The organism is Rhodococcus sp. 05-2254-6 (assembly GCF_002258565.1).
Taxonomy (GTDB): domain Bacteria; phylum Actinomycetota; class Actinomycetes; order Mycobacteriales; family Mycobacteriaceae; genus Rhodococcoides.
In genome coordinates this window covers 56,728-145,056 of the sequence record NZ_NOZF01000045.1, presented here as the reverse complement: position 1 = coordinate 145,056, position 88,329 = coordinate 56,728, and the positions used below count along the sequence as shown (strand labels likewise).

Below are 88,329 nucleotides of genomic sequence, written 5' to 3'. Positions count from 1 at the left end.
CGACGGTCGTCCGGTGCCATCCAGCGTCCTGTTCGCCGACCGAGTCGATCTCGTCCGTGGCGGGCGATACCTGCTCAGCGATGCCTCGCTGCGGGTCGAGGAGGGTCAGCACTGGGTGTTGCTCGGTGCCAACGGCGCGGGCAAATCCACCCTGCTCAGCTTGCTCGGCGCGCTCGTCCATCCCACGCACGGTGCAGTGCACGTTCTGGGCCATCGCCTCGGGCGAGTGGACATGCGCGAATTGCGGACGCACATCGGCCACGTCGACCCGCAGCGAGGCATCGCTGAGCAGGTATCGCCCGCCACGGACGAGATCGACTCGGTCGGCGAACAGGACGCTGGATGGCACCGGACGACCGTAGCTGCTGGGACGGATCGTGGAGAAGTAGGCTCTGAGGTCGGTAGAACCGACAAGACGACGAAACGAGTGTGGGTACGACGTGAGTGCAACGGCACCTGTTCGAGTAGGGGTACTGGGGTCACGCGGCAAGGTAGGGCAGGCCATCTGTGCCGCCGTCGAGGCAGCCGAGGATCTCGAGCTCGTGGCGACCGTCGACCAGGGCGATCCGCTGGCGAACTTCGTCGATGCGAACGCCCAGGTGGTCGTCGATTTCACGCACCCCGACGTGGTGATGGACAACCTGCAGTTCCTGATCGAGCAGGGTATCCATGCAGTGGTCGGCACCACCGGATTCGACGAACGGCGGCTCGAGCAGGTTCGCGAATGGCTGGCGGGATCGCCGCAGACGGGTGTACTGATCGCACCGAACTTCGCCATCGGCGCGGTGTTGTCGATGCGATTCGCGCAGCAGGCCGCCCGGTTCTTCGACTCGGTCGAGGTGATCGAACTGCACCACCCCAACAAGGCCGATGCGCCGTCGGGCACGGCGTACCGAACCGCCGCGCTGATTGCCGAGGCACGAGCGGCCGCAGGCACTCCGGCGAGCCCCGATGCGACGACGACCGAACTCGATGGCGCACGTGGTGCCGATGTGGACGGAGTGCGTGTGCACTCGATCCGGCTCGCGGGACTGGTTGCGCATCAAGAGGTTCTGCTCGGCACGCAGGGTGAGACACTGAGCATTCGGCACGATTCGCTCGATCGAACGTCGTTCGCGCCCGGTGTGCTGCTCGGAGTCCGCGAGATCGCGGGACGACCGGGGTTGACCGTCGGCCTCGATCCGCTGTTGGATCTGTGAGCTGATCGACGGTGAACAAAACGACGAAGGTGCTCGCCATCCTCGCGGTGATGGTGCTGATTCTCGGCTTCTACTTCTTTCTGCTCGGCCAGCGCGGTGTGACTCTGATCCAGAACGGTGGCGTGGCGAGCATCTCCTTGGGGATCGGGGTCCTGCTGCTGCCGATACTCGGGTTGTGGATCGTCTGGGCCACCCTCAAAGCCGGCTTCGACCACCAGCGGCTGGCCTCGCGCATTCACGAGGAGGGCCTCGAACTCGACGTCGCGGATCTTCCGCGCAGGCCGTCGGGTCGAATCGAACGTGATGCGGCGGATGAGTTGTTCCAACAGGTCAAGGCCGAGTGGGAGAAGGATCCGGACAACTGGCGCAACTCCTACCGGCTGGCTCGCGCCTACGATTATGCCGGTGACCGTGGACGGGCCCGCGAGACGATGAAGCGGGCTGTGGCACTCGAACGGGACGAGAACTGACCTTCGATGCCGCGCACCCTGCTGGTCGTTCATCACACCCCGAGCCCGCTCACGCACGAGCTGCTCGAGGCAGTTCTCGACGGCGCTCACGACCCCGAGATCACCGGCGTGGACGTGCGCAGTGTGCCTGCTCTCGGCGCGACCGTTCCCGACGTACTCGGTGCCGACGGCTTTCTCTTCGGAACACCGGCGAATTTCGGATACATGAGCGGGGCTCTGAAACACTTCTTCGACACCGTGTACTACCCGTGTCTCGGTGCCGTTGCCGGAAAGCCCTACGCTGCTTGGGTTCACGGCAACGACGACACCTTGGGTGCCGGCCGGGCGATCGAGAAGATCGCGTCGGGCTGGGGTCTGGAGAAAGTGTTCGGCACCCTGCACGTCGCCGAGAGCGGCAAACCTGCACGTGAACGCTGCTACGAACTCGGCGGAACCGTTGCGGCGGGGTTGTCGGACTGAGGGCTTCCTCGCGAGCTTCTTCGGTTGCTCGCACACCCGACCCGAGAGCTACGAAGTGGCCGACGCCCTGAGGTCCGTAGTAGGGCGCTACTGATTCAGTCGGAGTCGGCGGGGGAGTCCGGGCGCAGAATGTCGTCGGCCGGGATCGGTAGCGGAATCTCGAGCAGGCGCTCCGGCCAACTCGGATACGCGGGCCTGATCCACACTCGGTTGTCGTCGAGTTGCGTCATCAGCACCCGCCGCCACGGCCAGTCCTCCTGCGGTGCACTCAGATCGGTCTCGGATTCGAGTGGCAGGGGTGCCTTGGTCCAGTGCGGAGCCGACAGCGATGCCAGACCGCGATCCTCGAGCTGGGCGATCGCAGTCTCGATCGGCACGCCGTGCGCAACGGTGATGCCGGCGGGATTGACGGCATCGACGGTGTAATCGTCGTCGTATTCGTCCTGTGCACTCGTGTCGTGGGCGACGGTCCACCCGATCACCTCACCGTCGGAGGCTCGTCTCACCGGCAATCTGCTGCGCCACCGCTCGATATCCACTGCCGCGAGGATACGCGGTAAGAAAAGTGAGTTCGGTGAAGAAACTATTGACAGTTGTGAGCGAGCAGGGCGGTACACGTGTTTGACTGCAGGAGATACTGCACGCTTGTACCGCTTTCTATCTCAAGGGATTTCGATGACCCTCCGCATTCTCGATCGCTCCGCCATCGTCGCGACACCCGAGTGGAGCCGCTGGTTGATACCTCCGGCCGCGCTGTCCATTCACCTCGCGATCGGATCCGCCTACGCCTGGAGCGTGTTCAAGAACGCCATCTCGCAGCCCGACGCACTCGGGCTCAGCGGCACCGTCACTGCCATTCCGTTCCAGCTCGCCATCGTGATGCTCGGCCTGTCCGCGGCGATCTTCGGAACCCGCGTCGAGAAGAACGGTCCGCGGTGGGCTATGGCCGTCTCCCTGGTCTTCTTCGTCTCGGGACTGTTGCTGTCCGCGCTGGGCATGGCCCTCGGACAGTTCTGGCTGGTGATCTTCGGCTACGGGTTCGTCGGCGGTATCGGCCTCGGAATCGGCTACATCTCACCGGTCTCGACCTTGATGAAATGGTTCCCGGACCGGCCGGGCATGGCCACCGGTATCGCGATCATGGGCTTCGGCGGCGGCGCACTCATCGCGTCGCCCCTCACCAGCCAGCTGATGGTGAACTTCGGCGGGTTCACCGACGGGTCCATCGCCAAGACGTTCCTCACGCTCGGCGTCGGATACGCGGTGTTCATGGCACTGGGAGTCGTGTTGATCAGAGTGCCGGCCGAGGGATGGACCCCGGCCGGATGGACCCCGCCCGCGTCATCGGCGATGATCTCGACGCACAACGTCTCGGCCGCGAACGCAGTGAAGACTCCCCAGTTCTGGTTGCTGTGGGTCGTCCTGTGCTTCAACGTCACTGCCGGAATCGGCATTCTCGAGCGCGGATCGGGCATCTATCAGGACTTCTTTCCCGACGCGACCTCGCCCGAATCTCTCGCCGCTGCGGCTGCCGGTTTCGTCGCGTTCCTCTCCCTGACCAACATGATCGGACGGTTCGTCTGGTCTTCGGTGTCCGACGTGGTGGGGCGTAAGAACATCTACCGGATGTACCTCGGTGTCGGCGCACTGCTGTACCTGTACATCGCGTTGTTCACCAACACCAACAAGATCCTGTTCATGGTCTCGGCCTTGCTCATTCTCTCGTTCTACGGCGCGGGATTCGCCACGGTTCCGGCCTATCTCAAGGACCTCTTCGGTACGTATCAGGTGGGCGCGATCCACGGACGACTCCTCACCGCGTGGTCGGTGGCCGGTGTCCTGGGGCCGCTGATCGTCAACGCCATCGCCGACGCCGGAGAACCCGGAACCACCGGCCGATACCTACCGGCGTTCTACGTGATGATCGGTCTGCTCGTGGTCGGCTTCCTTGCCAACGAGGCGATCAAGCCGGTCGCATCGAAGTATCACGAAGCCGATCCGGCGAAGGCCGCGACGACCACAGGAGCGAAGGCATGAGCGGCGGACGCAAGCAGGTCACGATGGCGGTCGCATGGGCGTGGGTTGCCGTGCCGTTCGCCTACGGACTGTACGAACTGATCCTCAAGGCGGCGAACCTGTTCAGCACGTGAGTCGACGTGTCGGTGGGCCGTGACAGGCTGGTCCGATGCAGGAGATGAGTGCCGCCGCCGCGCGTCGTACCGCCCTGGCCGCCCAGGGGCTGGCGTCGAGGCGGTCGCGTACTCGGCCGGCGAGCAAGGCCGCGGTTCACGCAGCCATCGACACCACCGGACTGTTGCAGATCGACTCCGTGTCGGTGGTGGTGCGGGCGCACTACGCACCGGTGTTCAGCCGCGTCGGTGCCTACGATCGCACTGTCGTCGACGACGCCGCATGGACCGACACTGCGCGTCGACCTCGTCGACTGGTGGAGTACTGGGCCCACGAGGCCGCATTGCTGCCCGTGGAGGACTGGCCGCTGATGCGATGGCGAATGGAGCTGTATCGACACGGGCGGTGGGGCGGAGCTGCGCACATCCTCGATCGCGAACCGACTCTCGTCGACGACGTCCTCGCGGTGATCGGCGACATCGGTGCGGCCAGCGCGGGTGAGATCGAGAAGCACCTCGAGCTGGACACCCCCGGTCGCAAAGGTCCCTGGTGGGATCGCAGTGATGTCAAGGTCGTCTGCGAACAGCTGTTCGCGGCCGGCGTGGTGACCGTGCCGACACGGACGGGATTCGTGCGCCGGTACGAGCTCAGCGAACGGGTGATCCCGGAGAACGTTCTGCACAGGCACGTCGACGAACCGGACGCGGTACGGCAACTGATCGAAAAGTCCTCTCGGGCACTGGGAATCGGTACCGAGCCGGATCTGAGGGACTACTACCGGCTCTCGCAGAAGCAGGCCAAGGCGGCGATCGGCGATCTCGTCGAGGACGGCGTACTCGAACCGGTGACCGTCCGAGGCTGGAACGCACCGGCATACCTGCACCGCGACGCCAGGACACCGCGAACGGCCACCGCCGCCGCACTGCTGTGCCCGTTCGATCCGATGATCTTCTTTCGGCCCCGGGTGCAGCGAATGTTCGACTTCCACTACCGAATCGAGATATACACCCCACAGCACAAGCGAGTCCACGGCTACTACGTGTTTCCCTTTCTGCTCGACGGGCATCTGGTGGCTCGCGTCGATCTCAAGGCAGTGCGAGCGCAGTCCGAACTGCACGTGATCGCGGCCTACGTCGAAGGCGACCGCAACGCCGGTGACATTGCGCCTCGACTACGAGACGTACTGCGGGAGATGGCGGATTGGCTCGAACTCGAACGCGTGGTGGTGGGGGACCGGGGAGACCTCGTCGCCGCACTGCGATGACGTCGGTCGGGGGTTCGATTCTGCCGAAGTGCAGGTCGGAAGAATCGGTGTCACTATTTCCAGTGTGACTTCGCGCCGGACAGACACCGCCCCCGAACTCCCACCCCAGGTCGTCGTCCTGTTCGGGGCGACAGGAGACCTGGCCAAGCGAAAACTACTGTCCGGGATGATGCATCTGGCGCTGTCCGATCTCGCGCCGAACATCCGGGTCGTCGGCACATCTCTCGAAGAGATGTCGACCGACGAATTCCGCGCTCTCGCTCGCGAATCGATCAACACCCACTCGAGTCGCAAAGTCGGCGACGAGCAATGGAATCGTTTCGCCTCGCGACTGACCTACGTGTCGCAGCAGGCAGGACCGGCGGCGTTGGGGGAGGCCGTGGCCGAGGCCGAGATCGACCTCGGAGGAAGCGCCGAACGGCTGCACTACCTGTCTGTTCCGCCGAGAGCTGCTCTGGCAGTAGTGGATACGCTCGCATCGGCAGATCTGGTGAAGCGCTCCCGAATCATCATGGAGAAGCCGTTCGGCACCGACCTCGAGAGCGCGATCGCGCTGAACGCTCGGGTTCACCGAACGTTCGACGAGGATCAGGTCTTCCGGATCGATCACTTCCTCGGCAAGGAACCCGCTCAGAACATCCTGGCCTTCCGGTTCGCCAACGGGTTGTTCGAGCCGATCTGGAACCGCAACTTCATCGATCACGTCCAGATCGACATCCCGGAGAAGCTCGCACTGGACGGCCGAGCCGGATTCTACGAATCCACCGGCGCGTACAAGGACATGGTGGTCACGCACCTGTTCCAGGTGCTGGCATTCATGGCCATGGAACCGCCGACGGCGCTCGAACCCCGCGCCATCAGCGAGGAGAAGAACAAGGTCTTCCGATCCATGCTGCCCCTGGACCCGAAAAACGTTGTGCGAGGGCAATACTCGGGGTACCGATCAGAAGAGGGCGTAGCCCCCGACTCCGATACCGACACCTTCGTGGCTCTCAAGTGTGAAATCGACAATTGGCGCTGGGCCGGTGTGCCCTTCTATCTGCGCAGCGGTAAGCGACTCGCCGAAGGGCAGCGCATCATCTCGATCGCCTTCAGGGAACCACCGAAGAGCATGTTCCCGGCCGGCTCGGGCGTGGGAGCGCAAGGTCCCGACCATCTGACCTTCGACCTCGCGGACGCCTCGAAGGTTTCGCTGTCGTTCTACGGCAAGCGGCCCGGTCCCGGTATGCACCTCGACAAACTCAGCATGCAGTTCGCGATTCACGAAACCGAACGAGTCGGAGACGTACTCGAAGCCTACGAACGGCTGATCCTCGACGCCATGTACGGCGACCACACCCTGTTCACCACGGCCGAGGGCATCGAGCGGCTGTGGCAGGTCTCCGAACCGCTGCTCGCCGATCCACCCCCGGTCCGGTCGTACGCACCGGGGTCGTGGGGGCCCAACGCGATCCATCAACTCATCGCCCCACACGCGTGGCGGTTGCCCTTCGAGCGGGAGTGGCGCGAGAAGAAGTAGGCCGATCAGTTGTTCCAGCCACGGTCCTTGCGCATCTGATCACGCAGTGCGCCCTGAACTGCCTGCGACAACCACGAATTGAGCGACACTCCGCTGTTGTTCGCGGCGTCCTCGGCCCGTTCCTTGATCTGCTCGACCAATCGCAGCGTCACCCGTCGGACCTCACCGGACACGTCGTCCATGGTCGGGTAGTCCTCGGTGACGGGCTCTGCCGGATCGCCGTCGTGCAGACCGGGCAGCGGGCCGTCGCGTCGAACATCGGCGTGCGCCTGCGTACCGTCGAGGCAAACGGTGACCGTATGACCATTCAGGTCGTTCGATACCTCTGCCGCGAAGTCCGACAGTGCCGTGAGCAGCATCAATCTGGCCGACGCCTCCGCCGTCTTGCCGAGAGCTTCGGCCGTCTGGCGGGTGTGCTCGTCGCCCAGAGCGGCTGCCGCGAGTAGATCCGTGCGTAGCGACGCGGTGTACTTGTCCAGTTCCATGACGCCAGTGTGGCGTCATAGTTGACGTCGGTCAAGCGTGCCTGGTGACGTCATGTAGCGGCGCCGTGACGCCATCGTTCGCCGGGCATCGGTGCCGCGTTTAGGGTTGTGCGGTGTCAGCAGAAAACGAAGGTAGAGCTGTGCCGCGGACGGTTGCGCTGAAAGTGCAACTGGTCGCCCGAACCGAGTTCGTTCCGCCCGTCGACATTCCCTGGGAAACCGACGCGGACGGCGGGCAGGCATTGGTCGAGTTCGCCGGTCGTGCCTGCTACCAAAGCTGGTCCAAGCCCAATCCTCGGACCGCGACCAATGCGTCGTATCTGCGTCATTTGCTCGACGTCGGACACCTGTCGGTTCTCGAGCACGCGAGCGTGAGTTTCTACATCACCGGAATCTCGCGATCGTGCACACACGAACTGATCCGGCACCGGCACTTCTCCTACTCGCAACTCTCGCAGCGATTCGTTCCCGAACACGACGCCAACGTGGTTCTTCCACCGGCTGTCGAAGGCGATCCCGAGCTCGAGGCGCTGTTCGCGTCTGCGACCGAGGCGAGTCGGGCGGCCTACACCGAACTGCTCGGTGCGCTGGAGGGGAAACTGGAATCGGTCACCAACGCTGCTCTACGGGGCAAACAGGCGCGGCAGGCGGCTCGGTCGGTGTTGCCGAACGCGACCGAGACACGCGTGGTGGTGAGCGGAAACTACCGTGCGTGGCGGCATTTCGTGTCGATGCGTGCCTCCGAGCACGCGGACGTGGAGATTCGACGCGTTGCCGTCGAATGTCTGCGTAAGCTCGTGGCAGTGGCTCCCGACGTGTTCGGCGACTTCGAGATCTCGACGCTGCCGGACGGCACGGAAGTCGCCCGCAGCCCGTTCGTGACCGAGGTCTGACTACGAGGTTCGGTTGCGCCGTAGACCGGGTATGGCTGGACGGTGTCGGCGGGGAGTCCCGCTGCGCGAGAGTGGGCAAAGCACCGGGTAATCTGCTGCCATGACCTACGGTGACGCCGCTCCTTCCGTTGCGCCTGTGTTCGGTACGGTGCTCACCGCGATGGTGACCCCGTTCACGGCGGACGGCAAGTTGGATATCGATGCGGGCGTTCGGCTGGCACATCATCTCGTCGAGCAGGGCAACGACGGACTGGTTCTGGCCGGCACGACGGGCGAGTCGCCGACCACCACCGAGAACGAGAAGCTCGAACTGCTTCGCGCAGTGATCGCCGCGGTCGGTCATCGGGCGCGCATCATCGCCGGAGCCGGCAGCAACGACACCGCACACAGCGTCGAGCTGGCCCGTGACGCCGCCCGTGCAGGCGCACACGGTCTTCTGGTCGTCACCCCGTATTACTCCCGCCCGCCGCAGGCCGGTCTGTACGCGCACTTCACCGCGGTCGCGAACGCCACCGACCTGCCCGTGATGCTCTACGACATTCCGCCGCGGTCGGTCGTTCCCATCGAGACCGAGACGTTGCGTCGACTCGCCGAGCATCCACGGATCCTCGCGGTCAAGGACGCCAAGGGTGATCTGAACGCCGGTGCCGAACTGATCGCGTCGACCGGGTTGCAGTTCTACTCGGGCGACGACCCGCTGAACCTGCCCTGGCTCTCGGTCGGAGCAACAGGCTTCGTCAGCGTCATCGGCCACCTCGTTCCGGCTCGCCTCCGCGAGCTGCACACCGCCTTCATGATGGGCGACATCGCGCGTGCTCAGGCGATCAACGTCAGCCTCATCCCGGTCATTCGTTCGGTCGCGCGCCTCGGCGGCGTCAGCGCATCGAAGGCCGGCCTTCGCCTCATCGGAATCGATGTCGGCGAACCACGACTTCCCCAGGTGCCACCGAGCATCGACCACATCGAATTGCTCGCAGCAGAGCTGCGGGCGGCAGGAGTTCTTGTATGACACGACCGAACAGATCGCGCGGACGCGCAACCCGAAACGCCGGACCCCCCTCCGAGCGTCCGGCCCCGAAGCAGGGCCAACCGGCAGGGGCTCGGCAGGGGAAGCCGATGGTGCAGAACTCGGCGCGCACTCAGCGTCCCGACAAGCGTCGTGAATTCGACCCGACGGAGCGTCTCGGCACACCGCCGAAGGCCCCGTTCAAGGGCCTGCGAGTGGTCGCGCTCGGTGGCATCGGCGAAATCGGTCGCAACATGACGGTGTTCGAGCACCAGGGCAAAATGCTGATCATCGACTGCGGCGTGCTCTTTCCCGAGGATCAGCAGCCGGGTGTCGACCTGATCCTGCCCGACTTCCGGCACATCGAGAATCGCATGGCCGACGTCGAGGCCGTGGTCCTGACGCACGGTCACGAGGACCACATCGGTGCTGTCCCGTTCCTGCTGCGCCTGCGTCCCGACCTACCCGTCGTCGGATCCAAGTTCACCCTCGCGCTCGTCGCGGCCAAGTGCCGTGAGCACCGATTGCGGCCGAACCTCGTCGAGGTCATCGAGGGCCAGCACACGCAGCACGGCCCGTTCGATTGCGAATACTTCGCGGTGAACCACTCCATTCCCGATGCGCTCGCCATCGCCATCAGGACCGATGCCGGGCTGGTGCTGCACACCGGTGACATCAAGCTCGATCAGCTACCGCTCGACGGTCGCCTGACCGACCTGGCCGGCTTCTCCCGGCTCGGCGACGAGGGTGTCGACCTCTTTCTGGTCGACTCCACCAATGCCGAGGTGCCCGGATTCGTCACGCCGGAACGCGAGATCGGCGGAGTACTCGACACCGTCATCGGCAAGGCGAAGCAGCGCGTCATCGTCGCGTCGTTCGCCAGTCACGTGCACCGCATTCAGCAGGTCATCGACGTCGCCGAGCGGTACAACCGCCGCGTGGCATTCGTCGGCCGGTCGATGGTCCGCAACATGCAGATCGCTCAGGATCTCGGCTACCTGCGTGTGCCCGACGGTCTCGAGGTCAATGTCGACACTGCCGCAACGCTTCCCGACGACCGGTTGGTGCTGATCTCCACCGGTTCGCAGGGCGAGCCGTTGTCGGCGCTGTCCCGGATGGCTCGCGGCGAGCATCGACAGATCAACGTCAAGGCGAACGATCTCGTGGTGCTGGCGTCCTCACTCATTCCCGGCAACGAGAACTCGGTGTTCGCGGTGGTCAACGGCCTCGCCAAGCGCGGTGCGACCGTCGTGACGCAGCAGAACGCGAAGGTTCACGTCTCGGGCCATGCGTCGGCGGGAGAGCTGCTCTACCTCTACAACGCCGTTCGGCCCACCAATGCCATGCCGGTACACGGCGAGTGGCGTCACCTGCGCGCCAACGCGGCGCTGGCCAAGGCGACGGGCGTACCCGAGGAGCGAGTGGTGCTGGCCGAGGACGGCGTGGTGGTCGACATGGTCGACGGTCTCGCCGAGATCGTCGGACAGGTGCCCGTGGGGCACGTCTACGTCGACGGCCTCTCGGTCGGTGACGTCGGCGATTCGACGCTGTCCGACCGACTGGTGCTGGGCGAGGGCGGTTTCATCGCGATCAGCGTCGCCGTCGATTCGGCCACCGGTCGTGCAGTGACCGCACCCGAGGTGTCCGGTCGCGGATTCTCCGACGATCCGGCTGCACTCAAGGAAGCCGGTCAACTCGTCGAGTCGGAGTTGCAGCGTCTGGCGTCCGACGGCGTGTCCGATACGCACCGCATCGCGCAGGCAGTGCGTCGTGTCGTCGGTCGGTGGGTGGCGGACAAGTATCGCCGCAAGCCGATGATCGTTCCGACGATCATCGCGGTCAAGCCGCAACCGCAGTCGAACTAGGCGCTCCCACAGTCGAACTGGACGCGATCGTCTAGACGAGCAGTCTCCAGAGTCCGATCAGACCCAGGACGACGATGGCACCGCGCAGGGCCGCCGGCGAGAGCCGGCGGCCGTAGCGCGCTCCGACGGCTCCACCGATCAGCGAGCCGACCGCGATCAGTCCCGCTGCCTGCCAGCTGATGTCGTCGAAGCGAAAGATCGTGTACGTCACCGCTGCAACGACATTGACGACCAATGACAGAAGATTCTTGGCTGCGTTCATCCGCTGCATGGTCTCGGGGAGCAGCGCTCCCATCACCCCGATGAGCAGGATGCCTTGTGCGGCAGTGAAATAGCCGCCGTAAATACCGACCAGCAGAGTGCCGCCGGTGACCAAGGCCATCCGGGTACGGCTGATGTGGTTCGCGGCCTTGCCTGCGGCTTCCGATCGCCGTTTGGCCCAGGCCTGGATTCTCGGTTGTGCGACAACGAGAATCAGCGCGCCGATGAGCAATACCGGAACCACTGCGGCGAACACGGTTTCGGGTAGATGGAGCAGCAGCCAGGCACCGCCGAGCGCGCCCAAGAACGAGGCAGGCAACTGCCACCGCAGTCGATGCCACTGCCCGCGCAGTTCGCGCCGATAACCCCACGTACCCGAGACGCTTCCCGCCACCAGGCCCACCGCATTGGACATGGTGGCGACCACCGGGGGATAGCCGAATGCGACCAACGTCGGAAACGTGATCAGCGTCCCGGAACCGACGACGGCGTTGATGGCTCCGGCTCCGAGTCCGGCGAGCAGGATGACGAGAATTTCCGATACCGGCACTGTTGGGAGGCTACCGACGCCGCAGGTGCATCGAACATCGGGGAGTGTGGGGCGGCGGGATGCCGTCGGATCGCTCGGGACGTACCGTGGACCGCGTGAGCCTCGCCCAGGATGAACGTTCCCAACTGGTCCAGACCCTTCTCGACGTGGGTCCCGATGCGCCGACGCTGTGCGGTGAGTGGACCGCAGCCGATCTGGCGGCGCATCTCGTCGTCCGGGAACGACGCCTGGACGCCTCGCCCGGCATATTTCTCTCTCCGCTCGCGGGGTACACGGAGCGCGTCCAGCGATCCGTTGCGAACAAACCGTTCACGACGGTGGTGGAGGACATACGGACGGGGCCGCCCATGTGGTCGCCGTTCGCACTGCTGGACCCCCTGATCAATCTCGGTGAGATGTTCGTTCATCACGAGGATCTGCGCCGGGCAGGCGAGAGCTGGACTCGACGAGTGTTGCCGGCCGCGGTGGAAACGCGCCTGTGGCCGCAGGTTCGTTTGATAGGCCGGGCCGGACACCGTTCTGCGCCGATTCCGGTGCACGTCCGCACCCCGGACGGCCGCACAGCCACGTTCAAGGGTGGATCGGGCCCGGGCCCGGGCGTGACCGTGGTGGGGGAGCCGTCGGAACTGCTGCTCTACGCGTTCGGGCGCGATCGGATCGAGGTGCTGTACGAGGGTTCGGCGGACGACGTGGCTGCCGTGAAGGCACTCGATCTGAGCTTCTGACACATTCACCCCCGCTGTTACTGGTGTTGCGGATGGTTTCGACGGGGCTGTTGCGACTAGCCTGGGGGCATGGCAGGAAAGACCAGCACCTCCACCGCCAGAGCCGGATCCAGCGGATCCGGCTCCTCGCGCGCGTCCGGCACCGCCCGTAAATCCGGTGGCGGGCGTACTGCGCGCACCGTGACGACGCCGAAGAAGCCCACCGCGCCGCGCAACCCCGCGACGTCGCGTGCGAACGCGTCCTCCCGTGGCAAGGCCCCAGCCAGGGGTGCGTCGACGGCTCGGCGCCCGGCGGCGAAGAAGAAGTCACGCGGTGCCCTCGACGCGATCGGGCGAGGCATCGCGTCCACCTGGTCGATGGCGGCACGCGGAGTCGGTGCCACGACGCGGACGGTGAGCAAAGCCGCCGACATCGAGCACGGCCACCGCCGGGACGGGATCGCCCTCGGACTGATCGCCGTCAGTGTCGTCGTCGCCGCGAGTGTGTGGCTGAGCGCCGGGGGACCGGTCGGCGAATGGATCGAGGTGGGTATCCGCGCCGTCATCGGTGAAGCCGGCTACGTCGCGCCCGTGCTCGGTGTCGCCATCGCCGTCGTTCTGATGCGCTCCGAACCGCATCCCGAGGTACGGCCGCGACTTGTTCTGGGATCGATCCTGCTCGGCCTGCCGATCCTCGGCCTGTGGCACATGGCCGCAGGCTCACCGACCGACGCCGCCGGCCGATCCGAGGGCGCAGGCTTCATCGGATACGTGGCAGGTGGACCCATAGCCGACGGCCTCACCGTGTGGCTGGCCGTACCGTTGTTGCTGCTCGCAGGCCTGTTCGGAGTACTGCTTCTCACCGGCACCACCGTGCGCGACGTACCCGATCGGATGCGTGCACTGTTCGGCACCGACAGCCGCGGCGACGAATACGACGAGTACGACCCGGCCGACTTCGGCTCCGAATTCGGTGACGAGGGCTACGGCGACTACGACAGCAACTTCGACGCCGACGGCTACCCGGTCCACGGCGGCGCAGACCCCTACGACAACTACCCGACCGAGGAATACATCCCGGTCGTCAAGCCGCCACGCGCGCGCAAGACCCCGCCGCCCGAGGCTGCCACCGAGGTCATCGCACCCGCCGCCGCTGTTCCCGCACCTGCTCCCGAGCCGGTCGCGCCCCCGCGGCCGAAGCCCAAGCCGATCGTGAAGGCGGCCGAACCGAAACAGCCGGCCGAGGACGACAAGATCGTCGTCGATCGCGTCGTCGACGGGGATTACACGCTGCCGTCGCTGTCGTTGCTGATCGACGGAGATCCGCCCAAGACCCGCAGCCAGGCCAACGACGCCATGATCGAGGCGATCTCCGAGGTACTCGAACAGTTCAAGATCGATGCCGCGGTCACCGGTTTCACCCGCGGCCCCACGGTCACCCGCTACGAGGTGGAGCTTGGCCCCGGCGTCAAGGTCGAGAAGATCACGGCACTCGCACGTAACATCGCCTACGCCGTCGCCACCGACAACGTTCGCCTGCTCGCACCTATCCCGGGCAAGTCCGCGGTCGGTATCGAGGTGCCCAACTCGGACCGTGAGATGGTCCGTCTGGCGGACGTGCTGACCGCGCCGTCGACGCGCAAGGACCACCATCCGTTGGTGATCGGACTCGGTAAGGACATCGAGGGCGACTTCGTCAGCGCCAACCTCGCGAAGATGCCGCACTTGCTGGTGGCCGGATCCACCGGTTCCGGTAAGTCCAGCTTCGTGAACTCGATGCTCGTCTCGCTGCTCGCACGGGCGACGCCGGACGAGGTTCGGATGATCCTGATCGACCCGAAGATGGTGGAGCTGACGCCCTACGAGGGAATTCCGCACCTCATCACCCCGATCATCACGCAGCCCAAGAAGGCTGCCGCGGCGCTGGCCTGGCTCGTCGAGGAGATGGAGCAGCGTTACCAGGACATGCAGATCAACAAGGTTCGTCACATCGACGACTTCAACAAGAAGGTGCGGTCCGGCGAGATCACCGCACCACTGGGCAGCGAACGCGTCTACCGGCCGTATCCCTACATCCTGGCCATCGTGGACGAGCTGGCCGACCTGATGATGACTGCCCCGCGTGACGTCGAAGAGGCGATCGTGCGGATCACCCAGAAGGCGCGCGCCGCCGGCATTCACCTGGTGCTCGCCACCCAGCGTCCTTCGGTCGACGTCGTGACGGGCTTGATCAAGACGAACGTGCCGTCGCGACTGGCCTTCGCCACGTCGTCTCTGACCGACTCACGCGTCATTTTGGACCAGCCGGGTGCGGAGAAGCTCATCGGTATGGGAGACGCGCTCTTCCTACCGATGGGTGCGGGCAAGCCGACGCGTCTGCAGGGTGCGTTCATCACCGACGAGGAAATCGCCGCCGTCGTCGACTTCGCCAAGAACCAGGCCGAGCCGGAGTACAACGAGACCGTCACCGCTGCGAAGGTCTCGGACAAGAAGGACGTCGACCCGGACATCGGCGACGACCTCGACGTGCTGTTGCAGGCGGTCGAACTGGTCGTGACGAGTCAGTTCGGTTCGACGTCGATGCTGCAACGCAAGCTTCGAGTCGGCTTCGCCAAGGCCGGGCGATTGATGGACCTGATGGAGAACCGCGGAGTCGTCGGCCCGAGCGAAGGCTCGAAGGCCCGCGAGGTACTCGTCAAGCCCGACGAACTCGACGGTCTGCTGTGGTCGATCAAGGGCGGCGACCCGGACGAGCAGCCCGCGTCGGAGGAGTTCTGACCGCTTCCCGGCGTGGGTGAATGGACCACTGCAGCCGTCTCGGCGGTGCAGTGGTCCATTCATTCGAACGGGGGGGGAGCGGGGAAGATCAGGACGTGAAGGTGCCCATGACGGGCGTCCATTCGTGGAACGTCGCCGACTCGATCAGGTTCTCCACCGCGAACGGGTCTTGCGCGAACAGCGTCTCGACGGTGGCAGCATCCGCGCCCTCCACCAGCAGCAGAGCACCGCTGCCATCGGCGTACGGTCCACTCGACACCAGGGTTTTCCGGTCGAGTAGGTCGGCCAACCAGGCGCGATGTGCTGCGCGGTGGGTGTCGCGCCCGTCTGTGGTGGCGGGTGAATAGGTGTAGCTGACGGCGATCAGGGGCATGGAGCTCTCTTCCGGATTCGAGGGGTGATCCCGGAATTCTGTCAGAGCGACAGCAACATCCGCGTGTTGCCCAGAGTGTTCGGTTTGACGTAACTCAGGTCCAGGAACTCCGCCACGCCGGTGTCGTAGGAACGGCACATTTCCGCATAGACCTCGGCCGTCACGGGGGTTCCGTCGATCTCGGCGAACCCGTGTCGAGAGAAGAAGTCCACCTCGAAAGTCAGCACGAACACTTTCTGCAACGCCAGATCACGAGCGACCTCGATCAGTTTGGCGACGATCAGATGGCCTGCGCCGTGCCCCTTGGCGGCGGGATCGACGGCGACCGTGCGAACCTCGCCAAGATCGGCCCACAGCACGTGCAGTGCACCGCAGCCGATGATCTCGCCGTCACGCTCGGCGATCCAGAACTCCTGCACCGCCTCGTACAGGGTGACGAGGTTCTTCTCGAGCAGAATGCGTCCGGCGTAGATGTCGATCAAACGCTTGATCTCGGGGATGTCGGAGGTTCTGGCTCGACGCACGACGAGAGTGCCGTCGTCAGCGGAGCCGAGGTCCGCAATGTCGGATTGCACGTCGGATTCGGGGTCTGCGATGTCGCGACTCGCCCGATTCGGCCCAGAAGTCATGGGGTGAACAGTAGTCAGTACCGCAACCGATAAACTTTTCGTGTGTCGTTCAGTGAGCTGTGTCCCCGTCTCGGCGGATCGGTGCTGCGCCGAAGCCGACACACCGACCGGTACGTCGTCGACGGCGCGCGGTTCTGCCGATGAGCGGGCCGGTGACGCCCGATCACGGCGTTCCATCCAGCGGCGAGATTCCGGGCAACCGTCCCTCCGGTGCTTCGGCCCCGCGTGATTCGGGACTGCGTGATTCGGGACTGCCTCACGGCAACGCTGTCACCGGTGGTCCGGACGAAGTGCCGTTGCTCAATATCGCGAACGTCCTGACGGTGCTCCGAATCGCACTGGTTCCGGTCTTTCTCGCAGCACTGTTCGTCGGTGACGGCCACGACACATCCTGGCGGCTGGCGGCAACCGCGATCTTCGCTGCTGCTGCCATCACCGACCGGATCGACGGTCAGTTGGCCCGCAAGTACGGTCTCGTCACCGATTTCGGGAAGATGGCCGACCCCATCGCGGACAAGGCTCTGATCGGGGCCGCGCTCGTCGGACTGTCGATGTTGGGCGACCTGTCGTGGTGGGTGACGGTGATAATCGGTGTGCGGGAGATCGGCATCACCGCGGTGCGGTTCGCCGTCATCCGCCACGGAGTGATCCCCGCAGGGCGCGGCGGCAAGGTGAAGACTCTGGTGCAGACGTTCGCGATCGGGGTGTACCTGTGCCCTCTGCCGAGCGTGTTCGACCCGGTCGCGGTCGCCTTGATGGCGCTGGCGGTTCTGCTCACCGTCTACACCGGTGTGGACTACGTGGTGCAGGCCGTTCGTCTGCGCCGAGGCGTGTCCTCCGCGTGAACTCGTCGGCGGGCTACAGTCGTGGTGGCCGTGTCGCAGCTGTTTCGGCGCGTGTCGCAGTGAACGGGCATATAGGGTCGGGAACCAATCGGACCGACTGGGACGTTGAACATCGTGACGGCTCCGGACGAACGAGATGTGAACGTTGTCGTCTCGACGGCACAGCCGTCGGCACGAACACCAACGAGGAGGAGCGAGATGGCGCTGCTATTGCGTGAAGCACTCGGCGACAGTTTGCGGCGTACTCGCGTCGCACAGAGCCGAACCCTGCGTGAAGTCTCGAACACCGCACGCGTCAGCCTCGGATACCTTTCCGAGGTCGAACGTGGTCGCAAGGAAGCGTCGAGCGAGCTCCTCGCTGCGATCTGCGACGCCCTCGCCGTCCCGCTCTCGGACGTCATGAGCGATGTCAGTGTGACACTGTCCGACGCCTCGACCGCCGCCGCGCGGCTCGACGAGGCGGCGGTCGCCACCCGCATCGACGGCGATACTCGTGTCGTGATTCCGGCACCTGCTGCCAGAGCACTCGCCGCCGCCTAAGATCGGAAAAGTACCCAGTTTCCACTCCTGACCCAGACCACGCACCCGACTTTCACAGCACGGACAGGTTCATTTCGGTCACTGCGAGAGCAGCCGACCCGTACGCGGCCACCGCGGCGCAACAGATGGAGGCAGGACCACCCCATGGCTAATCCTTTCGTCAAGGCCTGGAAATACATGATGGCGCTCTTCAATTCCAAGATCGACGAGAAGGCCGACCCCAAAGTTCAGATTCAGCAGGCGATCGAGGACGCACAGCGACAGCATCAGGCTCTGTCCCAGCAGGCCGCGTCGGTCATCGGTAATCAGCGCCAGCTCGAGATGAAGCTCAGCCGTCAGCTGGACGAGGTCGAGAAGCTCAACGCGAACGCGCGGCAGGCGGTGACGCTGGCCGATCAGGCCGCCACTGCAGGCGACATCGAGAAGGCCACGCAGTACACGAACGCAGCCGAGGCGTTCGCAGCACAGCTGGTGACCGCCGAGCAGAGTGTCGAGGACCTCAAGGTCCTGCACGACCAGTCTTTGCAGGCAGCCACTCAGGCGAAGAAGGCCGTCGAGCAGAACGCCATGGCTCTGCAGTCGAAGGTCGCAGAACGCACCAAGCTACTGAGCCAGCTCGAGCAGGCGAAGATGCAGGAGAAGGTCAGCGAATCCCTGCGGTCGATGGACAGCACGCTGTCCGCGCCCGGCAACACCCCGAGCCTCGACGCGGTGCGCGACAAGATCGAACGTCGCTACGCTGATGCCCTCGGATCGGCAGAGCTGGCCCAGAACACCGTGTCGGGTCGCATGATGGAGGTTCAGCAGGCTTCGGTGCAGATGGCGGGTCACAGCCGCCTCGAACAGATTCGTGCATCGATGGCAGGCGACTCGTTGCCGTCGGGCAATGCCGCGGCGAAGCCCTCGATCTCGAAGGCTCCGGACGCGACGCCCGAGCCACCGGCTCAGGCATAGATCGAGCCGGCGAACAGCTCGGACGTCCGACAGCAACGTCGACATGAACAGTAGAGAACACGAATCCGGCCGGTCGCGTAAGCGGCCGGCCGTTTCGCTCGATCGTGAGGCCGTGACCGCAGCCGTCACCGAGTCCGGTGCCGTGGTCAAGTCTTTGGCGGAGTCCGCTCGGAGTGTCGGGACCTCGATTCTCGGTGCCGCAGGGCGCCGAAGGGATCCCCGCGTCAAGCACCTGAAGAAGATTCGCCGCGCCAGACGACGCGGAATCAGGTTCGGTGCTGCGTCCACGACGACGGCCGTGGGAACTGCGGGGATGGCCGTGCTGTCGGCACCGGAGTGGACTCTGTTCGTGGGCGGCGGTAGTGCTGCACTGATGGCGGTCCCGGCCGCATTCGCGGTGACGCGGTTGCGGCGTCTTCGAGCCCAGCCGGTGCCGGTGGGACTACCGACCAAGCGCGTATTGCCGCAGCGCGGATCTGCCGCGTACGAGTCGATGACCCGACTGGCCGGTGCCGAGCAGAGTCTGTTCGAGCTACTGGGAATCCTGGCGAGGTCCGAGACGATCGGTGCCGAGGACGTCGAGGAGATGATCGGGGTGACCTCCGACGCAGCCCGCGGGCTCGAAGGAGTCGCCGTCGACATCGCCGCTCTGGAACGTGCGGGGGCGGCAAGCGCTGTGACCCGCGAGCACTTGCGCGGCGGAATAGCCTCGGCTGCAGCCGAACTCGCCACCGGTGTCGATCAGTACGAGCAGCTCGTGGCCGCTGCCGCGCGGATGACCGGACCGGCCGGATCGGCGTCGACGACGGTCGTGGAATCGCATCGACGCGAGCTGCTGTCGGCTACGGATCGACTGCAGGGGTGGGCCGAGGCGCTCACCGAACTCGACCGGATTCGGTCGCGGCATCGCTGAGACAATTCAGGGTTCACCCCGATGTGCTCGTCGCGCGCGAGTGCCAGTATCGAAGTACGCGAAACGACACGGTGCGCGGCGACACGGTAGGAGCACTCATGTTCTGGAAAGTACTGGGATTCATCGTTCTGATCTGGATTGCGCTCGCGCTTCTGGGCAGCATCATCAAGGGTGTCTTCTGGCTCGTGGTGGTCGGCGCGATCGTGTTGAGCCTGGTGTGGCTGTACAAGGCGATCTCCTCCGACAACGATCGCTCGTCGCTGAAGTTCTGACGCGGCGGCTCGGTCACCCGCGAGCCACGGAATCCTGATTCACGAACACCCGAAGTGCACGCGGCACGCAACGCGCGGTGACAGGTAGTTCGGCGACTCGCTCACCGTCCGCATAGGCGACGATTCCGTCGCATCGCAGCGTGACCTGCGTCGAGGTGTAGGTGTCCACCTCGGGCCGGTCGATGTGCGTTCCCCGGTAGAGCGTGGGGGACAGTCCGAGCAGTCGAGTCCGGCTCACCCCTCGGATGACGGTGACGTCGAGAAGGCCGTCGTCCACGAGCGCGGCGGGGCACACGACCATCCCGCCACCGTAACTTCTGCCGTTTCCGACAGCGACCAAGGTGGCGTCGAGACGAAGCTCGGCATCGTCAAGTTCGATGACGTACGGCAGCTTTCGAAGTGACGCCAGCTGAAGCATCATCGCTGCGTTGTACCGCAGCGGTCCGCGTGGCCAGCGCAGTCGCTTGGCCCTCTCGGTGACCAGCGAGTCGAAGCCACTGGACAGGACGGTGGCGAACCAGCGCTCGCCGATCCGTCCGAGATCGATTGCGCGAGTGACGTTGTCGGCGACGATGTCGGCGGCGTGAACAGCATCGCCACGAGGCAGTCCCAGAGACCGTGCCAGATCGTTGCCGGTACCGGCCGGGATCAGGCCCATCGGGACGTCGGTGCCGGCCAGTACTTGGACGACGAGATTGACGAGCCCGTCGCCGCCGACGGCGACCACCGCGTCCGTACCGCTGCCGACTGCCTTCTCGAGCAAAGTCAACGCATCCCCGGGTGTGCGGCCTTCGATGGCCGTGACGTGAAGTTCACGCTCCCGCAGTCGAGCCACGGCGCACCGTCCGGCGTGCCCCGCGTGCCCACCGCCGGCCATCGGGTTGGTCAACACCGTCACCGATCGGGTCATGCTCGCAACGATTTTTCGATCACATCGATCAGCTTGCCAGGGTCGACGATTGTCGTGGTGGTGACCGACGCGATTCCTGGTCGAATGCCCCCGATGCAGATTGCGCATGCGTGTTACTAGCGATCTTCCGGCCCGATGTGCGTGTAACCGTGAGGTACTGTAACGAAATAGACTGTTACTACGCGTAATACGGTCTTTTTGTCCGAATCGAGAAAGGTGGCACGTGATCGAGCAGCCGGTGTCGAGTCCTGTCTCGTCGGAGCCCCCGCAGTCGTCGTCCGGGACCGCCGCTCCCGAGAAGTCGGTCGAGAACACCGTTCTCGACGCGGCCCGATCCTGCATCCTCGAACACGGAGTCAAGCGCACGACCTTGGCCGAGATCGCGCGTCGCGCCAAGGTCAGCAGGCCCACCGTGTACCGAAGATGGGCCGATACACGAGCTGTGGTCTCGAGCCTGCTCACGCGAGAGATCGGTGCCCTGATTCCGAGCTTCGACGCTTCGGCACCGGCTCGTGATCAGCTCGTGACTGCCGTGGGTGACGTTGCCGACCGCATTCGACTCCATCCGCTTTTCGTGAAGATTCTGCGTTCCGATTCCGACGTGCTCGCCACGTACATTCTGCATCGGCTCGGAACCAGTCAGGCGTTGATCATCGACGCACTGGCTTCTCTGGTCGTTGCCGGACAACGTGATTCCTCGATTCGTGCGGGGGATCCCACCACTCTGGCCACGTTGGTGTTGCTGATGGTGCAGTCTGCTGTCCAGTCCGCGGAGATGGTGTCCGAGCGGGTGTCCGGTGCCGAGGTGACACGCCAGATGGCGTTCGCCGTCGACCGTTATCTGCGACCCGAGGGTGCGTGAACGAGGCCGCGTCCTGACCTGACCGCCCCTCTCGCGACCTGATCTCGGCGCACGTCGAGCGGTACGGCTCGAGTGTGGCACGCTGGGTTGGTGCGAGTAGCAGTGGTGGCCGGGCCCGATCCGGGGCATGCCTTTCCGGCGATCGCCCTGTCTCTGCTCTTCCGCGCGGCCGGCGACGAACCGATCCTCTTCACCGGTAGCCGCTGGGTACCCGCCGCGCACGCCGCGGGCCTGCGAGCGCTTCCGCTGGGTGGACTCGCACCGCGGCCGGAAGACGACGATCTCGATGCCGGACAACGGATCCACTCTCGGGCGGCGTTCGTCTCGACCGAGTTGCTACCCGACCTCGAGCGGGAGAACGTCGATCTCGTCGTGTCCGACATCCTCACCGCAGGGGGTGGCATGGCCGCCGAGCGTCTCGGTATCCCCTGGGTCGAACTCTCGCCCCATCCTCTGTATTCGCCCTCGAAAGGGTTGCCGCCCATCGGAAGTGGCTTGGCTCCGGGTATCGGAATTCGGGGCAGGCTGCGCGATGTCGTTATGCGCGCGTTGACGGCACGCTCGATCGCTCAGGGGCGCACACAGCGTTCCAGCGCACGGACGAGCATCGGGTTGCCTGCCGAGGACCCGGGTCCCGCTGCTCGGCTGGTCGCCACCATTCCCGCGCTCGAGGTGCACCGTCCCGACTGGCCGGAGGAGGCACACGTGGTCGGCCCGCTGCTGTGGGAGCCGACGGACGAGCTGCTCGATGCCCCCGACGGCTCGGCACCGCTGGTGATGGTCGCGCCGTCGACCGCCTTCACCGGTGCGGAAGGAATGCTCGAGATGGCGCTGAAAGGGTTGGACGGCAGGGGAGTGCGGGTCGTGGCCTCTGTTCTCGACGGAGGTCCCGTCGCGCTCCCGAGCTGGGCGAACGCAGGCCTCGGCCGCCAGGACGAACTGCTGCGCCGTGCCGATGTGGTGGTGTGCGGCGGTGGCCACGGCATGCTTGCCAAGTCTCTCGTCCACGGCGTTCCGGTGGTGGCCGTCCCCGGCGGTGGTGATCAGTGGGAGCTGGCGAATCGGGCCGCCCGGCAGGGGAGTGCGGTCATCGTACGACCCCCGACACCGACCTCGATCGCCGACGCGGTGGCCACGGTGTTGTCCGATCCGCGTTTCGCCCGGGCAGCGGGGGCGGCGGCGGACGGGTCGCAGTCCGTCGAGGATCCGGTGTCGGTGTGTCGTCACGTGCTCGCCCGCAGCGGTCCACGGAGCGGGCGCTAGGGTTGTCGTTGTGCGTCTGACCGAATTTCGTGAACTCCTCACCGAGGAGTTCGGCTCCGTTCGAGGAAACTCCCTGCTGGCCGATCATGTGTTGTCCGGCATCGGTCGCACCGGAGCGCAGGCCATCGAGGACGGCGTCGACCCGCGAGAAGTGTGGCGCTCGATCTGTTACGAGTTCGACGTTCCGAAAGAGCGCTGGTAGTCCGCACCGGTCCTGCCGATCTTTTCCGGCGTGTCGAAAGCCGAGGTAGTTGACTCGAACACGTGTTCCCCTATGCTGATGTCAACGGTTGCTGAGCGGTCTCGAGAAACTTCTTGTCGGTACCCCGTTCTAGCGTTACCGACGACAAAGCTGATCGATACGACACAGCTGAACGACACGACACAGGGAGCTCACGATGGCTGCATACGATCGCGACAAAGCGCTCGATCTCGCACTTGCGCAGATCGACAAGAACTTCGGCAAGGGCTCGGTGATGCGCCTCGGTGACGAGGTCCGACAGCCCATCGCCGTCATCCCCACGGGATCGATCGCGCTCGATGTGGCACTCGGCATCGGAGGGTTGCCGCGTGGACGTGTCATCGAGGTCTACGGTCCGGAATCCTCGGGTAAGACCACCGTCGCCCTCCATGCAGTGGCCAGTGCTCAGCGGGCCGGCGGCATCGCTGCCTTCATCGACGCCGAGCACGCTCTGGATCCGGACTACGCGAAGAAGCTCGGCGTCGACACCGATGCCTTGCTGGTGTCGCAGCCCGATACCGGTGAGCAGGCTCTCGAGATCGCCGACATGCTGATCCGATCGGGTGCTCTCGACATCCTCGTGATCGACTCGGTGGCGGCATTGGTGCCGCGCGCCGAGATCGAGGGTGAGATGGGCGACAGCCACGTGGGTCTGCAGGCCCGCCTGATGAGCCAGGCGCTGCGCAAGATCACCGGTGCCATGAGCAACTCGGGCACCACGGTCATCTTCATCAACCAGCTGCGCGAGAAGATCGGCGTCATGTTCGGCTCTCCCGAAACCACCACCGGTGGTAAGGCATTGAAGTTCTACGCCTCGGTTCGCCTCGACATCCGCCGTATCGAGACCCTGAAGGACGGAACCGACGCTATCGGTAACCGCACCCGGGTCAAGGTGGTCAAGAACAAGGTGGCACCGCCGTTCAAGCAGGCCGAGTTCGACATCATCTACGGCAAGGGCATCAGCCGCGAAGGCTCGTTGATCGATATGGGCGTCGAGCACGGCTTCATCCGTAAGTCGGGTTCGTGGTTCACCTACGAAGGTGACCAGCTCGGCCAGGGCAAGGAGAACGCCCGCAAGTTCATGCTCGAGAACCCGGACGTGCGGGACGAAATCGAGAAGAAGATCATGGAGAAGCTGCAGATCGGCGCGGACGTCACCGCAGAGGAGCCCGCAGCTGCTCCGGTCGACTTCTAACCTGTTGTCGCTGTGCAGCAGCGAGACGAAGGCGGCGGCACCGAGGCGCAGGCGAAAGATGTCTGCCTTCGGTTGCTGACCGACCGAGCGCGCAGCAGGCACGAACTCGAAGCGAGCCTGGCCAAGAAGGGCTTCACCGCAGAAATCGCGAACGCTGTTCTCGACCGGCTCGAGAAGGCCAAGCTGGTCGACGACGAATCCTTCGCTCAGCAGTGGGTCCAGTCCCGGCACAAGTACTCCGGCAAGGGCAAACGTGCATTGAGCATGGAGCTCCGCAACAAGGGAGTCAGCAACGAACTCGCTGTGCATGCACTCGATCTGATCGATGCCGACGACGAGCGTCAGCGCGCAGCCGAGTTGATACGCAAGCGATTCCGCACGCTGCAGTTGCCCGATCCCAGCGGACCCGATGCTCGAACCGAGCGAGACAAGGTTGTGCGCAAGCTGGTCGGCATGCTCGCCCGCCGCGGCTACTCGCAGTCGATGGCATTCGCAGTGGTCAAAGAGGAGCTCGACTGCGCAGGTGCCGATACCGAAGACTTCGACGGCCCCGACTCGATGTGATCGTCCACCTCGAGCCGGTGCCGTCGAGAAACAGTAAGGCCCGCAACACCATCGGTGTTGCGGGCCTTACTTGTCGACGGCCTCGACCAGTTGCAGTGTCGTGTGGGTCAGGCTGCCTGACCACCGTCGAGAGCCGGAACCACTTCAGTCGCGCCGGCCTTGCGCTTGCGAGAACGCAGACGACGTTCGACCACGGTGGCCAGCTTCGTCAAAGCGGAGTTGATGATGATCATGATGACGGCGACAATCACCAACGACGGCAGGTAGTTGCTGTAGAACGCGCCCACCTGCTGCCCGGAACGGACGACTTCGACGTAACCGATGACGTAACCCAGCGCCGAGTCCTTCAGTGCCACCACCATCTGCGAGATGATCGCCGGAAGCATGGCGGTGACGGCCTGGGGGAGCAGAACCAGGAGCATGACCTGGCTCTTGCGCATGCCCAACGCCGACGCGGCTTCGCGCTGGCCCTTGGGCAGGGAATTGACGCCGGCACGCACGATCTCGGCAATGACCGAACCGTTGTACAGGGTCAGGCCCGTGACCACCGCAGCCAAGGCCAGGTACTTGACCTTGAAGACCTCGTAGTCGGCATAGACGGCGTACAGGAAGATCATCAGGATCAGCACCGGAACGGCGCGGAACACCTCGACGAATGCGCCACTGATCACTCGCACGACTCGATGATCGGACAACCTGCCGATACCGAGTACGGCACCGAGGATCAGGGCGAACACGATCGACAGGGCCGCTGCCACCAGCGTGCCCTGAATACCGGGCAGCAGATAGGTGGTCCACGTGGTCGATTCGAGGAACGGATCCCACTTCTCAGCGGTCAACTGCCCCTTCGAGTCGAGCGCCCGGTAGATCAGAAACGCGATCCCCAGCGAGACGACTGCAACGACCACGGTCAGAATGCGGTATCGCAGTACCGCTTTCGGGCCCGGGACGTCGTACAGAACTGCTACTGCATCACTCATCATGACACCGCCAATCGCTTGCTGATGTAGCCGAACAGCAACCCGGTCGGGAGCGTCAGGATCATGAACCCGAGTGCGAAGATGCCACCGACGACGAAGATCGCGGCCTCGTTCTCGATCATTTCTTTCATCAGGAACGATGCCTCGACCACACCGATGACGGACGCGATCGTGGTGTTCTTCGTCAAGGCGATCAGAACGCTACCGAGCGGGCCCACCACTGCCCGGAACGCCTGTGGGAGAACGACGATGCTGACGTTCTGGGTGAAGGTCATGCCCAGAGAGCGACCCGCTTCGGCTTGACCGACGGGGACGGTGTTGATGCCCGATCGCAGTGACTCGGCCACGAACGACGCCGTGTACACGCTCAAGCCGAGTACGGCGAGTCGGAAGTTGTTGTCCACCAAGCCTGTCGGCGACGACTGCGAAGCCAACGAGACACCCAGGGTCTGGAAAAGGCCGAAGGAGGTGAACAGAATGATCAACGTCAGTGGAGTGTTTCGGAAGATCGTGACGTACACGGTGGCGATCGCTCGCGCAATCGGGATCGGTGACACGCGCATGGCTGCGACCACCGTGCCGATTATCAGCGCACCGACCGCCGACAGCAGTGTCAACTGGATCGTCGTGATGAATACCTCGACGAGTTGACTGCCGTATTTGCTCAAAAGGTTCAAGGTGCCTCAGGTCCTTACGGCTCAGAGAGAATTCAGGCCGCCGAGTACTTCTGCTCGGATTGCGCAGCGGTACTCGGCGGCATCAGAGATCAGTAACGATCGACGGTGGGTGCCTCGGGCAACGGGTAACCCGATGCACCCACGGTGTCGTTGAACGCCTGCTCCCAGGCACCGCTGGAGATCATTTCCTCGATGGCGTCGTTGATCTGGTTACGTCCTTCGGTGTCGTCCTTGTTCAGGCCGATGCCGTAGTTCTCCGTGGTGAACGGCTCACCGACCACCTTGAGCTGGCCCGGGAACTGAGCGGCGTAACCGGCGAGGATGATGTCGTCCGTCGTCACCGCATCGATGGAGTTGTTGTTGAGGGCTTCGACGCAGGCGGAGTAGGTGTCGTAGTTCTGTAGCTGCACGCCGGGGTACTCGTCGGCGATGTTCTGCGCCGGAGTCGAACCGGAGACCGAGCAGAGCCTCTTCCCTTCGAGAGAAGCAGGTCCGGTGATGTCGGTGTTGTCGTTGCGAACGAGCAGCGACTGTCCCGCCACGAAGTACGGTCCGGCGAAACCGACCTTCTCCTTACGCGTATCGGTGATCGAGTAGGTGGCGACGATGTAGTCGACCTCACCGTTCTCGATCAGCGTCTCGCGCTGGGCCGAGGGGGATTCCTTGAACTCGATGTTGGCCTCGTCGACACCCAGCTGACCGGCAACGTACTTGGCCACCTCGACGTCGAATCCGCTGAACGTGCCGTCGGGGTTGCGCAGCCCGAGGCCGGGCTGATCGAACTTGATACCGACGATGAGGTTGCCGGCCTCTGCGCTGCTGGAGATGGTGCGTGCTTCCTCGCCGCCACCGCAGGCGGTGGCGACGATGGACAGAGCGGCGATGGCGACACCGAGGCGGATCGGGCGGGTGATTCTCACTGTGAATGTCCTTAAGGATCGGGTGGTGTGAACGGAATGAACGGTGCAGCGGGTCAGTGGCCGAGAATCTTGCCGAGGAAGTCCTTGGCTCGTTCGGACTTGGGGGATTTGAAGAACGTCTCCGGATCGGTGTCCTCGACGACGGCTCCGTCGGCCATGAAGATGACGCGGTCGCCTGCCTTGCGAGCGAAGCCCATCTCGTGGGTGACGACGAGCATCGTCATGCCCTCCTTGGCAAGCGAGGTCATGACGTCGAGTACCTCGTTGACCATTTCGGGGTCGAGGGCCGAGGTGGGCTCGTCGAACAGCATCACCTTGGGGTTCATGGCGAGAGATCGAGCGATGGCGACACGCTGCTGCTGACCACCGGACAACTGGGCGGGGTACTTGTCGGCCTGGTTGGCGATGCCCACGCGTTCGAGCAGAGCCAATGCGCTCTTCTCTGCCTCGTCCTTCTTCTGCTTGCGCACCTTCATGGGCGCGAGCATGACGTTCTGCAGAATCGTCTTGTGCGCGAACAGGTTGAACGACTGGAACACCATGCCCACGTCGGCACGCAGTGCGGCCAGGGCCTTGCCCTCGGCGGGGAGCAGGTCTCCGTCCACCTCGATGGCACCGGAATCGATCGGTTCCAACCGATTGATCGTCCGGCACAGGGTCGACTTGCCCGATCCGGAAGGACCAACGACGATGACGACCTGTCCGGCCGGCACTTCCAGGTTGATGTCCTTGAGGACGTGCAGATCACCGAAATGTTTGTCGACGGATTTGAGCGAGATCATCGAAGGTGCGCCCGGCGGGGGAGTCGATGCCGGCGCGTCGGTGGCGTGCGTCATAGATCGAAACCCTATGCGTAGTTTCCTCGCCGACCGGTGTTTTCGCCCGTCATCTTCGATTATGTAATGGAAACTTTACTGACGGTCTGCATCGGCCCTGGACAGTCTCCGGTGGAGCCCTCGACCCCGGCGTGTCGGTCGGTGCGGTGGACGTACCCTGGAGGGGTGCAAACGAGTGTTTTTCCGACCGTGGACGTGACCGAACGCGGGGTTACCGAGCCCGTACCGCTCACCGACGGGTCGGCGGCAGGTGCCCGCAGCTACGAAGTGCGTACGCACGGTTGTCAGATGAACGTCCACGATTCGGAGCGGCTGTCCGGACTGCTCGAGGAAGCGGGCTACGTGCCGGCGGACTCGGGCACCGATGCGGATCTGGTCGTGTTCAACACGTGCGCGGTGCGCGAGAACGCCGACAACAAGCTCTACGGCAACCTGGGCATGTTGCGGCCCGCGAAGACGCGCAATCCCAACATGCAGATCGCTGTCGGTGGCTGCCTGGCGCAGAAGGACCGCAACACCGTCGTGGAGAAGGCACCGTGGGTCGACGTCGTCTTCGGCACCCACAACATCGGGTCGCTGCCGGTTCTGCTCGAGCGCGCCCGGCACAACGAACAGGCGCAGGTCGAGATTCTCGAATCTCTCGAGGCCTTTCCCTCCACCCTTCCCGCGAAGCGAGAATCCGCCTACGCCGGCTGGGTGTCGATCTCGGTGGGCTGCAACAACACCTGCACGTTCTGTATCGTCCCCGCATTGCGCGGCAAGGAAATCGACCGCAGGCCGGGTGACATCCTCGCCGAGGTACAGGCTTTGGTGGATCAGGGCGTCCTCGAGGTGACTCTGCTCGGCCAGAACGTCAATGCGTACGGTGCCTCGTTCGCCGATCCGGACATGCCCCGTGATCGCGGCGCGTTCGCCTCGCTGCTGACCGCTTGCGGCTCGATCGAGGGGCTGGAGCGGGTGCGCTTCACGTCGCCGCACCCCGCCGAGTTCACCGACGACGTCATCGAGGCCATGGCGTCGACCCCGAACATCTGCCCCACCCTGCACATGCCGCTGCAGTCCGGATCGGACCGAATCCTCAAGGCCATGCGCAGGTCCTACCGGCAGACGAAGTTCATGGGCATCATCGACAAGGTGCGTGCGGCCATGCCGCACGCGGCTGTCACCACCGACATCATCGTCGGCTTCCCCGGCGAGACCGAAGAGGACTTCGAGCAGACCCTCGACGTGGTGCGACGGGCGAAGTTCGCCAACGCCTACACGTTCCAGTACTCGAAGCGCCCGGGCACCCCGGCGGCCGACATGCCCGACCAGGTTCCCAAAGAGGTTGTGCAAGAACGGTATCTGCGGCTGATCGCGTTGCAGGAGGAGATCGTTCTCGCGGCCAACCAGGCGCTGATCGGTACCGAGGTCGAACTGCTCGTCGCCACCGGTGAAGGTCGCAAGAACGCGGCAACCCATCGGATGAGCGGGCGAGCCAGGGACGGCCGACTCGTCCACTTCGCCGTGGACGCCGACAGGGCGAGCGAGATTCGTCCGGGTGACGTCGTCACGACCACACTCACTGCAGCCGCCCCGTACCACCTCATCGCCGATGCCGGCGTGCTCACCCACCGCCGTACGGCAGCAGGAGACGCCCACGAACGCGGAGTGATGCCGAAGACGGCACCGATCGGCGTCGGCCTCGGACTTCCCTCGATCGGCGCACCGGCGCCGCTGACGCCAGAGACAGGATGCACCGCATGACAGAGACAGACGGACCCGATCGCGTCGTACCCTCTCGATCCGCAGAGGAACTCGGGCGGACCGAGAGGGCGGTGATGACCGAACTGGATCCGGGCGCGCGGGCCATGGTGGTGGCCGGGCTGGTCATGGTCCTGCTGTTCACGTTCGCGTTGCCGCACACCGGATCGGCCAGCGGGTTCGACGTGCTCACGGGCAGCGATGCCGCAGTTGCCGAATCGATCGCACTGCCGTCGCGCGTCTTCGTCGTGCTCGTGCTCACGTTCGGTGTGGTGATGTCGGTGCTCGCACTCGTCACCCGTATCTGGGCGCTGGCCTGGGCTGCCCTGGCAGGGTGTGCGGTGTCGTCGGTGTACGGAATGTTCTCGATCTGGACGCGGCAGACCGTGCCGGACAACGTGCAGGGCGCCGGACCGGGAATCGGCCTGATCATCGCGTGGATCACCGTCATCGCTCTGACGTTCCACTGGCTCAAGGCCGTGTGGAAGAAGACGAACGCCCAACTCGCCGCCCAGGAGCAGCGACGCATCGCGGCCGCGTCGGGTGAACAGAAGCTCCGACTGTGGGACGGCCACTCGGCCCCGTAGGCCCGAACGGCCGTCCCCGGTCAGCGAATCACAGTTCGTCGACTCACAGTTCGTCGACGGCGCTTTCCGCCGCGTCGGCCCACTCGCGCCACTGCTGGGCCTGTGCCAGCGCACGCTCGGCATCCTTGGTCTTGCCTGCTGCGTTCGCCTTCGCGGCCTGATCCTCGAACTGAGCCACCCGTTCGCGGAACTGGGCCGCGCGGGCAACGGCCTCGGGGTCGGAGCGACGCCACTGCGACTCGACCGCGTCGTGCACCGACTTCTCGATCGCGCGCAGTTTGCCTTCGAGTTCCTGCATCTTCTCGCGCGGGACCTTGCCGATTGCATCCCACTTGTCCTGCAGATCGCGCAGCGCCGAGCGGGCAGCGTCGAGGTCCTTGCTCGGGTCGATGTGGGTCTTGGCCAGCAGGGCTTCCTTGGCCTCGGCGTTGGCCTCGAACTCGGCGTCCCGCTCGGAGGCCGCGGCGTTACGGGCGGCGAAGAACACGTCCTGTGCGGCCTTGAAGTTCTTCCACAGAGCGTCGTCGGCATCACGAGGAGCGCGGCCGGATGCTTTCCACTCCACCAGCAGATCGCGGAACGCAGCTGCGGTGGGACCCCAATCGGTGGACGACGACAGGGCTTTGGCCCGCTCGACGAGTTCTTCCTTGCGAGTCTTGGCCGCACCGCGCTCACGATCGAGATCGGCGAAGTGCGCGCCGCGGCGACGATTGAAGTTCTCCCGAGCCTTCGAGTACCGCTTCCACAGGGCATCGTCGATCTTGCGGTCGACCCCGCGAATCGTCTTCCACTCGTCGAGGATTTCGCGTAGCCGATCTCCCGCGTGCTTCCACTGGGTCGATTCGCTGCCGATCTGTTCGGCTTCGACTGCGAGAGCTTCCTTGCGTGCCGTGTGTTCGGCGCGTTCGAGCTCCTTCTCGTGCTTGGCCACCGCTGCTGCGGCGTCCGAATGCTCGACGACCGCGTCGAGTCGCCTCGCGAGCAGATCGAGGTCACCGATCACTGCCGCAGTCGGCAGGCTCTCCAGCAGCGCGGACGCTGCGGCCTTGGTCTTCTTGGCGTCGCCTGTACCGGAGGTCAATCGAGCTTCGAGCAGACCGACCTCGGTGGCCAGATCGTCGTAACGCCGACCGAAATGGGCGAGCCCTTCCGCTGCGTCTCCGGCTTGCCAGGACCCGATCTGCCGCTCGCCGTCGGAGGTGGTCACCCACGCCGTACCGTCGTCGTCGACTCTGCCGAACTTGCTGGGATCGCTCGCAGGCGTGACCGCCGGGATTGCCGTGGGGACGTGGGAGGGCGTGGGGTGAGGTTTGGCACCGGCCGAACCGCCGGGCCGAGGAGAACCGGTACCGGGACCCGCGGGCCTGGGTCCACCACCGGGCTTCGGTCCACCGCCCGGCTTGGGTCCACCTCCGGGCTTGGGTCCGCCGTGGTTCGCCGCATCGGGAGCGGTGGCACCGGGGGGCTGGGCGGGTGCATCCGAGGACGGAGCCTCGGGGGTGGTGGGGGTACCGGCGTTCGGGTCGGTCATTGTTCCTCATCTCTGCCGCGCGTCACGGCTGCCTCAATCGCGATCTGGACACCATTGAACTAGGTGACGACCGATCGGACCATTGAAACAGCTCAGACGACTCGAGGTGGACCCGTCCGGCCAAGTCGCACCAGCGACTAGCGTGGTGCTCGTGTTTCGTGCCGCGGCCCTGGTGCCCTCTCCGCCGTTGTTGGTCCCCGAACTGATGGGCGCGGGGGCGGCCGAGACAGCAGATCTTCGGGCCGCCGCCGTCAGCGCCACGACACACCTGGCGTCGACGGTCGACCGCTGGATCGCCGTCGGCGTCGATCGCACGTCCTCCACGTTCGGCGAGGCCACGGTCGGCACGTTGCGAGGATTCGGAGTCGACGTGGTGGTGAGCCTGTCCGGCGCCGCGGATCAGACTGCGGCAGACCCGGACCTGCCGCTGGCCGTTCTGATCGCGGGGTGGCTGCGAGGAGTGGCTGCGCCCGACGACGCGGTCGAGGTCCGCACGATCCCGGCCGATGCGAGCCCCGAGTGGTGCGCCGAGTTCGGCGAGAAGCTGCGCCGAGAGTTCGACGCCTCGGCGGAGAGCTGGGGCGTGCTGGTGCTGGCAGACGGGGCGAACACGCTGACTCCGAAGGCCCCCGGATCGTTCGACGAACGCGCCCAGGAGGTCCAGCACCGGATCGACGATGCCCTCGCGGCAGCGGACGTCGACGCGTTGGCCGGTCTGGAACCGGACCTGTGCGCATCGCTCGGTGTCGGCGGCCGAGCGGCGTGGCAGGTGCTGGCAGCACTCGCCGGAGCCGATGCGAAGACGACGACGGAGCTCTACCGAGGTGCCCCCTTCGGCGTCGGATACTTCGTGGGGACCTGGTCTCGTGACTGACGGGGCGAGCGATCCGGCCACGACTCCGGTCGCGATCATCGGCCCGACGGCCGCAGGTAAATCCGATCTGGCTCTCGATCTGGCCGAGAAATTCGGCGGCGAAATCGTCAACATCGACGCGATGCAGCAGTACCGGGGAATGGACATCGGGACCGCGAAACTGCCAGTCGCTCAGCGGCGGGGGATTCCGCACCATCAACTCGATGTGCTCGAGGTCACCGACATCGCCACGGTCGCGCGGTATCAAGCGGCTGCGGTCGCCGACGTCGAGGACATCAGATCGCGCGGATTGCGCCCGATCATCGTCGGGGGATCGATGATGTACGTGCAATCGTTGCTCGACGAGTGGGCCTTTCCGGCAACCGACCCCGTCGTGCGGGCGAAGTGGGAAGCAGTCCTCGAACGCAACGGTGTCGAGGAGATCCATCGCGCGTTGACGGCCGCCGATCCCGAGGCTGCCGCGTCGATACTGCCCACCGACGGCAGGCGCATGGTCCGGGCGCTCGAGGTGGTGGAGCTGACGGGGCAGCCGTTCGCGGCCTCGGCTCCGAAGATCGGCGCACCTCGCTGGGGCACGGTGGTGCTCGGAGTCGACCGCGACACGGCCGAACTGGACGAGCGGATCGCCGAGCGCACGCGACAGATGTTCGAGACCGGACTGCTCGACGAGGTGGAGGGGCTGCTCGGTCTGGGGCTGCGTGAGGGCGTCACTGCGTCGCGCGCGATCGGGTACGCGCAGGCTCTCGACGTGTTGGCGGGGGAGTACGACGTCGAGTTCGCGCGCGAACGGACGTTCATCGGAACCAGACGCTACGTGCGACGCCAACGCTCGTGGTTTCGCCGCGACGACCGTGTCCGTTGGCTCGACGGTGCGTCGCCCACGCTGATGTCCGACGCCCTGTCCGCGATCGATCCCTCGTAACCGAGCCCACGTAGACTCGCGGCCATGGAATTCGCCAAAGGCCACGGAACTCAGAACGACTTCGTCGTACTGCCGGATCCGGCAGCCGAGCTCGAACTCACCAGGTCGGCGGTCTCGGTGTTGTGCGATCGACGCCAGGGCCTCGGTGCCGACGGCATTCTGCGCGTCGCCCGGGCCGGTGTGCTCCGAGATGCAGGCGTACTCGATCGAATTCCGTCGGGTGTCGAGCCCGAGGACTGGTTCATGGACTACCTCAACGGTGACGGCACCATCGCCGAGATGTGCGGCAACGGCGTCCGCGTGTTCGCGCACTATCTGCGGGTGCACGATCTCGAACAACGTGACCAGTTCGTGGTGGGTTCGCGGGCCGGTGCACGCGCTGTGACCGTCCACTCGTTCGACGACACCGACGCCGATGTCACCGTGGCGATGGGTGACGTCACTCTGATGGGCTCGAGCTCGGTGACCCTCGCGGGCGGAACGTACGAGGGCGTCGGGATCGACGTCGGCAATCCGCACCTGGCCTGTGTCGACGGTTCGTTGACGCGCGCATCTCTCGGCGCTCTCGACCTGTCCGCACCGCCGACACTGGACTCCGAGTTCTTTCCCCGCGGCGCGAACGTCGAGATCCTGACCAGGCTCGACGACGGTGCCGTCGAGATGCGCGTGTTCGAGCGTGGCGTCGGGGAGACGCGATCGTGTGGCACCGGAACCGTGGCGGCGGCCGCGGCAGCGCTGTCCTACGAGGGTCTCGAGACCGGGGAGGTGAGCGTCGGTGTGCTCGGCGGTCGGGTGCGCGTGAACATCGATCACGTCGGTGCCACTCTGCGCGGACCGTCGGTGCTGCTGGCCCGCGGCGAGATCGACGACCGGTGGCTGAAGGCGCAGTCCTGACGATCGCACCGGCCTCGGCATCCGCCCGGACCGAAACCCGCGTGCATACGCTGGGCTTTTCGTGGATCATGGGTGACGTATGACGAACTCACATGAAACATCCCCTGCGGGCGAACCGGTCGACGACAGTCGCGACGAGGTCGACGGTGCTCCCGAAACCGAATCCGCCTGGACTCGCGAAGAGTCCGACGCATGGTCGAGGCGACTGGCTCGGTCTCCGCTGAACGACGAGAACTCCCCGTCGTCGGGCGACATGCAGCTCGAAGACCGCACCGCGCTACGTCGAGTGGCCGGACTGTCCACCGAACTCACCGACGTCACCGAGGTCGAGTATCGGCAGCTGCGCCTCGAACGCGTCGTGTTGGTCGGAGTCTGGACCACCGGCACGGCCGCGCAGGCCGAGTCCAGCATGACCGAACTGGCTGCGCTGGCCGAGACCGCCGGCTCGGAGGTACTCGAAGCGCTGATGCAGCGACGCGACAAGCCCGACGCCGCGACGTACATCGGTTCCGGCAAGGCCAAGGAAGTGCGCGACATCGTCCTCGCGACCGGTGCCGACACGGTGATCTGCGACGGTGAACTGACGCCTGCTCAGCTCAATGCGCTGGAGAAGGTCGTCAAGGTCAAGGTCATCGACCGCACCGCGCTGATCCTCGACATCTTCGCCCAGCATGCGACCTCGCGAGAAGGCAAGGCGCAGGTCGCCTTCGCCCAGATGGAGTACATGTTGCCCAGGCTCCGCGGCTGGGGTGAATCCATGTCGCGGCAGGCCGGTGGACGTGCGGGCAGCAACGGTGGTGTGGGTCTGCGCGGACCGGGTGAGACGAAGATCGAGACCGACCGTCGACGCATCCGCGAGCGAATGGCCAAGCTGCGCCGCGAGATCAAGGGCATGAAGCAGGCCCGCGACACCAAACGCGAACAGCGCCTGAGCGGTACGGTGCCGTCCATCGCGATCGTGGGATACACGAACGCGGGCAAGTCGAGTCTGCTGAATGCCCTGACCGGATCCGGTGTGTTGGTCCAGAACGCGTTGTTCGCCACCCTCGATCCCACCACGCGCAAGTCGACCCTCGAAGACGGCCGCGAGATCGTGCTGACCGACACCGTCGGCTTCGTTCGGCACCTTCCGACTCAGTTGGTCGAAGCGTTCCGCTCGACGCTCGAGGAAGTCACCGATGCAACCCTGCTGCTGCACGTGGTGGACGGATCGGATCCTCTTCCGATCGATCAGATCAAGGCCGTGCGCGAGGTGATCACCGAGGTTGTTCGCGAGCAGGATGCGAAGATGCCGCCGGAGTTGTTGGTGGTCAACAAGATCGACGCTGCCGATCCGGTACAGCTGACCCAGCTGCGCGGATTGCTCGACGGTGCCCGGTTCGTCTCGGCCAAGACCGGCGAGGGAATCGACGCCCTGCGAGATCACCTGGCCGAGATCCTCTCCGAGCCGGACGTGTTGGTCGACGTACTCGTGCCGTACACCCGTGGCGATCTGGTCGCGCGCATCCACACCGACGGCCGGATCGTGAAATCCACCCACGAGGAAGAGGGCACGCGCGTGGAAGCGCGTGTGCCGCAATCGCTCGCGGCAGCGCTGGTCGAGTTCACGGCAACCGTTCCCACCGCCTGATCTCGGTGGGGCCACGGCTGGTGGTGTGCGGAGCGGCCGCGGCTGCGGTCGCCACGACGGTCGCGTTCTCGGGGCCTGCCTTCGCAGCTCCGATCGAGACCGAAACGTATTGTCGACCAACCGATCCTGGTCTCGCCGAGTTGTCCGGCCTGACCTCGATCGACGGGGTCCTCTACGCAATCGGCGACAGCGGAGCCGATGATCGGGTCGCGGCGCTCGGTGCCGACTGCACGGTCGAGCGATGGATCGACGTTCCCGTTGACCCGTACGACGTCGAGGACCTGACGTCGTACGACGGCTCGCTGTGGTTGGCGGACATCGGCGACAATCAGATGCGACGCGACACAGTGGCATTGACGCGCATGGACCCGGCATCGGGTGCGGGCGAACTGTACCGACTGACCTACCCGGACGGCGCACACGACGCCGAGGCGATCCTGATCGAGCCCGGTGGTAGACCGGTGATCGTCACCAAGGAACTCTCGGGCGTGAGCGGGGTGTATGTACCTGCAGGCGACGAATCCGTCACCGATCTGAGCAGTCCAGGGCCGACGCCGATGCGCAAGGTCGGAGATCTGGCGTTCACCGCAACGGACACGGTCGGTGGGCCGGCGTTCGTGGTCGGATCGATATTGGCGACCGGGGGAGCGGTGAGCGCCGACGGCAGCGTCGCCGCGGTGCGCACGTACACCGACGCGTACCTGTTCGATTCGTCCGATGGCAATATCGCGTCGGCGTTGGTCGATCCTGCCACGCCGCGGGCAGTGATGGCATTGCCCGATCAACCGCAGGGTGAGGCACTGGCGTTCCTCGACGACGGAAGTCTGCTCCTGGCGTCGGAAGCGGGTTTCGCTCCGACGGACGGAAGCCTTCCGCCGATTCTTCGATTCACGGATGCGCGGTCTCTCGAACTCGCTGTTCCGGAGCCCACCGCCGCCGAATCCAGTGCGCTGGAGTCGGTGTCGCCGACCTCGAGCGCAGATCGGTCGCCGCAAACGCCGACAGCGACGGACTCGGAATGGGAGTTCCGAGCGGCCGTCGCTGCCGGTGTGGTGCTGATCGCCGGAGCGGTGGGATTCACCGTCCGGCGATCGATGCGTTCTCGTTAGGCGTCGCAGGAGTGGAGCCTGCGGAACGACCTATGCGTCGCAGGAGTGGAGCCTGCGGAACGACTTATGCGTCCAAGTCTGCTTCGACGAGGGCGACGACCTTGTCGAGTGCTGCCTGGTCGTCGCTGCTGACGGTGACTTCGGTGCCCTTGGTGGCGCCGAGCGTCATGATCATCAGGGCCGAACCTGCATCTACCGGCTCCGAGTCGGCCACTGCGAGGGTGACGTCTACGCCGGCTTCGGCGACGGCGTCGGCGATCAGTGCTGCGGGGCGGGCGTGCAGCCCGATCGAGGATCCGACGGCGACTGTGGTGCTGGGCATGGTGCTCCTTCGTAGTGGGGTTGTTGCGATCGTAGCGAGTGTCAGACGGTGGCGAGTGCGGGATCGAGTTCGGCGTCGGACGGGGCGTTCTTGCCCTTGACGAACTGCTTGGCCGAGACGACCAGGAACGCCGAGACGATGGTGCCCGCTGCCAGCGAAAGGATGAACCACAGGATGTTTCCGATCGCGAAGAACACGAAGATGCCGCCGTGGGGTGCGCTGAGGGTGACGTCGAACGCCATGATCATCGCACCGGTCACTGCGCCGCCGGCCATCATCGAGGGGATGACGCGGAACGGGTCGGCCGCGGCGAACGGGATTGCGCCCTCGGAGATGAATGCAGCTCCCAGGAACCACGCGGCCTTGCCGTTCTCGCGTTCGGCTTCGGTGAACAGGCGTGCGCGGACGGTCGAGGCGAGTGCCATGGCCAGTGGCGGCACCATTCCGGCGGCCATGACCGCTGCCATGATGCGCAGCGACGCGGTGTCGGTGACCGACAGGCCTGCGGTGGCGAATGCGTAGGCTGCCTTGTTGACCGGTCCGCCGAGGTCGAAGCACATCATCAGGCCGAGAATGATGCCGAGGATGATGACCGAGGAACCGCTGAGGCCGTTGAGCCAGTCGGTGAGTCCACTGGTGATCGCGGCGAGCGGCTTGCCGAGCAGCAGGAACATGATCGCGCCGACGATGAGTGTGGCGAACAGCGGAATGATGACGACCGGCATGAGTCCGCGCAGAACTGCGGGGATCTTCCACTTGCTGATCCAGAGTGCGACGAAGCCGGCGATCAGACCACCGACGAGACCGCCGATGAAGCCTGCACCCACCAGAACGGCCACCGCACCTGCGGTGAATCCCGGTGCCAGACCTGGTCTGTCGGCAATGGCGTAGGAAATGTAGCCGGCCAGCGCGGGCACCAGGAAGCTGAAGGACAGCGCGCCGATCTGGAAGAGCACGGCACCGAGGTAGGCGGCGATTCCGCCTTCGGGCAGCGAGGTGATGGAGTTGTTGACGACGATGTCCTCGGCAACTCCGGAGATCTCGTATCCGCCGAGCAGGAAGCCGAGAGCGATCAGCAGACCACCGGCCGCGACGAACGGGATCATGTAGCTGACGCCGGTGAGCAGGATCTGGCGGATGCGGGTGCCCCAGCCGAGTTCACCTGCGGAGTCGTTCGAGCCGGCAGCCACTGCGGTACCGCCGACGCGAGCTGCGTCCGGGTTCAGTGCAGCGCGTAGGGCTTCGGTGAGCATGACGTCGGGCTCGTTGATGGCGCGCTTGACGCCCGAGGAGATGACGGGCTTGCCGGCGAAACGCTCGCGGCCCTTGACGCCCACGTCGGTGGCGAAGATGACTGCTTCAGCTCCGGCGATGATCTTCGGGTCCAGCGGCGTGCTGCCGCTCGAGCCCTGGGTCTCGACGTGCACCGTGACTCCGGCGCGCTCACCGGCGGCGACGAGGGAATCGGCAGCCATGTAGGTGTGCGCGATTCCGGTTGGGCAGGCGGTGACTGCGACGATGTGCTTGGGGGCAGTGGCCTCGGCCGGGGTGGCGGCCGCGCTGTGCTTGGCGGTCGACACGGGAGCTGCCGCAGTGGTCGTCGCGGCCGGCTTGGCAGCAGGGTTGATGACGCCGTCGACGAGCGTGACGATCTCGGTTGCCGAGGACGCGTTGCGCAGCGAGGTGACGAACTCCGGCTTGACCAGGGCGCGCGCCAGGCTGGAGAGCAACTTCATGTGTGCCGATCCGGCACCGGCCGGCGCGGCGATGAGGAACACGAGGTCGGCGGGGCCGTCGGGGGCACCGAAATCGACCTTGGGGTTCAGTCGGGCGAATCCGAGCGAGGCCGAGGTGACCGCTTCGGAGCGGCAGTGCGGGATGGCGATGCCGCCGGGCAGGCCTGTTGCAGACTGCGCTTCGCGGGCCAGAGCGGCGTCGCGCAGAGCATCGGTCTCGGTTGCGCGACCCGCGGAAGCCAGAACGCCTGCGAGGCGTTCGATGACGGCTTCCTTGGATTCGCCGAGATCGGCGTCGAGGAGGATCAGATCCTCGGCGATGATCTGCTGATCTTCGGTGGGGGTGGACATTGCAGGCTCCTAGAGACGATTCGAAGAAGGGGAGAGCGCGGACGGGGTGACGGAGGTGGGGATGTCGAGCGCACGGACCGTCACCGAATTCGGGTGGGTCTGCTCGGGCAGTGGAAGCGTGGTGCCTGGAAGCGCGGTTGCCGCCGTTCCGTAGGCGACGGCGCGGCGAAGTTTGTCTGCGTCGGAACAGTTCTCGGCATCGGCGAGGATGTAGCCGGCGAGCGAGGAATCGCCTGCGCCGACCGTGCTGACCGCGGTGATCGGGGGCGGGCTGGCGTACCAGGAACCGTCCTCGGTGACCAGTACGGCTCCGGCACTGCCCAGAGTGGCCAGTACCGCGCCGACGCCTCGGCCGAGAAGGATCGTGCTGGCTGCGATCGCTGCCGTCGGATCACCCTGCGCCGCTGCACTTTCCAGTTCTTCGGAATCGTACCCGGTGAGTTGGGCGAGTTCCTCGGAATTGGGTTTGATCAGATCGGGTGCCGACGCCGGGAAGGCTGCCGCGAGAGCGAGCAGTGGCTCGTCGGAGGTGTCGACCGCAACTTTCGCCGAGGTGGCGCGCAGCGCCGCGACGAGCTCGGCGTACCAGTCGACGGGCAGACCGGGCGGAAGCGAACCGGAGAGCACCACCCATTCGGCATCGACTGCGAGAGAGAGGATTCGCTCCCGCAGCTCGGTGCGGGTCTGCTCCGACACCGTCGCACCGGGCTCGTTGATCTTGGTGGTGGTGCCACCGACCTCGCTCACCGTGATGTTGGTACGGGCCGGCCCCGACGTCGGAACGGCGGAGTACCGCACGCCCTTGTCGGACATCGCGTCGAGCAGGGGGTCTCCGGCATTGGCCGGGAGTACGGCCATCGCGTCGATTCCGGATCCGCCGAGGACGCGAGCGACGTTGACGCCCTTGCCGCCCGGGTCGGTGGCCGACGTCGATGCCCGGTGTACGCCGCCGCGGACGAGCGGTGCGTCGAGTGTGACCGTCCGGTCCATGCTCGGGTTGGCCGTGAGTGTGACCATCATGCGATCACCACCTCGATTCCTTTGTCGCTGAGATTCTTACGGTCGTTGGTCGAGATGTCGCTGTCGGTGACGATGACGTCGATGGATCCCACTCGGGCGAAGCTCACCAGATGCTCGCGGCCGATCTTCGACGAATCGGCCAGCACCACAACGTGGTTGGCCGCCTCGACCATGGCACGCTTGACTGCTGCCTCGTCACTGTCGGGCGTGGACAATCCGTGCCCGACGCTGATGGCGTTGGTGCCGATGAACGCCACGTCCACGCGAAGCCATTCGAGGGCGCGCAGTGCTTCGTCGCCGACGGCAGCCTGGGTGGTTCCGCGCACCCGCCCGCCGAGCAGTCGAAGACTCACGCTCGGCATGGTTGCGGCCCGGGCGGCGATCGGCACCGAGTTGGTCACCAGAGTCAGCTCGCGGTCGTGGGGAAGCAGGCCCGCCAACCGGCCCGTCGTGGTGCCCGCGTCGAACACCGCACTGCCGCCCACCGGTGGCAGGAAGGACAACGCCGCGGCCGCGATGGCGTCCTTCTGGTCGGCGCGGGTGAACTCTCGCTCGGAGACGCCGGGCTCGAGTGTGGTCAGTGCGGACGCGGGTACTGCTCCACCGTGGACGCGGCGGACGACTCCCATTCGGTCGAGGGTGGCGAGATCGCGTCGCACGGTTTCGGTGGTGACGCCGTACGTGGCCGACAGATCGTTGACGGAGACGCGGCCGTGCGTGCTGATCAGTTCGGCGATGGCGTGTTGGCGTTCTTCGGCGTACACCTGCGTCTCCTTCCCGGTTGATGTTGCTTTATGTTGTTTTACGCCCGTGTGTGTTGACATGTCAAGGGTTTGGAGTAATCTCGGTCACAACACAGGCAAGTGAGTGAGTACGCCACAGCTCGCCGAACAGATGCGATGACCTTTGTTCACGCAGGATCCGAGGAGGACCACATGACGGGATCGGTTAGCACCGCTTCGACCGCACACACCGACACCACAGTCGATGCAGCCGGGGCCGGAGCAGCGCAGACGACACTGCGCGGCACACCCGTCGTGCCCGGCGTCGGATACGGCCCCGTCATTCGTCCCGGTGCCCGACCGTCCATCCCGGCCGACACCGGCGAGGTCGCCGAGGCGGATCGGGAGGCCGAGAAGGCTGTCTTCGACGCCGCAGCGAATGCTGTCGCCTCCCGACTACGCGGTCGTGCGGAACTCGCGACCGGCGCTGCTTCGGAGGTTCTGTCTGCCAACGCCGCGATGGCCACCGACCGCGGATGGCTCGGTGCCGCTCGGTCCTCGATCGCCAAGGGCAGTTCTGCCGTCACGGCAACGGCGGCGGCAACGGAGAAGTTCGCCGCGATGTTCACCCAGCTCGGCGGACTGATGGCCGAGCGCGTGACCGATCTGCGCGACATTCGCGATCGCGTCATTGCCGAGATACTCGGCGTTCCTGAGCCCGGTGTTCCGGTACCCGAGCAACCGTCGGTGCTGTTCGCCGACGATCTTGCGCCCGCCGACACCGCAGGTCTGGACCCCACCCTGATCGTCGGACTCGCCACCTCGCTGGGCGGTCCGACCAGTCACACCGCGATCATTGCGCGCCAGCTGGGCATTCCGTGCATCGTCGCCGTGGCTGGGCTCGACGACATCGCCGCGGGTACGAACGCATCCGTCGACGGAACCAGCGGCCGCATCGATCTCGAACCCGACGCCGACTCGGCCCGCGCTGCCGTCGTGTCTGCCCGTGACGAGCTCGACCGGGTATCCCAGTGGGTCGGTCCCGGAACCACCGCCGACGGCCACGCAGTCGACATTCTCGCCAACGTCCAGGACGGTGCCGGTGCTCGCGCGGCGCGGTCGAGCGCAGCGGACGGCGTCGGTCTGTTTCGCACCGAACTGTGCTTTCTGGACCGCGACTCCGAACCCACCGTCGACGAGCAGGCCGAGATCTACGCACAGGTACTCGACGCGTTCGCAGGCAAGAAGGTCGTCGTTCGGACTCTCGATGCCGGCTCGGACAAGCCACTTCGGTTCGCCACTCATCCCGACGAGGCCAACCCGGCACTGGGCATTCGCGGCATCCGCATCGCCGAGGCCGACCGAGGGATTCTGTATCGTCAGCTCGACGGCATCGCAGCAGCCGCGAAGGCGACCGATTCCTCCCCGTGGGTGATGGCTCCGATGATCGCGACCGCGCTGGAGGCAAAGGATTTCGCTGCCGACGTCCGCGAGCGCGGACTCACTCCGGGTGTCATGATCGAGATCCCCGCCGCCGCTCTGCTCGCCGAACACATCCTCGAGCACGTCGACTTCCTGTCCATCGGCACCAACGATCTGGCGCAGTACACGATGGCCGCCGACCGCATGTCCGCTCAGCTCGCCGGCCTGACCGATCCGTGGCAGCCGGCCGTGTTGGCACTGGTGGCGCACACCGCGGCCGCGGGAGCCAAGGCGGGCAAGCCCGTCGGAGTCTGCGGTGAGGCCGCTGCCGATCCGCTGCTGGCCTGCGTGCTGGTAGGGCTCGGCATCACCTCGCTCTCGGCTGCGTCGGCTGCCGTCGCGCATGTCGGGTCGAAACTGGCAACGGTCACGCTCGCTCAGTGCAAGGAAGCGGCCGCGGCCGCCCTGAAAACGGACAGTACCGCCGCTGCCCGCGAGGCAGTGAGCGCGATTCTCGGCTGATCCAATAGTGTTGCCTTCCATCATGAGAACTCTCGGTTGGACGCTGCACGGAAACGGAAAGACCGTCGACGCCGGGGCGGTGGTCTCGCCCGACGAGCGATTGACGTGGCCCCGCACCATCGGTATCGGAATGCAGCATGTGGTCGCGATGTTCGGCGCGACCCTGTTGGTTCCGACGATCACCGGATTTCCGGTGTCGACGACGCTGCTGTTCTCGGGCATAGGGACGGCGCTGTTCCTGCTCATCACCCGAGGCCGGGTGCCCAGCTACCTGGGTTCCTCCTTCGCGTTCCTGGCCCCGCTCGGTGCCACCCAAGCGAACGGACCTGCCGCCCAGCTCGGAGCCGTGCTGTGTGTGGGCGTCGTACTGGCAGCAGTGGGCTTCGTGGTGAAGTTCGCAGGGCAGCGGGTACTCGACGCGGCGATGCCGCCCGTCGTGACCGGAGCCGTCGTGGTGCTCATCGGGCTGAACCTGGCACCGGCCGCCACCACGTCGTTCGAGGCACAGCCGCTGATCGCAGCCATCACCCTGGTCGCGATTCTGCTGGCGACAGCGGTGGGGCCCGGCCTGATCGGGCGACTGGGAATTCTGCTCGGCGTCGTCGTGGGTTGGGTGTTCGCCGCAGTCACCGGAGGGATCGCGCAACCGCGACTCGACGCACTCAGCGCTGCGAGCTGGATCGGTCTGCCCGAGTTTCGTGGACCGTCGTTCGAGCTGTCGGTGATCCTCGTGGCGCTGCCGGTGGTGATCGTCCTGGTCGCCGAGAACGTGGGGCACGTCAAAGCCGTCGCCGCGATGACCGGCAAGAACCTCGACGATGTGGCCGGCGACGCCTTGATCGCCGACGGGCTGGCGACCACGCTGGCCGGAGCAGGCGGCGGTTCGGGAACCACCACCTACGCGGAGAACATCGGCGTCATGGCGGCCACTCGTGTCTACTCGACCGCCGCGTACTGGGTCGCATCGATCACCGCGACGGTGCTCGCGTTCTCGCCCAAGTTCGGTGCACTGATCTTCACCGTGCCCGACGGGGTCATCGGCGGCGCAACCCTGGTTCTGTACGGCCTCATCGGGCTGTTGGGCGTACGCATCTGGACCGACGCGAAGGTCGACTTCACCGATCCGGTCAATCTCATGGTCGTCGCTGCCGCGCTCGTCGCCGGAATCGGTGACCTGACGCTGTCCGTCGGATCGGTCGAGCTCGGCGGTATCGCGTGGGGTTCGGTCGGCATCCTTCTCGGGTACCCGATCGTCTCGGCGCTCGCGAGAAGCGCGGGCAAACGCGCACGGTAGCGGGGTCGGTCACGAATCGCGCGCGTTTTGGTCATCGACCTCCGTGACGTCCCGAACGTACTGTTGGAGCGTGACGTCAGTCGTACCGACGACCGCGAATGACACCGTTCACAGGTCGATGTCGGTATGCACCGAACAAGGAGATCTGCGTGGAACGCACACTTTTCGAGCCCGAGCACGAGCTGTTCCGGGAGTCGTACCGGAAGTTTCTCGATCAGCACGTAGCGCCGAACCATGCGAAGTGGGAAGAGCAGAACATCGTCGACCGCGACGTCTGGGTCGAGGCCGGTAAGCAGGGCTTCCTCGGAACGGCAGCGCCCGAGGAATTCGGTGGCGGCGGAGTCAAGGACTTCCGCTACAACGCCATCGTCACCGAGGAAACCACCCGCGGCGGATACAGCGGTATCGGCTTCACCCTGCACAACGACGTCGTCGCGCCGTATTTCATCGACCTTGCCAACGACGAGCAGAAGCAGCGCTGGCTCCCCGGATTCTGCTCCGGCGAACTGATCACCGCGATCGCGATGACCGAGCCCGGCACCGGAAGCGACCTGCAGGGCATCAAGACCAAGGCTGTCCGTGACGGCGACGACTGGGTGCTCAACGGCTCGAAGACGTTCATCACCAACGGAATCAACGCCGACCTGATCATCGTCGTGGCCTGCACCGACCCCGAGAAGGGCGCACAGGGCTTCAGTCTGCTGGTCGTCGAACGCGACATGCCCGGATTCGAGCGCGGCCGCAACCTCGACAAGATCGGCATGAAGGCTCAGGACACCGCCGAACTCAGCTTCACCGACGTGCGCGTGCCCGCCGCCAACCTGCTGGGCGAGGAAGGCATGGGCTTCATCTACCTCATGCAGAATCTGCCCCAGGAACGCCTGTCGATCGCCGTCGTCGCGGCCGCCGCGATGGAATCCGCGCTCGAGATGACGATCCAGTACTGCCGCGACCGCAAGGCCTTCGGGAAGTCGATCGGCAAGTTCCAGAACACCCGATTCGTGTTGGCGGAGTTGGCCACCGAGACCACCGCCACCCGCATCATGGTGGACAAGTTCATCGAACTGCTCAACGAAGACAAGCTGACCGTGCAAGAAGCTGCCATGGCGAAATGGTGGACCACCGAGAATCAGGTCAAACTGATCGACCGGTGCCTGCAGTTGCACGGTGGCTACGGCTACATGAAGGAATACCCGATCGCCAAGGCGTACATGGACTCCCGTGTGCAGACCATCTACGGCGGCACCACCGAGATCATGAAGGAGATCATCGGCCGCGGATTGAATCTGTGATCCGCTGATCCGAAGCACGCTAAGGGCCGCAGCACATGTGCTGCGGCCCTTCGCATGTCACTGCCGTGACGATCTCTACAGCTTGCGCATCACGGTCACGACCTTGCCGAGGATCGCGGCGTTGTTGCCCGGAATGGGCTCGAACAGCGGATTGTGCGGCAGCAGCCACACCTCGCCCTTGGACCGCTTGAACGTCTTGACGGTGGCCTCCCCGTCGATCATCGCAGCGACGATGTCACCGTTGTCGGCCACGGACTGCTGACGAACCACCACCCAGTCGCCGTCGCAGATGGCCGCGTCGATCATCGACTCGCCGACCACCTTGAGCAGAAACAGCGAGCCCTGACCGACCAGCTCGCGGGGGAGCGGGAACACGTCCTCGACGGCCTCTTCGGCCAGGATCGGACCGCCGGCTGCGATCCGGCCAAGCACCGGCACGAACGTCGGGGTCGGCAACCGATCCTGTTCCTCGGACGCCGAGGAACCGTCGACCGCGGCGGCAGCCTGGTCGGCCTGCACCTCGTCGAGACCCCGGACGTCGACGGCACGGGGACGGTTGGCGTCGCGCCGGAGGAAGCCCTTGCGCTCGAGGGTGCGCAGCTGGTGAGCAACGGAAGAGGTCGATGTCAGACCGACCGCATCGCCGATCTCGCGGATGCTGGGCGGGTAGCCGCGCTCGGTGACCGACGCGCGAATGACCTCGAGTACCTTCCGCTGCCGCTCGGTCAGACCCGCACTGATGTCGGTGCCGACCTCCATTGCCTTGGACGTGGGTTCCGCGGCCGGCTTTCCTGCTGCGGCCTTGGTGGCGGTGGCCTTGGCTCCGGTCGTCCTGGAACCCGTCGTCGTGGAACGCGTGGTCGACCTCGTCGAGGTCTCGTCCTTCATGCTGTCGGCCTCCTGCTGGTGTCCTGGGATCCGGTCTGCGGGGTAGGTCTGCGCGGACTGGAGTTGATGGTGTCGACTCGTGTGGCGTGTGGTTTCTGACACGAATCTAGCGTGTATCAGCTGTTGAATCAAACATCTGTTCGACTCGTGTCGCGTTTTCTGCAGACTTTGTCGGAGGCTCGTGATAGAACTTCGAACAAGCGTCCATCGAACGCCTGATCGAACAATCGATCCAACGAGCGAAGTCGAGGTTCCGATGACCATCATCACCGATCGCCCCACCGCCGCCGGTGTCCGTGCCCGGTCCACCGTCGTCGAGCGTCGTCGCCGGGCCCGTCCCGTTCTGCGGAGTCCCCTCGGGATGCACGGCGTCACCACGGTGCCTCGCACACAGAGCGCACCGTGCCTTCCGGTCCTCGACCCGTCGTGGACCGACGTCACCGACCGCGAGGATGCCGATCGCGAGTTCGACGCGACCTCCGCGCACTTCGCGAGCCAGCCGGTTCGACTGCGATCGCTGGTGTTGTGGATGCTCGCAGTGGTCGTCGTGGCCGGTGGTCTGATCGGCATCGCGAACCTGCGAGCAGTTGCACCCGATGCAGGTGTGCAGCCGGCCGGTGTGGTCGAAGTGCACGACGGGGCTCTCGTCGAGTACACGACCGGCAGATGACCACCGCCCCCGTCGGGTTCGAGAAGGCTGAGTATCCTCGGTGGACTGCCCCGATGTGCGTGCTCGTCGTCGGAGCATCGGCTACGACGGAGGGTCCCTCATGCATTGCCCGTTCTGCAGGCATCCCGACTCACGCGTGGTCGATTCGCGTGAGATGGACGAGGGACAGGCAATCCGGCGGCGTCGCTCCTGCCCGGAGTGCGGTCGTCGTTTCACGACCGTCGAGGCAGCAGTGCTTGCAGTCGTGAAGCGCAGCGGCGTGACCGAGCCGTTCAGCCGCGAGAAGGTCGTCAAGGGAGTTCGACGCGCGTGCCAGGGCAGAGATGTCGACAACGATGCGCTGAACCTGCTGGCACAGCAGGTCGAGGACGCAATCCGTGCAGCGGGATCAGCGGAGATCCCCAGCAACGAAGTGGGATTGGCCATTCTCGGTCCGCTCCGTGATCTGGACGAAGTGGCGTACCTGCGCTTCGCCTCCGTGTACCGCTCGTTCAGTTCGGCCGAGGACTTCGAGAAGGAAATCCACGAACTGCGTAAGCACCGCGAGTCCGCCGACATCGACTGACAGTTCCGCCCGTCAGCGGCTCTGGTCCGAGATCGCCTTCTCGATGCGCTTCTCGGAGACCGGATACGCCGTACGAATCCCTTGGGCGAACAGTCCCACGCGCAGCTCCTCGATCATCCAGAACAACTCCTGCACCCCGGAACTCTTCTTTCTGCTCTCCGGAAGCGAATCCAGCAGTCGTCCGTACGACGCGTACACCCGATCGAGTACATCCATCGCCGCCGCGTCACGGCCTGCGCTGCTCGGCAGAGTGGCCAACCGCTTCGTCGCCGCCGCGAGATAGCGCGGCAGGTCCGCCAATCTGCGAGAACCGAACTCGGTGACGAATCCGCGAAAGATCAAGCCGTCGAGCTGCTCCCGAACATCGTCTGCCGGCTCACCCGAGGCTGATTGCAGTTGCGCCGACAAAGCCAGGGCAGCGGTCAGCACAGGACGAACCAGGGCGAGGACCGCGGCGGTACGCTGCGGAACCTCCGCGTGCACGAGCGCCCTGAGCTTGTCGAATGCCTCGGGATCTCGTACCGGTCCACCGTGCGCGTCCATTGCTTCCTCGACCGCGAGAACCCGGCATTCCTCGAGCAGTGCATCGACTCCGCCGTACGGATTCTGGCCGAGGGCAAGCCGTTCCGCCGTCGGTAATCCGGCCAACAGTGCTTTGGTGCCCTTCGGCGCAGTCGACAGCAGCAGAGCCCTGGTTCCGGAACGCATCGCTGCCCGCTGCTGAGCAGGGGTGCTCAGGACTCGAACCGCCACGCCCGGTCCTTCCGGCACCAAAGCCGGATAGCCGGTGACCTTCTGGCCTCCCACATCTCGGGTGACGGTCGACTCCAACCGTCCCAGCGTGCTCGAGGTCCACGCCAGCGAGGGCGCACGCTCGGCGTCACCCACCGCGCTGGCCACCTGACGGCCGACCTCACCGGACAAACCGGTACGCAGAGCGGTCAGATCCTTGTTGCTGCCCAACACCTTTCCGGACGGATCGACGGCCGCGAACGTCATTCTCAGGTGCTCGGGGAGTGCCGCAACATCGAAGTCCTTCGCCGTGATGTGGCACTGGGCCGCCCGCGAGAGCTCACGGGCCAATGCCGTGACCAACGTTTCGGCGCGGGGCCGCATGACCGCCAACGCCGCGGCTGCGAAGTCGGGGGCCGGTACGACATTGCGGCGCAACGCTTTCGGAAGCGTCTTGATCAGTGCGGTCACCAACTCGCCGCGCATCCCAGGGACCAGCCAGTCGAAGCCCACCGGCTGTACCTGAGCGAGCAGAGCGATCGGAATTCGTGCGGTGACGCCGTCGGCCGCCGTGCCCGGCTCGAACTGGTAGGTCAGGGGAAACTGGATCTCGCCCTGTCGCCATGCGTCGGGATACGCGCCGGTCAGTACCGAGGCCGCGTCGGAGTTGACGACGGTGTCGGTGGTGAAGTCGAGCAGCGCCGGGTCCTGTCTGCGGGCCTTCTTCCACCAGGTGTCGAAGTGCCGTGCCGACACCGCCTCTGGGGCGATGCGGGCGTCGTAGAAGTCGAACAGAGCGTCGTCGTCGACGACGATGTCTCGCCGTCGGGCGCGATGTTCGAGTTCACCCACGTCGTCGAGCAGTGCCCTGTTCTTGTGGAAGAAGGCATGCTGGGTCTTCCACTCGCCCTCCACCAGCGCATGTCTGATGAACAGCTCTCGGGACGCCTCGGGGTCGATACGGTGATAGTTCACCGGACGTTGCGTCACCAACGGAATGCCGTACAGCGTCACCCGCTCGTAGGCCATCGCCGATTCACGCTTGATCGACCAATGTGGTTCCGAGTACGTCCGCTTGACCAGATGCGGTGCCAACCGCTCGGCCCACTCCGGTTCGATGCGAGCAGCCATACGGCCCCACAGGCGCCCGGTCTCGACCAGCTCGGCGGCCATGACCCAGCGCGGGGGCTTCTTGAACAGACCCGAACCGGGGAATATCGCGAAGTGAGCTCCGCGCGCGCCGAGGAACTCGCATTTGTCCCCCTCCCTGAGTCCGACGTGCGAGAGCAGCCCGGACAGCAGCGACTGATGCAGGGCGGTCTCGGTGGAATCGGCGTCGGGCACCGTCCACCCGAGCCCGCGGGTGATCTGACGCAGTTGGCCGTGCAGATCCTGCCACTCGCGAATACGTAGGTAGTGCAGGAACTCTGTTCGGCACATGCGTCGGAACTGGTTGGAGGACAATTCGTTTCGCTGCTCGCGCAGATACGTCCACAGTTTCACGTACGCCAGGAAGTCGGAGTTCTCCACTGCGAAGCGTGCATGCTTCTCGTCCGCTGCCTGCTGATGCTCGGCGGGCCGCTCCCGAACGTCCTGAATCGACAGGGCCGCCACAACCACCAACGCGTCGCGAAGAGAGCCGTTGCCGTTGGCCTCGACGAGCATCCGAGCCATCCGAGGATCGACCGGCAGTGCCGAGAGTTCCCGGCCGATCGGGGTCAGCTCTGCAGTGCCGTCCTTGGTGGCCGGCTTCAGCGCACCGAGTTCCTCGAGCAGTCCGATTCCGTCCCTGATACTGCGCGGATCGGGCGGTTCGACGAACGGGAACGCGTCGATCTTGCCCAGCCCGAGTGCGGTCATCTGCAGGATGACCGACGCCAGGTTGGTGCGCAGTATCTCCGGCTCGGTGAACTGTGGACGTGACTCGAAATCCTCTTCGGAATACAGCCGGATGCAGATGCCGTCGGCGACGCGGCCACAGCGGCCGGCCCGCTGCCGCGCCGACGCCTGGGAGATCGGCTCGATGGGGAGTCGTTGCACCTTGGTGCGCAACGAATATCGCGAGATGCGGGCGGTACCGGGGTCGACCACGTAGCGGATGCCAGGGACCGTCAGCGATGTTTCCGCGACGTTCGTCGAGAGCACCACGCGTCGGCCCGAATGCGGGGAGAACACTCGGTGTTGTTCGGCCGCAGAGAGTCTCGCATAGAGAGGAACGATCTCGGTGTTGCGGAGATTGCGATCGTTCAGGGCGTCGGCGGTGTCGCGAATCTCGCGTTCACCGGACAGGAACACCAGAATGTCGCCGTCGCCCTCGGCCATCAGCTCGTCGACGGCCTGGCAGGTCGCGTCGACGGGGTCGAGATCGATCGTGGTGTCCCCGGCGTCGACGGTCAGTGGCCGATAGCGCATCTCGACCGGGAACGTGCGACCGGAGACCTCGATGATCGGCGCGGGCACGCCGTCCCGCGCGAAGTGCTGGGCGAACCTTTCGGGGTCGATCGTCGCTGAGGTGATGACGATCTTGAGGTCGGGACGCCGGGGGAGAAGCTGCGCCAGGTAACCCAGGATGAAGTCGATGTTGAGGCTGCGCTCGTGCGCTTCGTCGATGATCAGGGTGTCGTACTGTCGCAGCAGTCTGTCTCGCTGGATCTCCGCCAGCAGGATGCCGTCGGTCATCAGCTTGACGAGGGTCGAATCCGAGGACTGGTCGGTGAATCTCACCTTGTAGCCGATGGATTCACCCAGGGGCTCGCCCACCTCCTCGGCGATGCGTTCGGCCACCGTGCGGGCAGCGAGGCGTCGAGGCTGAGTGTGGCCGATCGAACCGCGAATTCCGCGGCCCAGTGCGAGAGCGATCTTGGGAATCTGAGTGGTCTTACCCGAACCGGTCTCACCGGCGACGATGACGACCTGGTGTTCGGCGATGGCGGCAGCGATGTCGTCCTTGCGCAGACTGACCGGAAGCGACTCGGGGAACTCGAGGGTCGGCACCGCCGCCCGGCGATTGGCCACTACCGTCTCGGCGCGGGCGACATCGCGTTCGAGAGCGGCCAACGCGTCGTCGGTACGAGCCTTGTCCAGTCGCCGCCGCAGCCGGTTCTCGTCCCGGATCGTGACGTCTGCCAGACGTGTGGCGAGAGATTTTCGCTGACCGGACAAATTCGAGGTAGACATACTCGCTCCAGGATATCCGCATCGACGCAACCGTCGTGAATGGCGGCCGAGACTGTGCCAGGATCGCCGTATGAGCATCGTGCACGATGTCACTGCCGAACCGCGTACGCCGGTACCGATCAGGATGCTGCGGGTGCTGTTCGCGGATCGGTGACGCTCTACATGGTGATCACCGGGATCATCTACGCGGTGTTGCCCGCGAACATCGATGTCGGTGTCGCGGATCCGTGGACCGACAACGTGGTGCATCGAATCATGCCCGTGGTCCTTCTGCTCGACTGGATTCTCGCTCCACCGCGTCGGCAGATCTCCGAGTAACGCAGCCTGACGTGGTTGCTCTTCCCGCTGGTCTATGGGATCTACACCCTGATCCGTGGACCCGTCGTCGACTGGTACCCGTATCCCTTCCTCGACCCGAGGGAACGGGGATACCCCGCGCTTGCCGTCGGGCTGGTGGTGTTGACCGTCGCTTTCGCGCTCATGGCGCTGGCAGTGAATGCTCTCGGACGGCTCGCGGGACGGTGGAGGCACGGATCGGTCTCGAGCGAATCGGACTCCACTACTGTGTAGCGCATGTCTTCCGACCTCGATCCAGCGGCCACCACACACTCCTCCGCGCTGTGGCACGGCTTCGCCGACATGGGCAACGTCACCGCCAGCGGGCCGTTCGTCGTCTCGCGAGGCGAGGGTGCGTACATCTTCGACAACAAGGGAACGAAGTATCTCGACGCGACCGCCGGTCTGTGGTTCACCAACGTCGGTCACGGCCGACGCGAGATCGCCGATGCCGTTGCCACACAGCTGAGCTCGATCGCTCACTACTCGAACTTCGGCGACTTCGTACCCGAGACCACGCTGGCCTTGGCCGATCGTCTCGCTGCCATCGCACCGGTTCCGGGTAGCAAGATCTTCTTCACCTCCGGTGGCTCGGACTCCATCGATACCGCCGCGAAGCTCGCGCGCCGCTACTGGGTCGAAATGGGACAACCGGCCAAGAAGATCATCGTCGGACGACAGAAGGCCTATCACGGCATGCACGTCGCCGGCACCGCGCTGGCCGGTATCCCGGTCAACAAGGAGAACTACGGTGAGCTGATGCCCGACGCCAAGACAGTGGCGTGGGACGACGCGAAGTCGCTGCTGGCGCTGATCGAGGAGGTCGGTGCCGAGAACGTGGCCGCCTTCTTCTGCGAGCCGGTCATCGGTGCCGGCGGAATCTACCTGCCGCCGGAGGGCTACCTGCGCGAGGTGCGGCAGATCTGTCGCGACAACGACGTGCTGTTCGTCGCGGACGAGGTCGTCACCGGATTCGGTCGGATCGGCGGCAGCTGGTTCGCCTCCACCCGGTTCGAGCTCGAACCCGACCTGATGACGACCGCCAAGGGGTTGACGTCCGGGTACGTACCGATGGGTGCTGTCTTCATCGCCCCGAAGATCGCCGAGCCGTTCTTCGCGGGCGGCGTGTGGTGGCGACACGGGTACACCTACGGCGGCCACGCCGGAGCGGCCGCGGCAGCGATGGCCAACCTCGACATCATCGAGCGCGAAGAGCTGCTCTCGCACTCCAAGCGCATCGAGGCGGCCCTGCACACCCACCTCGCGCCACTGGCCGCACACGACCGAGTATCGGAGATCCGCAGCGGAATCGGTGCTGTTGCCGCCGTGCAGCTCGCCGACCCGGCCGAAGCATTGCCTTTCGTCAAAACGCTTCGGGCACACGGGGTCTCCGGCCGCGCCGCCGGCCAGGGTGCGATGCAGATCTCGCCTGCATTCGTCATGACCGACGCCGAGATCGAAGAGTTGGCCGCGCGGATCCTCAGCGCGCTCGGCTGAACCGAAGTCTGCCGAGCAGCTGCTTCCCTCGCGACAGCGGGGGAGCGGGTGCCGGTGTCGGCTCGTCGGAGACAGCCGCGAAACGACGGTGCAGCTGCTCGCGCACTTCCTCGGGCGCGTAGGCACGACGCTTGCGCTCGGATCGAACCACCAACGCCCCGGTGGCCGCGACACCGACCATCCCGGCGAGACCGACAGCCTTCCACACGTTCATCCGGCCACCGTACCGTCACGAGATCTAGGGTGTGGACCATGAATCCGTCGCGAATCAGCCTCGATACCGCAGTCGAGGCCACCAGAACGGGCGACATCTGGATCTTCCGCGGACAGTCGAACGCCGATCGCGCAATCCAGGCACTGACCAACAGTCCGGTCAATCACGTCGGCATGTCCGTCGTGATCGACGACCTGCCTCCGCTGATGTGGCACGCCGAACTGGGGAAGTCGTTGCAGGACATGTGGAGCGGCAACTTCCAGCGCGGAGTGCAGCTGCACGATCTGCGAGCGGCCGTGACCCAGTGGGCCACGAAGTACGAACAGCGGTGCTGGCTGCGACAATTGGACGGATACGCGGGTCGTTCCGCAGGCTCCACCCCGTCCGTGACGAAAGAGCAGGAGGACGCCCTGCTTCGCACCATCGCCCGCTTGGACGGCACAGCCTTTCCGACCACCGCCTCGCTCGCCGGTCGTTGGTTCCGGGGCCGAGTCCCCACACTGCGTCGCAGCCAACGTGAGGGAGCAACCCTCGAAACCGCCTACTGCGCAGAGGTGGTGGCCATGACCTACGACGCGATGGGTCTGCTCACGGGCAACAAGAAAGCCAACTGGTTCGACCCAGGAAAGTTCTGGAGCGGCGATCGACTCCCACTCGCCGACGGTGTTCGTCTGGGCGAGGAAATCGAAGTGGACGTACCCGTCACACGCTGATCGACGCGTCCGCCGCGGTACGTCCGCCCAGCTCCACCCATCCGGCTTCGAAGGTAGTGTGCAATCGAGATCCGGCTCCCTGCAGGATGTTCAGGCTCCGGCCGAGTTCACCGGTCAGCCGGACGGCGGCAGCGCCGGTCGCTTCGTCCTCGGCGATACCCATCATCGGTGCGAACATGCGTGACCGCAGCGCGCCGTGCTCCTCGTCGGTCCAGGCCCAGACGTAGTGGTGCCCGCTGTCGTACGCACTCGGGTCCGCTGCCGTCACCTCGGCCGCGTCCTGGACCTGATGGAAGGTGAAGTGCGGAGTCCAGTCGGCTCGGGCCCGAACCCAGGTGTGCTCGCCCTCGTAGCGGATGTTCAGCGGCGCGGCAGGAACTGTGAGTACTTCGATCGGGTGTCCCTGCTCGCGCAGCCACCACGAGAGTCCGACCGTGGGATGCCCGGCGAAGGGCAATTCCACGGCGGGCGTGTAGATGGTGGCCGAGGCCGTACCGGAATCGGTGCGATCGACGAACACCGTCTCGCTGAAGCCGAGCTCGGTGGCGAACTGCTGTCGGTCCGCCTCGGCGACGTCATCCGCGGCGACGATGCCGAGGGGGTTACCGAACCTGCCGTCGGCATCGGTGAAAACTCGGACGACGGACACGTCGGTAGCCATGCCCGGACGGTACCAAACGCCGAACGAGGGACCCGCGGTCGCGGATCCCTCGTTCGGTGATCAGGTCGGGTCGACGCTCAGACGGCGGCACCGTCGAGGATTCGCCCTGCTTCGATCGCTTGCGCGACACCCGCGACGATCGACGCGGCGCGGATGGCCTCGAAGATCTTCTCGCGGTCGACGCCCTCGGCGCGCAGCGTCTTCTCGTGTGCTTCCAGGCAGTGGTTGCACCCGTTGACGGCCGAGACCGCGAGCGACCACAGCTCGAAGTCGGCCTTCTCCACACCGGGGTTGCCGATGATGTTCATGCGCAGACCGGCGCGCAGATCGTCGTACTTGCCGTCCAGGTATCCCTTGGTTCGGTAGAAGACGTTGTTCATGCCCATGATCGACGCGGCACCGAGGGCGGCGTTGTACGCCTCGGCCGACAGTGAATCGGCTGCGTCCTCGGCGATCTCCTTCAACGTCGTCGCGGACTTCGACGCTGCGGCCACCGACAGCAGGGTGCCCCATAGCTGCTGCTCGCTGAGCACCGTGGAGCGGGCGATGGAACCGAGATTGAGCTTGAGGTCCTTGGCGTACTCGGGGACGGCGTTCTTGAGGTTGTCGATCGTCATGTCAGACGCTCGCCGTCAGCAGTTCGCCTGCGTCGATGGTGGGATCACCCTTCTTCCAGTTGCAGGCGCACAGCTCGTCGGACTGCAAGGCGTCGAGAACTCGCAGGACCTCGTCCACGTTGCGCCCCACCGAGCCTGCCGTGACCGACACGAACTGGATCTCGTTGTTGGGGTCGACGATGAAGGTGGCGCGGTCGGCCACACCGTCGGCATTGAGAACGCCGGTGGCAGCAGCCAATTCGCGCTTGAGGTCCGACAGCATGGGGAAGGGAAGCGTCTTGAGCTCGTCGTGCTGTGCGCGCCACTGGAAGTGAACGAACTCGTTGTCGACCGACGCGCCGAGGACCTGTGCGTCGCGGTCCTCGAACTCCTCGTTCAGCTTGCCGAACGCGGCGATCTCGGTGGGGCACACGAACGTGAAGTCCTTGGGCCAGAAGAAGACGATGCGCCACTTGCCCGCGTGGTCGTCACTGGTGACGGTGGTGAAGTAGTCGTCGGGCTGCTGGGCGTTCACCTTGGAGAGGTCTCCGCCGATGACGGCGGTGAGGTTGTATGAAGGGAACTGGTCGCCAATTGTCAACAGTGCCATGTGGTCTCCTCGTGTCGGATGATCGCGTCGGTTCCGTATGTGGGCGGTTCGGATCGGTGGCGTGAATGCAGCCGTACGAGCCCGGCCGACCGGTACGAGTGTGCCAAAAATGTGGTGAAAGGTAAACGTGATGAGTGGCACTACACTGATAGGCGTGACCGATCGAAGCTATCAGCCGACCCTGTCGCATCTGCGTGCCTTCGTCGCAATTGCCCGTCATCGCCATTTCGGCAGTGCAGCAACGCAACTGAACATCACTCAGCCGTCTCTGTCGCAAGCTCTCGCCACGTTGGAGCAGGGGCTGGGGGTGCAGTTGATCGAGCGCAGCACCCGCAGGGTCTTGCTGACGTCGGCCGGCGGTCAGTTACTCGGTCGGGCGACTGCGGCACTCGACGCCGTGGACGGATTGGTCGCTACCGCAGCAGGATTGGGCGGTCGGCTGACCGGTGGTATGCGGCTCGGGATCATTCCCACCGTGGCACCCTACGTGCTGCCCGCAGTGCTCCCGGCCGTGCGCGTCGAGTACCCCGACCTCGTACCGAGAATAGTGGAGGATCACACCGCTCGACTGCTCGACGGACTCCGGTCCGGTGCACTCGACGTCGCCGTTCTCGCGCTGCCCCTCGCCGATCCGGGTTTGATCGAAACAGCCATGTACACCGAGGATTTCGTGCTCGCGCTCCCTGCCGAGCACCCTCTCGCGGGGCGTCGGGATCTGACGGTCGCCGACCTCCGCGGTCTCCCTCTGCTCCTCCTCGACGAGGGGCACTGCCTGCGCGAGCAGACCCTGGATCTGTGTCGCTCGGTCGACACCGCACCCGATGCGAGCGATACCCGGGCGACGTCGCTGACCACGGTGGTGCAGTGCGTTGCAGGAGGGCTCGGCCTGACGCTGCTGCCGCGCAGCGCCGTCGAGGTCGAGGTCGCTCGTGCGGGCTTGTCCACCGCAGAGTTCGCCCACCCTGCTCCCGGCCGCACCATCGGTCTCGTTCACCGAGCTTCGAGTGCGCGCGCCGCCGAATACAGTGCGCTCGCAAGTCTTCTCGCCGCAGAGGTCCTCGCCGACAACGCACGTGGACTCAGCCGGGCGTGATCACGATCTCGTCGAACACGATCTCGCCCGCCGCATCGGACTCCGGCACATCGACGACGGCGTCGAGCGACCAGCCGTGGTCACCGTCGGGATCCTCCAACACCTGACGCACCGTGGTGGACTCCGCACCGACGTTCAGCGTGAACAGCGCGGGGCCGCGGGCCGATGGTCCGGTTCCGATCGAGCCGTACTCGGCGAAGAACGGTTCCAGTTCCGTCTCCCAGTCCGGGCCGTCGTCGAGGTCGTCGAGGGCGTTCCACTGTCGGCGCGCCGCCAGATCGACTCGGCGGAAGATCGCATTGCGCGCGAGAATTCGGAAGGCCCGCGGGTTGGCCGAGATCGGACGCGGCACATCGGATCCGTACGCCTCGACGAGCGCCTCCGGCTCGGCACCCGGGTCCGTCAGGTTCTCCCATTCGTCGAGCAAGCTCGAATCCACCTGCCGCACGAGTTCACCCAGCCACTCGGTGATGTCCTGTACCTCTTCGGTTCGAGACTCCGGCGGAACCGTCTGGCGCAGTGTGCGATAGGCGTCGGCGAGATAGCGGAGGACGAGTCCCTCGGACCGCATCAGACCGTAATGGCTGATCAATTCTGCGAACGTCATCGCGCGCTCGACCATGTCGCGTACCACGGACTTGGGGGACAGGCCGACCTCGGAGAGCCACGGATGCGTGCCGCGATAGATCTCGAATGCCGGAACGAGCAGCTCTGCAAGAGGTTTCGGCCACGTGACCTCCTCGAGCAGTTCCATTCGCTCGTCGTACTCGATGCCGTCGGCCTTCATCTGCGAGACCGCTTCGCCGCGCGCGGCGTGCTGTTGCGCCATCAGGATCTGACGCGGATCGTCGAGGGTCGATTCGATGATCGAAACAACGTCGAGGGCATGGGTCGGTGATTCGGCGTCGAGCAGCTCGAAGGACGCGACCGCGAACGTCGACAGCGGCTGATTGAGCGCGAAGTCCGGCTGCAGGTCCACGGTCAGTCGAGCGTGTCGACCGTCGGCATCCGGCTCGTCGAGTTGTTCGACGATGCCCGCATCGACCAGACCGCGGTAGAGCGAGAGTGCCCGCAGAATGTGCTTGCGCTGAGCGGGCCGGGTCTCGTGATTGTCCTCGAGCAGGTGACGCATGGCATGGAAGCAATTGCCCGGCCGGGCAATGACATTGAGCAGCATGGCGTTGCTCACCGAGAACCGTGAGGTGAGCGGCTCAGGACTTGCGGTGATGATCCGCTCGAACGTCGGCTCGCCCCACGAGACGAAACCGTCGGGTGCCTTCTTGCGCTGTACGCGTTTGAGCTTCTTCGGATCGTCGCCGGCCTTGGCCACCAGACGGGCGTTCTCGATGTCGTGCTCGGGGGCCTCGACCACGACGGTGCCGAGGGTGTCGTATCCGGCTCGCCCCGCGCGGCCCGCGATCTGATGGAACTCGCGGGCCCGGAGTTTGCGGGTGCGGACGCCGTCGTACTTGGTCAGTCCGGTGAACAGCACGGTGCGAATGGGGACGTTGATGCCCACACCGAGGGTGTCCGTTCCGCAGATCACCTTGAGCAGCCCGTCCTGCGCCAACTTCTCGACCAACCGTCGGTACTTGGGCAGCATGCCTGCGTGATGCACCCCGATACCGTGCCGAACCAACCTCGACAGCGTCTTGCCGAATCCGGTGGTGAAGCGGAAGGCACCGATGGCCTCGGCTATCTCGGCCTTCTCCTGCTTGGACGCAACGTTCACACTCGTCAATGCCTGAGCGCGTTCGAGTGCCGAAGCCTGGGTGAAGTGCACGACGTAGACCGGCGCGAGGTGCGTCTGCACCAACTCTTCGATGGTTTCGCTGATCGGAGTGGTGACGTAGGAGAACATCAGGGGAACCGGACGCTCGGTGCCCGAGACCACGGTGGTCGTGCGTCCGGTGCGTCGGGTCAGATCGTCCCGGAAGAACGAGACGTCGCCGAGAGTCGCCGACATCAACAGGAATTGAGCGTTCGGTAGTTCGATCAAGGGAACCTGCCAGGCCCACCCCCGATCGGGCTCGGAGTAGTAGTGGAACTCGTCCATGATCACCTGGCCGATGTCGGAGTCGGCACCTTGGCGCAGAGCGAGGTTCGCGACGATCTCGGCGGTGGCGCAGATGATCGGAGCACCGGAATTGACCGACGCGTCGCCGGTCATCATGCCGACGTTCTGAGCGCCGAAGATCTCGCACAGGGCGAAGAACTTCTCGCTGACGAGTGCCTTGATCGGCGCGGTGTAGAAACTCCGAACGCCTGCGGCCATCGCGGCGTAGTGGGCTCCGATGGCCACCATCGACTTGCCCGATCCGGTCGGCGTGGCCAGGATGACGTTGGAGCCGGAGACCAGCTCGATGAGAGCTTCCTCCTGCGCGGGATACAGGGTCAGACCGCGATCTGCAGTCCAGGTGGTGAACGTGTCGAACAGGACATCCGGGTCGACGCCGTCGGACCGAGCGGCGGCGGCATCGGGAATCAGTTCGGTGAGAAGCACCTCTACAGGCTATGTGGGATCGACGGCCGAACCCGCATCGACACCGAGCGTCCGTCGCGACGCCTCAGGTCGCGCTGCGCTCGTCGGAACCCATCGCGCCGAGAACGGCCATCCGGGTGCTGGCGCTTCCGGTGATCATGTCCTCACCGACACCGGTGATGAGCAGGTTGCGCCACCGCACCTCGTCGAAGGTCAGTGACGGTGTGGAATCGATGAAGTCCTCGACGACCTGCAGAAAGCGCATCGGATCGTCCCGGAACGGGAAGTGTCCGGAATTCTCGAACACCTCCAACGTGGAACCGGGCATGGCCGAGTGGGCGAGGCGCGCATGACTGACCGGAATCACCGAGTCCTGGTCACCCCACACGAGCAGAACGGGGAGATTCTCGGTGAGATAACAGCGGTCCAGCATCGTGACCACCTGGCCGCGCCAGTCCACGACGGCGCGCAAGGTCCGCAGATACGCCTCGTACGTCGTCGGGGCCGGGAGCTCGCTCAGCACGCGGATCAGATCCGGAGTGTCGTGCAGGAGCGATCCGGGTCGCAGGGGAGAGCTGTGCAGTTTGCTCAGCAGGCCACCCGCCAGCTTCACCGCCGGGATCGCGCCGGGTAGGCGGAGCAGTTTGACGGCCTCGCTCAGAAACGGCATGGACGCGAGTCGAAGAATGGGATGTACGTCCTTGGTGACGCCACCGGAGGACACCAGAGCCAATCTGTCGACCATGCCCGGGAACTGGTACGCGAACTGCATGGCGACGCCGCCGCCCAGTGAGTGACCGACGACGGTGACGTGCTCGATGCCCAGCACCGAGAGCAGATCGCGCATGCCGTTGGCGTACGCGGCGACGGAGTAATCCGCACGCGGCTTGTCCGAGCGACCGTGACCCAGCAGATCCGGAGCGATGACGGTGTAGTTCTTCGCGAGGTGCGGGATGACTTCGTTCCACGTCTCGGAGTTGTCACCGATACCGTGGATCAACAGCAGAACCGGACCTTCGCCGGCCATGCGGAATGCCCGCCGGTATCCGTGAATGGTCCGGAAGATCAGCCGTGGTTCTTCGTCGGGAACCGGGCGGAGCTTGCGATTGCGCGGATTGGTGCTCATCTGCGCCTCCTGAAATTCCCTGGTGCACCGCGCGATGCGGCACAGAACGGCGACGCCGTGCACGAGTGTGTGGACTTTCGTACCGGAGTACGTGTTGCTACGACTCTCGCACGAGATGACGCTCGGGGCAGAACATCGAGCGTATTTGCGGTTACAGGTATGTTTCGATCGGTCCGGACTGTCCTATATGCCCGACGAATCGATCATGTTCTGTGACCACTCACACTGTCACTGCTCGGTGTTGTCCTCTTCCTCGTCGAGATTTGCCTGCTCGGCCAGGAAGCGCTCGAACTCGGCCCCGAGTTCGTCGCCGCTCGGCAGTGGCTCGTCACTGGCCAACAACGTCGACTGCTGCTCCTGCGCGGCGACATACGTGTCGTACTGACGCTCCAGCGCCTGCACCACCGACTGGACTTCTTCGTTCCCGGTGATGTGCTCGTTCACCTGTTCCCGAACTCGCGCCGCGGCCTCACCCAGGGCGGCAAGCGGCAGATCCAGGTCGGCGGCCTCACCGACGTTCTCGAGCAACGTCTCGGCCGCACCGGGGTAGTCCGTCTGTGCGAGGTAGTGCGGAACGTGCACCGAGAAACCCATGGACTCGTGACCGTGCTGCGCCATCCGAAGCTCGAGCAGGGACGAGGCGCTGCCCGGTACCTGCAGATCACCTGCCCAGCTGTTGCCCTCCTTGACCAGCTCCTTGTCGCTGGCGTGGGCTGTCACACCGAGTGGCCGGGTGTGCGGGATGGCCATCGGGATCGAGCCGAGACCGATGGTGCGGCGCACACCGAGCTGTTCGGCGAGGAGCCTGACAGCGGTGGTGAACTTCTCCCACCGCAGGTCCGGTTCCATACCGGCGAGCAGCAGGAACGGAGTGCCCGACTTGTCCTTGACGGCATAGAGGTTCAGTTCGGGAGCGTCGTAGTCCGAGAAATGATCGGACTTGAACGTCATCGTCGGCCGGCGGGACCGGTAATCGATCAACTCGTCGACGTCGAACGACGCGACCAGCTCCGATTCCAGGCTCTCGCGCAGGTGGGTGGTGGCCAACTTCACCGCGTGACCTGCGTCGGAGAAACCCTCCAGGCCGTGCACCAGGACGGGTCCGACGCCGTCGTTGGAGAAGATTTGCGGTGCCGGAAACTCCAGCTCGTACATCTTCGACTGTTCGGTCATGGCCTGGCCCCTTTCGGATCGACTCGTCGGTACCTCGACGCGAGATTCGAGCCAGAATACGCCGACCCTCGGCTCGCGCCGTGTACGCGCCGACGTCGAACGTGGCGAATCACTACCGACAAGAACAACCGATTGCCTGCCGTTCATTCCCGGACGGTCGCCCATCCTGCGCCGAGGGCTCTCGGTGACTCGAGGCGATCAGCGGTCGAAGTTGGCCAGCGCGCGAATCTTGTTGGTGACGTCGAGGGCGGCGACCTTGTACGCCTCGGACAGCGTCGGGTAATTGAACACGGCATCGACGAGATAGTCGACGGTGCCGCCGCACCCCATCACCGCCTGCCCGATGTGCACCAGATCCGTCGCACCCGACCCGAAGATGTGCACGCCCAGAATCGACCGATCCTCGGTGGAGACGAGCAACTTCAACATCCCGTACGAGTCGCCGGCGATCTGCCCCCGGGCGAGTTCGCGGTACCTCGATACCCCGACCTCGTAGGGGATCGATCCCTTCGTCAGGTCGACCTCGGTGGCTCCGACGTACGAGACCTCGGGGATGGAGTAGATACCGATGGGCTGAACGTCGGTCAACTTCGCGTCGGACTCGCCGAACGCGTGATACGCGGCCAACCTGCCCTGATCCATCGACGTCGCGGCCAATGCCGGGAACCCGATGACATCGCCGACGGCATAGATGTGATCGACCTTGGTCTGGAAGTGCTCGTCGACGAAGATCCGACCCCGGGCGTCCGCCTCCAGACCTGCGTTCTCGAGATCCAGCGCCGTGGTCAGGCCCTGCCGACCGGCCGAGTACATCACCGTTTCGGCCGGGATGCGCTTGCCGCTCGCCAGCGTGGTCACGGTCCCGTTCGGCCCGACGTCGACCGCGGTCACCGCCTCGCCGAATCGGAACGTCACCGCGAGATCGCGGAGGTGGAACTGCAACGACTCGATGATCTCTCGATCGCAGAAGTCGAGCATCGAATCCCGCTTCTCGACGACGGTGACCTTCGTTCCGAGGGCAGCGAACATCGACGCGTACTCGATTCCGATGACGCCGGCCCCGACGACGACCATCGACGCCGGAATGAATTCGAGATTGAGGATTCCGTCCGAGTCGAGCACTCGATAGTCGTCGAACGCGACGTCGGCCGGACGGGCAGGAGCGGTGCCGGTGGCGATCACCACGTTGGCGGCTGCGACGGTGATGCGCTCACCCCGCGTCTCGTCCTCCACGACGATGGTGTGCGCGTCGAGAAACTTGCCGACGCCGGTGATCAGCTCGATGCGGTTCCGGAGCAGTTGCGAACGCACCACCTCGATCTCCTTGCCGATCACGTGCTGGGTTCGGGCCAACAGATCGGCAGGAGTGATATCGGCCTTCACCCGGTAACTCGCCCCGTACAGCTCCCGTTGATTCATGCCCGTGAGATACAGAACGGCCTCGCGCAGCGTCTTGGACGGAATGGTCCCGGTGTTGACGCAGACCCCGCCGAGCATGTGGCCCTTCTCCACGATCGCCACCCGCTTGCCGAGCTTCGCAGCCGCAATGGCCGCCTTCTGGCCACCGGGGCCGGAGCCGATGACCACCAGGTCGTACTCCATGGGTTCAGACATTCGTCATAGTTACCGCTCGCACGCAAAGACTGCGTGCCCACCCGGTCACAACCTTGTGAACTCCATGATTCGGTGCGTCGAACCCATGCAGATGTCGCCACGTGCTGATGCGTTGTGCGAGGCTGAACAGAGCACGAAACACCCGATTTTCAGTGGAGGAACACATGCCGCAGCAGGTCCGCGCCGTCGTCGCCAAAAGCAAGGGCGAGCCCGTCTCCATCGAGACGATCACCATCCCCGATCCCGGGCCCAACGAGGTCGTCGTGAAGATCCAGGCCTGCGGGGTGTGTCACACCGACCTGCACTACCGCGAAGGCGGCATCAACGACGAATTCCCATTCCTGCTCGGACACGAGGCGGCCGGAATCGTCGAGACCATCGGCGACCGCGTCGAGCACGTCGAGGTCGGAGACTTCGTCGTACTGAACTGGCGCGCCGTGTGCGGCGAATGTCGAGCCTGCAAGCGCGGCACTCCGTGGTACTGCTTCGACACCCACAACGCAGCACAGAAGATGACCCTCGAAGACGGTACCGAATTGACCCCGGCGCTGGGCATCGGCGCATTCGCCGAGAAGACCCTGGTCCACGAGGGCCAGTGCACCAAGGTCGCCGCAGACGCCGATCCCGCCGTGGTCGGACTGCTCGGCTGTGGCGTGATGGCAGGTCTGGGAGCGGCGATGAACACCGGCAACGTCTCGCGTGGGGATTCGGTGGCCGTGATCGGCTGCGGCGGAGTGGGCGATGCCGCGATCGCCGGAGCACGCCTGGCCGGCGCGTCGACGATCATCGCGGTCGATCGTGACCCGGGCAAGCTCGAATGGGCACTGGGCCTCGGAGCCACCCACACCGTCGACTCCTCGGTGGTCGACGCCGTCGAAGCAGTCCAGGAGCTCACCGGAGGCTTCGGTGCCGACGTGGTCATCGACGCCGTCGGTCGCCCGGAGACCTGGAAGCAGGCGTTCTACGCACGCGACCTCGCCGGAACCGTGGTGCTTGTCGGCGTGCCGACACCCGAGATGACCCTCGAGATGCCGCTGATCGACTTCTTCTCCCGCGGCGGATCGCTCAAGTCCTCCTGGTACGGAGACTGCCTGCCCGAGCGCGACTTCCCGCAGTTGGTCGATCTGTATCAGCAGGGCCGTCTGCCGCTCGAGAAGTTCGTCACCGAACGCATCACCATCGACGACGTCGAAGCCGCCTTCGAGAAGATGCATCAGGGCACCGTCCTGCGTTCGGTGGTGGTCCTGTGAGCGGGAAGTTCCGCGTCCAGAACGTCGTCACCTCGGGCACGTTCAGCCTCGACGGTGGCACCTGGGACGTCGACAACAACATCTGGCTGGTCGGCGACGACGACGAGGTGGTGATCGTCGACGCAGCGCACACCGCGGCCCCGATCGTCGACGCGGTTGCCGGCCGGACGGTCAAGGCCGTCATCTGCACCCATGGCCACAACGACCACGTGACCGTGGCACCGGAACTGGCCGATACGTTGGACGCGCCGATTCTGCTGCACCCCGCCGACGACATGCTGTGGGAACAGACGCACCCGGGCGTCGGGCACTCGACCCTCGAGGACGGTCAGCGCATCACGGTGGCCGGAACCGACATCCTGGCGCTGCACACGCCCGGGCACTCACCTGGATCGACGTGCCTGTACCTGCCGGAAGCGGGGGAGTTGTTCAGCGGCGACACCCTCTTCTCCGGCGGCCCGGGTGCCACCGGACGGTCGTACTCGGACTTCCCGACCATCATCGGGTCCATCCGTGATCGGCTCTTCGCGCTTCCCGTCGAGACCCGAGTCAACACCGGCCACGGTGACGGGACGCGCATCGGCGACGAAGCACCGCACCTCGAGGAATGGATCGCCCGCGGCAGCTGAATTGCGACACCGCGGTGGGTCGCCTGCCGCGTTCGAGGTGGTCGGAATGAGACAGTGGTGGGACGCCGGAGCGTGTGCTGCGGCGTTCCACCGACCCGAAGAGGACGTCTTGTGAGCCCCGCCGCACGCAGAACCCGCCTGTCCATCGCCGCGACCTCGGCAGCGATCGCAGCTCTCGTGCTGGTCGGCTGCAGTTCCACGGTCACCGGCACTCCCGAGCCCAGCGCGGGTGCCCCCACTTCGACGCCGGAGTCCGGCGTGGATCTGAACACGCTGCTGATCGATCCGTCCAGCTTCCCGGCACCGTACGACGCCCTGGTGCTGCCCCAGCAGGCGATCTCGCAAGCCGCACCCGATCTCAGCGGAATTCCTGCCGGTGCCGAGGTCAGCCCGGCGGGATGCAAGCCTGCCGACCAGGATTTCGGCCCGACGGGCACGGCCATGATCGTCGGCACCGACAACGACAGCCGGTCCACCATCTCGATCGAGTTGACCGCGGTGGACGAACCGCTCTCGGCGCGCAAGGAGCAACTGGAACAGTGCGCCGAGGTGACCGCAACCAAGTCCGGCGCGACCTCGACGGTGACCTCCACTCTGACGCCTGCACCGCCCATCGATGCGGACGACACGTTGGCCGTCCGGCAGACCGTCGCATCGGGAGCAGGCGGCGACGCCGTAACCCAATCGATGCTGACACTGATGGCCCAGATCGACGAAGTGCGAGTGTCGGCCACGTTCATGTCGTTCGGCTCGGGCACGCCCGATGCGATGACCCTCGACGAGCTGTTCACCGCGGCAGTCCAGAAGGTCGGCCAGAGCTGACGCAGCACTAGCAGACGACACCGACACGAATCGGTCGGACACAGCGCCGGCGACGCGATTCATCCACAGCACGGCAGTTCTCCACAGGGCAGTACGAAAGCCCAGGTCGAGACTCTTTCGATCGTCGGGACCCCGGCCAGGATTCTCCGGTATGTACACACCGACGAACTCTCACGGCAACTTCGACTCCCGCCATCGCGTGCGGCTCGGCCACCCGAGCGACCTGATCACCGCGGTACCGGCCATGCTCGGGTTCCACCCGCACCGATCTATGGTGCTCATCGCGGTCAAGGACGGCGGTGCGAGCGTCGGACCCACGATGCGTCACGACCTCGTCCTGGCCGGCGATCACATCGATCGGCGCGCGGGCGGTCACACCCGCGCGACCCCGGAGATGCTCGACGTCATCGCCTACCTGGCCGGCTACTGCGCGATGGAGAACATTCCCGCGGTCATGGCGGTGTTCGTCGACGACAGGCTCGATCGAACCGTCCGGACATCGCATCTACTCGACGTGGAAGCACTGGTGACCGAACTCGACGCCACACTCGCCTCGTTCGGAGTGCAGCTCGGTGAGGCCCTTGCGGCGTCGGAGATCGCCGAATCCGCCGACTGGTGGACGTTGCGCGGACCACAGCGGCACGGCCTGATGTCCGATCCGTCGGCGTCGCCGATGACCGTGGCCCGCGTGCTCGACGGCTACTCCGTCAGACGATCCAGGTCCGAGCTGGCCGAGACCATCGCGCCGGGCCCCGACGCGACCGTGCGGGCCGTTGCCGCCGAGATCTCGCGACAACGACGGGACGGGATTCGATCTCGTACCGACGAGCTGACGTCGGTGCTGTCGTACGTCGCGCGAGCGCCGTACGACACCGAATTGGATCCGACCGACATCGCTCGGATCGCACTCGCGATCGGTCATGTCCAGGTGCGTGACGCACTGCTGGCCCTGACTCTCGGTGACGACGCGGGATTCGTCGAAGAGTTCTGGGCGAGGATGTCCCGCGTCCTGCCGAAGGCCGAACGAGCCATCGCCGCAACACTTCTGGCCTTCAGCGCGTACGTCCGCGGAGACGGACCGATGGCCCGCATCGCGATCGATGCGGCACTGGAAGCCGACGAGAACTACTCGCTGGCGCGACTGCTGGACCGGTCGCTCAGCGCCGGCGCAGGTCCCGATCTCGTTCGGGAAGTGGCCGAGAGCGGCTTCGCGTGTGCTCGCGCCTGCGGAGTTCGGCTCCCCGGCGACCCCTTCGGTCGACGGTGACGGCAGTCGAGTACATCGACGATCGGCAGGCGAGTGGGTCAGCGCGCCGCGTGCGACCGATCGCCGAGCTGTTGCAGGAATGTCCACGCATCGGCCACGATCCGATCGAGATCGGTCAGCTCCGGCGTCCATTTCAACTCCTCGACTGCGCGCGAGCTCGAGGCGATCAACACGGCAGGGTCACCGGCACGACGGGGAGCATGTTCGACGGCGATGGGCAGACCGGTGACGCGCTCGCAGGACGAGATGACCTCGTGCACGGAGAATCCGGTGCCGCTGCCGAGGTTGTAGATGGTGTGCTCGCCCGGTTGTGCGGCATCGACAGCGAGTATGTGCGCCTCGGCGAGGTCGGCGACGTGGATGTAGTCGCGAACAGCCGTACCGTCCGGAGTGGGCCAGTCGGTGCCGAACACCGAGATCTTCTCGCGCTGCCCGAGTGCGACCTGGAGCACGAGCGGAATCAGGTGGGTCTCGACGACGCGATTCTCTCCGAAACCGTTGTAGGCACCGGCGACGTTGAAGTACCGAAGGCTCGTGGCGGCGAGGCCGTAGGCCGCGGCGTACGACGTGATCGCGTGATCTATCGCGAGTTTGGTGGCACCGTAAGGATTGGTGGGGCGGGTGGGTGCGTCCTCGGTGATGGGGGTCTTCTCGGGCTCGCCGTACGTGGCGGCGGTCGAGGAGAACACCAGCTTCGCGGTGCCGGATGCACGAATGGCATCGAGCAACGCCAGCGAGGTGACGACGTTTCCGCTCCAGTACTTGTCGGGCGAGACCACCGACTCGCCGACGAGAGATTGCGCGGCGAAGTGCAGGACGGCGTCGAACCCGCCGCCGATCAGTACGTCCGCGGCGACGTCCTTGATGTCGCCTTCGACGAATGTGGCACCACCGGGCACGGCGTCCCGGTTACCGGTGGACAGGTTGTCCACGACCACGACCTCGTGACCGCGCTCGACGAGCACAGCCGCGCAGACGCTGCCGACGTAGCCAGCACCACCGGTAACCAGAAGCTTCACTGTTCGTTCTCCCTCACACGCGTCCGACGCCGTCGTCGGTGTGAGGTCAGACCTTCTTCACCTGGACGGCGTGCGCCATTTCCTCGGATATGTCGACACCACTGTGTCCTGGCACCGTGATCGTGACCGACCCGGGCTTGGCTTCGACTGTAACCCGAGCATCGGGGACCACGCCTGCTTCGCGAAGCTGAGCGATGACCTCCGGGTCGGACTGAACGTGCTCGGCGAGGCGTCGCACGACGACAGCGGTCGGCTGGCCGACGGGCACATCCGTGAGGCGGATGAGAGCTTCCGGTGCGAGAGTCGACTGGCCGAGACCGAGTTCCTCCAGACCGGGGATCGGGTTGCCGTACGGCGAGGTGGTCGGGTTGTTCAGGACGGTGACCAGACGTCGCTCGACCTCCTCGCTCATCACGTGTTCCCAACGGCACGCCTCGGCGTGCACGTCTTCCCAGCGCAGACCGATGATGTCCACGAGCAGACGTTCGGCCAGACGGTGTTTGCGCATGACCGCGACCGCCAGGCTTCGGCCCTTCTCGGTCAGCTCGAGGTGTCGATCGCCTGCGACGGACAACAGCCCGTCTCGCTCCATCCGAGCAACGGTTTGGCTGACGGTGGGACCACTCTGTTCGAGCCGTTCGGCGATTCTCGCGCGGAGCGGAATCACGCCCTCTTCTTCCAAATCGTAGATCGTCCGGAGGTACATCTCCGTGGTGTCGACCAGATCCTTCACACTCAACCCCTTCGTCGGGCTCGATCCTACCGTCAGCGCCCCGAAATGAGCGCTGCACCCAGCCGCAGCGGGCGCGGCGCACCACAACGGCGTACGCCGTTTCCCATGGCTTCTCACAACGGGACTGTGGGGACAACACCGGAACCCGGCAACACCATCCCGTCCGACAACGTAGTTTTGTCCGTATGTCTGATCAGGCGACACGCGCCGCCGCGCCCATCCCGAACCGCCCCGAGGACATCGTCGTGTGGAGCGCGGATTACCTCGGCTACCGGTGGAGCGACGACCACCCGATGAATCCGACTCGACTCGATCTGACAATGGCACTCGCCACCGACATCGGCCTGCTCGCGGGCGTCGAACTCGTCGAGCCCACTGCCGCGCCCGATTCCGAGCTCCTCCGATTTCACACCAGCGCCTACATCGAGGCCGTCAAACAGGCACCGTCGCAGGGCCCGGCTCTGCGAGATCCCGACGACGTCGTCCACGGACTGGGTTCCGACGACAACCCGGTGTTTCCGCAGATGCACGAGGCGAGCGCCATGCTCGCCGGTGGTTCTCTGGCCGCCGCCCGCGAAATCGCGTCGGGACGTGCTCGACGCGCGGTGAGCATCGGCGGCGGCATGCACCACGCGATGGCCGACTGGGCCTCCGGCTTCTGCGTCTACAACGACGCCGCGATCGCCATCTCGTGGTTGCTGGACAACGGGTTCGACCGGATCGCCTACATCGACGTCGACGCTCATCACGGGGACGGCGTTCAGGCGGCATTCCTCGGTGACCCGAGAGTGCTCACCGTCTCGTTGCACCAACATCCGGCGACGCTGTGGCCGAACACCGGATGGTCGACCGAGGTGGGAGCCGAACGCGGTGAGGGAACCTCGATCAACGTTCCATTGTTGCCCGGCACCGCGGATCGGTTGTGGCTGCGCGCGTTCCACGCGATCGTGCCGGGTGCGATCGCGGCGTTCGCGCCTCAGATCATCGTCAGCCAGTGCGGTGTCGACAGCCACCGCGAGGATCCCCTCGCGGACCTGGCCCTGACCGTCGACGGCCAGAATGCGGCATTCCTGGCCATGCGTGATCTGGCGGACAAACATTCCGAGGGTCGGTGGTTGGCCGTCGGCGGCGGAGGGTACGGCTTGGTGCGCGTCGTTCCACGGGCCTGGACCTACCTCATCGCTGCCGCGCTCGGTCGCGACATCGACCCGATGTCGGCGTTGCCGGACACGTGGCGGGAGCGAGTACGGACCATGGCACCGAGTGTCGACCTCCCGCAGACGATGGGTGACGGGGGAGACGTCGACTATCCCGCCTGGGACGGACCCGGGGGATCCCTCGCCGGGACCGACGGCACCGACAGGGCGCTCGAGCGCGTCGACTCGGCCATCATCGCCACCCGTCGAGCAGTATTTCCACTGCTCGGACTCGATCCGGAGGACCCGCGTGACTGATCCGACCGACAGCCCCTCGGACGAGGAGCCGGCCGTTGCGGCGTCGGACCCGAGTGACAAGGAACCGCGCGACCAGGAACCGAGCAACCAGGAACCGAGCGACAAGGACCTGGCCAGAGAGCGAGCGGAAACATCCTTTCCGCGGCACTGGGTTGCCGACGTCCTGACCTCCGACGGCGGTGTGGTGCACCTGCGTCCCATCGTCCCGTCGGACTCCGAACGGATCGTCGCATTCCACGGCCGGTTGTCCGAGCGGACGAGATACCTGCGGTATTTCGGCCCGTACCCCACGATGCCGCAGCGTGACGTGCTCAACTTCACCACGGTCGATCACCACGACCGGGTGGCGTTCGTCGCAGTGCTCGGTGACGACATCATCGCGGTCGGCCGCTACGAGCGACTGCCCGAGGGAGACGGCAACTCCGCCGAGGTGGCCTTCGTCGTCGCCGACGCACACCAGGGTCGCGGGCTGGGTCCGATCCTGCTCGAACACCTCGCCGGAGCGGCCGCCGAGAACGGTGTGAACATGTTCGTCGCCGAGGTGCTCGCCGAGAACCGGAACATGGTCACCGTCTTCCGCGAAGCGGGATACCAGGTCAGCCGGTCCTTCGAGGGTGGTGTGCTGCGACTGGAGTTCGCCATCGACCCCAGCGAAGCTCTGCTGTCGGTGCGCAATTCCCGTGAGCGTGCCGCCGAGGCCCGCAGTGTGCGCAATGTACTGAGCCCACGATCGGTGGCCGTGATCGGAGCGTCGACGGACAGCTCGAAGGTGGGCAACGCCGTTCTGGCGAATCTGCTGGCGGGCAACTTCACCGGGCCCGTCTATCCCGTCAACGCCGACCATCGTTCGGTTCGCGGGGTCCGCGCCTACGCCACGGTGCACGACATCCCGGATCCGGTCGATCTTGCGATCGCAGCGGTACCGGCCGATGCGATCGACGCGGTACTCGACGACTGCCTCGACAAGGGCGTCAAAGCGTTGCTGGTGGTGTCGGGTGGATTCGGCGAGACCGGACCCGCGGGGCAGGAGAGCGAGCGCAGGCTGGTGCTCGCGGCGAGGGCGCACGGAATGCGGTTGATCGGGCCCAACGCGCTCGGTGTGGCGAACACCGATCCCGAGTTCGGTCTGAACGCCACTCTGGCTCCGCATCTGCCCACTCCGGGCAACGTCGGGTTCTTCTGTCAGTCCGGTGCCCTCGGCATCGCGATTCTGGACGAGGCCGCCAACCGCAGGCTCGGACTGTCGACCTTCGTCTCGGCCGGAAACCGCGCCGATGTGTCCGGTAACGATCTACTGCAGTACTGGGATTCGGACCCGGCCACCGAGGTGATCCTGCTGTACCTCGAGAGCTTCGGTAATCCCAGGAAGTTCACCAGGATCGCCCGACGGGTGGCGCGCAGCAAGCCCATCATCGCGGTCAAGAGCGGCCGCGGGGCCGTGCCGCCCGCACATGCGATCGGTGCCGACATCGACGACTCCATCGTGCGCGCACTGTTCGCTCAGGCCGGAGTCATCCAGGTCGACACCATCTCGGAACTCTTCGATTGCGCGGTGCTCTTCGGAAATCAGCCGCTGCCCGTCGGACCGAGGGTTGCCGTGGTGGGAAACTCGACCGCGCTCGGGGTGTTGGCGGTCGACGCTGCGCGGGCCAAGGGCTTGCATGCGAGCAGCCCGATCGACGTCGGTCCGCAGGCCGGTCCCGAGGATTTCGCCGCGGCCGTGTCGTCGGCACTGGCCGCGTCGGACATCGACGCTGTCATCGTCGTGTTCGTACCCCCGGTGGCGGTGGAGGTGGAGCCGTTCGCGACCGCGCTCGGCAACGCCGTCCGTGGATCCGACAAGCCCGTACTCTCGACGTTCCTCGCTACCGAGGGCATTCCGGACGTCCTGGCGGTCCGGGGGCCGGGTGGATACCCCATCCGCGGTTCGGTGCCCTCGTACTCGAGCCCGGAGCGAGCGGTTGCCGCCCTCGCCGCCGCGTGGCGCTACTCCGCGTGGCGGTCGCGACCGGTGTCGAACCTGGTCCGGCCCAAGAGCATCGATTCCGAACGCGCCAAGCAGCTGGTCGAGGGCTGGCGTTCGGCAGGCAGTCACGGACGGTGGCTCTCCGACTTCGAAACCGCCGAGTTGCTGGGCTGCTACGGACTCGACGTCGTCGCTTTCCGGACGGTGACCGACGAGGACGAGGCCGTCGCAGCGGCAGACGAACTCGGCTACCCGGTGGCGGTCAAGGCGACCGGTGAACGGTGGCGGCACCGGCCGGATCTCGGTGGAGTGCGCCTCGACATGGCGGACGCGTCCGCGGTGCGGGTGGCGTATCGCAATCTGGCGGCAGACTCGGGCGAGCCGTTGTTGCACGTCCAGCGCATGGCGGTCAAGGGAATCGGCTGCGTCGTACGCGTACAGGACGACCCGTCGTTCGGATCGCTCATCTCGTTCGGTCTGGCCGGCGTCATCTCGGACCTGCTGGGCGACCGTGCCTATCGGGTACTTCCGCTGACCGAGGACGAGGCCGCGCAGCTGATCGACGCGCCCAAGGCGGCTCCGCTGCTGTCCGGATATCGCAATGCGGTGCCCGTCAACAAGAATGCCCTGATCGACCTCGTGCAGCGGATCTCGGCACTGGCAGAAGATATCGCCGACATTCGCGAGATCTCGTGCGAGCCGGTTCTGGCGTCCGCCGACGGCGCACAGATCACCGATGCGCGCGTTCGCATCGGTCCGGAACCGACCAAGGCCGATCTGGGCCCGCGTCGATTGCGCTGACCGAGACCGGCTTCGAAAAGGCAGAAGCCGAGGCGACGTCCCAGGGGGAGAGGACGTCGACTCGGCTACCGCACGAGGTGGCGCGAGCGGGATGATCACCGCTGCGCCACCGGTCGGTGGTGACGTTCAGCTGGCGTAGGACCGCAGCTTCTCGGCGCGGTCGCCCTGCCGAAGCTTCACCATCACCTCGCGCTCGATCTGACGGACACGCTCACGGGAGAGCCCGAAGAGCTTGCCGATCTGATCGAGGGTGCGGGGCTGTCCGTCGTCCAGGCCGTATCGGAGACGGATGACCTGCTGCTCCCGCTCGTCGAGAGTGCCGAGAACGACGCGAACGTCGCTGTGCAACAGTCCGGCGATGACGGCATTCTCCGCGGACGTCGCCTCGGAGTCCTCGATGAAGTCGCCGAGGGGTGCTTCCTCGTCGCTGCCCACCGGCATGTCCAGGCTCACCGGGTCGCGGCTGTGGTCGAGCAGGTCGGCGATCTTCTCCACCGCGATACCCGATTCGCTCGACAGCTCCTCGTCCGTTGCCTCGCGGCCGAGCTGCTGATGCAGTTCACGCTTGATCCTGGCCAGCTTGTTGACCTGTTCGACCAGGTGGACAGGGAGCCGGATCGTGCGGCTCTGATCTGCCATCCCGCGGGTGATGGCCTGACGAATCCACCAGGTCGCGTAGGTCGAGAATTTGAAGCCCTTGGCGTAGTCGAACTTCTCCATCGCGCGGATGAGTCCGAGGTTGCCCTCCTGGATCAGGTCCAGCAAGGGCATCCCGCGCCCGGTGTAGCGCTTGGCAAGAGACACGACCAGGCGAAGGTTCGCTTCGAGGAGATGGCTGCGGGCGGCACTGCCGTCGCGAACGATGATGGCGAGGTTGCGCTTCTTGACCGCGCTCAACCTCTTCGTGTTCTCGAGAACCTGCTTCGCGTACAGACCAGCCTCGATCCTCTTGGCCAGATCTACTTCCTCGGCAGCCGTCAGCAACGCGGTGCGGCCGATTCCGTTGAGGTACACGCGAACGAGATCGGCTGCTGGGCTCTGGGCGTCCAGATCGGCGTCGGTCGGCCGTGGACGAATCGTGGTGCTGGGGCTGGTCATGACTTGCCTCCTGGTCGGTGGTGTCTCACAGGGTTCAACGCTCGGGAGACTCCGATAAGTTCCCACGCCGATCCGGTGGATACCCGCGTGACCAGGGATTACGTCATGTTCGTCCTGAGAAGTTGCTGAGAAGTGAAACCGCCGGGAACGGTCGCTCTCGTGGGGTGACGTCCGGGACTCATCGGGCCGGCAGAACCAGGCCGTGCCGGACGAGCCCCTGCATCATCGTCACCGCATGCTGTGCCAGTTCCTCTGCGTCCTCGTCGTGCGCAGCAGCGAGCAACTCCACCAGTTCACCGACCGGTAGGCCATCGGGTCGCAGCCCGGCGAGCAGAGCCGCACCGAGTTCGTCGACGTCGTGCTGCCACTGCGGGCCGTTTCCGCGATGGACTCGCAGCGCTACCGGAGCCCAGCCCTCGTCGCCGGGGAGATATACCCGTTCGAGTGCGGTGTTCGGTTCCAGAGTCAGCACCGAGTCGAGGATGTCGTGCTCTCGCAGCCAGTCCAGCCGCGCGAAGTACTCGATCGCTTCGTTGCCCAGCGGGTCGGAGAAGCCGTGCGTGAGCTCCTCGGCCAGAAGGTCGGTCGGCGCATCGGTACTGCGGAGATAGACGAACCCGAAACCGATTCCTTCCACGTCGGCGGCAGCGAAGTGATCGAGCCAGGACTGTGCCACCGCGGCCGCGTCGGGATCGCGGGGATCGAGTCCGCCGTCGCGCATCCACGTGCCCACGTACAGCGCGGGATCGGCGACGTCGCGCTCGACGACCCAGGCGTCGATCCCGTGCGCGGGAAGCCACGACGCCACGCGAGCACGCCAGTCCTCGCCGCGGACGTGCACCCACGAGGCCAGGATGGCAGCGGTACCACCGAGCGTCAGGTGGTCCGGGGCCCGGCCGATCATCAGAGCGCTCGCGCCGTCGAGATCGAGGCCGGAATCGCGGTACGAATGCAGCACTTCGGCGCGGCCGACGACGAACGGCGGGTTGGCGACGATGCGATCGAATCGACGCCCGGTAACCGGCTCGAACCACGAACCGTGCAGAAACTCGACGTCGAGGCCGTTGAGCGCCATTGTCGCCGCCGCGAGGTCCATCGACCGCGGACTGATGTCCGTTGCGGTCACCTGCGCCGCGTAGTCGCAGGCGTGGACGGCCTGGACGCCGCAGCCGGTGCCGACGTCGAGAACGCTGGTCACCGGGGACGTGGGGGTTCCCCGCAGCAGCGACAACGAGGCCTGGCCGACGCCGAGCACGTGGTCGCGAGCAGTCTCGGCGACGCGCATGCTGCCGTCCGGATCCGAGACGATCCATCGGGTTCCGTGTCCGGCGTCGAGCGGTCGAATGTCGAGCAGCGTCCGCACCGTCGACCCGGAACGGGTCAGGATCCCGGCCGAGACGGCGTCGTCGACCGTCAACGGTGCGATGGCGTCGGCGACGTCGGACTCGGCGCAGTCGTCGACGAGCAGGAACAGGCGCACCAGAACACCCAGCGCGCCGCCGTCCCGACTGGCGTTGCGGACCGGCACCGGCTCGCTGCGACCGAGGGCAGCATGGGCGTCGTCCCCGAGCAGCGTCAGCACGCCGTCGGCGTCGTACCCCGCCCGCTCGAAGGCATCACGAAGACCGGCGCAGGCGAGGACGAGCGGGGACGTGGAGTTCGGTGCAGTCACGACGCAAGTGTCGCATCGGCGAGGGCCGGTGCGTCAGTCGTCGCCCGCTTCGATCACCCGGTGGTTGCTCGATTCCAGTTGCGGCCTGTCGACGGTCCGGTAGTCGTACCGGCTCATCTCGTCCTTGCTGCGGGGCGGCCGATCGTTGGCGATCAGCACAGCCATCCACGGCAGAGGAATGGACGCTCCGACTATTGCCATGGAGATCCACGGGTTCATCCACATCCCGTACGCGATGGCAGCCAACACCAACGCCGGAATGCGGAACGACATGATGAACATGTATTTGCGGACGCGAGCTTTGTGCTGCTCCTCGACCGACTGCTGCGCCTCGGTGATAAGGACGGGCCCATCCGGCGAGTCGCTGTACGCGCTTCCGTCGAACCCTGGGGTTCTCGTCATACCTCCACTGTGGCACTACTGCTCACAGAATGCTTGCAACGAGCTTGTGCAACCGGTTACCCCTCGATGGGGATTCACGGATTAATCTGTGTCCATGAGCACTCAGACGAAGGACCGTCCCGATATCGCACCGGACGAAACCACGGAAGACGACCGGCCGAAGTTCTTCCACTACGTGAAGAAGAACAAGATCGCCGAGAGCGCAGTGATGGGTACGCACGTCGTCGCGCTGTGCGGTGAGGTGTTTCCCGTCACCAAGTCGGCGAAGCCCGGATCACCGGTGTGCCCGGACTGCAAGAAGGTCTACGAGGGCCTGAAGAAAGGCGACTGAGCACCGTCTCCCGGGTGTCGGTCGGGGGTCGGCTCGGGACGCCCCGAGCGGGCGCGGTCGCCGGACAGTTTGATCGGCCCCGTGGCGAGCCGTCGGGCGACAGCGGTCACCGGCCCCGACGGCTTGTCGTCGGTTGCGGTCTGCGCTGCGATCCACTCGCGCATCTGGTCCATTCGTGTTGCCCGTGCAGGTGAGAACTCCTGGATCGTCGCGTTGAACTCGGCCCCGAGCACGACGGCGAAGCCGAGGAAGAACGTGAACAGCAGAAACGCGATGGGTGTCGCCAGGGCGCCGTAGGTGTACCCGGTGCTCGTCACCCAGCCGAGGTATCGACGCAGGACCGCGCTCGCGATCATGAAGAACACCCCGGCCAGCAGAGCGCCGCCGAGGAGACGATGCCACGGCAGCGAGGTGTGCAGAGCAACCTTGTACAGCGTCGTCAAACCCATGATCAGCAGTAGACCGACGGCCGGGTAGTAGAAGAAGTCGACGAGCTCGCTGCCCACCGTGATCCACGAATCCGGCAGGATCTGCTGCACGTACACCGGTCCGAGGGCGACGAGCGGAAGCACGAAGACCGCGATCACCAGGAAACCCACGTAGAGAAGCAGCGCGAAGAACCGCTGCCAGACGGGGTTTCGCGCGTCGGCCTGGCCGTGCGCTTCCACGATGGAATCGACGAACGTCGAGATCGCCGACGACCCGGCCCACAACGAGAGCAGAAAGCCCACGGACACGATCTCTCCGCTGCCCTGAGCGAGGACGTCCTTGACCGTCGGCGCGATGATCTGGTCCACGACGCTGCCGCTGAACAGGGTGTTGCTGAACGTGATGATCTTGGACTCGATGATCTCGACGGTGTTGGGTCCGAACCATCCGCCGACGAGTCCCAGACTGCCCAGCACACCGAGCAGCAGCGGCGGCAGTGACAGCGTCTGCCAGAACGCGGCCGTTGCAGCCTTGCTGAAGATCGAATCGTCCCACGCTTTGCTCAGAGTGCGCACAGTCACTTTCCACACCGCGTGTAGCGGTTTTCTCGCCGACAATCGTTCCGGTGGTGGAGTTCCGCCTGCAGACTCGCTCATGGTTCCTCCAGCATTCCTGACGAAAGGCGTCTTCGCCTAACAGCCGACTAGCCGTGTCGCATCCGACTCGCCCCAGCGATGCGGGATCGGTCGGTGCGGAGCGATAGGCTCCTCGGCGGACACTGCAGGGCTACCGAGAGCGCGAGGAATTTACATCGATGCCAGGAACCGGCGGCCAGTGAGCGCTGACATGTTCGATCCGACACCACCATCGACCGAGCAGCCTGCCGCTCCCACGAGCGGGGGAGCACCGCTGCGCGCGTGGCAGCGACGGGCGCTGACGAAGTATCTCGTCGCCTCGCCCAAGGACTTTCTCGCGGTCGCAACGCCCGGCGCAGGCAAGACGACGTTCGCCCTTCGGGTGGCTGCCGAACTGCTGGCCCATCGCACCGTCGATCAGGTCACCGTCGTCGCGCCCACCGAGCACCTCAAGCACCAGTGGGCGGAGTCGGCGGCCAGGGTCGGCATCGCATTGGACTCGCGCTTCTCGAACTCGACCGGGCAGACCTCGAGCGACTATCACGGCGTGGTCGTGACGTACGCGCAGATCGCATCGCACCCGTTCAAGCATCGGGTGCGCACCGAATCGCGTAAGACTCTCGTGATTCTCGACGAGATTCACCACGGCGGCGACGCGAAGAGCTGGGGTGAAGGCATTCGCGAAGCGTTCGGAGACGCCACGCGACGGCTCGCACTGACCGGTACGCCGTTCCGCAGCGACGACAGTCCCATTCCGTTCGTCAACTACGAACCGGATCAGGACGGCCTGATGCGGTCCAAGGCCGATCACGCGTACGGCTACTCCGATGCTCTTGCGGACGGCGTCGTCCGCCCGGTCGTGTTTCTCGCGTACTCCGGAGAGGCGCGCTGGCGGGACAGTGCCGGTGAGGAGTACACCGCCCGGCTCGGTGAGCCGCTCAATGCCGAACAGACCGCGAGGGCATGGCGCACCGCACTGGATCCGCAGGGCGACTGGATGCCGGCCGTGCTGTTGGCGGCGAACACGCGTCTCGCGCAACTGCGGGCAGGAGGCATGCCCGATGCAGGCGGTCTGGTGATCGCGACCGATCAGACGGTGGCGCGGGCCTACGCGAAGCTGATCGAGGTGATCACGGGGGAGACACCGGCGATCGTGCTGTCCGACGACCCCACGTCCTCGGCTCGCATCGCCGAGTTCGGCAAGAGCGATCAGCGTTGGATGGTCGCGGTTCGCATGGTGTCCGAGGGCGTCGACGTTCCGCGACTGGCCGTCGGTGTCTACGCGACGAGCGCGTCGACCCCGCTGTATTTCGCGCAGGCCATCGGCCGCTTCGTGCGGTCTCGGCGCAAGGGGGAGACCGCGAGCGTCTTTCTGCCGTCGGTACCGGTGCTGTTGGATCTCGCGTCGCAGCTCGAGGCGCAGCGCGATCACATTCTCGGAAAACCGCACCGGGAGAAAGACGGTTTCGACGACGAGCTGTTGGCCGACGCCAACAAGCAGAAGGACGAACTGGGCGAGGAAGAGAAGGCGTACACCTCGCTGGGTGCGGATGCGGAACTGGATCAGGTGATCTACGACGGCTCCTCGTTCGGTACCGCGACGTTCTCGGGCAGCGACGAGGAAGCCGACTATCTCGGTCTGCCCGGCTTGCTCGACGCGAAGCAGATGCGCGACCTGTTGCGTCAGCGTCAGCAAGAGCAGATCGACAAGCCCGCTGCGGGCCCTGCGGTGCCGGCTCCTGCCGTCGTCAACGACAGGGCCACCAGTGCGGGCCAGTTGGCCGGCCTGCGGCGTGAATTGAACAGTTTGGTCGCGGTGTACCACCACCGCACCGGGAAGCCGCACGGGGTGATTCACGGCGATCTGCGTCGTATCTGCGGCGGCCCGCCGACGGCGATGGCGTCGGCCGATCAGTTGGGCGAGCGAATCGCGCAGTTGCGGAAGATGTAGGGCCACGGGCGGAACCGGGCACGAAAAAGACGGACGGTCTGATGACCGTCCGTCTTCTTCGTGTTCGTCGATCGTGGCGAACCTGTTTCCCCCGACACAAAAGGTGGGTTACACCGTGGAGTCCGATTCGGTCATCACCGTTGCGTTCACTTCACGCAAACGGGCTTCGTGCTCGGTGGCGTGGTGACCGCAGAAGAGAAGTTCTCCACCGGTCGAGAGCACGACACGCGCGCGAGCCCCTGCACCGCACCGGTCGCACCGGTCCGCTGCTGTCAATTGTGGGCTGGTCAATGTTCCGGGCATGACTCCTCCGTACTGGCTTGCGGGTTGTCCCGTTCGCCTGGGGCCGGTCCGCCGCGTCGGTATGGCGCGGTTCGTTCACTCTGTCAGACGTATGGCGGTCACGCGTTGTTCCCGAGCGCGTTTCTTTGTGTTGTCACTAACACGAAACATGTCCCACGAGCAGGAACATCTCCCAGAGTGTTCGCTGAGAGCTGATACCGGTTCACGCGAGCCACGGCAGTAGGGTCGCCGATGTGTCTTCGACTTCCACTTCGCTCTCCGGCGCATCGAAGCTCGGTATTCCATCCCTGTTCGTCATCGGCGCGGTGTGTATGTACGTCGGCGCGGCGATCGGGGTGTTCCTGTTCGACGTCGTCGATCCGGCAGCGGTGGCGTGGCTGCGCGGCTTCGGTGCGGCGCTGGTTCTGGTGCTCTGGCGACGGCCGTGGCGGCGCAGGGCGGGCACCGGCGGTGCGTGGACCGTGCGTCGGGCGATCACGGCCGCCGCGTTCGGCGGTGCGACGATCGGCATGAACGCAATGTTCTACGAGGCGATCGCCCGGCTTCCCCTCGGCGCGGCGGTGGCCATCGAGTTTCTCGGGCCGATCGCGGTCGCTGCTGCCGGGTCGAGACGGCCTGCCGATGTGTGCGCGTTGCTCCTGGTGGTGGCCGGTGTCGGGGCCATCGCTTCCGCGCAGTTCGAGGGCGGTGAGGTGGGGCTGGTCGGGATCGCGTTCGCGCTGGGCTCGGCGGCCCTGTGGGCTGCCTACATCGTGCTGGGCAAATCTGTTGCCGACGCAGGCCAGGGACTCGACGACATGGCTGCCGGGTTCGGAATCGCGTCCGTACTCCTGGCCGTGCCGTTGTTCGGACCGTTCGCGGCCGCGCACTCGAATGCGTTGGGAGACTGGCGGATCTGGGTTCTCGGATTGGGCGTCGGGCTGCTGTCGAGTGTGGTTCCCTACGTTCTCGATCAGTACGTCCTGGTGCGAGTGGGCCGGGCGCGCTTCGCATTGTTGCTGGCGCTGCTTCCGGCGACGGCGACGGTGGTCGGTGCCGTGGTGCTGACCCAGATTCCGACGGCTCTCGAGGCTCTGGGAATCGTGGCTGTCATCGCTGCCGTCGTCGTCGGTGGCCTGCCGGCCCGCAGAGATCGTGGCGTTGCCGACATTCCACCGCCCTGAGCCGCACTCGACACTGCAGAATGGAACGGTGACCAGCAAGCAGGACCACCTCGTTCACATCTGCACGGCAGGGGAGTGGCTCGCGATGCGCGGTCGGGCCGAATACACCCCGGACTCGTACGATTCCGTCGGGTTCGTGCACCTGTCCACACCCGAACAAGTGCACCTGCCGGCGAATCGGCTCTTCTCCGGGCGCACGGATCTGGTTCTGCTGCGCATAGATACAGCTCGTCTGACGGCACCCGTTCGGTGGGAACCGGGGGTACCGACAGATCCGGAGTCGATGGTCTTCCCGCACCTGTACGGACCGCTACCGATCGCGGCCGTGACCGCGGTCGTCGACTATCGGCCGGGGCCGGACGGAACGTTCGGGGTGCCGCAGGTGTGACGGCATCCACGCCGCAAAAGAACAACGACCGCTGATCACTGTGATCGGCGGTCGTTGTTCGAGATGGAGCGAACGAATCAGTCCAGGTAGTCGCGCAGTACCTGAGAACGCGACGGATGACGCAGCTTGGACATGGTCTTGGACTCGATCTGACGAATCCGCTCGCGGGTCACTCCGTAGACCTGGCCGATCTCGTCGAGCGTGCGGGGCTGTCCGTCGGTGAGACCGAAGCGCAGGCGTACCACCCCTGCTTCGCGCTCGGACAGAGTCTCGAGAACCGACTGCAACTGATCCTGCAGCAGGGTGAACGACACGGCATCCACGGCCACGACGGCCTCGGAGTCCTCGATGAAGTCACCGAGCTGGCTGTCGCCCTCGTCGCCGATGGTCTGGTCGAGGGAGATGGGCTCACGCGCGTACTGCTGGATCTCCAGCACCTTCTCCGGCGTGATGTCCATTTCCTTGGCGAGCTCCTCCGGGGTGGGCTCGCGGCCCAGATCTTGGAGGAGCTCACGCTGGATGCGTCCGAGCTTGTTGATGACCTCGACCATGTGCACCGGGATGCGGATGGTGCGGGCCTGATCGGCCATGGCCCGGGTGATCGCCTGCCGGATCCACCACGTGGCGTAGGTGGAGAACTTGTAGCCCTTGGTGTAGTCGAACTTCTCGACCGCGCGGATCAGACCCAGGTTGCCTTCCTGGATGAGGTCCAGGAAGGCCATGCCGCGACCGGTGTAGCGCTTGGCCAGCGAGACGACGAGTCGAAGGTTCGCCTCGAGGAGGTGGTTCTTGGCGCGGTTGCCGTCACGGCAGATCCACGTCATGTCGCGACGCTGCGCAACGGGAAGCTTCTCGCCCTTCTCCGCGGACTCTCGCATCTTCTCGACCGCGAACAGGCCTGCCTCGATGCGCTTGGCCAGCTCGACTTCCTCTTCGGCGTTGAGGAGTGCGACCTTGCCGATCTGCTTGAGGTAGGCACGCACGGAGTCGGCGGACGCGGTGAGCTCGGCGTCCTTGCGGGCCTGACGCAGCGCCTCGGATTCCTCTTCGTCCCAGACGAAGTCGCCGGACGCCTTGTCCTCGGCAGTCGGCTCGGCGGTGGCGTCTTCCTCGGTGTCGTCACCGGCGGCGACCACCTCGACGACATCGTTGGCGGCAGCGGCGAGGTCGCCCTCGGAGATGTCGATGTCCTCGATCCCGGGAGTGCTCTCGTCGGCGTCGTCGGAAGCCGGAGCAGCTGCTGTCTTCTTCGCTGCGGCCTTCTTCGCCGGGGCCTTCTTGGCTGCGGCACGCTTGGCCGGTGCCTTCTTTGCCGGTGCCTTCGCAGCGGGTGCCTTGACAGCAGGTGCAGGTGTCGCAGACTCGGTTTCGGAATCTACGGTCTGACGGATATCGGTGGCTGCCACGTACGCCCTTTCGTGACGAAGTCGTGCGGCGTCACGCCAGAGTTGTTTCCGGCGGAGAGGTCTTCGGATTCGGCCGGCTGCGTACCGGCACACACCATTGTAACGACCTCTCAGGAGTTTGTTACCGACCCTCGCCCTACGCAGGTGGCAACCCGCGTGTCAGTCCAGCGATCCGGCGGACGTACCAATCTCGGCGGACGGTACGGCGGAGTCCGCTGCGAGTGCGGCACCGACGATCCCGGCAGTGTTCAGCAGGGTTGCCGGAACCACGGGTGTGCGATTGGTCAGGTGCGGAATCCACTTCTCGCTCTTGCGGCTGATGCCGCCGCCGGCGATGAAAAGATCCGGCCACAGCAGCGCCTCGAACGTCTCGAGAACCTTCGAGACCTCCTTGGCCCACTCCTTGTAGGACAGGCCCTGGTTCTCCTTCACCGACGACGCCGCACGATGCTCGGCCTCCTTGCCGTCGATCTCCATGTGGCCGAATTCGGTGTTGGGAAGCAGAACGCCGTTGTGCAGCACGGCCGAACCGATCCCGGTGCCGAACGTCAACAGCACGACGACGCCGTCCCTGCCCTTGCCGCCGCCGTACTTGTCCTCGGCCACTCCGGCTGCATCCGCGTCGTTGAGCACGGTGACGTTCTCGGTGCCGATGGCTTTCGCGAACAGCGCGCGGGCGTCGGTGTCGATCCAGGACTTGTCGATGTTGGCGGCCGAGCGAGCGACACCGTTGGTCACCACTGCAGGCAGGGTGACGCCCACCGGGCCGGTCCACTCGAAGTGCGCGACGATCTCGGCCACGGTGCGCGCGACGGCATCGGGGGTCGACGGTTGCGGCGTCTCGATCTTGTAGCGGTCGCCGACGAGCTCACCGGTGCTCAAGTCCACGATTCCGCCCTTGATGCCGCTGCCGCCGACGTCGACGCCGAACCCGTGGCGCGCCGCCGCAGCGGTGGTGTTGTCCGAACCTGCCTGTGTCATGTGGATGCCGCTCCTGGCGTGATCGAATCCGTGTGATGCCGTCGGTTCCGAACAATAGTGTGTTTCGGCGTTCGTGGGACGGTGACGTCACCGGCGGTCGCTGCGGTGGTGCTCGAACGTCGGTGTGTGTTGCGATGTACGTGTGCCGAAACCAGACCGATCGCAGACCGACACCGCCAGTACACAATTGCCGGAAGAGCAGGTGGCAGCAGAGGGATCGAACACCCGCGAGGTGGACGTGCTGCGCGAGGTCGCCGTACGGGTCGCGACGCGAGCCGCCGAGCACGTCAGGCGACGCCGCCCGGAGGTCTTCGGCGGCGAACCGATCGAAGGTGACGGCGCGGTGCAGTCGAAGAGCACGCCGACCGATCCGGTGACGATCGTGGACACCGAAACCGAGAGCGTCCTCCGCGAGCTGCTGGCGCGGCTTCGGCCGCAGGATGCCGTTCTCGGCGAGGAGGAAGGCAGCGAGAACGACTCGCTCGACGGCGTGCGGTGGGTGCTCGACCCGATCGACGGAACCGTGAATTTCATGTACGGAATTCCGGCGTACGCGGTGTCGGTCGCGGTTCAGATCGACGGTGTCAGTGTTGCGGGGGCCGTGGTCGACGTCGCCCGCGAGCTCGTCTACTCGGCCGCTCTTGGGCGCGGGGCGACGGTGGAGCGAGCCGACGGTACCCAGGAGCAGCTGCACTGTTCGGGTGTCACCGATGTGTCGATGACGTTGTTGGCCACCGGATTCGGCTACGGATCCGGTCGTCGCGCGGTGCAGGGCGCGATCATTTCCGAACTGCTGCCTCAGGTGCGTGACATCCGCCGGATCGGTTCGGCTGCGCTCGATCTGTGCATGGTCGCGTCCGGAGTTGTCGACGCACACTTCGAGCACGGGCTCAGTCCGTGGGATTGGGCGGCGGGTGGGCTGATCGCAGCCGAGGCTGGCGCGACGGTCAGGCTGCCTGCTGCCGACAGCACCAGCGCTCAGGGTGCGGTGACGGTGGCCGCTGCCCCAGGGGTCTCGAACGCCTTCCTGGCGGTACTGCGCAGCGCGGGTGCACTGGATCCGATACCCGGCTGACGCGCCGCCGGTCGGTCAGCAGCGCGATTCGCGTGCTGCCGAGAGCAGATCGGCGTCGAGTGGCGCAGGGGCGGCACCGGGTGCGGTACCGGCGAGCGTGCGCAACACTTCCTCGGCGTCGTCGTTGGGCTGGATCTCGCTGAAGTAGGTACCGAGAGCCAGATCGACCGAGTCGTCGGCGCGGGCATCCTGAATCAGTTCGGCGCACGGCGCGACCAGTGACACGGCACTGGCCGCCGCCAGGCCGGCCGGGCCGAACCGAATCTGGCCCTGGCACTGCATGTTCTGATCGACGTAGACCGGATCGTTGCCGACCTGGACGTCCGGTGCGCTGGCGAAACCGTAATCGATGAGCTGGGCGGCGACGAGAGCTGCCTGTCCGCGCTCACCGTTCGCGTTGAAGACGCGAACTTTCGATGCGGACAGGGCCGCAGGCTCGACGTCGAGCAGTGTCGTCGGGTCCACTTCTTCGCCGAGAGGTGCCGGCTGCGTCCCGTCCGTCGCGGCGGTGGTGGTGGGCACGTTGCATTCGGCCGTTGCGGAGGCGGCTTCTGAGGTGGTGAACACCTTGACCCACACGAGCACTCCGAGCAGGGCCAGCACGGCGAAGACCGCGATCATCGGAAACGCGCGGCGTCGACGGAACGGACGACCTCGACCGTCGACCGAATGGCCTTCGGTGATCAGAGAAACCACGGTGATCTTCGCCTTTCCGTCGGCAGTTGCCGAGACCGGTCCACAGAGTCGGTTCACACCGACGCGGTGCCTACTGTAGATGCCCGCGGTCGGTGGGGGCGGCACACTCGGCCGGCACCTACTCCGATCCCGTGCGCGACGCCCGATTCGGAGCCCGAAACCGGGGGCGAGAAGTGTTCTGCGATGCAAGGAATGAAGCCGCCCATCCCGGTGTTGTTGCGGCGTGCAGCCAGGTGGAGGACCAGTCGGCGATTCGGTTTCTGCTTTGCGACCGGCTTCGGCTATTGTCTGGCGGCCGCGGTGCTTCAAGAATCGGACACCGGTGCACGATCGATCAGGTGAGCGAGGTCTCGATCGGGTTTCAACCGGCGAGTTCTGGGAACTACCCGGTGTAGTTTCGGGCACCGCGCGACGACGAACGGTTTGAACAGATACGAACATCGGTGGGAGCGAGCAAGCGCCCTCTTCACAGCCGACGGCCACAAGCCGACCACATCGGCAGCTTTCACCACACACACGCACGAAGATGAGGGGTACGAATACAATGGCAACCGACTACGACGCACCGAGAAGAACAGAATCCGACGATGTGTCGGAGGACTCGCTGGAAGAACTGAAGGCCCGACGCAACGAGGCTCAGTCCGCCGTGGTGGACGTGGACGAATCCGACACCGCGGAGTCGTTCGAGCTTCCGGGTGCAGATCTGTCCGGCGAGGAGCTGTCGGTTCGGGTCGTTCCCAAGCAGGCCGACGAGTTCACCTGCTCGAGCTGCTTCCTGGTCCATCACCGCAGCCGGCTGGCCAGCGACGCCAACGGTGTACTGATGTGCCGCGACTGCGCGGCGTGACCTTTTCCACACAGACCTGATCCAGCGGGTCAGGTCTGTGTCGACGGTTCCGACCGTCGATCGACGGGTGAATCAGCGCGCTTCGACGCCGTGCGCGGTCAGGACTGCCAGCAGCTCTTCGGGGCGCTTGGTACTGACTAGCCAGTAGGGCGTCGGATCGTCCGGGTCGTCGAGGACCACGATCACCATCTGCTTCACCCAGGTGCGGTGCTGCACGAAGGCCAGTGGATCGAGTTGCCTTCCCAGCGCCGCACTTTTTGCTGTCGCGGGAACGATCGCGGCCTTCGATGCCACATCGAGTGGCAGATGAGCAGACCCGACGCGTAACTCGGTGCC

General features: G+C 65.4%; 85 protein-coding genes and 2 pseudogenes (1 of these 87 only partly in view). 51 read left to right on the top strand and 36 right to left on the bottom strand.

Going from position 1 to position 88,329, the window contains the following annotated elements; translation table 11 throughout:
* Positions 1 to 13: 13 nt before the first annotated feature.
* The 4 genes and pseudogenes from CH256_RS05795 to CH256_RS05780 all read left to right on the top strand — a co-directional run.
* Positions 14 to 283, top strand: a pseudogene (locus CH256_RS05795) (ATP-binding cassette domain-containing protein); the annotation flags it as partial.
* Positions 284 to 440: 157 nt separating this feature from the next.
* Complete coding sequence (dapB, locus tag CH256_RS05790) at positions 441 to 1,199, top strand: 4-hydroxy-tetrahydrodipicolinate reductase (RefSeq protein ID WP_068050716.1); 759 nt, start codon at positions 441 to 443, stop codon at positions 1,197 to 1,199.
* Between the two features lie 50 nt (positions 1,200 to 1,249).
* Positions 1,250 to 1,669, top strand: a complete 420-nt coding sequence (locus tag CH256_RS05785; RefSeq protein ID WP_179272011.1) for a hypothetical protein — start codon at positions 1,250 to 1,252, stop codon at positions 1,667 to 1,669.
* Between the two features lie 6 nt (positions 1,670 to 1,675).
* Entirely contained in the window at positions 1,676 to 2,128 is a 453-nt protein-coding gene (locus tag CH256_RS05780) for a flavodoxin family protein (protein WP_094669068.1), read from the top strand.
* A 95-nt stretch (positions 2,129 to 2,223) separates the two neighbouring features.
* Here the strand turns inward: CH256_RS05780 and CH256_RS05775 are convergent, their stop codons facing one another.
* Positions 2,224 to 2,667 carry a hypothetical protein gene (locus tag CH256_RS05775; RefSeq protein WP_255183277.1) on the bottom strand — a complete coding sequence of 148 codons (444 nt, stop codon included), beginning with the start codon at positions 2,665 to 2,667 and terminating at the stop codon, positions 2,224 to 2,226.
* A 136-nt stretch (positions 2,668 to 2,803) separates the two neighbouring features.
* Here CH256_RS05775 and CH256_RS05770 point away from each other — a divergent pair, with 136 nt between their 5' ends.
* From CH256_RS05770 to zwf, 4 genes are all read left to right on the top strand, one after another.
* Complete coding sequence (locus tag CH256_RS05770) at positions 2,804 to 4,165, top strand: OFA family MFS transporter (RefSeq protein ID WP_068050714.1); 1,362 nt, start codon at positions 2,804 to 2,806, stop codon at positions 4,163 to 4,165.
* Positions 4,162 to 4,278: an MFS transporter small subunit gene (locus tag CH256_RS29065; RefSeq protein ID WP_441344172.1), complete on the top strand. Its 117-nt coding sequence runs from the start codon at positions 4,162 to 4,164 to the stop codon at positions 4,276 to 4,278. Before CH256_RS05770 ends, CH256_RS29065 begins: the two co-directional genes overlap by 4 nt.
* Before the next feature lie 35 nt (positions 4,279 to 4,313).
* Positions 4,314 to 5,522: a winged helix-turn-helix domain-containing protein gene (locus CH256_RS05765; RefSeq protein ID WP_094642070.1), complete on the top strand. Its 1,209-nt coding sequence runs from the start codon at positions 4,314 to 4,316 to the stop codon at positions 5,520 to 5,522.
* A 64-nt stretch (positions 5,523 to 5,586) separates the two neighbouring features.
* On the top strand, positions 5,587 to 7,041 hold the full coding sequence (gene zwf / locus CH256_RS05760) for a glucose-6-phosphate dehydrogenase (protein WP_094669073.1): 1,455 nt from the start codon (positions 5,587 to 5,589) through the stop codon (positions 7,039 to 7,041).
* Positions 7,042 to 7,046: 5 nt separating this feature from the next.
* Here zwf and CH256_RS05755 read toward each other — a convergent pair whose 3' ends face one another.
* Positions 7,047 to 7,526 (bottom strand): hypothetical protein, encoded by a 480-nt coding sequence (locus CH256_RS05755; RefSeq protein ID WP_094642068.1) that lies wholly within the window; start codon positions 7,524 to 7,526, stop codon positions 7,047 to 7,049.
* 140 nt (positions 7,527 to 7,666) lie between these two features.
* Here CH256_RS05755 and thyX point away from each other — a divergent pair, with 140 nt between their 5' ends.
* From thyX to CH256_RS05740, 3 genes are all read left to right on the top strand, one after another.
* Positions 7,667 to 8,419 carry an FAD-dependent thymidylate synthase gene (gene thyX / locus CH256_RS05750; RefSeq protein WP_094642066.1) on the top strand — a complete coding sequence of 251 codons (753 nt, stop codon included), beginning with the start codon at positions 7,667 to 7,669 and terminating at the stop codon, positions 8,417 to 8,419.
* Positions 8,420 to 8,519: 100 nt separating this feature from the next.
* Positions 8,520 to 9,428 carry a 4-hydroxy-tetrahydrodipicolinate synthase gene (gene dapA / locus CH256_RS05745; RefSeq protein ID WP_032377140.1) on the top strand — a complete coding sequence of 303 codons (909 nt, stop codon included), beginning with the start codon at positions 8,520 to 8,522 and terminating at the stop codon, positions 9,426 to 9,428.
* Between the two features lie 107 nt (positions 9,429 to 9,535).
* Positions 9,536 to 11,290, top strand: coding sequence for a ribonuclease J (locus CH256_RS05740; RefSeq protein WP_037189531.1), 1,755 nt, complete (start codon positions 9,536 to 9,538; stop codon positions 11,288 to 11,290).
* Between the two features lie 31 nt (positions 11,291 to 11,321).
* On the opposite strand, the gene CH256_RS05735 is transcribed toward CH256_RS05740, so the two are convergent.
* Entirely contained in the window at positions 11,322 to 12,101 is a 780-nt protein-coding gene (locus CH256_RS05735; protein WP_094614466.1) for a sulfite exporter TauE/SafE family protein, read from the bottom strand.
* Between the two features lie 95 nt (positions 12,102 to 12,196).
* Between CH256_RS05735 and CH256_RS05730 the strand changes: the two genes are divergently transcribed.
* Both CH256_RS05730 and CH256_RS05725 read left to right on the top strand, forming a co-directional pair.
* Positions 12,197 to 12,826, top strand: coding sequence for a TIGR03085 family metal-binding protein (locus CH256_RS05730; RefSeq protein ID WP_176460473.1), 630 nt, complete (start codon positions 12,197 to 12,199; stop codon positions 12,824 to 12,826).
* Between the two features lie 69 nt (positions 12,827 to 12,895).
* The gene (locus CH256_RS05725) at positions 12,896 to 15,583 is read left to right on the top strand and encodes a DNA translocase FtsK (RefSeq protein WP_176460472.1); all 2,688 of its coding nucleotides are present in this window, start codon (positions 12,896 to 12,898) and stop codon (positions 15,581 to 15,583) included.
* An 88-nt stretch (positions 15,584 to 15,671) separates the two neighbouring features.
* On the opposite strand, the gene CH256_RS05720 is transcribed toward CH256_RS05725, so the two are convergent.
* Complete coding sequence (locus CH256_RS05720) at positions 15,672 to 15,956, bottom strand: YciI family protein (protein WP_068050703.1); 285 nt, start codon at positions 15,954 to 15,956, stop codon at positions 15,672 to 15,674.
* Between the two features lie 41 nt (positions 15,957 to 15,997).
* The gene (locus tag CH256_RS05715; protein WP_082899029.1) at positions 15,998 to 16,585 is read right to left on the bottom strand and encodes an amino-acid N-acetyltransferase; all 588 of its coding nucleotides are present in this window, start codon (positions 16,583 to 16,585) and stop codon (positions 15,998 to 16,000) included.
* Positions 16,586 to 16,725: 140 nt separating this feature from the next.
* On the opposite strand from CH256_RS05715, the gene pgsA reads away from it, so the two are divergent.
* From pgsA to CH256_RS27975, 5 genes are all read left to right on the top strand, one after another.
* Entirely contained in the window at positions 16,726 to 17,430 is a 705-nt protein-coding gene (gene pgsA, locus CH256_RS05710) for a CDP-diacylglycerol--glycerol-3-phosphate 3-phosphatidyltransferase (protein ID WP_231893994.1), read from the top strand.
* A 198-nt stretch (positions 17,431 to 17,628) separates the two neighbouring features.
* A complete protein-coding gene (locus tag CH256_RS05705) occupies positions 17,629 to 17,970 on the top strand; it encodes a helix-turn-helix domain-containing protein (RefSeq protein ID WP_032397883.1) in 342 nt (113 codons plus the stop codon).
* A 144-nt stretch (positions 17,971 to 18,114) separates the two neighbouring features.
* On the top strand, positions 18,115 to 18,924 hold the full coding sequence (locus tag CH256_RS05700) for a PspA/IM30 family protein (protein WP_094642063.1): 810 nt from the start codon (positions 18,115 to 18,117) through the stop codon (positions 18,922 to 18,924).
* Between the two features lie 43 nt (positions 18,925 to 18,967).
* The gene (gene pspM, locus CH256_RS05695; protein ID WP_255183276.1) at positions 18,968 to 19,837 is read left to right on the top strand and encodes a phage shock envelope stress response protein PspM; all 870 of its coding nucleotides are present in this window, start codon (positions 18,968 to 18,970) and stop codon (positions 19,835 to 19,837) included.
* Positions 19,838 to 19,935: 98 nt separating this feature from the next.
* Positions 19,936 to 20,109 (top strand): hypothetical protein, encoded by a 174-nt coding sequence (locus tag CH256_RS27975; protein ID WP_176460471.1) that lies wholly within the window; start codon positions 19,936 to 19,938, stop codon positions 20,107 to 20,109.
* Positions 20,110 to 20,122: 13 nt separating this feature from the next.
* On the opposite strand, the gene CH256_RS05685 is transcribed toward CH256_RS27975, so the two are convergent.
* Complete coding sequence (locus CH256_RS05685; RefSeq protein WP_094642059.1) at positions 20,123 to 21,019, bottom strand: diacylglycerol kinase; 897 nt, start codon at positions 21,017 to 21,019, stop codon at positions 20,123 to 20,125.
* Positions 21,020 to 21,242: 223 nt separating this feature from the next.
* Between CH256_RS05685 and CH256_RS05680 the strand changes: the two genes are divergently transcribed.
* From CH256_RS05680 to CH256_RS05660, 5 genes are all read left to right on the top strand, one after another.
* Positions 21,243 to 21,881: a TetR/AcrR family transcriptional regulator gene (locus tag CH256_RS05680; protein WP_231893992.1), complete on the top strand. Its 639-nt coding sequence runs from the start codon at positions 21,243 to 21,245 to the stop codon at positions 21,879 to 21,881.
* Positions 21,882 to 21,971: 90 nt separating this feature from the next.
* Entirely contained in the window at positions 21,972 to 23,144 is a 1,173-nt protein-coding gene (locus tag CH256_RS05675) for a glycosyltransferase (protein WP_141215333.1), read from the top strand.
* A gap of 10 nt (positions 23,145 to 23,154) precedes the next feature.
* The gene (locus CH256_RS05670; RefSeq protein ID WP_027496833.1) at positions 23,155 to 23,346 is read left to right on the top strand and encodes a DUF3046 domain-containing protein; all 192 of its coding nucleotides are present in this window, start codon (positions 23,155 to 23,157) and stop codon (positions 23,344 to 23,346) included.
* A gap of 196 nt (positions 23,347 to 23,542) precedes the next feature.
* Complete coding sequence (gene recA / locus CH256_RS05665) at positions 23,543 to 24,580, top strand: recombinase RecA (protein WP_008716921.1); 1,038 nt, start codon at positions 23,543 to 23,545, stop codon at positions 24,578 to 24,580.
* 12 nt (positions 24,581 to 24,592) lie between these two features.
* Positions 24,593 to 25,144: a regulatory protein RecX gene (locus tag CH256_RS05660; protein WP_094642057.1), complete on the top strand. Its 552-nt coding sequence runs from the start codon at positions 24,593 to 24,595 to the stop codon at positions 25,142 to 25,144.
* 107 nt (positions 25,145 to 25,251) lie between these two features.
* On the opposite strand, the gene CH256_RS05655 is transcribed toward CH256_RS05660, so the two are convergent.
* From CH256_RS05655 to CH256_RS05640, 4 genes are all read right to left on the bottom strand, one after another.
* On the bottom strand, positions 25,252 to 26,124 hold the full coding sequence (locus CH256_RS05655; protein ID WP_068050696.1) for an amino acid ABC transporter permease: 873 nt from the start codon (positions 26,122 to 26,124) through the stop codon (positions 25,252 to 25,254).
* Positions 26,124 to 26,801, bottom strand: coding sequence for an amino acid ABC transporter permease (locus CH256_RS05650; RefSeq protein WP_068284151.1), 678 nt, complete (start codon positions 26,799 to 26,801; stop codon positions 26,124 to 26,126). Before CH256_RS05650 ends, CH256_RS05655 begins: the two co-directional genes overlap by 1 nt.
* A gap of 89 nt (positions 26,802 to 26,890) precedes the next feature.
* Positions 26,891 to 27,721 (bottom strand): glutamate ABC transporter substrate-binding protein, encoded by an 831-nt coding sequence (locus CH256_RS05645; protein ID WP_068050691.1) that lies wholly within the window; start codon positions 27,719 to 27,721, stop codon positions 26,891 to 26,893.
* 53 nt (positions 27,722 to 27,774) lie between these two features.
* Complete coding sequence (locus CH256_RS05640) at positions 27,775 to 28,503, bottom strand: amino acid ABC transporter ATP-binding protein (protein ID WP_170944851.1); 729 nt, start codon at positions 28,501 to 28,503, stop codon at positions 27,775 to 27,777.
* A 249-nt stretch (positions 28,504 to 28,752) separates the two neighbouring features.
* Here CH256_RS05640 and miaB point away from each other — a divergent pair, with 249 nt between their 5' ends.
* Positions 28,753 to 30,303, top strand: coding sequence for a tRNA (N6-isopentenyl adenosine(37)-C2)-methylthiotransferase MiaB (gene miaB / locus CH256_RS05635; protein WP_094642401.1), 1,551 nt, complete (start codon positions 28,753 to 28,755; stop codon positions 30,301 to 30,303).
* The gene (locus tag CH256_RS05630; protein WP_068050689.1) at positions 30,300 to 30,887 is read left to right on the top strand and encodes an Rv2732c family membrane protein; all 588 of its coding nucleotides are present in this window, start codon (positions 30,300 to 30,302) and stop codon (positions 30,885 to 30,887) included. Before miaB ends, CH256_RS05630 begins: the two co-directional genes overlap by 4 nt.
* 43 nt (positions 30,888 to 30,930) lie before the next feature.
* On the opposite strand, the gene CH256_RS05625 is transcribed toward CH256_RS05630, so the two are convergent.
* On the bottom strand, positions 30,931 to 32,418 hold the full coding sequence (locus CH256_RS05625) for a DUF349 domain-containing protein (protein WP_094642053.1): 1,488 nt from the start codon (positions 32,416 to 32,418) through the stop codon (positions 30,931 to 30,933).
* A 151-nt stretch (positions 32,419 to 32,569) separates the two neighbouring features.
* On the opposite strand from CH256_RS05625, the gene CH256_RS05620 reads away from it, so the two are divergent.
* From CH256_RS05620 to CH256_RS05600, 5 genes are all read left to right on the top strand, one after another.
* Positions 32,570 to 33,292 carry a class III extradiol dioxygenase subunit B-like domain-containing protein gene (locus tag CH256_RS05620; RefSeq protein ID WP_094642400.1) on the top strand — a complete coding sequence of 241 codons (723 nt, stop codon included), beginning with the start codon at positions 32,570 to 32,572 and terminating at the stop codon, positions 33,290 to 33,292.
* Positions 33,285 to 34,214, top strand: a complete 930-nt coding sequence (gene miaA, locus CH256_RS05615) for a tRNA (adenosine(37)-N6)-dimethylallyltransferase MiaA (protein ID WP_094642051.1) — start codon at positions 33,285 to 33,287, stop codon at positions 34,212 to 34,214. Before CH256_RS05620 ends, miaA begins: the two co-directional genes overlap by 8 nt.
* Positions 34,215 to 34,238: 24 nt before the next feature.
* Positions 34,239 to 35,108: a diaminopimelate epimerase gene (dapF, locus tag CH256_RS05610; protein WP_094669067.1), complete on the top strand. Its 870-nt coding sequence runs from the start codon at positions 34,239 to 34,241 to the stop codon at positions 35,106 to 35,108.
* A 79-nt stretch (positions 35,109 to 35,187) separates the two neighbouring features.
* A complete protein-coding gene (gene hflX, locus CH256_RS05605) occupies positions 35,188 to 36,738 on the top strand; it encodes a GTPase HflX (protein ID WP_094642047.1) in 1,551 nt (516 codons plus the stop codon).
* 5 nt (positions 36,739 to 36,743) lie between these two features.
* Entirely contained in the window at positions 36,744 to 37,847 is a 1,104-nt protein-coding gene (locus CH256_RS05600) for a hypothetical protein (RefSeq protein ID WP_094642045.1), read from the top strand.
* 64 nt (positions 37,848 to 37,911) lie between these two features.
* On the opposite strand, the gene CH256_RS05595 is transcribed toward CH256_RS05600, so the two are convergent.
* Genes CH256_RS05595 through CH256_RS05580 form a run of 4 tightly spaced genes read right to left on the bottom strand, consistent with a single transcriptional unit; the run spans position 37,912 to position 42,040 of the window.
* Positions 37,912 to 38,169, bottom strand: coding sequence for an HPr family phosphocarrier protein (locus CH256_RS05595; RefSeq protein ID WP_068050678.1), 258 nt, complete (start codon positions 38,167 to 38,169; stop codon positions 37,912 to 37,914).
* A gap of 41 nt (positions 38,170 to 38,210) precedes the next feature.
* Positions 38,211 to 40,256 (bottom strand): PTS fructose transporter subunit IIABC, encoded by a 2,046-nt coding sequence (locus CH256_RS05590; RefSeq protein WP_094642043.1) that lies wholly within the window; start codon positions 40,254 to 40,256, stop codon positions 38,211 to 38,213.
* Positions 40,257 to 40,265: 9 nt separating this feature from the next.
* Positions 40,266 to 41,276 carry a 1-phosphofructokinase family hexose kinase gene (locus CH256_RS05585; RefSeq protein ID WP_094642041.1) on the bottom strand — a complete coding sequence of 337 codons (1,011 nt, stop codon included), beginning with the start codon at positions 41,274 to 41,276 and terminating at the stop codon, positions 40,266 to 40,268.
* Positions 41,273 to 42,040 (bottom strand): DeoR/GlpR family DNA-binding transcription regulator, encoded by a 768-nt coding sequence (locus tag CH256_RS05580; RefSeq protein ID WP_094642039.1) that lies wholly within the window; start codon positions 42,038 to 42,040, stop codon positions 41,273 to 41,275. Before CH256_RS05580 ends, CH256_RS05585 begins: the two co-directional genes overlap by 4 nt.
* Positions 42,041 to 42,211: 171 nt before the next feature.
* Here CH256_RS05580 and ptsP point away from each other — a divergent pair, with 171 nt between their 5' ends.
* The 3 genes from ptsP to CH256_RS05565 all read left to right on the top strand — a co-directional run bounded on the left by ptsP (position 42,212) and on the right by CH256_RS05565 (position 46,528).
* The gene (ptsP, locus tag CH256_RS05575) at positions 42,212 to 43,942 is read left to right on the top strand and encodes a phosphoenolpyruvate--protein phosphotransferase (protein ID WP_255183275.1); all 1,731 of its coding nucleotides are present in this window, start codon (positions 42,212 to 42,214) and stop codon (positions 43,940 to 43,942) included.
* A 22-nt stretch (positions 43,943 to 43,964) separates the two neighbouring features.
* Positions 43,965 to 45,236, top strand: a complete 1,272-nt coding sequence (locus tag CH256_RS05570; RefSeq protein ID WP_176460470.1) for a uracil-xanthine permease family protein — start codon at positions 43,965 to 43,967, stop codon at positions 45,234 to 45,236.
* Between the two features lie 149 nt (positions 45,237 to 45,385).
* Complete coding sequence (locus CH256_RS05565; RefSeq protein WP_068050674.1) at positions 45,386 to 46,528, top strand: acyl-CoA dehydrogenase family protein; 1,143 nt, start codon at positions 45,386 to 45,388, stop codon at positions 46,526 to 46,528.
* Between the two features lie 75 nt (positions 46,529 to 46,603).
* Here CH256_RS05565 and lexA read toward each other — a convergent pair whose 3' ends face one another.
* The gene (lexA, locus tag CH256_RS05560; protein ID WP_037189497.1) at positions 46,604 to 47,287 is read right to left on the bottom strand and encodes a transcriptional repressor LexA; all 684 of its coding nucleotides are present in this window, start codon (positions 47,285 to 47,287) and stop codon (positions 46,604 to 46,606) included.
* A gap of 385 nt (positions 47,288 to 47,672) precedes the next feature.
* On the opposite strand from lexA, the gene CH256_RS05555 reads away from it, so the two are divergent.
* Positions 47,673 to 48,086 carry a hypothetical protein gene (locus tag CH256_RS05555; protein ID WP_068050673.1) on the top strand — a complete coding sequence of 138 codons (414 nt, stop codon included), beginning with the start codon at positions 47,673 to 47,675 and terminating at the stop codon, positions 48,084 to 48,086.
* 100 nt (positions 48,087 to 48,186) lie between these two features.
* A complete protein-coding gene (gene nrdR / locus CH256_RS05550) occupies positions 48,187 to 48,651 on the top strand; it encodes a transcriptional regulator NrdR (RefSeq protein ID WP_008716872.1) in 465 nt (154 codons plus the stop codon).
* Between the two features lie 12 nt (positions 48,652 to 48,663).
* On the opposite strand, the gene hrpA is transcribed toward nrdR, so the two are convergent.
* The gene (hrpA, locus tag CH256_RS05545; protein WP_094669066.1) at positions 48,664 to 52,560 is read right to left on the bottom strand and encodes an ATP-dependent RNA helicase HrpA; all 3,897 of its coding nucleotides are present in this window, start codon (positions 52,558 to 52,560) and stop codon (positions 48,664 to 48,666) included.
* Positions 52,561 to 52,695: 135 nt separating this feature from the next.
* On the opposite strand from hrpA, the pseudogene CH256_RS05540 reads away from it, so the two are divergent.
* Both CH256_RS05540 and CH256_RS05535 read left to right on the top strand, forming a co-directional pair.
* A pseudogene (locus tag CH256_RS05540) lies at positions 52,696 to 53,130 on the top strand (Pr6Pr family membrane protein); the annotation flags it as partial.
* Between the two features lie 3 nt (positions 53,131 to 53,133).
* Positions 53,134 to 54,393, top strand: coding sequence for an aminotransferase family protein (locus CH256_RS05535; protein ID WP_068050671.1), 1,260 nt, complete (start codon positions 53,134 to 53,136; stop codon positions 54,391 to 54,393).
* On the opposite strand, the gene CH256_RS05530 is transcribed toward CH256_RS05535, so the two are convergent.
* Positions 54,377 to 54,607, bottom strand: a complete 231-nt coding sequence (locus CH256_RS05530; protein WP_068050670.1) for a hypothetical protein — start codon at positions 54,605 to 54,607, stop codon at positions 54,377 to 54,379. The genes CH256_RS05535 and CH256_RS05530 overlap by 17 nt on opposite strands.
* Before the next feature lie 38 nt (positions 54,608 to 54,645).
* On the opposite strand from CH256_RS05530, the gene CH256_RS05525 reads away from it, so the two are divergent.
* Positions 54,646 to 55,320 (top strand): hypothetical protein, encoded by a 675-nt coding sequence (locus CH256_RS05525; RefSeq protein WP_068050669.1) that lies wholly within the window; start codon positions 54,646 to 54,648, stop codon positions 55,318 to 55,320.
* Here the strand turns inward: CH256_RS05525 and CH256_RS05520 are convergent.
* The 3 genes from CH256_RS05520 to CH256_RS05510 all read right to left on the bottom strand — a co-directional run bounded on the left by CH256_RS05520 (position 55,310) and on the right by CH256_RS05510 (position 57,187).
* Complete coding sequence (locus CH256_RS05520; RefSeq protein ID WP_068050668.1) at positions 55,310 to 55,981, bottom strand: PhzF family phenazine biosynthesis protein; 672 nt, start codon at positions 55,979 to 55,981, stop codon at positions 55,310 to 55,312. The two genes, CH256_RS05525 and CH256_RS05520, sit on opposite strands and share 11 nt — an antisense overlap.
* A gap of 77 nt (positions 55,982 to 56,058) precedes the next feature.
* Positions 56,059 to 56,598: a carboxymuconolactone decarboxylase family protein gene (locus CH256_RS05515; RefSeq protein WP_094642035.1), complete on the bottom strand. Its 540-nt coding sequence runs from the start codon at positions 56,596 to 56,598 to the stop codon at positions 56,059 to 56,061.
* A gap of 1 nt (position 56,599) precedes the next feature.
* Positions 56,600 to 57,187, bottom strand: a complete 588-nt coding sequence (locus CH256_RS05510; RefSeq protein WP_032397906.1) for a peroxiredoxin — start codon at positions 57,185 to 57,187, stop codon at positions 56,600 to 56,602.
* A gap of 154 nt (positions 57,188 to 57,341) precedes the next feature.
* Here CH256_RS05510 and CH256_RS05505 point away from each other — a divergent pair, with 154 nt between their 5' ends.
* The gene (locus tag CH256_RS05505) at positions 57,342 to 58,280 is read left to right on the top strand and encodes a hydrogen peroxide-inducible genes activator (RefSeq protein WP_068050665.1); all 939 of its coding nucleotides are present in this window, start codon (positions 57,342 to 57,344) and stop codon (positions 58,278 to 58,280) included.
* Here the strand turns inward: CH256_RS05505 and CH256_RS05500 are convergent.
* From CH256_RS05500 to sthA, 4 genes are all read right to left on the bottom strand, one after another.
* Positions 58,267 to 60,783 (bottom strand): DEAD/DEAH box helicase, encoded by a 2,517-nt coding sequence (locus CH256_RS05500; protein ID WP_068050664.1) that lies wholly within the window; start codon positions 60,781 to 60,783, stop codon positions 58,267 to 58,269. The genes CH256_RS05505 and CH256_RS05500 overlap by 14 nt on opposite strands.
* A 64-nt stretch (positions 60,784 to 60,847) precedes the next feature.
* Positions 60,848 to 61,888 (bottom strand): alpha/beta fold hydrolase, encoded by a 1,041-nt coding sequence (locus tag CH256_RS05495; RefSeq protein WP_094642397.1) that lies wholly within the window; start codon positions 61,886 to 61,888, stop codon positions 60,848 to 60,850.
* A 228-nt stretch (positions 61,889 to 62,116) separates the two neighbouring features.
* Positions 62,117 to 63,061 carry a proteasome assembly chaperone family protein gene (locus CH256_RS05490; protein ID WP_094642033.1) on the bottom strand — a complete coding sequence of 315 codons (945 nt, stop codon included), beginning with the start codon at positions 63,059 to 63,061 and terminating at the stop codon, positions 62,117 to 62,119.
* A 198-nt stretch (positions 63,062 to 63,259) separates the two neighbouring features.
* Positions 63,260 to 64,675 (bottom strand): Si-specific NAD(P)(+) transhydrogenase, encoded by a 1,416-nt coding sequence (sthA, locus tag CH256_RS05485; RefSeq protein ID WP_068050662.1) that lies wholly within the window; start codon positions 64,673 to 64,675, stop codon positions 63,260 to 63,262.
* A gap of 164 nt (positions 64,676 to 64,839) precedes the next feature.
* On the opposite strand from sthA, the gene CH256_RS05480 reads away from it, so the two are divergent.
* From CH256_RS05480 to CH256_RS05465, 4 genes are all read left to right on the top strand, one after another.
* The gene (locus CH256_RS05480) at positions 64,840 to 65,925 is read left to right on the top strand and encodes an S-(hydroxymethyl)mycothiol dehydrogenase (protein WP_068050661.1); all 1,086 of its coding nucleotides are present in this window, start codon (positions 64,840 to 64,842) and stop codon (positions 65,923 to 65,925) included.
* A complete protein-coding gene (locus CH256_RS05475) occupies positions 65,922 to 66,554 on the top strand; it encodes an MBL fold metallo-hydrolase (protein WP_068050660.1) in 633 nt (210 codons plus the stop codon). The genes CH256_RS05480 and CH256_RS05475 overlap by 4 nt, the downstream gene beginning before the upstream one ends.
* Before the next feature lie 111 nt (positions 66,555 to 66,665).
* Entirely contained in the window at positions 66,666 to 67,376 is a 711-nt protein-coding gene (locus CH256_RS05470) for a DUF5642 family protein (protein ID WP_094642031.1), read from the top strand.
* A 151-nt stretch (positions 67,377 to 67,527) separates the two neighbouring features.
* Positions 67,528 to 68,643 (top strand): DUF4192 domain-containing protein, encoded by a 1,116-nt coding sequence (locus tag CH256_RS05465; protein ID WP_068050659.1) that lies wholly within the window; start codon positions 67,528 to 67,530, stop codon positions 68,641 to 68,643.
* A gap of 38 nt (positions 68,644 to 68,681) precedes the next feature.
* On the opposite strand, the gene galE is transcribed toward CH256_RS05465, so the two are convergent.
* Complete coding sequence (gene galE / locus CH256_RS05460; protein WP_094642029.1) at positions 68,682 to 69,662, bottom strand: UDP-glucose 4-epimerase GalE; 981 nt, start codon at positions 69,660 to 69,662, stop codon at positions 68,682 to 68,684.
* Between the two features lie 46 nt (positions 69,663 to 69,708).
* Entirely contained in the window at positions 69,709 to 70,395 is a 687-nt protein-coding gene (locus CH256_RS05455) for a metal-dependent transcriptional regulator (RefSeq protein WP_068050657.1), read from the bottom strand.
* 185 nt (positions 70,396 to 70,580) lie between these two features.
* Between CH256_RS05455 and CH256_RS05450 the strand changes: the two genes are divergently transcribed.
* Together CH256_RS05450 and CH256_RS05445 are read left to right on the top strand one after the other, a co-directional pair.
* The gene (locus tag CH256_RS05450) at positions 70,581 to 71,849 is read left to right on the top strand and encodes an acetoin utilization protein AcuC (RefSeq protein WP_068050656.1); all 1,269 of its coding nucleotides are present in this window, start codon (positions 70,581 to 70,583) and stop codon (positions 71,847 to 71,849) included.
* 109 nt (positions 71,850 to 71,958) lie between these two features.
* Positions 71,959 to 74,616: a bifunctional acetate--CoA ligase family protein/GNAT family N-acetyltransferase gene (locus CH256_RS05445; RefSeq protein WP_094642396.1), complete on the top strand. Its 2,658-nt coding sequence runs from the start codon at positions 71,959 to 71,961 to the stop codon at positions 74,614 to 74,616.
* Positions 74,617 to 74,742: 126 nt separating this feature from the next.
* On the opposite strand, the gene CH256_RS05440 is transcribed toward CH256_RS05445, so the two are convergent.
* From CH256_RS05440 to CH256_RS05430, 3 genes are all read right to left on the bottom strand, one after another.
* Entirely contained in the window at positions 74,743 to 75,714 is a 972-nt protein-coding gene (locus tag CH256_RS05440) for a sigma-70 family RNA polymerase sigma factor (protein WP_032377730.1), read from the bottom strand.
* A 178-nt stretch (positions 75,715 to 75,892) separates the two neighbouring features.
* Positions 75,893 to 77,386, bottom strand: a complete 1,494-nt coding sequence (locus CH256_RS05435) for a DUF7782 domain-containing protein (protein ID WP_094642027.1) — start codon at positions 77,384 to 77,386, stop codon at positions 75,893 to 75,895.
* A 33-nt stretch (positions 77,387 to 77,419) separates the two neighbouring features.
* Complete coding sequence (locus CH256_RS05430; RefSeq protein WP_094669065.1) at positions 77,420 to 77,788, bottom strand: DUF3099 domain-containing protein; 369 nt, start codon at positions 77,786 to 77,788, stop codon at positions 77,420 to 77,422.
* A 94-nt stretch (positions 77,789 to 77,882) separates the two neighbouring features.
* Here CH256_RS05430 and CH256_RS05425 point away from each other — a divergent pair, with 94 nt between their 5' ends.
* Positions 77,883 to 78,119, top strand: coding sequence for a DUF3039 domain-containing protein (locus CH256_RS05425; RefSeq protein WP_068050652.1), 237 nt, complete (start codon positions 77,883 to 77,885; stop codon positions 78,117 to 78,119).
* Here CH256_RS05425 and CH256_RS05420 read toward each other — a convergent pair.
* Positions 78,092 to 79,204, bottom strand: coding sequence for a YihY/virulence factor BrkB family protein (locus CH256_RS05420; RefSeq protein WP_068050651.1), 1,113 nt, complete (start codon positions 79,202 to 79,204; stop codon positions 78,092 to 78,094). The two genes, CH256_RS05425 and CH256_RS05420, sit on opposite strands and share 28 nt — an antisense overlap.
* Before the next feature lie 190 nt (positions 79,205 to 79,394).
* On the opposite strand from CH256_RS05420, the gene CH256_RS05415 reads away from it, so the two are divergent.
* Entirely contained in the window at positions 79,395 to 81,134 is a 1,740-nt protein-coding gene (locus CH256_RS05415; protein ID WP_094642023.1) for a DEAD/DEAH box helicase, read from the top strand.
* A gap of 108 nt (positions 81,135 to 81,242) precedes the next feature.
* Here CH256_RS05415 and CH256_RS05410 read toward each other — a convergent pair whose 3' ends face one another.
* Positions 81,243 to 81,437, bottom strand: coding sequence for a DUF7455 domain-containing protein (locus tag CH256_RS05410; protein ID WP_027496884.1), 195 nt, complete (start codon positions 81,435 to 81,437; stop codon positions 81,243 to 81,245).
* A gap of 233 nt (positions 81,438 to 81,670) precedes the next feature.
* Here CH256_RS05410 and CH256_RS05405 point away from each other — a divergent pair, with 233 nt between their 5' ends.
* Together CH256_RS05405 and CH256_RS05400 are read left to right on the top strand one after the other, a co-directional pair.
* Positions 81,671 to 82,600 carry an EamA family transporter gene (locus CH256_RS05405; RefSeq protein ID WP_068050649.1) on the top strand — a complete coding sequence of 310 codons (930 nt, stop codon included), beginning with the start codon at positions 81,671 to 81,673 and terminating at the stop codon, positions 82,598 to 82,600.
* Between the two features lie 28 nt (positions 82,601 to 82,628).
* The gene (locus tag CH256_RS05400) at positions 82,629 to 82,988 is read left to right on the top strand and encodes a DUF952 domain-containing protein (RefSeq protein WP_094669063.1); all 360 of its coding nucleotides are present in this window, start codon (positions 82,629 to 82,631) and stop codon (positions 82,986 to 82,988) included.
* A 77-nt stretch (positions 82,989 to 83,065) separates the two neighbouring features.
* On the opposite strand, the gene CH256_RS05395 is transcribed toward CH256_RS05400, so the two are convergent.
* Entirely contained in the window at positions 83,066 to 84,394 is a 1,329-nt protein-coding gene (locus tag CH256_RS05395; protein WP_068050647.1) for an RNA polymerase sigma factor, read from the bottom strand.
* Between the two features lie 159 nt (positions 84,395 to 84,553).
* On the bottom strand, positions 84,554 to 85,375 hold the full coding sequence (gene ppgK / locus CH256_RS05390) for a polyphosphate--glucose phosphotransferase (protein WP_094669062.1): 822 nt from the start codon (positions 85,373 to 85,375) through the stop codon (positions 84,554 to 84,556).
* Between the two features lie 187 nt (positions 85,376 to 85,562).
* Between ppgK and CH256_RS05385 the strand changes: the two genes are divergently transcribed.
* On the top strand, positions 85,563 to 86,450 hold the full coding sequence (locus CH256_RS05385; protein WP_373454780.1) for an inositol monophosphatase family protein: 888 nt from the start codon (positions 85,563 to 85,565) through the stop codon (positions 86,448 to 86,450).
* A 15-nt stretch (positions 86,451 to 86,465) separates the two neighbouring features.
* Here the strand turns inward: CH256_RS05385 and cei are convergent, their stop codons facing one another.
* On the bottom strand, positions 86,466 to 87,146 hold the full coding sequence (cei, locus tag CH256_RS05380) for an envelope integrity protein Cei (RefSeq protein ID WP_068050645.1): 681 nt from the start codon (positions 87,144 to 87,146) through the stop codon (positions 86,466 to 86,468).
* A gap of 544 nt (positions 87,147 to 87,690) precedes the next feature.
* Between cei and CH256_RS05370 the strand changes: the two genes are divergently transcribed.
* Entirely contained in the window at positions 87,691 to 87,993 is a 303-nt protein-coding gene (locus CH256_RS05370) for a DUF4193 domain-containing protein (protein WP_027496891.1), read from the top strand.
* Positions 87,994 to 88,065: 72 nt separating this feature from the next.
* Here the strand turns inward: CH256_RS05370 and CH256_RS05365 are convergent, their stop codons facing one another.
* A protein-coding gene (locus CH256_RS05365; protein ID WP_068050644.1) for a DUF3093 domain-containing protein crosses the window boundary here: on the bottom strand, positions 88,066 to 88,329 show its 3' portion. The gene runs 201 nt beyond the window's last position; 264 of the gene's 465 nt are visible here — the last part of the coding sequence; its start codon lies beyond the right edge, outside the window — the gene reads right to left on this strand; it ends in the stop codon at positions 88,066 to 88,068.

Coding starts and splice junctions, on each gene's coding strand:
- CH256_RS05525 (WP_068050669.1), top strand. CDS start 54,646: ATGAATCCGTCGCGAATCAGCCTCGATACCGCAGTCGAGGCCACCAGA.
- pgsA (WP_231893994.1), top strand. CDS start 16,726: ATGAGCGGGCCGGTGACGCCCGATCACGGCGTTCCATCCAGCGGCGAG.
- CH256_RS05700 (WP_094642063.1), top strand. CDS start 18,115: ATGGCTAATCCTTTCGTCAAGGCCTGGAAATACATGATGGCGCTCTTC.
- hrpA (WP_094669066.1), bottom strand. CDS start 52,560: ATGTCTACCTCGAATTTGTCCGGTCAGCGAAAATCTCTCGCCACACGT.
- CH256_RS05715 (WP_082899029.1), bottom strand. CDS start 16,585: ATGACTTCTGGGCCGAATCGGGCGAGTCGCGACATCGCAGACCCCGAA.
- CH256_RS05780 (WP_094669068.1), top strand. CDS start 1,676: ATGCCGCGCACCCTGCTGGTCGTTCATCACACCCCGAGCCCGCTCACG.
- CH256_RS05595 (WP_068050678.1), bottom strand. CDS start 38,169: ATGCCCAGCACCACAGTCGCCGTCGGATCCTCGATCGGGCTGCACGCC.
- CH256_RS05770 (WP_068050714.1), top strand. CDS start 2,804: ATGACCCTCCGCATTCTCGATCGCTCCGCCATCGTCGCGACACCCGAG.
- CH256_RS05415 (WP_094642023.1), top strand. CDS start 79,395: ATGTTCGATCCGACACCACCATCGACCGAGCAGCCTGCCGCTCCCACG.
- CH256_RS05585 (WP_094642041.1), bottom strand. CDS start 41,276: ATGATGGTCACACTCACGGCCAACCCGAGCATGGACCGGACGGTCACA.
- CH256_RS05440 (WP_032377730.1), bottom strand. CDS start 75,714: ATGACCAGCCCCAGCACCACGATTCGTCCACGGCCGACCGACGCCGAT.
- CH256_RS05725 (WP_176460472.1), top strand. CDS start 12,896: ATGGCAGGAAAGACCAGCACCTCCACCGCCAGAGCCGGATCCAGCGGA.
- nrdR (WP_008716872.1), top strand. CDS start 48,187: ATGCATTGCCCGTTCTGCAGGCATCCCGACTCACGCGTGGTCGATTCG.
- CH256_RS05410 (WP_027496884.1), bottom strand. CDS start 81,437: ATGCCCGGAACATTGACCAGCCCACAATTGACAGCAGCGGACCGGTGC.
- CH256_RS05425 (WP_068050652.1), top strand. CDS start 77,883: ATGAGCACTCAGACGAAGGACCGTCCCGATATCGCACCGGACGAAACC.
- CH256_RS05420 (WP_068050651.1), bottom strand. CDS start 79,204: ATGAGCGAGTCTGCAGGCGGAACTCCACCACCGGAACGATTGTCGGCG.
- CH256_RS05465 (WP_068050659.1), top strand. CDS start 67,528: ATGTACACACCGACGAACTCTCACGGCAACTTCGACTCCCGCCATCGC.
- CH256_RS05590 (WP_094642043.1), bottom strand. CDS start 40,256: ATGTCCACCCCCACCGAAGATCAGCAGATCATCGCCGAGGATCTGATC.
- CH256_RS05720 (WP_068050703.1), bottom strand. CDS start 15,956: ATGCCCCTGATCGCCGTCAGCTACACCTATTCACCCGCCACCACAGAC.
- CH256_RS05740 (WP_037189531.1), top strand. CDS start 9,536: ATGGTGCAGAACTCGGCGCGCACTCAGCGTCCCGACAAGCGTCGTGAA.
- CH256_RS05520 (WP_068050668.1), bottom strand. CDS start 55,981: ATGGCTACCGACGTGTCCGTCGTCCGAGTTTTCACCGATGCCGACGGC.
- CH256_RS05640 (WP_170944851.1), bottom strand. CDS start 28,503: ATGATCTCGCTCAAATCCGTCGACAAACATTTCGGTGATCTGCACGTC.
- CH256_RS05480 (WP_068050661.1), top strand. CDS start 64,840: ATGCCGCAGCAGGTCCGCGCCGTCGTCGCCAAAAGCAAGGGCGAGCCC.
- CH256_RS05555 (WP_068050673.1), top strand. CDS start 47,673: ATGACCATCATCACCGATCGCCCCACCGCCGCCGGTGTCCGTGCCCGG.
- CH256_RS29065 (WP_441344172.1), top strand. CDS start 4,162: ATGAGCGGCGGACGCAAGCAGGTCACGATGGCGGTCGCATGGGCGTGG.
- sthA (WP_068050662.1), bottom strand. CDS start 64,675: ATGTCTGAACCCATGGAGTACGACCTGGTGGTCATCGGCTCCGGCCCC.
- dapF (WP_094669067.1), top strand. CDS start 34,239: ATGGAATTCGCCAAAGGCCACGGAACTCAGAACGACTTCGTCGTACTG.
- CH256_RS27975 (WP_176460471.1), top strand. CDS start 19,936: ATGTTCTGGAAAGTACTGGGATTCATCGTTCTGATCTGGATTGCGCTC.
- CH256_RS05430 (WP_094669065.1), bottom strand. CDS start 77,788: ATGACGAGAACCCCAGGGTTCGACGGAAGCGCGTACAGCGACTCGCCG.
- lexA (WP_037189497.1), bottom strand. CDS start 47,287: ATGGAGGTCGGCACCGACATCAGTGCGGGTCTGACCGAGCGGCAGCGG.
- CH256_RS05785 (WP_179272011.1), top strand. CDS start 1,250: ATGGTGCTGATTCTCGGCTTCTACTTCTTTCTGCTCGGCCAGCGCGGT.
- CH256_RS05370 (WP_027496891.1), top strand. CDS start 87,691: ATGGCAACCGACTACGACGCACCGAGAAGAACAGAATCCGACGATGTG.
- pspM (WP_255183276.1), top strand. CDS start 18,968: ATGAACAGTAGAGAACACGAATCCGGCCGGTCGCGTAAGCGGCCGGCC.
- CH256_RS05450 (WP_068050656.1), top strand. CDS start 70,581: ATGTCTGATCAGGCGACACGCGCCGCCGCGCCCATCCCGAACCGCCCC.
- CH256_RS05765 (WP_094642070.1), top strand. CDS start 4,314: ATGCAGGAGATGAGTGCCGCCGCCGCGCGTCGTACCGCCCTGGCCGCC.
- CH256_RS05705 (WP_032397883.1), top strand. CDS start 17,629: ATGGCGCTGCTATTGCGTGAAGCACTCGGCGACAGTTTGCGGCGTACT.
- recA (WP_008716921.1), top strand. CDS start 23,543: ATGGCTGCATACGATCGCGACAAAGCGCTCGATCTCGCACTTGCGCAG.
- CH256_RS05655 (WP_068050696.1), bottom strand. CDS start 26,124: ATGAGTGATGCAGTAGCAGTTCTGTACGACGTCCCGGGCCCGAAAGCG.
- hflX (WP_094642047.1), top strand. CDS start 35,188: ATGACGAACTCACATGAAACATCCCCTGCGGGCGAACCGGTCGACGAC.
- CH256_RS05630 (WP_068050689.1), top strand. CDS start 30,300: ATGACAGAGACAGACGGACCCGATCGCGTCGTACCCTCTCGATCCGCA.
- CH256_RS05495 (WP_094642397.1), bottom strand. CDS start 61,888: ATGAGCACCAATCCGCGCAATCGCAAGCTCCGCCCGGTTCCCGACGAA.
- ppgK (WP_094669062.1), bottom strand. CDS start 85,375: ATGACACAGGCAGGTTCGGACAACACCACCGCTGCGGCGGCGCGCCAC.
- CH256_RS05510 (WP_032397906.1), bottom strand. CDS start 57,187: ATGGCACTGTTGACAATTGGCGACCAGTTCCCTTCATACAACCTCACC.
- CH256_RS05515 (WP_094642035.1), bottom strand. CDS start 56,598: ATGACGATCGACAACCTCAAGAACGCCGTCCCCGAGTACGCCAAGGAC.
- CH256_RS05755 (WP_094642068.1), bottom strand. CDS start 7,526: ATGGAACTGGACAAGTACACCGCGTCGCTACGCACGGATCTACTCGCG.
- dapA (WP_032377140.1), top strand. CDS start 8,520: ATGACCTACGGTGACGCCGCTCCTTCCGTTGCGCCTGTGTTCGGTACG.
- ptsP (WP_255183275.1), top strand. CDS start 42,212: ATGACGGGATCGGTTAGCACCGCTTCGACCGCACACACCGACACCACA.
- CH256_RS05625 (WP_094642053.1), bottom strand. CDS start 32,418: ATGACCGACCCGAACGCCGGTACCCCCACCACCCCCGAGGCTCCGTCC.
- CH256_RS05535 (WP_068050671.1), top strand. CDS start 53,134: ATGTCTTCCGACCTCGATCCAGCGGCCACCACACACTCCTCCGCGCTG.
- CH256_RS05490 (WP_094642033.1), bottom strand. CDS start 63,061: ATGACCGAACAGTCGAAGATGTACGAGCTGGAGTTTCCGGCACCGCAA.
- CH256_RS05530 (WP_068050670.1), bottom strand. CDS start 54,607: ATGAACGTGTGGAAGGCTGTCGGTCTCGCCGGGATGGTCGGTGTCGCG.
- CH256_RS05685 (WP_094642059.1), bottom strand. CDS start 21,019: ATGACCCGATCGGTGACGGTGTTGACCAACCCGATGGCCGGCGGTGGG.
- CH256_RS05570 (WP_176460470.1), top strand. CDS start 43,965: ATGAGAACTCTCGGTTGGACGCTGCACGGAAACGGAAAGACCGTCGAC.